92 protein-coding genes, 1 tRNA gene and 6 pseudogenes (2 of these 99 running past the window's edge) are annotated in these 115343 nt (G+C 67.6%); 55 read left to right on the top strand and 44 right to left on the bottom strand.

The features are described from left to right. The 3 genes from ACH49X_RS20405 to ACH49X_RS20395 form a co-directional block, all read right to left on the bottom strand. Window positions 1-136, bottom strand: the 5' portion of a protein-coding gene (locus ACH49X_RS20405) for a universal stress protein (protein WP_357205984.1). 794 nt of this gene lie to the left of the window's left edge; only the first 136 of its 930 coding nucleotides appear in the window; its start codon is at window positions 134-136; its stop codon lies off the left edge, out of view. Between the two features lie 469 nt (window positions 137-605). Beyond that, a complete protein-coding gene (locus ACH49X_RS20400; RefSeq protein WP_195081353.1) occupies window positions 606-1550 on the bottom strand; it encodes a hypothetical protein in 945 nt (314 codons plus the stop codon). After that, window positions 1531-2166 carry a hypothetical protein gene (locus ACH49X_RS20395; protein ID WP_195081354.1) on the bottom strand — a complete coding sequence of 212 codons (636 nt, stop codon included), beginning with the start codon at window positions 2164-2166 and terminating at the stop codon, window positions 1531-1533. Before ACH49X_RS20395 ends, ACH49X_RS20400 begins: the two co-directional genes overlap by 20 nt. A 205-nt stretch (window positions 2167-2371) precedes the next feature. Here ACH49X_RS20395 and ACH49X_RS20390 point away from each other — a divergent pair, with 205 nt between their 5' ends. Further along, entirely contained in the window at window positions 2372-2548 is a 177-nt protein-coding gene (locus tag ACH49X_RS20390) for a hypothetical protein (RefSeq protein WP_195081355.1), read from the top strand. Window positions 2549-2596: 48 nt separating this feature from the next. Then, entirely contained in the window at window positions 2597-2743 is a 147-nt protein-coding gene (locus ACH49X_RS20385) for a hypothetical protein (protein WP_357105258.1), read from the top strand. A gap of 231 nt (window positions 2744-2974) precedes the next feature. On the opposite strand, the gene ACH49X_RS20380 is transcribed toward ACH49X_RS20385, so the two are convergent. From ACH49X_RS20380 to ACH49X_RS20365, 4 genes are all read right to left on the bottom strand, one after another. Then, the gene (locus ACH49X_RS20380) at window positions 2975-3901 is read right to left on the bottom strand and encodes a universal stress protein (protein WP_195081356.1); all 927 of its coding nucleotides are present in this window, start codon (window positions 3899-3901) and stop codon (window positions 2975-2977) included. Then, complete coding sequence (locus ACH49X_RS20375) at window positions 3898-4581, bottom strand: hypothetical protein (RefSeq protein WP_195081357.1); 684 nt, start codon at window positions 4579-4581, stop codon at window positions 3898-3900. The genes ACH49X_RS20380 and ACH49X_RS20375 overlap by 4 nt, the downstream gene beginning before the upstream one ends. Window positions 4582-4741: 160 nt before the next feature. Further along, entirely contained in the window at window positions 4742-5323 is a 582-nt protein-coding gene (locus tag ACH49X_RS20370) for a spore germination protein GerW family protein (RefSeq protein WP_357205981.1), read from the bottom strand. Window positions 5324-5527: 204 nt separating this feature from the next. Further along, window positions 5528-5968, bottom strand: coding sequence for a hypothetical protein (locus ACH49X_RS20365; protein WP_357105264.1), 441 nt, complete (start codon window positions 5966-5968; stop codon window positions 5528-5530). A 1235-nt stretch (window positions 5969-7203) separates the two neighbouring features. Here ACH49X_RS20365 and ACH49X_RS20360 point away from each other — a divergent pair. From ACH49X_RS20360 to ACH49X_RS20350, 3 genes are read left to right on the top strand one after another with little or no spacing between them, the layout of a single operon-like run. Further along, window positions 7204-8388 carry an alpha-xenorhabdolysin family binary toxin subunit A gene (locus ACH49X_RS20360; RefSeq protein ID WP_357105267.1) on the top strand — a complete coding sequence of 395 codons (1185 nt, stop codon included), beginning with the start codon at window positions 7204-7206 and terminating at the stop codon, window positions 8386-8388. Between the two features lie 33 nt (window positions 8389-8421). Further along, a complete protein-coding gene (locus tag ACH49X_RS20355) occupies window positions 8422-9603 on the top strand; it encodes an alpha-xenorhabdolysin family binary toxin subunit A (RefSeq protein WP_195081360.1) in 1182 nt (393 codons plus the stop codon). Window positions 9604-9612: 9 nt separating this feature from the next. Then, window positions 9613-12027, top strand: coding sequence for a hypothetical protein (locus ACH49X_RS20350; RefSeq protein WP_357205978.1), 2415 nt, complete (start codon window positions 9613-9615; stop codon window positions 12025-12027). A 234-nt stretch (window positions 12028-12261) separates the two neighbouring features. On the opposite strand, the gene ACH49X_RS20345 is transcribed toward ACH49X_RS20350, so the two are convergent. Next, window positions 12262-13179, bottom strand: a complete 918-nt coding sequence (locus tag ACH49X_RS20345; protein WP_357205975.1) for a LysR family transcriptional regulator — start codon at window positions 13177-13179, stop codon at window positions 12262-12264. A 256-nt stretch (window positions 13180-13435) separates the two neighbouring features. Between ACH49X_RS20345 and ACH49X_RS20340 the strand changes: the two genes are divergently transcribed. From ACH49X_RS20340 to ACH49X_RS20320, 5 genes and pseudogenes are all read left to right on the top strand, one after another. Next, complete coding sequence (locus ACH49X_RS20340) at window positions 13436-13930, top strand: nuclear transport factor 2 family protein (protein ID WP_323124249.1); 495 nt, start codon at window positions 13436-13438, stop codon at window positions 13928-13930. Between the two features lie 80 nt (window positions 13931-14010). Beyond that, window positions 14011-14898 (top strand): alpha/beta fold hydrolase, encoded by an 888-nt coding sequence (locus ACH49X_RS20335; RefSeq protein WP_357205972.1) that lies wholly within the window; start codon window positions 14011-14013, stop codon window positions 14896-14898. Next, window positions 14895-15713 carry an NAD(P)H-binding protein gene (locus ACH49X_RS20330; RefSeq protein WP_357105283.1) on the top strand — a complete coding sequence of 273 codons (819 nt, stop codon included), beginning with the start codon at window positions 14895-14897 and terminating at the stop codon, window positions 15711-15713. Before ACH49X_RS20335 ends, ACH49X_RS20330 begins: the two co-directional genes overlap by 4 nt. A 148-nt stretch (window positions 15714-15861) precedes the next feature. Beyond that, a complete protein-coding gene (locus ACH49X_RS20325; RefSeq protein WP_357105286.1) occupies window positions 15862-16389 on the top strand; it encodes a CAP family protein in 528 nt (175 codons plus the stop codon). A 171-nt stretch (window positions 16390-16560) separates the two neighbouring features. Then, window positions 16561-16787: pseudogene (locus ACH49X_RS20320) on the top strand (Mu transposase C-terminal domain-containing protein); the annotation flags it as partial. A 147-nt stretch (window positions 16788-16934) separates the two neighbouring features. On the opposite strand, the gene ACH49X_RS20315 reads toward ACH49X_RS20320, so the two are convergent. Continuing rightward, on the bottom strand, window positions 16935-18770 hold the full coding sequence (locus tag ACH49X_RS20315) for an acyl-CoA dehydrogenase (RefSeq protein ID WP_357205969.1): 1836 nt from the start codon (window positions 18768-18770) through the stop codon (window positions 16935-16937). Window positions 18771-19117: 347 nt separating this feature from the next. Here ACH49X_RS20315 and ACH49X_RS20310 point away from each other — a divergent pair, with 347 nt between their 5' ends. After that, window positions 19118-19546 (top strand): SRPBCC family protein, encoded by a 429-nt coding sequence (locus tag ACH49X_RS20310; protein WP_357105292.1) that lies wholly within the window; start codon window positions 19118-19120, stop codon window positions 19544-19546. Between the two features lie 513 nt (window positions 19547-20059). Beyond that, complete coding sequence (locus ACH49X_RS20305; RefSeq protein ID WP_324722396.1) at window positions 20060-21403, top strand: amidohydrolase family protein; 1344 nt, start codon at window positions 20060-20062, stop codon at window positions 21401-21403. Window positions 21404-21699: 296 nt separating this feature from the next. On the opposite strand, the gene ACH49X_RS20300 is transcribed toward ACH49X_RS20305, so the two are convergent. Continuing rightward, a complete protein-coding gene (locus ACH49X_RS20300) occupies window positions 21700-22521 on the bottom strand; it encodes a TetR/AcrR family transcriptional regulator C-terminal domain-containing protein (RefSeq protein ID WP_357205966.1) in 822 nt (273 codons plus the stop codon). 1 nt (window position 22522) lies between these two features. Here ACH49X_RS20300 and ACH49X_RS20295 point away from each other — a divergent pair, with 1 nt between their 5' ends. The 6 genes from ACH49X_RS20295 to ACH49X_RS20270 all read left to right on the top strand — a co-directional run bounded on the left by ACH49X_RS20295 (window position 22523) and on the right by ACH49X_RS20270 (window position 27864). Then, window positions 22523-23377 (top strand): alpha/beta fold hydrolase, encoded by an 855-nt coding sequence (locus ACH49X_RS20295; RefSeq protein WP_195081369.1) that lies wholly within the window; start codon window positions 22523-22525, stop codon window positions 23375-23377. After that, window positions 23374-24270 carry an alpha/beta fold hydrolase gene (locus ACH49X_RS20290; RefSeq protein ID WP_195081370.1) on the top strand — a complete coding sequence of 299 codons (897 nt, stop codon included), beginning with the start codon at window positions 23374-23376 and terminating at the stop codon, window positions 24268-24270. The genes ACH49X_RS20295 and ACH49X_RS20290 overlap by 4 nt, the downstream gene beginning before the upstream one ends. After that, window positions 24177-25856 carry an FAD-dependent oxidoreductase gene (locus ACH49X_RS20285; RefSeq protein WP_323124246.1) on the top strand — a complete coding sequence of 560 codons (1680 nt, stop codon included), beginning with the start codon at window positions 24177-24179 and terminating at the stop codon, window positions 25854-25856. The genes ACH49X_RS20290 and ACH49X_RS20285 overlap by 94 nt, the downstream gene beginning before the upstream one ends. 106 nt (window positions 25857-25962) lie before the next feature. Continuing rightward, on the top strand, window positions 25963-26187 hold the full coding sequence (locus ACH49X_RS20280; RefSeq protein ID WP_357205963.1) for a hypothetical protein: 225 nt from the start codon (window positions 25963-25965) through the stop codon (window positions 26185-26187). A 283-nt stretch (window positions 26188-26470) separates the two neighbouring features. Next, window positions 26471-27655 (top strand): cytochrome P450, encoded by a 1185-nt coding sequence (locus ACH49X_RS20275; protein ID WP_195081371.1) that lies wholly within the window; start codon window positions 26471-26473, stop codon window positions 27653-27655. Between the two features lie 11 nt (window positions 27656-27666). Next, entirely contained in the window at window positions 27667-27864 is a 198-nt protein-coding gene (locus ACH49X_RS20270; protein WP_195081372.1) for a ferredoxin, read from the top strand. A 70-nt stretch (window positions 27865-27934) separates the two neighbouring features. Here the strand turns inward: ACH49X_RS20270 and ACH49X_RS20265 are convergent, their stop codons facing one another. After that, window positions 27935-28972, bottom strand: a complete 1038-nt coding sequence (locus tag ACH49X_RS20265; RefSeq protein WP_195081441.1) for an MlaD family protein — start codon at window positions 28970-28972, stop codon at window positions 27935-27937. Between the two features lie 611 nt (window positions 28973-29583). On the opposite strand from ACH49X_RS20265, the gene ACH49X_RS20260 reads away from it, so the two are divergent. Next, on the top strand, window positions 29584-30081 hold the full coding sequence (locus ACH49X_RS20260; RefSeq protein WP_357205959.1) for a TetR/AcrR family transcriptional regulator: 498 nt from the start codon (window positions 29584-29586) through the stop codon (window positions 30079-30081). A gap of 95 nt (window positions 30082-30176) precedes the next feature. Here ACH49X_RS20260 and ACH49X_RS20255 read toward each other — a convergent pair whose 3' ends face one another. Next, on the bottom strand, window positions 30177-31337 hold the full coding sequence (locus ACH49X_RS20255; RefSeq protein WP_323124244.1) for a DUF3500 domain-containing protein: 1161 nt from the start codon (window positions 31335-31337) through the stop codon (window positions 30177-30179). Beyond that, window positions 31324-32403 carry a zinc-binding dehydrogenase gene (locus ACH49X_RS20250; RefSeq protein ID WP_357205956.1) on the bottom strand — a complete coding sequence of 360 codons (1080 nt, stop codon included), beginning with the start codon at window positions 32401-32403 and terminating at the stop codon, window positions 31324-31326. Before ACH49X_RS20250 ends, ACH49X_RS20255 begins: the two co-directional genes overlap by 14 nt. Before the next feature lie 59 nt (window positions 32404-32462). Between ACH49X_RS20250 and ACH49X_RS20245 the strand changes: the two genes are divergently transcribed. From ACH49X_RS20245 to ACH49X_RS20235, 3 genes are read left to right on the top strand one after another with little or no spacing between them, the layout of a single operon-like run. Beyond that, window positions 32463-33434: an SDR family oxidoreductase gene (locus ACH49X_RS20245; RefSeq protein WP_323124243.1), complete on the top strand. Its 972-nt coding sequence runs from the start codon at window positions 32463-32465 to the stop codon at window positions 33432-33434. 27 nt (window positions 33435-33461) lie between these two features. After that, the gene (locus tag ACH49X_RS20240; RefSeq protein ID WP_357205953.1) at window positions 33462-34397 is read left to right on the top strand and encodes a dihydrodipicolinate synthase family protein; all 936 of its coding nucleotides are present in this window, start codon (window positions 33462-33464) and stop codon (window positions 34395-34397) included. 44 nt (window positions 34398-34441) lie between these two features. Then, on the top strand, window positions 34442-35347 hold the full coding sequence (locus ACH49X_RS20235; RefSeq protein ID WP_195081376.1) for a LysR substrate-binding domain-containing protein: 906 nt from the start codon (window positions 34442-34444) through the stop codon (window positions 35345-35347). Window positions 35348-35530: 183 nt separating this feature from the next. Here ACH49X_RS20235 and ACH49X_RS20230 read toward each other — a convergent pair whose 3' ends face one another. From ACH49X_RS20230 to ACH49X_RS20220, 3 genes are all read right to left on the bottom strand, one after another. Further along, entirely contained in the window at window positions 35531-35884 is a 354-nt protein-coding gene (locus tag ACH49X_RS20230) for a DoxX family protein (protein WP_357205950.1), read from the bottom strand. A 276-nt stretch (window positions 35885-36160) separates the two neighbouring features. Then, window positions 36161-36814, bottom strand: coding sequence for a polysaccharide deacetylase family protein (locus ACH49X_RS20225; protein WP_195081378.1), 654 nt, complete (start codon window positions 36812-36814; stop codon window positions 36161-36163). Window positions 36815-36829: 15 nt separating this feature from the next. Beyond that, window positions 36830-37477: a TetR/AcrR family transcriptional regulator gene (locus ACH49X_RS20220; RefSeq protein ID WP_195081379.1), complete on the bottom strand. Its 648-nt coding sequence runs from the start codon at window positions 37475-37477 to the stop codon at window positions 36830-36832. A gap of 95 nt (window positions 37478-37572) precedes the next feature. Here ACH49X_RS20220 and ACH49X_RS20215 point away from each other — a divergent pair, with 95 nt between their 5' ends. The 3 genes from ACH49X_RS20215 (at window position 37573) to ACH49X_RS20205 (ending at window position 40052) form a co-directional block, all read left to right on the top strand. After that, on the top strand, window positions 37573-38415 hold the full coding sequence (locus tag ACH49X_RS20215; RefSeq protein WP_357205947.1) for an alpha/beta fold hydrolase: 843 nt from the start codon (window positions 37573-37575) through the stop codon (window positions 38413-38415). 5 nt (window positions 38416-38420) lie between these two features. After that, window positions 38421-39107 carry a VOC family protein gene (locus ACH49X_RS20210; RefSeq protein WP_323124242.1) on the top strand — a complete coding sequence of 229 codons (687 nt, stop codon included), beginning with the start codon at window positions 38421-38423 and terminating at the stop codon, window positions 39105-39107. Between the two features lie 84 nt (window positions 39108-39191). Further along, a complete protein-coding gene (locus tag ACH49X_RS20205) occupies window positions 39192-40052 on the top strand; it encodes a fumarylacetoacetate hydrolase family protein (protein WP_357105332.1) in 861 nt (286 codons plus the stop codon). A gap of 133 nt (window positions 40053-40185) precedes the next feature. Here ACH49X_RS20205 and ACH49X_RS20200 read toward each other — a convergent pair whose 3' ends face one another. From ACH49X_RS20200 to ACH49X_RS20150, 11 genes are all read right to left on the bottom strand, one after another. Next, window positions 40186-40425 (bottom strand): DUF3556 domain-containing protein, encoded by a 240-nt coding sequence (locus ACH49X_RS20200; protein ID WP_357205944.1) that lies wholly within the window; start codon window positions 40423-40425, stop codon window positions 40186-40188. 219 nt (window positions 40426-40644) lie between these two features. Next, entirely contained in the window at window positions 40645-40818 is a 174-nt protein-coding gene (locus tag ACH49X_RS20195) for a hypothetical protein (RefSeq protein ID WP_357105338.1), read from the bottom strand. 174 nt (window positions 40819-40992) lie between these two features. After that, window positions 40993-41634 carry a TetR/AcrR family transcriptional regulator gene (locus ACH49X_RS20190; RefSeq protein WP_357205942.1) on the bottom strand — a complete coding sequence of 214 codons (642 nt, stop codon included), beginning with the start codon at window positions 41632-41634 and terminating at the stop codon, window positions 40993-40995. Between the two features lie 15 nt (window positions 41635-41649). Further along, window positions 41650-42633, bottom strand: a complete 984-nt coding sequence (locus ACH49X_RS20185; protein ID WP_357205939.1) for an NADP-dependent oxidoreductase — start codon at window positions 42631-42633, stop codon at window positions 41650-41652. Between the two features lie 93 nt (window positions 42634-42726). After that, a complete protein-coding gene (locus ACH49X_RS20180) occupies window positions 42727-43521 on the bottom strand; it encodes an acyl-CoA dehydrogenase family protein (RefSeq protein ID WP_357205936.1) in 795 nt (264 codons plus the stop codon). A 51-nt stretch (window positions 43522-43572) separates the two neighbouring features. Continuing rightward, window positions 43573-44025, bottom strand: a complete 453-nt coding sequence (locus ACH49X_RS20175; RefSeq protein WP_195044898.1) for a MaoC family dehydratase — start codon at window positions 44023-44025, stop codon at window positions 43573-43575. A 17-nt stretch (window positions 44026-44042) separates the two neighbouring features. Next, entirely contained in the window at window positions 44043-44804 is a 762-nt protein-coding gene (gene fabG / locus ACH49X_RS20170; protein WP_357105350.1) for a 3-oxoacyl-ACP reductase FabG, read from the bottom strand. A 40-nt stretch (window positions 44805-44844) separates the two neighbouring features. Next, window positions 44845-45828, bottom strand: coding sequence for an NADPH:quinone oxidoreductase family protein (locus ACH49X_RS20165; RefSeq protein ID WP_357206228.1), 984 nt, complete (start codon window positions 45826-45828; stop codon window positions 44845-44847). 10 nt (window positions 45829-45838) lie between these two features. Then, window positions 45839-46594 carry an SDR family oxidoreductase gene (locus ACH49X_RS20160; protein WP_195081387.1) on the bottom strand — a complete coding sequence of 252 codons (756 nt, stop codon included), beginning with the start codon at window positions 46592-46594 and terminating at the stop codon, window positions 45839-45841. Window positions 46595-46618: 24 nt separating this feature from the next. Continuing rightward, window positions 46619-47836, bottom strand: coding sequence for an acetyl-CoA C-acetyltransferase (locus ACH49X_RS20155; protein WP_357105353.1), 1218 nt, complete (start codon window positions 47834-47836; stop codon window positions 46619-46621). A 458-nt stretch (window positions 47837-48294) separates the two neighbouring features. Continuing rightward, window positions 48295-48804, bottom strand: coding sequence for a TetR/AcrR family transcriptional regulator (locus ACH49X_RS20150; protein ID WP_357205932.1), 510 nt, complete (start codon window positions 48802-48804; stop codon window positions 48295-48297). A gap of 121 nt (window positions 48805-48925) precedes the next feature. Here ACH49X_RS20150 and ACH49X_RS20145 point away from each other — a divergent pair, with 121 nt between their 5' ends. The 12 genes and pseudogenes from ACH49X_RS20145 (at window position 48926) to ACH49X_RS20090 (ending at window position 56218) form a co-directional block, all read left to right on the top strand. Continuing rightward, on the top strand, window positions 48926-50059 hold the full coding sequence (locus ACH49X_RS20145; protein ID WP_357105355.1) for a VOC family protein: 1134 nt from the start codon (window positions 48926-48928) through the stop codon (window positions 50057-50059). Continuing rightward, complete coding sequence (locus ACH49X_RS20140; RefSeq protein WP_195081390.1) at window positions 50056-50994, top strand: fumarylacetoacetate hydrolase family protein; 939 nt, start codon at window positions 50056-50058, stop codon at window positions 50992-50994. Before ACH49X_RS20145 ends, ACH49X_RS20140 begins: the two co-directional genes overlap by 4 nt. Continuing rightward, a pseudogene (locus ACH49X_RS20135) lies at window positions 50991-51629 on the top strand (AMP-binding protein); the annotation flags it as partial. The gene ACH49X_RS20140 and the pseudogene ACH49X_RS20135, both read left to right, overlap by 4 nt. A 23-nt stretch (window positions 51630-51652) precedes the next feature. Then, window positions 51653-51919, top strand: coding sequence for a DoxX family protein (locus tag ACH49X_RS20130; protein WP_357205929.1), 267 nt, complete (start codon window positions 51653-51655; stop codon window positions 51917-51919). Further along, window positions 51916-53475 (top strand): bifunctional 3-(3-hydroxy-phenyl)propionate/3-hydroxycinnamic acid hydroxylase, encoded by a 1560-nt coding sequence (locus tag ACH49X_RS20125; protein ID WP_357205926.1) that lies wholly within the window; start codon window positions 51916-51918, stop codon window positions 53473-53475. The genes ACH49X_RS20130 and ACH49X_RS20125 overlap by 4 nt, the downstream gene beginning before the upstream one ends. 162 nt (window positions 53476-53637) lie before the next feature. Next, window positions 53638-53790 carry a hypothetical protein gene (locus tag ACH49X_RS20120; RefSeq protein ID WP_195081393.1) on the top strand — a complete coding sequence of 51 codons (153 nt, stop codon included), beginning with the start codon at window positions 53638-53640 and terminating at the stop codon, window positions 53788-53790. Between the two features lie 76 nt (window positions 53791-53866). Further along, window positions 53867-54013 carry a hypothetical protein gene (locus ACH49X_RS20115; protein ID WP_357205924.1) on the top strand — a complete coding sequence of 49 codons (147 nt, stop codon included), beginning with the start codon at window positions 53867-53869 and terminating at the stop codon, window positions 54011-54013. A 387-nt stretch (window positions 54014-54400) separates the two neighbouring features. Continuing rightward, on the top strand, window positions 54401-54949 hold the full coding sequence (locus tag ACH49X_RS20110; RefSeq protein WP_357205921.1) for a hypothetical protein: 549 nt from the start codon (window positions 54401-54403) through the stop codon (window positions 54947-54949). Between the two features lie 86 nt (window positions 54950-55035). Next, on the top strand, window positions 55036-55188 hold the full coding sequence (locus ACH49X_RS20105; RefSeq protein WP_195081396.1) for a hypothetical protein: 153 nt from the start codon (window positions 55036-55038) through the stop codon (window positions 55186-55188). Then, window positions 55178-55222, top strand: a pseudogene (locus ACH49X_RS20100) (hypothetical protein); the annotation flags it as partial. The gene ACH49X_RS20105 and the pseudogene ACH49X_RS20100, both read left to right, overlap by 11 nt. Before the next feature lie 74 nt (window positions 55223-55296). Further along, complete coding sequence (locus tag ACH49X_RS20095) at window positions 55297-55434, top strand: hypothetical protein (protein ID WP_397070481.1); 138 nt, start codon at window positions 55297-55299, stop codon at window positions 55432-55434. Between the two features lie 292 nt (window positions 55435-55726). Beyond that, complete coding sequence (locus tag ACH49X_RS20090) at window positions 55727-56218, top strand: RDD family protein (protein ID WP_357205918.1); 492 nt, start codon at window positions 55727-55729, stop codon at window positions 56216-56218. A gap of 316 nt (window positions 56219-56534) precedes the next feature. Here the strand turns inward: ACH49X_RS20090 and ACH49X_RS20085 are convergent, their stop codons facing one another. Together ACH49X_RS20085 and ACH49X_RS20080 are read right to left on the bottom strand one after the other, a co-directional pair. Further along, complete coding sequence (locus ACH49X_RS20085) at window positions 56535-56906, bottom strand: metalloregulator ArsR/SmtB family transcription factor (protein WP_195081397.1); 372 nt, start codon at window positions 56904-56906, stop codon at window positions 56535-56537. A 3-nt stretch (window positions 56907-56909) separates the two neighbouring features. Continuing rightward, window positions 56910-58154 carry an MFS transporter gene (locus tag ACH49X_RS20080; RefSeq protein WP_357205915.1) on the bottom strand — a complete coding sequence of 415 codons (1245 nt, stop codon included), beginning with the start codon at window positions 58152-58154 and terminating at the stop codon, window positions 56910-56912. 188 nt (window positions 58155-58342) lie between these two features. On the opposite strand from ACH49X_RS20080, the gene ACH49X_RS20075 reads away from it, so the two are divergent. Together ACH49X_RS20075 and ACH49X_RS20070 are read left to right on the top strand one after the other, a co-directional pair. Then, the gene (locus ACH49X_RS20075) at window positions 58343-58672 is read left to right on the top strand and encodes a helix-turn-helix transcriptional regulator (RefSeq protein WP_195081398.1); all 330 of its coding nucleotides are present in this window, start codon (window positions 58343-58345) and stop codon (window positions 58670-58672) included. Continuing rightward, complete coding sequence (locus ACH49X_RS20070; protein WP_195081399.1) at window positions 58669-59148, top strand: SRPBCC family protein; 480 nt, start codon at window positions 58669-58671, stop codon at window positions 59146-59148. Before ACH49X_RS20075 ends, ACH49X_RS20070 begins: the two co-directional genes overlap by 4 nt. A gap of 60 nt (window positions 59149-59208) precedes the next feature. Here ACH49X_RS20070 and ACH49X_RS20065 read toward each other — a convergent pair whose 3' ends face one another. Beyond that, window positions 59209-59568, bottom strand: coding sequence for an Rv2640c family ArsR-like transcriptional regulator (locus ACH49X_RS20065; RefSeq protein WP_357105380.1), 360 nt, complete (start codon window positions 59566-59568; stop codon window positions 59209-59211). Between the two features lie 98 nt (window positions 59569-59666). On the opposite strand from ACH49X_RS20065, the gene ACH49X_RS20060 reads away from it, so the two are divergent. The 4 genes and pseudogenes from ACH49X_RS20060 to ACH49X_RS20045 all read left to right on the top strand — a co-directional run. Beyond that, entirely contained in the window at window positions 59667-60197 is a 531-nt protein-coding gene (locus tag ACH49X_RS20060; RefSeq protein ID WP_357105383.1) for an ArsI/CadI family heavy metal resistance metalloenzyme, read from the top strand. Window positions 60198-60274: 77 nt separating this feature from the next. Then, window positions 60275-60652: a helix-turn-helix transcriptional regulator gene (locus ACH49X_RS20055; RefSeq protein WP_195082966.1), complete on the top strand. Its 378-nt coding sequence runs from the start codon at window positions 60275-60277 to the stop codon at window positions 60650-60652. Continuing rightward, window positions 60649-61389, top strand: a complete 741-nt coding sequence (locus tag ACH49X_RS20050) for an MIP/aquaporin family protein (protein WP_357105386.1) — start codon at window positions 60649-60651, stop codon at window positions 61387-61389. Before ACH49X_RS20055 ends, ACH49X_RS20050 begins: the two co-directional genes overlap by 4 nt. A 15-nt stretch (window positions 61390-61404) precedes the next feature. Continuing rightward, window positions 61405-61539 (top strand): annotated as a pseudogene (locus ACH49X_RS20045) (heat-shock protein HtpX); the annotation flags it as partial. A 111-nt stretch (window positions 61540-61650) separates the two neighbouring features. Here the strand turns inward: ACH49X_RS20045 and ACH49X_RS20040 are convergent. Then, the gene (locus ACH49X_RS20040) at window positions 61651-62604 is read right to left on the bottom strand and encodes an NAD(P)-dependent alcohol dehydrogenase (RefSeq protein WP_357207874.1); all 954 of its coding nucleotides are present in this window, start codon (window positions 62602-62604) and stop codon (window positions 61651-61653) included. 324 nt (window positions 62605-62928) lie between these two features. Further along, window positions 62929-63327 (bottom strand): hypothetical protein, encoded by a 399-nt coding sequence (locus tag ACH49X_RS20035; protein ID WP_357207876.1) that lies wholly within the window; start codon window positions 63325-63327, stop codon window positions 62929-62931. A gap of 600 nt (window positions 63328-63927) precedes the next feature. On the opposite strand from ACH49X_RS20035, the gene ACH49X_RS20030 reads away from it, so the two are divergent. Then, entirely contained in the window at window positions 63928-64758 is an 831-nt protein-coding gene (locus tag ACH49X_RS20030; RefSeq protein ID WP_357207878.1) for an aminoglycoside phosphotransferase family protein, read from the top strand. A 65-nt stretch (window positions 64759-64823) separates the two neighbouring features. Here the strand turns inward: ACH49X_RS20030 and ACH49X_RS20025 are convergent, their stop codons facing one another. Then, the gene (locus ACH49X_RS20025) at window positions 64824-65072 is read right to left on the bottom strand and encodes a hypothetical protein (RefSeq protein ID WP_195082960.1); all 249 of its coding nucleotides are present in this window, start codon (window positions 65070-65072) and stop codon (window positions 64824-64826) included. 519 nt (window positions 65073-65591) lie between these two features. Further along, window positions 65592-65948 (bottom strand): hypothetical protein, encoded by a 357-nt coding sequence (locus ACH49X_RS20020; RefSeq protein WP_357207880.1) that lies wholly within the window; start codon window positions 65946-65948, stop codon window positions 65592-65594. 366 nt (window positions 65949-66314) lie between these two features. Here ACH49X_RS20020 and ACH49X_RS20015 point away from each other — a divergent pair, with 366 nt between their 5' ends. Further along, the gene (locus ACH49X_RS20015) at window positions 66315-66569 is read left to right on the top strand and encodes a hypothetical protein (protein WP_357207883.1); all 255 of its coding nucleotides are present in this window, start codon (window positions 66315-66317) and stop codon (window positions 66567-66569) included. Window positions 66570-66575: 6 nt separating this feature from the next. On the opposite strand, the gene ACH49X_RS20010 is transcribed toward ACH49X_RS20015, so the two are convergent. The 4 genes from ACH49X_RS20010 to ACH49X_RS19995 form a co-directional block, all read right to left on the bottom strand. After that, complete coding sequence (locus tag ACH49X_RS20010; protein WP_357207885.1) at window positions 66576-66914, bottom strand: GNAT family N-acetyltransferase; 339 nt, start codon at window positions 66912-66914, stop codon at window positions 66576-66578. A gap of 97 nt (window positions 66915-67011) precedes the next feature. After that, window positions 67012-67539, bottom strand: a complete 528-nt coding sequence (locus ACH49X_RS20005) for a hypothetical protein (protein ID WP_357207887.1) — start codon at window positions 67537-67539, stop codon at window positions 67012-67014. Between the two features lie 33 nt (window positions 67540-67572). Continuing rightward, the gene (locus ACH49X_RS20000; protein WP_357207890.1) at window positions 67573-68727 is read right to left on the bottom strand and encodes a glycosyltransferase; all 1155 of its coding nucleotides are present in this window, start codon (window positions 68725-68727) and stop codon (window positions 67573-67575) included. 33 nt (window positions 68728-68760) lie between these two features. After that, window positions 68761-70173 carry an FAD-binding oxidoreductase gene (locus ACH49X_RS19995; protein ID WP_195082956.1) on the bottom strand — a complete coding sequence of 471 codons (1413 nt, stop codon included), beginning with the start codon at window positions 70171-70173 and terminating at the stop codon, window positions 68761-68763. A 123-nt stretch (window positions 70174-70296) separates the two neighbouring features. On the opposite strand from ACH49X_RS19995, the gene ACH49X_RS19990 reads away from it, so the two are divergent. The 3 genes and pseudogenes from ACH49X_RS19990 to ACH49X_RS19980 all read left to right on the top strand — a co-directional run bounded on the left by ACH49X_RS19990 (window position 70297) and on the right by ACH49X_RS19980 (window position 71986). Continuing rightward, window positions 70297-70914: a TetR/AcrR family transcriptional regulator gene (locus ACH49X_RS19990; protein WP_195082955.1), complete on the top strand. Its 618-nt coding sequence runs from the start codon at window positions 70297-70299 to the stop codon at window positions 70912-70914. A gap of 272 nt (window positions 70915-71186) precedes the next feature. Continuing rightward, window positions 71187-71474 carry a hypothetical protein gene (locus ACH49X_RS19985; protein ID WP_195082976.1) on the top strand — a complete coding sequence of 96 codons (288 nt, stop codon included), beginning with the start codon at window positions 71187-71189 and terminating at the stop codon, window positions 71472-71474. 21 nt (window positions 71475-71495) lie between these two features. Continuing rightward, window positions 71496-71986 (top strand): annotated as a pseudogene (locus ACH49X_RS19980) (IS701 family transposase). A gap of 191 nt (window positions 71987-72177) precedes the next feature. Here ACH49X_RS19980 and ACH49X_RS19975 read toward each other — a convergent pair. The 3 genes and pseudogenes from ACH49X_RS19975 to ACH49X_RS19965 all read right to left on the bottom strand — a co-directional run bounded on the left by ACH49X_RS19975 (window position 72178) and on the right by ACH49X_RS19965 (window position 75998). Beyond that, window positions 72178-73368 (bottom strand): DUF3558 family protein, encoded by a 1191-nt coding sequence (locus tag ACH49X_RS19975; RefSeq protein ID WP_357207892.1) that lies wholly within the window; start codon window positions 73366-73368, stop codon window positions 72178-72180. A gap of 364 nt (window positions 73369-73732) precedes the next feature. Then, a pseudogene (locus ACH49X_RS19970) lies at window positions 73733-74851 on the bottom strand (IS701 family transposase); the annotation flags it as partial. Window positions 74852-75617: 766 nt separating this feature from the next. Further along, window positions 75618-75998 (bottom strand): hypothetical protein, encoded by a 381-nt coding sequence (locus ACH49X_RS19965; protein WP_397070470.1) that lies wholly within the window; start codon window positions 75996-75998, stop codon window positions 75618-75620. A gap of 27 nt (window positions 75999-76025) precedes the next feature. On the opposite strand from ACH49X_RS19965, the gene ACH49X_RS19960 reads away from it, so the two are divergent. Then, window positions 76026-76430 carry a hypothetical protein gene (locus tag ACH49X_RS19960; RefSeq protein ID WP_195082952.1) on the top strand — a complete coding sequence of 135 codons (405 nt, stop codon included), beginning with the start codon at window positions 76026-76028 and terminating at the stop codon, window positions 76428-76430. Here ACH49X_RS19960 and ACH49X_RS19955 read toward each other — a convergent pair. Both ACH49X_RS19955 and ACH49X_RS19950 read right to left on the bottom strand, forming a co-directional pair. Then, window positions 76409-76496: transfer RNA gene (locus tag ACH49X_RS19955), tRNA-Leu, on the bottom strand. The two genes, ACH49X_RS19960 and ACH49X_RS19955, sit on opposite strands and share 22 nt — an antisense overlap. Before the next feature lie 133 nt (window positions 76497-76629). Continuing rightward, entirely contained in the window at window positions 76630-77499 is an 870-nt protein-coding gene (locus ACH49X_RS19950) for an NAD(P)-binding domain-containing protein (protein WP_357207896.1), read from the bottom strand. Between the two features lie 144 nt (window positions 77500-77643). Between ACH49X_RS19950 and ACH49X_RS19945 the strand changes: the two genes are divergently transcribed. The 6 genes from ACH49X_RS19945 to ACH49X_RS19920 all read left to right on the top strand — a co-directional run bounded on the left by ACH49X_RS19945 (window position 77644) and on the right by ACH49X_RS19920 (window position 115020). Next, on the top strand, window positions 77644-77994 hold the full coding sequence (locus ACH49X_RS19945; RefSeq protein WP_195082950.1) for a helix-turn-helix domain-containing protein: 351 nt from the start codon (window positions 77644-77646) through the stop codon (window positions 77992-77994). 177 nt (window positions 77995-78171) lie between these two features. Then, on the top strand, window positions 78172-99948 hold the full coding sequence (locus ACH49X_RS19940; protein WP_357207899.1) for an SDR family NAD(P)-dependent oxidoreductase: 21777 nt from the start codon (window positions 78172-78174) through the stop codon (window positions 99946-99948). Then, on the top strand, window positions 99945-111998 hold the full coding sequence (locus ACH49X_RS19935) for an SDR family NAD(P)-dependent oxidoreductase (RefSeq protein ID WP_357207902.1): 12054 nt from the start codon (window positions 99945-99947) through the stop codon (window positions 111996-111998). Before ACH49X_RS19940 ends, ACH49X_RS19935 begins: the two co-directional genes overlap by 4 nt. Next, complete coding sequence (locus tag ACH49X_RS19930) at window positions 111995-113740, top strand: thioesterase domain-containing protein (protein WP_357207904.1); 1746 nt, start codon at window positions 111995-111997, stop codon at window positions 113738-113740. Before ACH49X_RS19935 ends, ACH49X_RS19930 begins: the two co-directional genes overlap by 4 nt. Before the next feature lie 16 nt (window positions 113741-113756). After that, window positions 113757-114173: a hypothetical protein gene (locus ACH49X_RS19925; RefSeq protein ID WP_039798180.1), complete on the top strand. Its 417-nt coding sequence runs from the start codon at window positions 113757-113759 to the stop codon at window positions 114171-114173. Window positions 114174-114294: 121 nt separating this feature from the next. Next, on the top strand, window positions 114295-115020 hold the full coding sequence (locus ACH49X_RS19920) for an NAD-dependent epimerase/dehydratase family protein (protein ID WP_357207906.1): 726 nt from the start codon (window positions 114295-114297) through the stop codon (window positions 115018-115020). On the opposite strand, the gene ACH49X_RS19915 is transcribed toward ACH49X_RS19920, so the two are convergent. After that, window positions 114998-115343 carry the 3' portion of a polyprenol monophosphomannose synthase gene (locus tag ACH49X_RS19915; protein WP_195082944.1) on the bottom strand. 383 nt of this gene lie beyond the right edge of the window, so only the last 346 of its 729 coding nucleotides appear in the window; its start codon lies off the right edge, out of view; it ends in the stop codon at window positions 114998-115000. The genes ACH49X_RS19920 and ACH49X_RS19915 overlap by 23 nt on opposite strands.

Genomic DNA, 115343 nt, shown 5'->3' with positions numbered 1-115343 from the left:
CGAGTTCGCGCCCGCGCTCAGCGGCGAATCCCGCCGCCCACCGCAAGGCTGTCCACGAACCATCCGATCCGTCCACGCCGACGACGACCTTGGCGGCGGCGGCATGATGCGGATCGTCGAATTGCTGCCGGCCCATGAAACTCTCCCTCTACCCTTGGTGACGTACCCGATGGGCACCGTACGAAGCGTACGACCGGTGCGGCGGCCCTCGGCGTGGCTGATGGTCACCTCCAGTGGGGCCGAAAGACCATGAACAGCAATGCGGCGGCGTTCAGATCGATGTCCTTGGCGTCGGAGCGAATCTGCTGTGCCGCAGAAGATCCAGTCCAAAGCCATGCGGACGTGCTCGAGTGGCATCCGGCTGGGGTCGGTCGCTGTCATGATGTGATTCCTGCGGGTATGGCAGCGCACAAGCGCCGAGCGATGGTGATCGATGAAGCCTCACCCCGGCTCCGACTTCGGCGAGCGCGGTAGCTCGGCGCCTTAAGGCGATACCAAGCGAGCGGGGAACCGCAAATGTGCGGTAGTACGATCCGCGACCCTCGCCGCTAGCTGGTCAGCGCGCGAAATTGCGATGAACGTGTAGCTCATCGTCCCGAGCCGCGTCAGCAGGTGACGGGTACCGTGTCGCCCGCCAACCGGAACTCGAACCGGATCGCGCCCGGACTCTGCGCGGGCAGCACTATGGCCGCGCCGTGCCCGGCCCTCCAGCTGCGGGGGACCAAGACGTAGTGGTCACCGATGCGGCTCAGTGGCGCCAACCCGTCGTAACGGAACCGGTAGGCGGATTCGGTACCAGGATCGGTGGCGCAGGTCGTCGTGCGGACGTCGGGGCCGGAAAAGTGCAGCTCTTTTTCGCTGTAGATGATGACCTGGGGACTGGTGGGCAGTTGCGCGGCCCATTCCCGCGCCCGGGTCTGACCGACCGCGACCGAGTAATCGGTGGCGATCCAGAACAAGTTGATGCCGACCATGAGAAACAGGATCACCCACTCCACGACCGCTGCCGCCTGCGCCGGTGGCGGCACCGTGCTGGGCCTGCTTTCCCGCAGACGTTCGCGCCGAAGCACGACCAGCAGCCAGAACGTCAACACACCAGCGATGATCGACACCGGTGCCACGCACAATCCCTTGTTGAGCGGAGTCACCACATAGATGCGGGAGACACCATTGACCAGGACCGCTCCGGCGATCAGCGCGATGGCGAGGGTGGCCCACCGCCCCGGTCGACGCGCACGCACCGAATCCGGCAGCGCGATATATCCCCACAGCACCGCCATGCCGGTGAGACCGGCGAGCGTCAAGGGCACGAACAGCGCGTCGACGGTGCGCATCAAGTACTCGCGGATGCTCGGATTCAGCGTGGTCGAGTCGACACCGAAGTAGTTGAAGTACCAGTAGACGTGCGCCCAGCCGAAATAGAACAGGACGGCGGTCAGTAGCGTTGTCGGGGCGGCCAATTGCCCGATGGATCGTGCGACGTGACCGAATCCGTCGAACGCCGACCCCGCCGCGGGTGTCGGTGCCTGCTCATCTGGTGGTTGTGGCACGTGGCTTGCTCGTCACCGTCTCGGTGGGCGTTTGTGTTCGGGTGGTCGAGTTGGTTCCGGTATGGGGAGCCGCCCCGGTGGTGGAACCGGTCTTCGGTTCGAAGCCTTCTGTGCGGCAAGGCGATTCCTGCGGGGGCAGTGTCCCGGTGAGAAGGGTCAGCGTCGAGCCGGACGTGAGGATCAGCGACCCGTTCGCCGACTGTTCGGTCGGGGTCGAATCCTGCTTCGCGCCGCGAAATCCGGAGTATTGGCAAACGCTGCGCTCGGTGTCGGCCTTGTCCTGCGCGATGGCAACGCTCACGCAGCCACCGCACGCCGCGGCTATGCGCCGCACGGCCAAGTCCTTGACGTCGACGATCGGTGCCCCCTGGAGTTCGGTGAAAGCCGGGATGCGAAACGGGGCGCCCGCCGCATTGCCGGCATCGGTCTTTCCCGGCCTTCCCGGCACGTTGTCGTCTGGCGGGGTATCGGTTCCGGACGGCAGCTGGGTTGTCGTCGCAGTGACCGCTTCCCGGTCGGGTATCGACGTGGCACATGCCGAGATCGCGACTGTCACCGCACCCACGATCATCATCCCCCGAATGAACATTTCCCTCCCTCCGGGCATGATCACCATCGAGCGTTGGTGTACGCACACGTGACCAGCACCCGTTGCACCAACGATCATCGCGCGAAAAATCCGAACGGGTGGGGAAATCCCGACATCCTGAGTAGCGGTAGAACCGGCGGGTGAGGTCCGAGGCACCGGTGAGTCCGATGCGGTTGCGGCTCACCAGCCGGGTGGATTTCCCTGCCGGATACAGTCCGAATGCCCAGACCCAGTGGCCGTCGTCGGAGGCGAAGACCAGAGCGCGCTCGCGTTCGACGGTCGCGGCGCGCATGCGCGGGCCCGACTTCCCGAGCACGAAGCCACCGCCGACCTCGAGGTTCTGGAACTGCGGCAGGATCTGGTCTGCACTGTGCATGTCGAGGCCGAGCAGGTTTCGATCCAGTCGTAGGTGTAAGCGCCGCCTCGGCCTGGTCCCAGCTGAACCAGCCACGGCCAGATGGCGTCGGCGCCGGTGCCGGTCGTGATCGCCCGCGTCGTGACGATGTCGGTGTCGGCGAGCAACTCGTCGCCGGGCATGGTCCGCGCGATCTCGTCGTCGACGGCACCCCAGGTCGAGGACCTGACGCACCAGCGGGCGCCGTAGGCAACGGCGAGGGCCGATGCGCAGATCGCGGCAAACGCTTTCTTCTCATGTGTTCCGACTTCCATTCGGCGAGCCGATGAGCTGTGCTGAGCACGCGGTCGGAGAGATCACGCTGAGTGGCCGGCGCGGTGTCGAGGGAACGCTCTGATCCGTGGCGGGCCGGAACCGACCAGGTGCAGCCTGTGAGCATGAAGCTGCGGCATCGCGACACGAACCGCATGCCTGGCGCTTCTATCCAGGATGTGCGACCAGTACCGGGCAATACGCGTGCTGGACCAGGAAATTGCTGGTCGAGCCGAGCAGCAGGCCGGTGAAACCGCCGCGGCCGCGGTTGCCGACGACGATCAACTGGGCACTGTTCGACCAGTACTGGAGGCGATCGACGGCCCCGCTCAGATACACCTTGCGGGTGACGCGCACATCGGGATACTTCTCCTGCCACCCGGCCAGTCGTTCGGCCAGAATGGCGTCTTCAGCGGTCTCCAGAGCAGGCCCCACCATGTCTGCTCCGAGCTTCTCACCCGCGAACTCGCCGAAGTGCCAGTCACTCCAGGAATGGGTGGCCACCAGCTCGGCGCCGCGGTCGGAGGCTTCGGCGAACGCGGCGGCGATCGCGGCCTCGCTCACCGGGCTGCCGTCGATGCCGACGACTACCGGACCGTCGTTCCTGAGGCCCGATTCGGTGCCGGCGTCGCGGACCACGACGATGGAGCCGTGCCCATGTTCGGTGACCGCGAGCAGTGTGGAGCCGAGGTGAGCGAAGGCGCCCGCCGTGCCGGTCGCGCCGAGTGCCAGCAGACCAGCGGATCCGGAGAGGTGGATCAGCAGCTCGGACGGGCTCGCCTCGGAAATCTCGGTGGTGATCTCCAGGTCGGGTGTCATTTCGCGAGCCACCCGGTGCGCGTCGGAGATGATCTGTGCCGCCTGTTCGCGTACCGCTTCGACGATCGACGGCGTCATCGCCAGACGGCCGCCGGGCATCGAGCGCAGTGCGGCGATGTCCAGCCCGTGGGCGAGGTGCAGGGTGCGGCCGCGCCGCGCCGCGACCTGCGCGGCCCAGCGGATGGCCAGCTCGCCACCTTCGGAACCGTCGACACCGACGACCACCGGCGCGGACGCCAGCAGGTGCGGGTCGTTTCCAGGTGGCATCGTGTTCATGACTGTCGCCCTTCGGAATTCGATGGATCGGCGCTGCGCTCTTGGACACGGAGGCGGCGGCGGAGGTTGGCGAACTGCCGAGTCTGCATGATCAAGTGGGCGGGCTGACCGAACAGGAAGTCGGCCACCGCCATGATCGGCCGAGGCGCATCACGCCCGAGGGTGCGCACCACCAGTCGAGTGCGTCCGCCGGGCAACTCGGTCAGGTGAAAACCCCACACTCCCTGCGTGAACATCCGGGGGAGTGGCCCGCGTGGATCGAAGGGGCGGCCGCTGGGCAATGCCAGGTCGCTGCGCAACACCAACGTCGTCGGGCGATCCGCGATCGCCACCGTGAAGTAGGCGCGCCCGCCGACCGTCGCGTCGACCCGGTCCCCCTCGCGCAATTCCTGCCACTCCGGTTCGATCCGCATCGAACTCGGTCGGCCGCCGTTGTCCAGACGATCCCAGCTGTACCAGCCGGCGCGGTCGGCCCCCATTTGCACGAGCCAGCTCCAGACCTCCTCCCGAGGCGCCTCGAAGGTCGTGGCCATGGTCGAGCAGGCCGTCGGAGCGGGTACGAGCGTGTCACCGGGGTACTCGGCCGCCGCCTCTGCCGGGGTGGCGCCCCAGCGCAACAACCGGTGCCGCAGTCCCAGCGCTGCCGCGCCCGCGGACAACAGGGGAACGGTCCATCGCATGTGTCGTGTCCTCCCGTCCCGATCTTCGCGCATTCAGCTCAGCAGACCGAGCGTCGTGCCCGACAGGGCCGATGGTCCCGAGAAGTATCGAGCGTTGAGGAAGAAACCGGCTCACCCGATTGCCTGTGCGCAACCGGGGCGGGCCTACCCTCCCAGGGAATTACATCTTCATCCGAGCGATGCGCGCACCCACGAGCAACGCCGTAACCGCAACGACGCCGACCACGGTCATCAGCCGGTTGACGTCGGTCGCCGGACGCCAGCTCACTCGGCCGTCGCGCAACACGTACACCCCGACCGGTCTGGCGCCAAGACCGTATCCGACGCCGGATCCCGCCGGACCGTCCTGGCCGCTGCTGCTCCCACCGCCGCCACCGCCGGACACCGCGGCGACGGCGATCACCGTGGTACCGTCTCGCTCGACCGGCTGGGCGTAGACGCGCTCGACCGTCATGGTGCGCAGGTATTTCGGCAGCACCGCCAGCGCCGCGATCGGCGACGCCACTTGTGCGGGTTGGGTCGCGTACGAATCGGCGAACTCGGCCACGCCGGCATGGATCCACCGCATCTCCGGACAGATCGCCGCGACGCCCGCATACGCCGCGTCATACATTTCGTCGAGCAGGTCGGCAAACGGCTCGCCCAATTCCGGTGGCGACGAGAGCAGTTGCGCACGCACCGCACCGGGCGGCACCGTCGACAACACCGGCAGCGACTCCACCCGCTCCCAGTAGTCGGCCACCCCGATCCACCACCGCGCGGTCGTGTTCCCGAAACTCCGCCGCGGTCATATGCCGAGGCGGCGCATCGTCCACGGGCTGCGCGCCTGGGGCGCTGGCCGACGACATAGCGCGTGCCTTGTACCGACGGCCGACGGCGTGGATCGATCGTGACCGGTATTCGGGCTACCTGGAGCGTTCCGCTCTGCCAAGCCCTGTCCGCCTTCTCACGAAGGGACGAAGCGCCACAGCTGGGTACCGTCCCGTGTGTTGTCGACGACCGTGAGTCCGTAGTGGGGTCCTGCTGGAGTGAGGGCGAGAGCGGTGTTCAAACCAGGCACGAGGACGGCCGCTTCCTCCTCGGCGTCGCCGTCGAAGCTCCATGGCATGGCGCCGTGTGTTTCCCCGCCCCCGCACACTACGGGATCACCTGTGTGTCCCGTCCCGGCCAGGAGCAGCATCGTGTTCGTTTGTTCGTTGGTCAGATGGACTGTCGCCTCGTCGTCCACCTCGACGAGCCAGAGTTGACCGTAGTCGTTGCGGTCCGGACCCACCAGCCCGACGGCCACGCCGCGGCCACCCGTGTCGGCGCCGGTGAGCCCCATCGCGGCGCCGTCGAGTTGCGGGTTGACAATCTGGTACCGGCCCTCGCGGGGAAACTTGGTCATGGTCTGCTTCTCTCTGTGTGGATTTACCGTTACCGACGATCACCCACGCTGATCCACTAGCCGTCGTCAGCAGCGTAGGAGCTCCGCAGTGAGTTTCTGATCGCCCACTTCGGGTGATCTCGGGGTGCGCCCCGGACAAACGGGTCGCCCCTACCGGTGTCTCGCGGACATATGCAGAGACCGCAGTGCGATCCTTTTGGCGAATTCATCCGGTAAATGTGAAGTCGCTCGCGACCAGGTCTTCATAGGGTGTGCCCGGTAGCGATGTGCCGAGCCTTGGCTGAAGCCACCTCTGGGTCGCTGCATGGGCCGAGCTGGCCTGGGTTGAGCGGCAGGGCGGTTTCGGCTCCCCTCGGACTACGCGGTCGTTCGCCCGCTGCTCCGCCGCGGCCACCACGTCGGGTAGCTGGACGGTGGTCGCGCGGGCCTTGATTCAGCCTGTGCGATCGAGCAATTGGTGTTGGAGAGTCAGGTCACCGAGCAAGGTCTCATCGAACGGCACGGCCTGGTCCACCATCGCCTTCACGGCCGCGGCGGCCTGGCCTGGAACGGCGGGCGAACTCCGCGACACCGTCCAGCGCGCGGATTGCGGCCTCGACGGGTGGGCTTTCTCTGTGTTCTCGGACAATCCTGCCGCACTGCCTCGGTGCGGGCTCGCGGAATACACCTGCCCTCCGATAACACGTACGTGGTGGATCCACCGGTCTCGCCTTCGAAACAAATGCCGGACCCGCCGAGTACGGCACGTCGCTGATAGTCAGCCGCCCATGTGCTGCCGTTGGTAGTGCATCTGCACTTGCATCCACACGCATTGGGGCAGAAAACCTGCTCCGGGAAGCATGCGGACATCCGCACAGGGTGTGTATCGGCGATCTTGGCGGCGAAAGTAACGAACTATTCGCAAACTTCCGCAGAGTAGACCGCGAGTTGGGTATCGAGGCAAGTCCGAACCGCGGAACGGTAGCTGATTTGTTAGTACTGTTCATGCGGAATATAGGCAGTCATGCCCCATACTGGGCTTATCCGCAACCAGAGAATTCAAGGGTGCCCGAGCCGTCTCGAAGAAATCGTTCGGCCGCCTCCGGAATAAGCAAATCGAACAAGCGCCTTCAGTGCACGGAACGGGCCGAATCGGCAGATATTGCGTACCGGGCCCAGCGGTGCGGAGATCCCGACCGACAAACTCGGCGCTTCACCTGTCCGACCGCTCCATTTCTAAGTAGAGGAGGTAGCCGATGACTCGCTTGGATATCGGCCCCCGAGAATTGCGGGAGCCCGGTGAGCAGGGCGGGCCCGGTTTTCTGCTCAGCCGGGCCGAGTGGATCAAGATCCAGGTCTTCGTCAAGGACGCGCTGGTCCTTCCGACGACGCAGTCCGAGTTCCGGAACTCCTTGGGCCCGGGTGCGCCCAGCGACCTGTCCGACTTCACCAAGCTGATCAATGTCTACCGGCTGATCAATGACGATGGCAAGAATTGGCGTGACTCGATCTATCCCAAGGCGATCAGCCTGGCCGGCAACATCCTCCAGTACGGTCGCGACAAGGTCCCGGTCTACTACCCGCCCATCAAGGACCTGGCCCAACGGCTGATGGACAATCCGAACGATCAGCAGGCGAAGAACGACCTGAAGTCGATTGTCAAGACGGTGAGAAGCGAGGCCGACAAGCAGGTGCAATGGGCGCGCTTGGTCTCCGGAACAACCTTTCAGTTCGCGTATGACATCGAAACCGACAAAACGACATTGGCGGGGACGGACGGCAACGGCGGCCTGGTCGCGTACTACAACAAGAAATACGGCGAGGCAAGCCAGGCCGTCGCCGACGTCACAAAGCAGATCGCCGACGAGAAGGCTGTGCTGAAGGCAGCGAACGACGAATACAACCACGATGTCGTGGTGGCTTCGACCACGCCGGCCTACGGGTGGCTGGGCCTACCGGGGTTCATCGCCGGAGCAGTCGTGGCGGGTGAATACGGCGCTCGCGCTGTGGAGGCCTTGAAGCGTGTGAATGCCGCGAAGGCACAGATCAACAAGTTGGAAGCCACATTGGCCGCCGACGCGAATCTGATGAACGCCGCTCGATCCGCGAAGCAGAGCTCCTCGACGATCACGCAGGACATCACAACAGTCCTGCCGGTGCTCCAAAAGGTCGAAGGCGTCTGGGGTGCCTTGTTCGACGACCTCGGGTACATCCTCGACTTGATCGACAACAACATCGCGCAGGCCCCGCCGATCATCATGGACCTGGGTGTGGACGCGGCCATCGCCAAGTGGGCCGCAGTGGCCGAGGAGGCCGACAACTTTCTCAGAAACGCTCACGTCAGCGAGCAGTCCTACGGTTTCGAGCAGTGGACCGTGGAGGGATGGCGGCTGGCGACCCTCATCACACCGAACCGCGTTCTCACCGGCGCGCTCCGGTGACAGTCACCGCATCCACCTGAAGGAGATCTTCCGATGACCGACTTGAATATCGGGCCCCGGGAACTGGCAGAACCGGGTGAGCAAGGCGGGCCGGCGTTCACGCTGAGCCGGGCCGAGTGGATCAGAATCCAGGCTTACGTCCAAGAGGCCCTCGTCCTGCCGACAACCCAGACCCAGTTCCGCAACAACTTGGGCTCGGGCGCGCCCAGCGACCTGTCGGACTTCACCAAGCTGATCGACGCCTACCAGGAGATCAACAAGCACGTCACGACGTGGCGTGAGTCGATTTATCCCGCCACGATCAGCCTGGCCAGCGACATCAACGACTACGGTTCGAACAAAGCGCCCATCTATTACCCGCCCATCAAGGACCTTGCGCAAAAGCTGACGGACAACCCGAACGACCAGCAGGCGAAGGACAAGCTCAAGGCGATTCTGGACGTGTTGAAGAAAGACGCTGACACGCGGGTGCAGAAAGCGACCGCGGTCACCGCCCAAATCCATCAGTTCGCCAAGGACACCGAGACGGACAAGACGACGATGGTGGGCCAGGGCGGTGACGGCGGCCTCGTCGCGTACTACACCGACAAGTACGGTGAAGCCAGTAAGGACGTCGCCGAGATCACCAAGCAGATCGCCGACGCGAAGGCCGTGCTGAAGGCCGCGAACGACGAGTACAACCACGATGTCGTGGTGGCGGCGACAACGCCGACCTACGCGTGGTTGGGACTGCCCGGTTTCATCGCCGCATCGGTCGTGGCCGGCGTGTACGGCAGTCGCGCCATCGAGGCCCTCCACAAGATCGACGCGGCCAAGGCGCTGATCAATTCGCTGGAGTCCAAGTACGCGGCCTACGCGAACCTGATGCATGCCGTCGAATCCGCTAAGGACAGCTCTACGACGATCGGGCAGGACCTCACCGCGGTGCTCCCGGTGATCCAGAAGATCGAGGGCGTCTGGGGGGCCATCTCGAGCGACCTCGAGACGATCCGGACGATGATCGACAAGAACATCGAGCAGGTCCCGCCGATCATCATGGACTTGGGCGTCGACGCGGCTATCCGGAAGTGGGCGGCGGTGGCCAGTGAGGCCGACAGCTTCCGGGTGAATGCCTACGTCACCGAACAGCAGCGCACCAGTTTGGATCAGTGGACGGTGGAGGCATGGCGGCTGGATACCCTCCTCACGCCGAACTGCGTCCTCGCGGGTGTGTAGGAGCGCGCCATGAATGTCGTTGCGGCGCAGTCCTACGATTGGCGCACGCTCTACGGTGACATCGAGGCGCAGGGCAACGTGCCCTGCGCCTCGGCCACCGTGATCGATGCGACCTCCGCGGTACTCCGGGCCATGTATCTCGATCTGGGCGAGGTACAAGCCACGTTGCACAACTCGGGTTTCGATCCGGTGCTGGTGACGCTGGTAGCCGACGTCGTGAACGTGCCCGCCGGGATCTCGTGGCAGCTCCAGCGAACTGTTCTGTGGATCCAGGCCCGACGGATACAGAGCGACGAGCCGTTCACCGTGACCCTCGACTACCAAAACGACCACGGTGCCCGATTCGTGCTCTTCTGCGACGAGCTGGCAGGCAGCGTGCAGGGGCAGGCCGTGGTCGCCTCCCAGCAGACCGTCGCTCTACCGGTCATCGATGCACCACCGCCGTCCGGGGGCGTGCTGATCAAGTATGTCGAGGGCAGTGGTCCGGTTCAAAGCCCGCTGGACCGGGCCCACGGAGTCGCGGCCCTGTCTGCCCCGGACTACTTCCAACAGGCGCTGCGCACCGAGTTCCTGTTCGCCTCGCTGCTCTACGACACCCACCCCGACCTGGCGCTACGCCAGCTGACCTGGCTGAAGAACTGGTCGGGCTACAACGTCGAACTGCTGGGCGTGCTCCTGCGCAGCTCGTCACTGGCGACGTTGCTGGCCGCGCAGATGAACGCCGAATCCGATGGCACGATCTTCGTCCCGTATCTGAGTCGGCAGGTCTACACCGAGCTCGCGCAGGCGTTCGTGGCCGAAGCCAAACAGTACGAGGCCGACTACCAGGCCCTCAGCACCCAGACCGTCGTCACCGACAACTTCATCCAGCTCGCCAAGACACTGCTGGCGAACAAGACCTACGAGACCCAGTACACCACTCAGCTACTCGCCCAGGCGAAAAGCAACTTCGACAACGCCAGCGCCGCGGTCGCCGCGGCACAGCAACGGCTCACGGCGGCCCAAGACATCGCCCAGGAGACCCAGATCGATTTCGAGGAAATCGGCGTACCCGAATGGAAGCGCGCACAGATCCTCAAAGCGATCATCGACCTCAGTACCGCGGTCATCACTTTCGGCGTCGGGATCGGCGCCATGTTCGTGGGCGACCCCGCCGCGGGCGCCGCCGCGGCGGGCAGCGCGATCGAGGGAGCGGAGGCGGTCGAAGCCGCCGCCGAAGCCGGCAGCCAACTCGCGAACTTGGCCAAAGGGCTCAAAGACTGCATGGACCAGCTCAAAAAGATCGCGGAGGCGCTGAAGAAGGTCTATGACCTGTCGAAGGAGATCGTCGACGCCGTCGAAAACTTCCGCGACGCCGAGGAATACGCCGCCAAGCTACGGGACATGAACCTCGACACCGGCGGGGCGGATCTCACCGCGACCTACCAGTGGCGGATCTACCAGCAAAACACCGACGCCATGCTCGCCGACCCGGTCGAGAAAGGCATCCGCTACGCCCGCGAGCTCGAACTCGCCGTCGATGCCGTCGCCATCCACGGGCAGGAATTGGCCGCCGCCCAAACGGCCGCCGTCGCGGCCGGCCAGCAGTACGCCGCGGTCAGCCTGCAAAAACAGTTGGCCGAACAGGAACAGCAGCAACTGCAGCAGTACGTGGACTCCCTGGTCCGGGGCGAGGCGCCCCTCGCAGCTCTGATGCAACAGCTGTACCTGCGCTACCTCGACACCAAGAGCTCGCTGTTCACCGCCCTGCAGGGCTACCGTGCGTCGTACTTCTACTGGGCTCTCGCACCCTCGGTAGTGCGCCCACGCATTCTCGACAACGTCGGCGAACTCGACGCCGGGCTGACGAACCTCACCAGCATCACCATGGACTCCGCGACGGCCCTGGAACACTTCTCCCCGCCACCGCAGATCCTCACCGACAAGCGATACACCATCGACAACACAAACGCCCCCGACGTTCTCGCGCAATTCAAGAAATCAGGAACCGCCCGATTCGAGGTATCACTGGACACCGACCAGTTCGCTGGTTTCGGCAGGGTCCGGCTCACCCGGGTCCGTGTGTGGGTGGAAAACGCCATACTTCGCAACGGCACCTCGGTCAACCTACAGATCAGCACCCAGGGCAACTATCTCGACCGCTACCGGGGAAGGATCTACCAGTTCACCTCCAAACCGCTGGACCTCGACTTCGAATACCGGGTATCCCCAAAGCAGAACGGACCACCGGACTGGACCTTCGACGACGGCACCTACGGCTACGTCGAAGTCGACGGAGCCCTCGACCACGAAGTGAGCTACGCCTACTTCGAACCGACCCCGTTCGCCGGATGGAACATCACGATCAACCCCTCGACAATCGACCTGACGAACGCCACCTCGATCACCATGCAGTTCTCCGGTTCGATAATCCATGACGCCTGACGAACGAACTGACGGACCCGATCCGGCTGAACTGGGCCAGCGCCCGGCCGTGGCCGCGCACCCACTGATGCCGCGTTCCGGCAGGCGGACGAGCTGAAGGCGACGCTGTGAATCCCTTCATCGGTCACGGATTCATCGCCAACGACGAGGACTTCTATCTGCTCGCCACCGATTCCGCGTTGCCGCTGGACTCCGATTCAGGCTTCCAACTTTGGCGCGTAAGTAAAGCCCGGCCTATGCGGCATCCTGTCGCCGATCGTTACCGACGGCGGCACGGACCTCGGCTATCAGCCGCGTGATCAGGGGCTCGGGTGCCTGATCGTTCCATACGACAGCCAGGTCGAAGGGTTCGGCGTCGGTGAGCTGGACCCAGCGCAGGTCGCCGATGGGCATCGCGGCGCCGAGCGGCTTGGGCGCGATCCAGATACCGCGGTTACGGCCGACCTCGAGCAGGCAGTCTTCGACGGTGGGCACAACCGGGCCGAGGGGAGCTGAGCGGCTGTCGGGTCTCGGGTCGGCGGTCCAGAACCGTTGTGCTTGTTCGGAGGTGAGGATGTCCGGACGCAGGACAGGATCCTCGGCGATGTCGGCGAGCGTCACGCTCGTGCGGTGTGCCAGAGCATGCCGCGGCGACAGCGCCACAGTTCGGGGATCTCGGCGCACCGTCGCGTGGTGCAGACCGACGTCGGCGATCGGCAACCACATGAAAGCCGCGTCGGCGCGACCGGTCTGCAGTAGTTCGAGTTCGTGCTTGGGGTGTTGGGCACTGCTCAACGTCACCCGCAACCCGGGAACCATGGACTCGAGCGCATCGGCCACGGCGACAGCGAACAGCGCGGTAGCTGCTGGGCAGCAGGCCAGACGGAGAGTGCCGGTTTGGGCGTCGGCGACTGCGCGCACTCGTTGAACCAGGCGGCTGAGGTCGTCGACGACCGCCGCCGCGCCGAGCGCGAGTTCCTCACCGGCTGGAGTGAGGAGAACCCCCCGTGAGGTGCGCACCAACAACGACACCCCCAGCGAACGTTCCAGCTGTTGCACATGCGTCGACACCGCTTGCTGTGTCAGGTGCAGCGCCACTCCGGCGCGTGTGATGGACCGCTCCTGCGCCACGGCCAGAAACGAACGCAGATGCCGAAGATCGAGCTCGCTCACGGCATCACCCTAGCTGTCACAACGATTCGTTGTGCGCCGTCACAGGAGATCGCTGTTTCCTTCTCGGCGCCGGCGTCGCCAAGATCTTCGTGGGGCAGCGCCACACCTTCGAACCGGCAGCATGGGCGTCCGCCCAAGGCCCGACCTGCCCGAGACGAGTCGGAAAGAACAGGATGAGAAGTATTCGGAATGACCATAGACCGGTGAAGGCTGCTGCTCCGCCAACCGCAGGTGTGCGGCCGACAGGAGTCGCACGATGAGCATGATCGACGAATCCGTCGGGGCAGAGATGCGGCGGCTGGCCGATCGCCAGGCCGTGATGGACCTGTGCACGCGGATGGCCTGGCACACCGACCACCGTGAGTGGGATCTGCTCGAGACTGTGTTCGCCGATGAGGTGCATCTGGACTACACGAGCCTCAACGGCGGGGAACCCTCGACGCTCTCACCGGAACAGATCGTCGAAGGCTGGTCTCGGGTACTCGGCGGCTTCGACTCCACTCAGCACCTACTCGGCAACTCGCTGGTCAGCATCATCGATGACACCGCGGTGTGCACTGCGCAGTTCCAGGCCACGCACCGTTTGGCCACCGAATACGGCGACTCGTTGTGGACGCTCGGCGGCACGTACCGATTCGACCTGCGACGTGTCGGCGACAACTGGCGGATCACCGGCGTGGTGATGCACGCACGCTGGGGTGACGGCAACGAGAAGCTGATGGAACGTGCCTCCAGCCGATCCACACACTGACCGGCACATGTGCAACCTCGATAGCAACCGACGCCCGCGCGCGACCGTGCGCTGCGTCCTTGTTCGCCCGAAAGGCATTCGTGACGACTCGACACAGGGTCGGCTTCCCCAGCGGGGATGCCACCCTCATCGGCACATTGTTCCTCCCCGACAGCGACGACCCAGTCCCCGGAATCGTCGTGGCTGGGACCTGGACCAGTGTCAAAGAGCTCATGGCCGACCGCTACGCCGAACACCTCGCCGACCGCGGGTACGCCGCGCTGTCGTTCGACTTCGCCGGCTTCGGCGAATCCAGTGGCACGCCGCGCGAGGTGGAGAACCCGGCACGCAAGATCGACGACATCCACCACGCCACGACATTCCTGGCCGCACAGCCGTCGATCGACTCCCACCGTCTGGGAGCGCTGGGAATCTGCGCTGCCGCGATGTACATGGCAGGCAACGCCGCCCGCGACCCGCGTATCGGATCGCTCGCCCTGATCGCACCGTGGCTGCACGACGCGGCCATCTGCGAGGCCGTCTACGGTGGCGCGGACGCCGTCGCCGAGAAGATCCAGATCGCCGAACAGGCCCTGGCGCACTTCGAGGAGACCGGCGAGATCGACTACGTCCCCGTGGTCAGCACGACCGACCCACGCGCAGCCATGCCCTACGACATCGACTTCTACCTCAACGCGGCTCGCGGCGGAATCCCCGTCTGGCCCAACCGCTTCGCTGTCCTCGCCTGGCGGGACTGGCTCACCTTCGATTCCATCGCGTTGGCACCCCGGATCACCCAACCCACCCTGCTCGTGCACAGCGAGGACGCCGCGATCCCCGACGGCGCCCGCCGCTTCCACGCCGGACTCGCCGGCCGCAAGGACATCCTGTGGACCCAGGGCAGCCAGTTCGACTTCTACGACCAGGACCCCCAAGTCACGCTGGCCACAGACACCGCCGCCGCACACTTCGGAAGGACCCTTCGTTGATTCTCGTCACAGGCGCCACCGGCAACGTCGGCGGCGAAGTCGTCCAAGCACTCCTCCGGGAACAGCAACCGGTCCGCGCGCTGGTACGCGAGCAGACCGACCTGCCGGTCGAGCAGGCCGTCGGCGATTTGAACGAGCCGACCTCGCTCGCCGCCGCCGTCGACGGTGTCGATGCGGTGTTCCTCCTGCCCGGCTACCGCGACATGCCGGGCCTGCTCGCCACAATGCGGTCGGCAGGAGTGAAACGGGTCGTGTTGCTGTCGAGTCTGGCCACGGTCGCCACCGACACCCGAAACGCTGTCTCCGAGTTCATGATCCGCTCCGAAACCGCCGTGCGGGAGTCCGGTCTGGCCTGGACTTTCCTGCGTCCCAACGCCTTCATGTCCAACGCACTGCGCTGGCTGCCCCAACTGCGGTCCGGTGACGACGTGCGAGATGGCTTCGCTGAGGTGCCCATCGCCTCCGTCGACCCCTACGACATCGCGGCCGTCGCGGTGCGGGCACTGCTCGATTCCGGACACGAGGAACGCATTCACAAGCTGAGCGGCCCGCAACGGCTTTTGCCGGCCGAGCGGCTGGCGGTTCTCGCGCAGGTGCTCGGGCGCGATCTGCGCTTCCATCCGCTCACCGACGAGCAGGCCCGTGCCGACATGAGCGCACACATGCCGGAGGAATACGTCCACGCCTTCTTCAGCTTCTACAGTGACCGGACGCTCGACGAGTCCCAGATCTATCCCACGGTCGAAGAAGTGACAGGCCATCCCCCTCGCACCTTTCATCAATGGGCAGTGGCTCACGCAAACGACTTCCGCTGAATCCTGCGCGCCATGAGACTTCTGAGCAGATCACGCTCGCAGCGCGACCCGGTAGGCTCACCTGATCCCGAAACTTCCACGGTCTGTGGGAGTTTCAGGGTCTGCGTGGTTCGCTTCTGTTGTGCCCACTCTGCCTCGGGAGGTCGTCATGCGTGTCGGTCGGTTGGTATCGGTTGTTGCCGCGGTGATGCTCGCCGCGTTCGTCGCCGGCGGCGGGCCGGCCGCCGGGCAGAGCGATTACGCGCAGACCGGGCTCACCCTGCACAACCAGTACCGGGCCAAGCACGGTTCCCCGGCCATGACCTTGACCCAGAACCTGAACAACCTGGCCGACCAATGCGCGAAGTACTACGCCCAAAAACGCACGATCGACCACAGCTGCCCCTACAAGAACGGAGCCGGGGAGAACCTCGTCGGAGGGCAGAGCACCTACGACGCCGTCTCCCTTGTCCAGATGGGCACGAAGATGTGGTACGACGAGATCAAAGAATACGACTTCAACAACCCCGGATTCAGCATGCGGACCGGGCATTTCACGCAGGTCGTGTGGAAGGCCAGCACCCGACTCGGTATCGGGTACGCCTCAGAGGGCGGCTGGACTGCCGTCGTCGCCCTCTACAACCCGCCCGGCAACGTGCAGGGGCAGTTCCCCCAGAACGTGGTGCGCCCGCGCTGAGCCGAGCCTGTCCACGGCGCTCCCTCGGCCATAGCGTGACTGCTCTGGTGGATGCTCCCCGACCCCTGCGCGCCGCTGTCTCGACGGTGGTCGAGGTCGCACTTGGTCTCGGTGAGGGTGGCTCCGTGGCGTTGCCGGCAGGTGGAGAGCAGTGGCGGGCGTCGGCCCCGAACAGACGAGACGGCGTTCCTGGTCGACTTCCTGCCGGTGATCCGCCGGAGCTTGTCGCGCAGCGGGTTCACCGTCGACCACGTGCAGTACTACGCGGATGTGCGTGCGTTGATCCCCGCCGCCAGCCGCTGGCCCGGTTCGTGCCGCGCCGCGATCCCCGTGCAATCTCCCGGATCTGGGCGCTGCACCCCGAGACCGGCGACTACCTGGAAATGCCGTATCGCACGGGTCGCGACCGGCGATCAGCGGGCGCACGGTAGGGGGAACGGCCGCGGCAGACAGGAGATCGGAGTAGGCCGAACGGATCGGCCCGTATCAGATCGCGATTGCGAACCTTGGTGGTTCGACCGAAGGGGGATCGTCTTCGTCCGGTCTCAGAAGGCGCCGTCGGACAGGTCCATCAGCGTTGCCGTCACAGATGCCACGAATCGCCTCGCGGAAGTCAGATCCGGCAGGACAGTTCTGGCGAAGAAGTCGGCAACCGCCACTTTGCCCTCGTAGAAGTCGCGATCCTTGGAGGATGGTGCGCCAGAGAGAGCGGCGAGCGCGACTTCGGCTTGCTCCAGCAGTCGCCATCCGATCATGAGGTCGCCGAATGCCATCAAGAAGCGCACCGACGCCAGTCCGATCTTGTACAGCTCGCTCGGCTGTTCCTGGGCGGCCATCAGGTAGCCGAACAGGGTTTGGTTCATAGCCTGTACGTCACCGAGTGCTGTTGCCAGGACAATGCGCAGATCGCTCAGGCGTGCGTCACCGTTGTCCCGTTCGAGGAAGTCGGAGATCCCGCCCAGCAGATGGGTCATGGCGACGCCCTGGTCGCGGGCGATCTTGCGGAAGAAGAAATCCAGGGACTGTATAGCGGTGGTGCCCTCGTACAACGAGTCGATCTTGGAGTCGCGGATGTACTGTTCGATCGGGTAGTCCTGCAGGAAACCGGAACCGCCGAAAGTCTGCAGCGAGTCGGTCAGAAGCTGGTACGCACGTTCGGAGCCGACGCCTTTGACGACTGGCAGCAGCAGATCGTTGACCCGGCGAGCAAGGTCGGCGCCGACGCCGGACACCTGCGCGGCGCTGGCGGGGTCTTGGTGTGCGGCGGCATACATGTAAACAGCGCGTAGCCCCTCGGCGTACGCCTTCTGCATCATCAAGCTGCGACGTACGTCGGGATGGCGGAGGATCGCCACGCGCGGGGCGGTCTTGTCGGTCATCTGGGTCAAGTCAGGGCCTTGCACTCGGCTTTTCGCGTACTCGAGCGCGTTGAGATAGCCGGTGGACAATGTAGCGATCGCCTTCGTTCCCACCGACATTCGCGCGTTCTCGATCACTTTGAACATCTGGGCGATCCCGTCGTGTACGTCACCGACCAGCCAGCCCTTCGCCGGAACGCCGTGGCCGCCGAAGGTGAGTTCGCATGTGGCGGACGCCTTCAAACCCATCTTGTGCTCGATATCGGTGACGAACACTCCGTTGCGGGCGCCCAGCTCGCCTGTGTGCGAGTCGAAATGAAATTTCGGCACGAAGAACAAGCTCAAACCCTTCGTGCCCGGCCCCGCTCCCTCCGGCCGAGCGAGAACGAGGTGGAAGATGTTCTCCGCCAGATCGTCCGATTCGGCTCCGGTGATGAACCGCTTCACGCCTTCGATGTGCCAGCTGCCGTCGTCTTGCTTCACCGCCTTCGTGCGGCCGGCCCCGACGTCGGAGCCTGCGTCCGGCTCGGTGAGCACCATAGTCCCGCCCCACAGTCGATCGATCGCGATCTTCGCCCAACGTCGCTGCTCGTCATTACCGACCCGGAACAGCACGTCGGCCATCACGGGCCCCAGCATGTAGAAGAAGACAGCGGGATTGGCGCCGAGCAGCAGCTCGTTGATCGCCCAAGTCACCATCCACGGCGCCGGAGTTCCCCCGAGTTCTTCGGGCAGTCCAAGGAGGAACCACTCCGCGTCCTGCCAGGTCCGCACCGACTTCTTGAAGGCGTCCGGTAGCGCGACCGAATGCGTGTCCGGATCGAAGATCGGCGGATTGCGGTCGGCATCGGCGAAAGAAGCGGCGACCGGACCCTCGGCTTGTCGCGTGGCCTCGACGAGCATGGAGCGGACCGTGTCCGAATCCAATCCCGCGAAGCTGCCGGATCGAAGGATTGCATCGAGACCCAGGACCTCGAACATGTTGAACTCGAGGTCGCGGACGTTGCTCTTGTAGTGACCCATAGGGGACCTTTCGTGGCGCATGGGCGACTCCGGACGGCCGAAGAAGCATTCATGAGTATTCAAAAAACTGACTATGAAACTAGTGACCTATATGGCCGTCTGCAAGCAGCAGGGCGGAGCCTCGTCGACATGCCGGCTCGGCGCGGCCGACCCTCGGTCCTACTGCCGGCAGGCCGAGACCGTGGGGTGATCGGAGCTGTGGGACGTGGATGGTGCGGTCATCGCGCATCCACCCTGTCGCTCCCTCGCATCGCGCCGACGACGGTGTGTCCGCTACCCTCTCAACCGTACAGTTATAACGGCAACGATGTTGCCGATAATCTCGGCCCGAGGAGAGGGTGATCGGCATGCGTACTGTCGAAGTGAACGCCAGATACGGGGCGCGACCGGAGGAGGTCTGGGCGATCCTCTGCAATTTGCCCCGCTGGAGTGAATGGCTGGCGATTCACAAGGCGTGGAAGAGTGACGTCCCGAATCGGGTCACCAGAGGTGATGCGGTGACGGCGGCTGCGACGGTCATGAATATGCCGATCTCCATCGATTGGACGGTCGAGGATGTCGTGGAGCCGCACTCCCTCGTGCTGGTCGGAACCACCAGGGCCGGCGTCAAGCTGGCCTTGGCCGTCGATCTTCGGGCCGAGTCGGGGGGCACGACTGTCGCCATGACGGCGAATATCGAGGGGGGAATGATCGACGGACCGATGGGGGGCATGTTCAAGCGATCGCTGGTCGGCGCGCTCGACAAGTCCCTGAGGAAGGCCGAGGCGCTTCTGTAGCAGTGCAAGGTGCCCTCGATGTGGCCGCCGGGCGAAGTTGCCACCCGGTTCGGGCGAGGACTGCGTGGGCGGGCGACCTCGACGATCGTGAGCGGCGGTTGTGGTCGACTTCCTCGTTCGCGCCGAACTGTTCTCATCGCCGGTACTTGTATCGGTAACGCTGTTGCCGATATAGTTGGCCTGCGCTCGCGAGGACGACCGGAGGCCGAGGTGTCGTGTCGGCGAGTCGCCGCATCAGCTGTCCGGTCGGGGTAGCCCGCCGGCGCTGGTCGGCGTGGATGACCTCCGTTGCCGCCGCGAACTGCCTCGCCCTTTCTTCGGCCGACGCACGACTCGGCTGAGGGGCCGTGGAGCCTCACGCGAGTGCTCTGCCGTAACGCGAACTGAAGGAGAACTTTTGGACGGCCGCACGCTATCGCTACACCGCTTGCCGTACGGCACGCCTGGTCGTCGGCGTTGGGCTTCGGGCGCTACCAATAGCGGCTGGGATCTGGCGAGGGGGGTGGACAAGCGATGACAACCGGGAATCGACTGCTGTTGCGTGGCGGGATCGTTCTCACCATGGATGCCGATCTCGGCGATTACGAACGCGCCGATGTGCTCATCGAAGACGGCAGGATTGCAAGTGTCGGAATGGATCTGGTCGCCGACGGCGTCACAGTGGTCGAGTGCGAAGGGAAGATTGTCCTTCCCGGGTTCGTGAACTCACACCATCACATGTTCCAGACCGCCTTGAGGTCGTACTGGTCGGATGCGCTCGACTCCGACTATTTCCTGCAGTCACGCTTCGGCGCCGACGGGCTGTTCCATCAGTACACGCCCGAGGACGTGTACTGGGGTGAGTTCGGCGGGGCTTTGGAGAATCTGGCAGCGGGCACCACGACCGTCGTCGATACCTCGCAATGCTCCTACACTCCCGAACACACCGACGCGGCGCTGGACGGCATCCGCCGCTCCGGCATCCGTTGCGTTTTCAGTTTCTCGCCGTGTTTCGGTGACCATGAACCCTCGCCGTCGTACGCCCATCCGGAAGACATTCATCGCCTGCAACAGACCGTCGCTACAGGGGATGGAGACCTTGTTCGCATGGCGTTGGGCTATCACGTCGATGAAGACCTGTTCCAACTCGCCAAGGAACTACAGCTGCCCGTCTTCGCGCATGTCAACGATGTCAACTGGGGGCGTGCACTCGAGGAGTTCGAGACGCAAGGGCTCCTCGGGCCATGGATCACCTACATCCATTGCCTCGGCCTGGAGGATTCGGCGTGGCGGGTGATCGAGCGTACCGGTGGCAAGGTATCGGTCTCGGCCGTCGCCGAACAGTCCCTCGCGATGGGACGGCCTGCGCTGCAAGCCGCACTCGACCACGGAATTGCGGTGAGTTTCGGCACGGACGCCGTCAGCATTGCGCCCGTGGACTTCTTCTCGCAGATGCGCGCGGCGTACGTGCTGCAGCGAAGCGGAATCCCGCCAATGGTGGATGAAGCGTCGGAAGCGATGTCGCCGGTATCGACCCGCGACATCCTTCGGATGGCGACGCTCGGCGGAGCCCAGGCGGCTCATCTCGACCATCTCGTCGGCTCGCTCACCCCGGGCAAACGAGCCGACGTCATCGTCTTGAACGCACGTACGCTCAACGCGGGCCCGATCAACCACGCACCCGGCGCCATCGTCCAGTTGATGGACACAAGCAACGTCGACACGGTCATCGTCGACGGGTGGATGGTCAAACGGGGCGGCCGACTGGTCGGCGTAGATGTGGAGGACGTGCTCGAGCACCTACATCGTTCGGCGGCCGGTATCGTGCGCCGCTCCGGCACGGCAGACGTCCTCCTAACCGGTTGCCGCCAGCGTTAGGCTGCACTCGCACGACCAGCGGCGAACGGCCGGGCGCCCGGCATGCTGCGTATACGCGCAGGGCTGATGCGCCCTGCGCGACAGCCTGTACCCGCGAATCGGCCTCGCTGATCCGACGCAGGGGCGCCGCCGTCGCGCGATCTCGAGGCGGAGAGCATGGACGCACCTCGTCGACTCTGGCATCGCAGCGGTTCTCGGCGTCTTCGGGGGTCGTTGCGGGCTTGCTGCCGAGCCTATCTGTCGGCGAGCACTGCTGACTCGGGCCTGACGTTCGAACGCGGAAACGAGCACTCGCGTCAGTGTGAGCCAGTCGAGTCCCTTCCTGTGGCGTGCAGGTCCACAAGGCCTGCGACGAGCAATCGCAGACCGAAGCGAAACTCGTCTTCCAAAGTCTGCGTGGGTAGGCAGTCGGCGACGGCGACCGTTGCGGGGAACTGCGCAGGATCGAGCCGGCGATACAGAGCGGTGAGGTCGGCCGGCTCGATATTGGCTTCGGTGTTGTGGCCCTGTAGCTGGGCGGCGAACCCGATGACATAGCGGGCCACGGTGGTGTACACCAAAGCCGCGCGTTCGGGGGAGAAGTCGTTGGCGAGCAACATCGCCAAGATCCGCTCACGCAACATCAGCGCGTTGGGGCCGGTCGGTACCTGCTCGATGAGCAGGGGTGCGACACCGCGATGCCGGTGCAGGGTCGAGAACATGGCTTCGGCGGCGGCCGCGCACGCGCGCTGCCAGTCGCCCTCGGGTGCGTTGTCCTCGATCTCCACCTCGCCGAGCACCCGGTCGACCACGTGGCCGATGAGCTCGGCGCGATTGGCGACGGCCCGGTACAGCACCGCCGTGCCGGTGTCGAGACGTTGGGCCAGGGTGCGCATCGACAAGGCGTCGGGCCCTTCCTCGTCGACGATGCGCGTCGCGGTGGCCACGATGCGGTCGAACGGCACCCGTGGGCGGCCGGGGGAGCGGCGTGCCGGAGTCTCGGCGGTATCTGAATCGGAGGCGGTCACAACCTCATTCTCTCGTACCGGCGGACCGGCGCATCCGACCACCATAATATCGGCCACGTCGTTGCCGCTAGGGGTTGACCCAGGAAAGATTATAGGCAACACTGTTGCCATTATGAGTAGACGAGTAGCCGTCGATGACTACATCGACCCTGATTCGCGCTTCGCGCTCGTCGAGGGCCACAAGCTCCACTACAAGCGGGCTGGTGCGGGGCCCTCCGTGCTGCTGCTCCATGGCAGCGGCTCATCACTGCACTGCTTCGACGAGGTGGCCTCGGCGTTGTCCTCGTCCTTCGACGTGATCCGACTGGACCTGCCCGGGTTCGGCCTTACAGGGCCGCGCACAGACCGCGACTACAAGGTGCAAACGTTCGCCAGAACTGTCGCCACATTCTTGGACTCGCTGGGGGTACCGAAGGCTTCGCTGGTGGGCAATTCGCTGGGTGGCAACATCGCCTGGAACTTTGCTCTGGATTACCCGGGACGGGTGGATCGTCTGGTTTTGATCAATGCCACGGGCTATCCGGGTAAATCGCTTCCGCTGGCGCTGCGTCTGGCGAGGAACCCTATCGGTCGGGTGCTGCTGCGGCGCTTGTCGTCTCGCGCGGCCACCGCACGCAATCTGCGCTCGGCGGTGGGGTCGCGGTCGTCGGTGGTGGACGACGCGATGGTCGACCGGGTGCACGCCATGCTGACCCGGCCGGGTAACCAGCAGGCATTCATCGACTTCGCCAATACCGACCAGATCGACCGCACCGCCGAGATCCCGGCCATCACCGCGCCCACGTTGGTACTGCGCAGCGCGTCGATCGACGGTCAGCATTTCACCCGTGACATCCCGGGCTCCCGCGAACGGGTGCACCCTGGCGGCGGGCACCTGCTTCCCGACGAAGACCCGGGATGGGTGGCAGGCGCGGTCCTCGACTTCTTGACCACGGAGCCGACCTCGCGGACGGAAGGCCTGCGATGAAGTACTTCGTGGCCCGCGGCGAAACCCGCCGCTTGAACCAGAACAGCCGCGCCGGACTGCGCGGTGACTTCCTCCGATGCCGCGACGGAGTCACCCACTACGAGCTGACCGGACCCATCGGAGCTGAGACTGTCGTCTTCGTGGGTGGGCTGACCATCCCCCTGTTCTACTGGGACGACCTTGCCGCCGAACTCTTGCGGCGCGGATTTCGCACCCTCACCTACAGCGCCTACGGACGCGGTTACTCCGAGCGTGTGCGAGCTGCCTACGACGAATCACTGTTCGTGCGGCAACTGACCGATCTGACCGAACGACTGGGACTTCACGAGCCCTACCACCTCGTCGGAACCTCGATGGGGGCGCTGGTCGCCATGGCCTTCGCCGCACAGCAGACCGACCGACTGGCGACATTGACCTTGGCGGGCCCGGCTGGCTTACAGCCCGAACCTGCCGCCGCACGGCTGCTGCGCCACGAGTGGTTGGGGACCGTCCTGGCCCGAATTCTGGGCAGCAGAATGCTCGACCGGCACCTCTCGCACAATGTTCGCGACCCGCAACGATCCGCGGCGCTGACGGCGATGGTGCGGGAGTGCTACCAGTTCGAAGGCTCGATCTATGCGTTGGCGGCCACGCTTGCCGATTTCCCGCTGTCCGCCCGCCACGACCTCTACCGGAGTACCGGACACCTACCGGTGCCGCGCATGTTGCTGTGGGGCGACGAAGACCAGGTCACACCCATCACCAGTTACGAGGACGTGTGCGCGTTGCTGGCTCCCACCGAGTCGCACATTCTCTCGCCGTGCGGGCACATGGTCCCCTACGAGGAGCCCGTCGAAATGAGCAAAAGGTTCACCGCTTTCGTCCACGGAGTCAAGGATGGGGTACGGCGATGACGACACCGCCTGATACGGAACTCGTCGACGTTCTTGTCGTCGGCGCCGGGCCCGCCGGCACCGCTTTGGCGATCGATCTGACTCGTCGCGGGCTGGCGATACGGATCATCGACAAGGCCGCGCACGCTTTCGACGGTTCGCGGGCCAAAGGCATCCAGCCGCGCAGCCTGGAAGTCCTCGAGGACCTGGGCGTCCTCGACGACATCCTCGCCGGAGGAGCCACCTATCCACCGTTGGGCATCCATGCCGGCCCCGTGACCATCCCTTGGCACATGCAGTCGCGTAACGAGGTGACATCCGATGTGCCACATCCGAACACGTGGTTGATCCCCCAGTTCCGCACCGACGCCGCGCTGCGCGCCGGGCTGCGGCGACTCGGCGGAACTGTCGAAACAGACTGCGAGCTGCTCGGATTCGAGCAGCGTCCGGATGCGGTGGTGGCGACCGTGGCCGGACCCGGCGGCGTGCACGAGATCGCCGCCCGCTATCTCGTCGGCGCCGACGGCGGCGCCAGCGCGGTCCGCAAGAGCTCGGGTATCGCGTTCGAGGGCTCGACCGACGAGTCCGATCGGATGATCATCGTCGACGCCGTGGTGGAAGGCCTTTCCCGGGACCGCTGGCACGTGTGGCCCAGGCCTGGTGGTCGATTCGTCGGTGCGTGCCCGCTGCCGCATTCCGAGCAGTTCCAGTGGATGATACGGCTGGCGCCCGACGAGCAGCCATCCCTCGACGACGACGACCTGAACACGCGAATCCGCGCCCACACCGGGAGCACGCGTATCCGCCTGTCGCAGATCAGTTGGAAGACGGTGTTCCGCCCCAATATCCGTCTGGCCCAGCAGTATCGGTCGGGACGGATACTCCTCGTCGGTGATGCCGCTCATGTACACACCCCGGCGGGTGCGCAGGGACTCAATACCGGCCTGCAGGACGCCTACAACCTCGGCTGGAAACTCGCTCAAGTGCTCGCGGGGGCGCCCGACAGCCTCCTCGACAGCTACGAGGCCGAACGGCAGCCTATCGCGGCCGGTGTACTGGGCTTGTCGACCAAAAAATACGAGGGGCTGTCCAAACTCGACCCGTCGTCCATCAAACGCGGCAACGACGAACGCCAACTCGGCCTGCATTACCGTGGTGGACCGTTGACAACGGCCGAGGCCGAACGGACCGCGACCCTACAGGTCGGTGACCGTGCCCCGGACGCGAGATTGCTGAATGCGACGGGGGGAGCGCAGCGGCTGTTCGACCTTTTCTCCGGTCCGCACTTCACCGCGCTGGCCTACGGTCCCGCGGCGGCCGCGGACCTGGCAGCACTACCCTGGCCCGCGGCCGGTGCGGAACTGAGACGAGTCGCCATCGACAGCGGGAAGCAGGCGGCGGTCGATGTGGCCCTTGTCGACATCACCGATTCCTTCGCTCGGATCTACGGCGTGAGCGACTCCACGCTGCTGTTGATCCGCCCCGACGGCTACATCGGCGCTATCGCCACCACCGACCGGACGTCACGGACGCTGAAGGCCCTCAGCGCGATGACCCCGGAGTTGGCGGCTACCTCTGCGCTGCATACCCCGGAGACGCAGGCATGACTCGCAACGTCCTTCGCTGGAATCGCCCTCTTGCCAGCCGGGAGTGCGAGGACGGCGATACGGCGATCATTTCGGCCAGGGCTGATGTTCGAACGTTGGAGCCTCGATGCTGTGGCATCTAGCGGTGGACTTCGGACTGGGTGCACCCCTGCATTTCGTCGCCTCGCGCGAGGCGGCCATCGCATTCGCCCGCGAGTCCACCGAAGGTGGTTGGGCGCGCGCGGCCGCGGTCGACCAGCAGGTGGACGAAAGCTACCCAGCGATGCCGTGCCAGAGACTGTACCCGGTACCGAGCGCAGCGGATCGCACGCGCAGCACCCATCGTCTCTGATACCTGCGCGAGATGGCATACGGGATCGTGGGCTGTGCGCGCCCAAGTCCCGCGCGAAATTCAGTGGCCGGGAGGCGGCCGCTGGAGTCGGCCTGAGCTGACCGCTGCTCGTTGGCAGACCTGGCGGCCGCGGCTGCATCGGTCTGGTTGTCGACGTGCATCGGCATCCAGGTGACTCGACGCATTCCCGGCGCCGAGCGCAGCGGCCGGCGGGCTACGACGTCGGGCGGAGCCGGCCTCGGTCGCCACCGTCCGCTGACTGTCCTGTTTTGGAGGAGTTTCGATGCGTAATCGCAGTGCGACCCCGGCTTATGAGCCCGATCTCTACTCCCGGGCGGCGATACACGACCCTTATCCGCACTATGCGCGGCTGCGCGAGCTGGGGCCGGTGGTGTGGCTCGCGAAGCAGCGTGCTTACGCGTTGCCTCGTTACGCGGAATGCAAAGCCGTGCTGCTGGATGACAAGACCTTCGTCTCCGGCGCGGGCGTCGCGTTGAATCCGGTGGCCAACCGCCTCGCCCGCGGCACCACCCTCAACAGCGACGGCGAGGACCACAGCCGTCGGCGCGCCCTGCTGGCGCACCGACTCACACCCAGGGCGCTGCGCGCGATGCGGGCAACGGTCGACCAGCAGGCAGTGGCGGCGGTCGAGGCCGCGGTCTCGCGCGGTGCGATCGACGGTGTCGAACTCGCGACGGCCCTCCCGATGTCGGTCGTACCGGATCTGATCGGCTGGCCACAACACGGTCGCGAGCACCTACTGCGATGGGCCGGTGCGACCTTCGACTCGTTGGGTCCGATCAACGGCCGATCGATCCGGACCGCCCCGGCGAGTGCGGAGATGATGCGCTTCACCCGGCGGATCGCCCGCGATCGAGACCTCCTCCCCGGTAGTGCGGGGGAGGAGGTCCTGCGGGCTGCCGATGAAGGCAAGGTCCAACACTCGGAATGCCCGGCGTTGCTGATCGATTACCTCGCACCGTCGCTGGACACCACGATCGGCGCCATCTCCAGCGCGTTGTATCTCTTCGCCACCCACCCCGACCAGTGGCAGATGCTGCGGGCGGACCCGGCCAAGATCCCGAACGCGGTGAACGAGGTGGTGCGGTACGAGTCACCACTGCGAGCCTTCTCGCGCAAGGCGATTCGCGATACGACGGTGTCCGGCACCACGATCCCGAGAGACGCGCGGGTGGTCGTCATCTATGCCTCCGCCAACCGAGACCCATGCGAGTGGAAAGACGCGGACACGTTCGACATCCGCCGCGACGCCGCCCGGCAACTCGGCTTCGGGCACGGCACCCACGGGTGCGCCGGACAGGGCCTGGCCCGGCTTGAAACCCAAGCCGTTCTGCGTGCGCTGGTCGACCGCGTCGCACGCATCGAGATCGCCGGCCCAGGCGAATGGGCGACCAACAACATCATCCATCGCTTCGAAAGCCTTCCCCTCCGATTGATTCCCGCCTGAAGGCACTCGCGATGAAGATCTCCGTCGACTACTCCCGCTGCGAAGGTCATGGCCTATGCGCCGCACAGGCCCCCGCTGTATTCACCCTCGATGACGACGCCCAACTGATCTACCGATTCGAGGGCGCCGATGTTCCCGACGAGTACGTCAAGGTTGCCAGAGCGGCCGTCGACTCCTGCCCGGTAGCCGCCCTCCGAGAACAGTCATGAAACCGCTCGGCTGGAATCTCGGCAATGCCGGATCGACTGTCATGGCTGATGGAAGGCGAGGATCGCGACGCTACTTCGTCAGTCCGAGCAGCGCGGCGGTCAGACCGTAGTCGGGGCCGAAGTCCTGCATGTTCCCGGTACGGCAGCCGTCGGCCTTCATCTGTATGCGCTCGCAGAACAAGCTGATGATTTCACCGTTGAGGGCGGTGGGAACGATGAAATGAACTCGCGCTCGACGGTTCTCGCGGTCGACGAGATTGTCGATGTTCTGCAGCACCATGGGTGCGAGGTCGGCGACTTCGGTAAGACCGGAGGCGTTGTCGCGAAGCTGGCGGGTTACGTTCGTAAGTCCGGTCAAGGTGCCCGCGAGTTGGTCTTGGTACTGCCCGAGCGCGCCGGAGGTATTGGCCAGGAAGGCGGTCAGCTGGTCGAGGGTCGCCTGCAAACCGGAGGATTGCTCGGCGAGCAGACCGGACATCTGGGTCATCCGGTCGCTGAAATCGCGGATCGTTTGGTCGTTCTCGGCGAGTATCGTGGTGAGCTCGTTGAGCCTGAGGACGATGTTCGAGACCGCGTCCTTGTTGTCGACACCGACCTTCAGTGCGGCCGATAGCGCTTCGAGGGTGTCCCGGATCTTTGCGCCGTTGCCATCGAGCATGGGGTAGAGGACCCGACCCGACATCGGGCCGAGCCCCTCGGCTCCTTCCTGCGGCTTCAGTGCCGCCGCGAACTGATCGATGGTCTTGATCATGGTGTCCAACTCGACGGGGGTCTTGGTCCGCGACTTCGGCAGGTGAGCACCGTCGGAGAGAGTTTCGCCCTGGGTGTAGACCGGAGTGAGCTCGATGTGGCGATCGGTGACAATGGACGGCGAGATAATCGCCGCCACTGCCTCTTCCGGAATCTTCACCTGAGGTTCGATCGACAAGCGCGCCTCGATGAACGTGCCTTTCGGGGTGACCTTCTCGACCTTGCCGACCTCTAGTCCGAGGACGGTGACCGGGTTTCCTTCGTAGATGCCGGCGATGTTGTCGAAATCAGCGGTGATGTGCGTGGTGTCCCGCCACGCGTCGTCGGCCGCGTTCGGCAGTAGCGAGCAGCTGCCCATCGAAATCGCCGTTGCGCTGATCGCGAGAATTTTGACCGGTCCGAACTTGATCGCCGAATGGAACTTCAGCACACACGCCTCACTGTCTTGCCTGATACTGCACCCCCTTTGGGGATGAAGATCGCTCGGTTGTAGGGGAGCGATCTCGCGGAATCCCGCCGGGTGCCTTCTCCTGTGCTCGGACACGCGGGGCGGAAGCGTTCTCTCGCTCGACGGTCCAACTAATTCGGCTACACCGTATCCGAATTAGTCGGTGTTGCCAAGCCGCCGACGGCTCCGTCGACGCATGTCGAAGCAGCGGGTCGCGCCGTCCCCCTTGTGGCCGCGGCCTCGCCGGTGGAGCGGCGATCGAATCTCGTGCGCTCGCCGAGTCGGGCGGCAGCGTTGCGGGGTCGTCCATTGACGGCCGCGATTATAACGGCGACACTGTAACCATTATGAGTGGACGCGTTGCTGTCGGTGAGCAGATCGGCCCGGAGTCAGTCCGGGGCCGGCCCCTCGACGGGGGTACCAGCGCGCCGTCGCCGCAGCCGATCACCGGTCGTTTGGACGCGCGGGCACGCAGCGCTCTTCGCACACGTGCGGCACTGATCCGCTCCGGGCGGTGGGCATTGGCCAGCGATCTGGCCGGGAGGATCGGCATCGCCGGTCTGGCGCGGGAGGCCGGTGTCGCGACCGGATCCTTTTACAACCACTTCAATAGCAAAGACGAACTTTTCGATACAGTCATCGCCGAGGTGATCGAGGAGGTGGCGCGGATCCTCGACAGCGCTGCCGCGGGTATCGATGACCCTGCCGACATAGTCCTCGCGCACTTACATGCGCTCGGCGAGGTCGGCATCGGCCACCCTGATATCGCCGCGATCGTCCTTTCGATGAGATACCGGATCCTCGAAGATCCGGACGTCAGATCACGTCTGGCCGCGGGCATTCGGTCCGGCGTGTCGGCGGAGCGCTTCCACGTGCACGATCTGAGCGCCGCTCTCGATCTGCTCGGCGGAGTCGTCCTGGCGATGCTGCGAACGTCGCAGCGCGATGCGGCCGCCTTGACAGCGACATGGATGGATGTCCTCGCGCAGCAGGCGCTCAATTCGCTGGGCCACCGTTGAGGGCACAGCGAACTGGCGTCACGCTGAACGGATCAGGCGGAGCCCATCGACCGGTCTCCGCCGCCGTTCCTGCCCCGCATTCCCCGCTGCTCTTCTCAATGCGCGGAGCGCCGGCGATGTTCGGCCAGACTGTCCAGCCCGAAATCCGAGCGCAAATCTCGCCAGACCGAGTGGGCATGGTTGGCCTGGCGCTGGGTGTTGTCGTATTCGATGAGCAGCTCGGGGCCCTGGATTCGGTAGTAGTGCGGTTCCCCGGCCTCGAGGCTGCCTGCCCATCCGAAGTGAACCTCGTCGAGTACGTCGTCGGCTGCATAGTACGCGGCGTGGACTTCGGCGAGTGCGCTCGGCGCACGACCGGTGTACAGGCTGATCAGCTGCCGTAATACATGCCGATGCTCTGGGTCGAGGTCGCGCGCGGACAAACCTCGGGGGGGAATGGAGATCGCCATGGCCGCATGGTCGGCTGCGGTGTATCCGCTCCCGCTTTCGGCGCGCATGTCGATGTCGTCGACCAACTTTCGCAGCGCCGGATCGGTGAATCTGCCGCGCCAGAGATCCTGCATGTGCATCATCGCGTCGCCGTGAGCGATCGTCGGTCGGTTGCCGGAGACGATGTCGGATATGGCACTGGTGTGCAGTAATGCCGTGTGGTATCGGTCGGAGTCCAGTGACCGGGCCAGGCGCCGCGCCGTTTCTTCCGGCCCGCCCAGCGGCCGTAGCGTGCCGCCGAGCAGGGCGGTGCCGGCTGGATCGGCTCCGATGAAGCACGGTGTCGTCGAGACGATGCGTCCGCCGATGACGAGGTTGTTCAGCGAGATGTGGTGGCCGCCGAAGCGCCATGCCCAGACCCGGTCACCCGGTCGGCCGAACAATCTCAGCCAGTACAGGCCGGGATCCCGGCCCCGTTGCCGTCCCCAGCGGACTTGCCATCCTTCGACCCGATCGAGGACGTTCTCCAGGCCCATCACGGTGGCGACGGTCGCGTACCCGGCCTCGGACAGTCCCGAGGCGACCAGTCGCATCGCCAAGCCCTGCTGACGTGCGGTCTGGTCGCGCAGCGCGAGTCCACCGTGGTCGGTCGGGGTGTAGAACCAACGAAGCCGCTCGGCCTCCGCGTCCGGAGCCAGAGGCGAGTCGAACTGCGCTCGAGTCAATTGATCCGGGGCGAGCGATTCCAGCCATGCTGCCGCGCAGGCAGCCATGTTGGTGGCGACCAACTCGCGGACCGGAGCAAACGTGGCCTCATCCGGCGACATCGAGCATGACCTTGATCGCGTTGTCTCGCCGTTCCGCGTAGGTGTCGAAAGCTTCGGCGATGTCTTCCAGGGGGAAATGATGGGTCACCAGGGCGCTGGTGTGCAGTCGTCCCCGCGATGCCAGCGACAGGGCCCTGGCTACCGAGCGTGCACCTTCGCCGCGGACGGTATGGATCGAGATTCCGTTCATGACAGCGTGATTGAGGTCGGCGGTCACCGGCTGTTCGAAGAATCCCGCCAACACGATTCTGCCGCCGCGCTTGACCATGTGGATCGCGTCGTCGACGGCGCCCGCAGCCCCGGAGCACTCCACAACGATGTCGGGGCCGAGTCCGCCGGTGATCTCCCGAACCGCGGCGACGGCGTCCTCCTCGCGGGAGTTGATCAGATAGTCGGCATCGAATCGCTTCCCGATCTCCAGTCGGCTGTTGCGGGTGCCCACGAGCATCACCGGGTCGGCTCCCAGTTCGCGGGCGACCTGGACGGCCATCAATCCGATGGGGCCGGGACCGATCACCGCGACGCCGGCGCCGACCAGCAGCGAGTCGAGTGCGTCGAAAGCATGCATCACGGTGCCGACGGTGGTCAGCACGACGGCCGAGTCGAAGTCGATGTCATCGGGAAGCCGGTACAGCGTGGAGACGTGGTTGACGACATATTCGGCGAAGCCGCCGTTGACCGTCATCCCCTGTACCCGATGGCCTTTGGCGTGGTTACCGTAGTTCAAGCAGTCCGTGTAGGAGCCGGACAGGCAGTTCACGCATCGCATGCAGCCCCGATGCGCCTCGGTGACGACGCGATCGCCGACGGCGAACTCGTCTACGGCGCTGCCGACCGCGGCCACGACGCCCGCGTACTCGTGCCCGGGGATGAAGGTGTCCGGCGCCGGGCCGGCTCCGTGGAAGAAGCGACGGCTGCGGACCTTGAGGTCGGTGCCGCACAGTGATGCCCGATGCACCCGCACAAGAACGTCGTCCGGGCCGGGGCGGGGCACCGGCATGGTTTTGGTCTTGATAATTCCCGGCTCGCCGATCACTGCCGCGAGCATTGTTTCCGGAAAGGACATCACATTGCTTTCGTTGTCGTTTTATGGTCCATCGGGAGGCTATGTGAGCGATTTATTTCGTGTCCAACGGCGCGGCGGCGGTCATCGTTGGACAACCGTTGCCGATCGTGCCGGATGCTGCACGTATAAGTTTTCCCTATAGGGTGTGGCGGATATTCGTATTGGGCACATTCGGTGGCCTGGTGTTACGGTGCGGAATATCTGGAAATGCCGGAATCATCGGCGTTCGTTCGAGGAGTGGACTTTTGGATCTCGAGATTGCCGGTCGAACCGCACTGGTTCTGGGCGCGGGAGGTGGCCTGGGTGGCGCCATCGCGGAGAAATTGGCGGCCGAGGGCGCCGAGGTGGCTGTGGCCGATATCCATCGCGAAGCCGCCGAATCCCGCTGCGAAAAGATTGTCGCGGCCGGCGGCCGGGCCATAGCGGTGGCATGGGACATCGCCGACCTCGATGCCATCGAAGGCAACGTCACACTGATCGAGCGAACCCTCGGCCCGGTGGACATCCTGGTCAACAACACCGGCGGGCCGCCGCCCGCGCCGATCCTGGGCCGGCCATCCGCGATATGGCTCGAACATTTCCGTTCCATGGTGCTTTCGGTGATCGCCATCAGCGACGAACTCGTCCCGGGTATGCGGACGCGCGGATGGGGCCGCGTCATCACGAGCACCAGTTCGGGGGTCATCGCGCCGATTCCCGGTCTCGGCCTGTCGAACAGTCTCCGTGCCGCATTGCTCGGCTGGTCCAAGACGCTGGCGCGGGAAGTCGCCGCGGATGGTGTCACCTGCAACATCGTCGTGCCGGGCCGGATCGGCACCCGTCGCGTCGAGCGTCTCGACCAGATCAAATCCGAAGCGGAGGGCCGAACCGTCGAACAGGTCGTGGCCGACAGCGTCGCCACCATCCCAGTCGGCCGCTACGGCGACCCGGACGAATACGCGGCGACGGTGGCGTTCCTGGCGAGCGTTCCGGCGTCGTACATCACCGGCACGGTGGTGCGCGTCGACGGCGGTCTCATTCCCAGCCTCTGATACTCACTGCGACAAAGGATCTCAACAATGGCCGTGCTCACCCGTGAGGCGAGGGGCGTCTTCGCCATCGCGCCCACCCCCTTCGACGAGGAAGGAGCGGTGGACTTCGACTCGCTGCACCGGTTGGTCGATTTCTACGAATCGGTCGGCGTCACCGGGATCACTTTGCTCGGCCAGATGGGGGAGGCGCCCAAACTGGCTCATGACGAGGCGACCCGAATCGTGCGGCACGTGCTGCGGAGGACTCGACTCCCGGTCGTCGTAGGGGTCTCCGCTCCCGGCTACGCCGCGATGCGCGCACTGACCGGTGAGGTCATGTCGGCGGGCGCGGCAGGCGTCATGGTCGCACCGCCCAACATCTTGCGCACCGACGACCAGATCGTCGGCTATTACGAGGGCGTCGCGGCCGCGCTCGGCGACTCGATTCCCCTCGTCGTGCAGGACTATCCCTTGTCGTTCTCGGTTGTCATGAGCGCACCGGTCATCGCGCGTATCTCCCGCGCCATACCGAACTGCGTCATGCTCAAGCATGAAGACTGGCCGGGTCTGGAGAAGATCAGCGCACTGCGGCAGTTGGAAGCCGAGGGCGAAATGCCGAGGCTGTCGATCCTGTGCGGCAACGGGGGACTCTTCCTCGATTTCGAGACCGCGCGGGGCGCTGACGGCGCCATGACCGGATACTGCTTCCCCGAGATGCTGGTCGATGTGGTCGGTCATACCGCGGCGGGCCGTTGCGAGGAAAGCCATGACATCTTCGACGCGCATCTGCCGTTGCTGCGATACGAACAGCAGCCGGGTGTGGGCCTGGCGGTGCGTAAATACGTCATGCAACGGCGCGGCCTGCTCGCCTCCGACACTCAGCGCGCGCCCCGCAGCGTGCTCTCGAGCCGGGCGCGGTCGGAAGTCGACCATTTGCTTGCCCGGCTCGCTCGCCGGGACAGTCGGGCGAATCGGGTCGCATGACGCGCTCGTTCTGCGTCTGCGGCCAACGGCGGTAACCTCCTCCGATGCGACTGCGCCAGCTGGAGTACTTTCTCGCCGTCTGGGAAAGCGGATCGTTCAGCGCCGCCGCGGCACGGCTGTATGTCTCGCAGCCGTCGCTGTCGCAGCAGATGCGTCTATTGGAGAAGGAACTCGGCGCGCAACTGCTCGAACGGGGCCGCCATGGCCTGGCCCTCACGCCCGCGGGACGGGCCTTCCTGCCGCACGCCGAGCGTGTGTTGCGGGCTGTCGGCGAAGCCGCGGATGCCGTGTACCAAGTAGTCGAGGGGCGAAGCGGCGACGTGCATGTGCTGACCGTCCGGTCGATCGCCTCCGGCATCCTGCCCCCGAGCGCCGTGCGGTGGCACTCCCTGTTCCCGACGGCGGTCCTTCGGGTGCACGACTTCTCGCACCGCCGCGCTCTCGAGGAGGCGGTTCGCAGCGGGCAAGGCGACATCGCGGTCGGACCGCGGCCCGAACTGTGGGAGGGGCCCGTCGTCTCACTCGGTTATGAGGAGATGGTGCTGGTCGGCCCGGCAGGGCGGCACACGGGTTCCTCGGTGGAGCTCGACGAACTGGCCGCAGCCGACTGGATTCTCTACGAGCCCGAGCAAGGCATGAGCGAGATAGTGGACCGGACGGCCACCGCCCTCGGATTCACCCCACGCGCCGTCGCGCGTACCGGACAGGTGGCGGCCGCACTGCTCTTCGCCATGGAGGGCTTGGGAGTCGCGCTGGTGCCCAACAACGCCGTACCCGGCGGCTGGATACAGCACGCCAGAAGAATTGGCAACGGGGTCTACCGGGAGATCGTCGCCTACAGCCGCAACACGCCGACGCAACTCGCGCAGCGGTATCGAGACCTGCTCATCGCCCTCGAGTTGCCACTCACCTCGGCCACGGATCTTCCCGCGGGCGCTTTGCGCTGCTAGTAGCCGGGCCATCGTCGGGGTCGGCGCGTTCCCGGAATTGTGACGAAGAGATGAGTCGCCGAACAGCAGCACCGCCTCCCGCCACGACGGCTGCGGTGGGGCGTGCGGGAACACAGGGCATCCTGCCTGGTGTGGCATCTCAGACGTCGGCGAGGACGCCCGAGCGCCTTCGGTGACCAGCGCTCAGCGGGCGAGTGATGCGACGACGAGGTAGGTCACCGCCAACAGGGCGGTGACGATGGCCGGGATCATGTCGGCGAGCTTGTCCTTGGTCCGGACGTGGGTGATGAGCGCCCCTGCCATCAGCAGCACGATTGCGACCCCAGCGAGCCGGCCGATCGGATGCCAGCCGATACCGATCAAAAGCCCTGCCGCACCGACGATTTCCAAGGCTCCGAGGACTCGGTAGCCGGACACGGGGATCCCGGCGTGGGCGGCGCGTTCACGCATGGCCTGCACGGCGAGCACCTTCGGCGCTCCCACGGCGATCATCTCGAGCGCCAGCAAGGCGGGCAGAACAATTGATGCGATCGTCATCGATCGCTCCTTTTCTCTCGGAGGTGTTGTAGGCGTTCGTGCCGAGGACCGACGACGCGCCTTCGTTGACATGTCCCAACACCACCTCAAATGTTGACGGCCATCAATATAATGCAATTTATTGATGGCCGTCAACATATAATGGGCCCACGCATCGGGTGCCCATCGCGGGGCATGGCAGCGTGAGCGAGCAGCGCGCGACCACATCGGGATCGAGTGGACGAAGTCATCGGTGAGTGCGCTGGCGCAGGTCGGTCGTGAATCCTGTCCGGATGCTCAGCTGTCGGGCGCGGTGACCAGGTGATCGAGCGATCCCTGCAGGCGACCCCGCCGGATGGGGACGCAGGATTCGGGGAATTCTTGGACGATCTCGACATCGAGGGCATCGAGCCGTTGCAGAAAACGGGGCAGGTGCCGCATGGCGCCGGTGGGCAGGTCGTGCAGGACGACCAAACTCCATGGCCGCGACCTGATGTCGGCCAGGCATCGCTCGACCCAGTCGTCGGGGCGGTCCCAGTCGTGGGGAATGCAGTTCCACAGCACGCACGTGTAGCCGTGTCGGCACAGGTAGCCCACCGCGTTCGGCGAGAAAAGCCTCCGATCGAGGACACCTCCACCGCCGAAGGGCCGAAACAGCTTGTCGGGGTGGGTAAGCCTCCCGATGACCTCCTGCGCGCCCTCGATTTCCCGGATCGGCAGATCGGGGGCGCCCGCGTCGTCGCCGAACTGGATCGAGTGAGTCATGGTGTGATTGCCGATCCAATGTCCCTCGGCCGCAGCACGTTCGGTTGCTCGCCGCGCGCCCGATCGCGCGAGCTCGGCGCCGACGACGAAGAAGGTCGTGCGGATGCCGTGGTCGGCCAGTGCATCGAGCACGGTGGCGGTGGCCGGGCTGGGTCCATTGTCGAAACTGAGCGTCACCTTCGTCACGGTCGCCCTCGCTGGTCAGGCGCCGCGGGCGCGGAGCCCGGCCACGACCATGCCGGCGACGAATTCGGCGTGCCGGCGAACCGCCGCGGGGTCGAGTGGATCGAGTGGGTTCAGCCTCGCCGCCAGAGGGACCAGACTGAACGGCGCGGTAGCGCCGTGCGCAACCAGGAAATGCACGGTGCGAATGTCTTCCTCGGCCAGCACCCCGCGGTCGACGAGCACCTTCAGCGGCGCGGTGATCCGGTGATACAACGGTCCGACGTGCGCGTCGAACAGGTACGTCAGCCGAGGCCCCTCGGTGGCGCCTTCTACCGTGACCAGCCGCAGGATCTGTGGGTGGGTGGCGTGCAGTTGAAGGAATTGCACGATCGTCGCGCGTACCGCTTCGAGTAGGTCGCGCTCGGCCAACTCCGCATCCACGCTCATGTGGTCGGCGATCTCGCCGAACGCCCAGTCGACCGTGGCGTACCACAGCCTCTCCTTGGAGCCGAACCGCTGATGGACGAGGTTGTGGCTCACTCCGAGCTCGCGATTGAGCGCCGCCACCGAGGTGCCGTCGAATCCGTATTCGGCGAACACTCTCAACGCCGCGGCCAGGATGTCGGTCAACGAGGCTGGTGACTGCTCGGCCGGTGGTCGTCCTTTTCGTGTCTGCGTCGCCATCCGCCCAGTTTAGGACAACATGTTGACGACCATCAACTTGTGTGGTTTATTGATTGTCATCAACTTTTATGACGCGGGACACAGGGAGGTGGCCGATGCGCAGAGAAGAACAGATGGTCGGCAACACATTCGCGTATCGATTCGCTGATCCGGCCGCGGATCATGTGCTGCTGGTTCAGCACGGAATCGGCGGCCATGGCGGCATCTACGACAATTTCGCCGCACACTATGCCCGGTTGGGAGCCGAGGTCTGGTGCATGGATGCTCCCGGCCACGGCCGCTCGTGCGTGGACCGACGCGCCGGCCAGTTCACCATCGAGGAGTGGATCGAGGCGGCACTGCAGCTGACCGACCACATTCGTGCCGCCACCGGACTGCCGGTATTCATCAAGGGCTCCTCGCTCGGCGCGTCCGCCGCCTACGGCGCCTACGCCGCGTCGCAGGATTTCGCGGGCGCGATTTTGATGGGATTCGCCATCCCGTCCTCACCGCTGATCCCGACCGACAACGCCTTCCGCACACAGGCGTTCGATCAGATGGTCGCCCTGTTCGGTCCGGCGCTGCGCTTCGATATCGACCAGTACATCGATTTCGACACCGACTACGGGTTCCGCGGCGCGGGCAAGCAGAAGCATCAGGATCCGCTCAACACCTGGACTTACGACCTGGCCTCGTGGGCGTCGATCCTGCGCTACGACCCCGCCGTGCCGTTGTCGGCCAACACCAAACCGATCCTGTTCGCCGTCGGGGAGAAAGATCCGATCTTCCCTCCCGCCGCGGCCCAGGCCGTCGTCGACGCCACCACCGGCCCCGTCGAACTGCACATTCACCCCGAAGGGGTGCACCAGCTGATGTTGTTCCACACCGCCGACTACGCCGATGTCGTGCGGACCTGGTGCCACAAGCAGTTGCTCGACTCCGCCACCGAAAAGGACTGACCATCATGACCGCCACCCAACCCATCGGCGTGAACCACCTGGCCATCGCCACCCGCGACATCAAATCTCAGATCGCGTTCTTCACCGATGTCCTCGGCCTGCCGCTCAAGGCGCTGTACCGCATGCACGGAGCCGAAGGCGCCTGGCACGGGTTCGTCGAACTCAACCCCACCTCCTACATCGCGTTCGTGTACCACCCCGACAACCCCGACACTCGCGAGCTCGGCGTCACCCATGCCGCCGAACCGACCGGACCGGTCGCGCCCGGTGCCATGCAGCATGTCGCACTGCATGTACGCGATCTCGACGAACTGCTGAGTTTGCGCGACCGCATCCGCAGTCGAGGGATCGTCGTGCTCGGCCCGATCGACCACGGGTTCTGCCGGTCGCTCTACCTCGCGGGCCCGGAAGGTCTGCTGGTCGAACTCACCACCGGCGACGCCATCGACGACCGCGCCTGGATCGACCCGGAAGTGGTCGAGATCAACGGCATCAGCGCCGAGGAACTCGAAACCTACAGGCACCCAGCACCATTCACCCGACCGCTCGAGCCGGTGGCCCAACCGGCCTACGACGAGACCAAACCCCATATGGCCTATCCCGACGAGGTCTACCGGCAGATCATCGCCATGCCTGACGAGCTGGTGTGGCAGATGGCCAGCCAGACCGATCCGCCGGTCCGCCTCGACTGATCCCAGCGACCGATGGCCGACCGTGCACCGCACCGTCCCGGCGGTGCACGGCCCACCCGACCGAAAAGGACATCCGCCCCTCTCATGAAGCTCGCCAATCTCGACGGCCGTGCCACGCTCGTCACCGATACCGGCATCATCGACCTCGCCAACGCCTCCGACGGCGTCCTGCCCAGCGATCCCGATCAGGCCGTGGCGCACATACGGCAGATCCGCGCCTGGTTCAGCGGCAATCGGCCCCATGTGGATGCCCGTGTGACGGGCGCGCAGTTGCTCGCCGATCTGACACGGCTCGGTCCGCCGGTGCGTGCGCCACGCCAGATCTTCGCCGTTGGGCTGAACTACGCCGACCACAGTGACGAAACCGGGCTCGCACTGCCCGAAAACCCGCTGGTCTTCACCAAATTCGCCTCCGCGATCACCGGCCCCGGTGACGCGATCCCGTTGCCTACCGGCACCTGTGACTGGGAGGTGGAACTCGTCGCCGTGATCGGTGTCGGCGGACGTCACATCGCTACCGAGCAGGCCATCGACCACGTCGCCGGATTCTGCATCGGTCAGGACATCTCCGAGCGTCGATCACAAATGGCCGGCACCGCACCGCAATTCAGCCTCGCCAAAAGCTACGAGCGGTTCGCGCCGATCGGCCCGTGGCTGACCACTCTCGACGAACTCGACGACCCCAACGATCTGGCCATCGAAGCCGTCCTCGACGGCGAGACCGTGCAATCGGGCCGCACCAAGCGGATGATTTTCGACGTCGCCGCGCTGGTCTCCCACCTGTCGGGCATCTGCGAGTTGTTCCCCGGCGATCTGATCTTCACCGGCACCCCGGCCGGCGTCGGCTACTCCCGCACCCCGGCACGGTTCCTCGCCCCGGGCAACATACTGCGCTCGACGATCGAGGGCCTCGGCGAGCTGCGCAACCCCTGCACAGTCGCATAACGACGCGAAGACCTCGACAGACCGGCAACACGGGAGGTAAATGCGGCGTCAAATCGCGCCGCGAACCTGTGAAGCGTCTCCACCTCTCCGTCGCGGATGGCGTAGTCGTCCTCGTTGTCGATCGCGTGACTGATCAGACCGTTGAGCCCCGGCCGTGGGTATGCATCGTTCGCCAGCCGAGACCGCTCTGGATGAGGATGTCGGCGATCTCGGGGCCGTACAACTTGGTCGACTGGCTGACCGGCAGCCCGGCGCTCATGGTCACACGCTGCTCGGGTTTCAGCTCGGCGCTCTGCGGCCACCACAGTGCCAGCATGACCAGTTTGAATCCGATCATCATGTCGGCGAAGGGGACGAAGAACGTCAGCAGCATCACCAGGTAGTGCTCGGGGCGGGCGGCCAGGAATACCCGTCTTGTCCCGCAACCCCAGCGCGCAGAGGGCGACGACCAGAGCGACGACGACCTTGGGATCGAGCAGACCTACGTGACCGCCGTCGACCGGGGAACGCCACGACCGGGCGCGAGCAACGCTTGGATTCCGGAGCCTGCACGACCGCGTACAAAGCCACGTCGACGACTCCGCGTTCGTCCTCACGGGTAAAACGGCACTTTGGCCGCGCGCAGCTGGTCGGCGCGCGCGTCGGACCAGACAACCGTGCCCAAGTGGGTTCGGTCGAGCCGATAGCCCAGCGCACGCTCGCCGTCGATCGGGTCGATGTGCTGTCCGGACAGGATCGAGCGCACCCGAGCGGTGCGGGCGGCCATCTGGTTCTGTAGCCACCGGTCCCGCTCGTCCTGCTAGGCGGTCACGATTCGCTGGGAAACGCGATCGATATAGGCGAACGAACGGTCGGTCATCTCGGCCACCGCGGAGGTGATGAGGGCGACGTCGTCAGTCGCCGCGGTGAGCTCGCCTCCGTGGCGTCGCTGTGCATGGGCTCATCCCCGAGATCTTCCCGACCGGGCGGACTCGGCAGAACTCGGCCTCCGACCGCCTACGATCCGCAGCGCGAGGTCCGCGTAATAGTCGCCGATCTCCTCCGGTGACCAGGAACCGCCCTCGTGGTACCAGCGCGCGATATCTATTCCCAGCGAGAGCAGCGCGGTCGCGGCCATATGGGTATTCGTGTTCTCGAACACCCCCGCGGCAGCCCCTCGCTCGATCAAGCTCCTGACCTCTCCTTCGATCGCACGCCGGATTTCCTTGATCTCTTGTTGATGTTCCGGGCTCAAAGCGGCGAGCTCGTAATTGATGATCCGGGCGACGGTGTGGGCGCGGGCGTGATGGATCGTGAACTCTTTCATCACGGCGAGCAGCTGCCCGGCGGGGTCTTGTGCCGAGGCGATGGCGGCGCGGACCCGCTCCAGGGTGTCCAGGTGACCGGCGCGTGAGATCTGATAGAGCAACTCTTCCTTGGAACGGTGGTACACGTAGATCGTCCCGGTGCTCACTCCGGCGATCGACGTGATGTCGCGGGTCGTGGAGCCGTGGAAGCCGCGTTCGGCGAAGGCGACCACCGCCGCGTCGAGCAGCCGCGCTCGGGTCTGGTCCGCGCGCGATCGGTCCTCTGTATCGGTCACCTGGACAGTATGGCGCTACACGGCGAGCACGAGTTTGCCGGTGTTGGCTCCCGTGAACAGCATGTTCAAGGCTTCACCGAAGCGGGCGACACCGCCGTGCAGGACATGCTCCCTGCTCTTGATCCTGCCCTCGGCCAGCCAACCGGAGATCTCCGCGATGGCCTCGCCGTAACGATCCGCATAGTCGAAAACGACGAAGCCCGTCATCGACGCCCGGGAGACCAGCAGCGACATGTATCGCGAAGGCCCCGGAGGAAGCTTCTCCGCGTTGTACGCCGAGATCGCGCCACAGAGGACGATGCGGGCGCCGCGCCGGAGATCGGCGAGCGCCGCATCGAGAATGTCACCGCCGACATTATCGAAATAGACGTCGATTCCCTCCGGAACGACCTCCCGTAGCCGCAGCAGGACGTTCTCACTCCGATAGTCGATGGCCGCGTCGAAGCCGAATTCCTCGGTCAGCATCCGGCACTTCTCAGCGCCGCCCGCGATTCCGATCACTCTCGCACCTTTGATCTTCGCGATTTGACCGGCGACGCTGCCGACGGCGCCCGCGGCCGCGGAGACCACCACGGTGTCCCCGGCTCGGAGTTGGCCGACCTCGAGCAGCCCGAAATAGGCTGTCATTCCCGGCATTCCGAGCGTACCCAACCAAGTCGGACCGTCCGCCGAAGTCAGATCGACTTTTTGCACTCCCCGGCCGTCATGGATCGCGTACTCGGTCACGCCGAAAGTTCCGCTGACGGCGTCGCCGACGGCGAAGTCGGGATGCGTCGACTCGACAACGGTGGCGATATCCAGTGCACGCATGACCTCCCCGACACCGACCGGCGGGACATATGATCGGACGTCGTTCAGCCAGCCGCGCATGGCCGGATCGAGGGAGATGAAATCGACCTTTACCAGGATCTTCCCGGGGGAGAGCGCGGGAAGGTCCTCGGTCGTCAGGTTCCATGTGTCCGCGTCGGGCAGCCCCGACGGCCGTTTCGCGAGCCGCACCTGCTGGGTAGTTGTCACGGGATCTCCTTTCGTTCGCCGAACAGATCGGGCCGGACAGCGTCGAGTTCCGAGCTGCCGGCCGGAATCGGTCATTCAGCGTTGCTCCAACGGCAGCCCGACGAGGTCCGCCAGCAAGCTCCTATGGTGGCCGGGACTTCCCAGCCCGATCTGGTCGGCCTTGGCTCGCTTGAGGTAGAGGTGCGCCGGGTGTTCCCAGGTCATGCCGATCCCGCCGTGCAATTGGACGGCTTCCTCGGCGGCCCGCACCGCGACATCGCCGCAGTAGGACGCCGCGACGGCGGCGGCGATCACGCTGTCGCGGTCGTCCGCCGCGAATGTTCCCGCCGCGTACCGCGCGGCGGCCGAGGCCGACTCGACCTCGACGTAGAGATCGGCGAGGCGGTGCTCGAGCGCCTGGAATCCGCCGACCACTCGGCCGAACTGGCATCGCAGCTTCAAGTACTCGACGGTCGTCTCCAGGCACCAGGCGGCGACCCCAGCTTGCTCGGACGCCAGGAGTGCCGCGCCGATCGTCAAGCCGGATTGTATGGCTGACCAGCCGAATTCGGCGGCGACGACCACCCGGCTCGGCACGGAGTCGATGACGACGTCGGCCAGCGGACGGGTCATGTCGAGGGAGACCACCGGCTCGATCGCCGCCGCGGCGGCCGCCAAGGCGTGCACCTCCGTACCGTCCGCTGTCTCGACGGCGGCCAGCAGTACATCGGCGTCGAGCGCACCGGCGACGCTGGTGACGCGACCGGATACCCGGCCATCCGCATCAGCCGTCAAGGCCGGGACTCGCGTCGCGAGCGCGGTGGAGAACGGTGTCAGCAGCGCCGCGCTGCGACTTCCGTCGCCCAGTTGACTCGGTGGCAGCCGGATCATACTCTGCGAGTAGGCTTTCCACCCGGTTGCGCAGATCGTCCCGATCGTCCGTCACGGCACAAGCACCGCGACCGTCTCGGCCACACACGCGGGTTTGTCGGACCCCTCGAGCTCGACGGTCACTCGGATCACTGCCTGCGACCCGATGCTGCCCGGCACGAGCGAGACCAGCTCGACACCGGCTCGGACCCGGGATCCGGCCGGGACCGGAGTGGGGAATCGCACCTTGTTCGTGCCGTAGTTGACGCCCATGGACAAGCCCCGCACCGCATATACTTCGCCGGCCAGCATCGGCACCATCGACAGGGTGAGAAATCCGTGTGCGACGGTGGTGCCGAATGGTCCGGCGGCGGCTTTCACCGGATCCACGTGGATCCACTGGTGATCCCCGGTCGCTTCGGCGAAGCGATCGATCTGTTCCTGGGTCACCGTGTGCCAATCGCTGTATCCGAGGTGGGTTCCGACCGCGGACTCCAGCTCGGACAGGCCCTGGAATACCTGCACGACTCTCTCTCCTCCGTTCAGTTCCTCGGGCCGCCGGCCACGTAGATGACCTGGCCCGACACGAAGCCGGCGCCCTCGCTCACCAGGAACGACACGGTGTGCGCGATGTCGGCGGGGGTACCGGTGCGGGCGACCGGAATCTGGGCGGCCATAGCGGTCTTCAGCTCGTCGAAGGGAATGTTCATCCGGGCGGCGGTGGCCGCGGTCATCTCCGTCTCGATGAATCCCGGGGCGACCGCGTTGGCGGTGACACCGAATTTGCCGAGTTCGAGGGCGAGGGTCTTGGTGAATCCTTGCAGCCCGGCCTTGGCTGCCGCGTAGTTGGCCTGGCCGCGGTTGCCGAGTGCCGACGTGCTGGACAAGTTCACGATGCGACCCCACTTCTGCTCGATCATGTGCGCCTGCGCCGCCCTGGCCAGCAGGAACGACCCGCGCAGGTGCACATTCAGCACGGCATCCCAGTCGTCGGCACTCATCTTGAACAGCAGATTGTCGCGCAGGATCCCGGCGTTGTTGACCAGCACCGTCGGTGCGCCGAGTTCGGCGGCCACGCGATCGACCGCCTGGGTGACGGCCGCCTCGTCCGCGACATCGACACCGACCGCGAGCGCGCGGCCGCCGGCCGACTCGATCTCGTCGACGACCGTCTTGCAGGCGGCCTCGTCCAGGTCGAGCACGGCTACTGCCATACCGTCAGCGGCCAGCCGCCCGGCGACGGCGGCGCCGATTCCGCGAGCGGCGCCGGTGACGATCGCAGTTCGTTGTGTCGGATCGGTCATGAATACTCCTCGAAGATGTGACTGCGGTGGAAGGCTGGCCTCAGGGCGTGTAGACCACGCGGCCGACGGTCTGGCCGTCCGCGAGTCGCTGCACGGCGTCGGCAACGTCCGCGAGTGCCAGCCGCGCGCTGACCAGGGGACGGATCGCACCGTCAGCGGCAAGTGCGGTCAGCGCGCGGTGACACTCGGCGACGGCGCCCGGGTCCTGGGCGTTGTACAAACCCCAGTGCAGACCGAGGATCGAATAGTTCTTCACCAGCGCGTGATTCAATGCGGCCCTTTGGATCTCGCCGCCGGCGAACCCGACGATCACGATGCGGCCCTCGAAGGCGACGCATTTCGTGGACCGCTGGTACACCTCGCCGCCGACCGGGTCGTAGATCACATCGGCGCCGCGACCGTCGGTGACCTGCTTGACGACGTCGACGAAGTCCCGTTGATGACGATCGATGACCACGTCGGCGCCCAAGGCCTCGGCGTAGGCGGCCATTTCGGCTCCACCGACGACGCCGATCACTCGAGCGCCCGCGGCCTTGCCGAGCTGGATCGCGGCGCTGCCCACGCCACCCGCCGCGGCGTGCACAAGGAGGGTCTCGCCCGCTGTCAATCCGGCCCGCCGATGCAATCCGAACCAGCCGGTCTGGTAGCCGATGAACAGGGAGGCCGCCTCCGCGTCATCCAATGACGGCGGCGCGCGGAAGGTCTGGGCGGCTTCCAGCACGGCGAATTCCGCGAAACCGCCGTGGGGCAGCGCCGCGCCACCGAGCACCCGGTCACCGACAGCTGTCCCGGCCACCTCGGTGCCGACCGCCACCACCTCGCCGCACAATTCGACGCCGGGCGTGAACGGCAACGGCGGCCGGACCTGATAGAGGCCGCGGCACATCAGCACATCGGGGAAGTTCGCCGCGGCGCCGCGGACCCGCACGACTACCTGCCTCGGGCCGGGCTCCGGGACTTCCACGTCATCGAGCCGGAGCACAGTGCCCGGTTCGCCCAGCTCGTGGACCCGCCATGCCTTCATCCGCGCCACGTCAGACTCCGCCCGTCAGAGTGACGCCGCCGTCCACGACCAGCAACTGACCCGTCAGCCAGCTCGCGTCGTCGGAGAGCAGGAACGCCACCACGCTGCCGATGTCCTCGGGTACGCCGAGCCGCTTCAGCGGGTATGCCGCGGCCACCTCGTCCTCCCTGCCGTCGTAGAGGGCGGTGGCGAATTTCGTCTTCACCACCGCGGGCGCGACGGCGTTGACCCGCAAGTTCGGACCGAGTTCGACCGCGAGTTCCTGGGTGATGTGGGTGAGCATCGCCTTGCTCGAACCGTAGAAGCCGATGCCGGGCGCCGGCTTGAGACCAGCGACCGACGACACGTTCACGATCGCGCCCCCGAAGTCCTTCATCCAAGCGCGATAGGTCTGCTGAACCCAGGACAGCGCGGCCAGACAATTGACCTCGACGATCTTGCGGGCCACCTCCAACGACAGATCGACCATCGGCCCGTACGCCGGGTTGATGCCGGTGTTGTTGACGAGAAGGTCGGCGCCGCCGAATGTGTCGATCGCGCGCGCGACGGTCTCCGCCTGGTGGTCGACGTCATCGGCGCGGCCCGCGACGGCCAGTGCGCGCTCCGGCCCGCCCAGTGTTTCCACCGCTTCGTCGAGGGCGTCCTTTTTGCGGGCGGTGATCACGACTCTCGCCCCCTCGTCCACCAAGCGCCGCGCGATACCGAGCCCGATGCCTCGGCTCGCGCCGGTGACTATCGCGGTCTTGCCTTCGAATCTGTTCATCAATGAGTCCTTCTGCGGAGTCTGCGGTTACGACAGGCGCTCGAGCACCATCGCCATGCCCTGGCCGCCGCCGACGCACATCGTTTCCAAGCCGATCTGCTTGTCATGGAACTGCAGGGAGTTGATCAGGGTGCTGGTGATGCGGGCGCCGGTCATGCCGAACGGGTGACCCACCGCGATGGAGCCGCCGTTGATGTTGAGCTTGTCGTAGTCGACGCCCAGCTCCCGCGCCGAGGGAATCACCTGGGCCGCGAAGGCCTCGTTGATTTCGACCAGGTCGACGTCATCGATCGTCATACCGGCCCGGGCCAGCGCCTGCTTCGACGCCTCCACCGGTCCCAGGCCCATGATCTCGGGCGACAATGCGCTGACTCCGGTCGCCACGATCCGAGCCAGCGGCGTCAGGCCGAGCTCGGCGGCCTTGACATCCGACATGATCACGACCGCGGCGGCGCCGTCGTTGAGCGGGCAGCAGTTGGCGGCCGTCACCGTCCCGTCGGGCCGGAACACCGGCTTCAGTTCGGCGACCTTCTCCAGCGTGACTCCCGGCCGCGGCCCGTCGTCCTTCGAGACGACAGTGCCGTCGGGCAAGGTGATCGCGGTGATGTCGCGCTCCCAGAACCCGTTGGCGAGGGCGGCCTCGGCGAGGTTCTGGCTGCGGACACCGAAAGCGTCCTGTTCGGCACGGCTCACATCGCACAGTTGCGCCACGTTCTCCGCGGTCTGCCCCATCGCGATATAGACGTCGGGCAGCAGATCATCGGTGCGCGGGTCGGTCCAGATCTCGCCTCCCTCGGCGAATTTCGCGGTCCGGCGCACCGCGTCGGCGAACACCGGGTTCTGGGTGCCGGGCAGGCCGTCGGCGTTGCCCTTGACGTAGCGGCTCACGGTTTCGACTCCGGCGGAGATGAAGACGTCGCCCTCGCCCGCTCGGATGGCGTGCAGCGCCATCCGGGTCGTCTGCAAACTCGATGAGCAGTACCTGTTGACCGTTGTGCCGGGCACCCGGTCCAGACCCGCCAGGATCGCCACCACCCGTGCGAGATTGAAGCCCGACTCACCGGCGGGCTGGCCGCACCCGAGCATCAAATCGTCGATCCTGTTCGGATCGAGGGCCGGCACCTTCGCCAGCGCGGCCCGCACGATCTGCGCTCCCAAGTCGTCCGGCCGGAGATCGCGTAACGAACCCTTGCCGGCGCGACCGATCGGTGACCGGGCGACAGAGACGATGACGGCTTCGGGCATGACTGCGACCTTTCAGACATTACTGAGCGCTTGTTAACCTCCGCCACGATGCTGGACGGATTGGCGGTGGTCAATACGTCACAACGAATCCGCCGTGTGACGCAGGACACATTTCGACACGCGACTCCTCGTGGACAGCACCGGAAAAGGGAGCCCCGCCTATGCGGACGACATCGGTCTCAACTGCCCGCTGCCTGGCAACATGGGACGCCGATCCCCGAACTTCGCAAGTCGGTGGCCGAAACCCGGCTGCACCCTCGAATCCCGTCCAGCTCTGTTCGTGTGCGAGGGCATCACGACGCCCCGGTCCATTACCGCGATGCCCGGCCAACTGCATGGTCATGTCGGTGTTCCCCGGGCCGGCGGCGACGTGGATAACGACGCCACGCTGCGCACACACCCGGAACGCCGTGGCACAGGCGGAAACCGCAGGCTCCCGCCGCTGACGACCGCTGAGTCTATGGATTCGAGCCGACGCGCGGCAGGTCCAATGGCGGTAGCGGGCGTCGGCAGATCTCGTGGGCTTCCTCGGAGGAGAGCCCGAACATGCGCAGCCGGTCCTCGGCCACCTGGTCGGCGGCCTCGGCGTCGTCGCGTTCGGGATGGTCGTGCGGCAGGCGTCCGAGGCGCAGGGCAGCGCCGGCGACGATGGTCATCGACAGCTCCGGGTCGCGAATGTCGAAGCGCCCGGCTTCGGCCGCGGCCTCGATGTCGCGGCGTGCGCGGGGCGCGACCCCGGCCCGAGTTCGCCAGGCTGAGGCCGTCATTGAGCAAGACCTTGCTGAGGGTGGGATGCAGGCGGTGCAGAACGATCCCATGCCGACGTCGGCGGCCTGGGTGATCTCGAGGATCTGCACGTTGATCTTGCTCTCGGCCAGGAGTGATTGCGCCGCGCCGACCAGCGCGGCGCGCGTGCGGGCCTTGCGGCGTTGCAGGCGATTGGGCTCCGACCCATTGAGCGTGGTCATCGATTCATATCTCCTGCTGGACAGGTTCCGTTCGATTCGATTTTGACGGAATCGTCAGAAACATTGACTGACGCCGCTCTCGTGAGTGACGATATCGTCAGTGCTTGGAAGGGAGTGGTCGATGAGCGGCCATCACGATGTACACAGCGGTCTGCACAGCGAGCAGGGGGCGCACGCGGGTGAGCATCCGGGCCGGGCGCGCAATCCCGTGATCAAGGTGCTGGACTTGGCGTGGCTGGAGTTCGAGAAGCCCGACCTGGACGGAGCGGAGGCTTTCGCCCACGCCTTCGGGTTCGAGACCGCCATGCGGACGGCCGACGAGCTGCAGCTGCGCGGGACCGATCCGGGCGCGCCCTGCGTGCTCATCCGGCGTGGCGTCCGCTCGCGCTTCGTCGGTCCCGCCTTTCGTGCCGCCGATTCCGCCGATCTGCTGCGACTGGCCGCCGCGACCGGTGCGCCAGCCATGCCATTGCCGGAATCTGTGGGCGGACTGACCGTCGACCTGGCCGATCCGAGCCGCTTGCGGGTGCGAGTGGTCGCCGAAACCCACGAACTGGAAGCTTTGCCGACGCAGCAGCCTCACATCTTCAACTTCGGGCACGAGGTGGCCCGGGTGAATGCCACACAGCGACCGCTACGTGCACCGGCACGCGTGCGCAGGCTCGGACACGTGGTGATCCAGTCGACGAGATACCGCGAGACCCTCGACTGGTATCTGCGGAATCTGGGCCTGATCGTCAGCGACTTCCTCTATTACCCGGGCCAGCGGGAGCGCGGTCCGGTCATGAGTTTCATTCGCTGCGACCGGGGTTCGGTACCGGTTGACCACCACACGCTCGCTCTGACGCTGGGGCCGTCGAACCGCTATGTGCACTCCGCGTATCAGGTCGCCGACCTGGACGCGCTCGCTGCCGGCGGTGAGTATCTGCGCGAACAGGGTTATCGCCGATCGTGGGGGATAGGTCGCCATATCCAGGGCAGCCAGATCTTCGACTACTGGCGCGATCCCGACGGGTTCATGGTGGAGCACTTCAGTGACGGGGACATGTTCGATTGCACCCTCCAGCCGGGCTGGGCGCCGATGAGCGCCTCCGGTCTGGCGCAGTGGGGCCCGCCCGTGACCAAGGACTTCCTCGGCATCAAGCCCGGAGCCGAATCGCTGCGCGAACTGCGCTCGATCATCGACGCGCTGCGCGAGGACAACGAATTCGATATCCGCCGCCTGCGCGGCCTGTTGAAAGTGGCCGATTCATGAGCACATCCATCCTCCGCACCGCCGACGCCTGGTGGGTGCAGACCCGCGCCGGTGCTGCTCGTATCGATACCACCGCGACGACCACGCGGGAACTGCTTGCCGATCGTGAGGCGATCGCCGCGGCTGCATCCGGCGCGGGAACCGTGACAGTGGAGAGCCTTTCGTTGATCTCCCCGGTGACCGCGCCGTGTCGGGTGGTGGCGCAGATGACGAACTTCGCTTCGCACGTGAAGGATGCGGGGATGGACCCGGAGACGGTGCCGCTGACGTTCTTCCGCAAGGCGTCCGGATCGATCAGTGGACCCCATGACGACGTCATCCGGCCCGCGCATGTGCAGCTGCTCGACTACGAGGTGGAGATCGGCCTCGTGTTCGGTCGCGAGATGCCGGTCGGCTCTGAAGTCTCGGCGGAGAACCTCGCGAACTACGTCGCGGGCCTGGTGGTTACCAATGACATCTCGGCGCGCGACGTGCAGCTGCCGAAAACGCAATTCTACGAGGCGAAGTCGTATCCGACCTTCACTCCGGTCGGCCCGGCGCTGGTGCTGCTCGACGCCGATGAGCTGAAGCGGTTCGGAGATCTGCGGCTGCGGCTGTGGGTCAATGGCGGGCTGCGGCAGGACATGACGGTCGCGGACATGATCTACCGGCCGGTCGAGACGCTGCGCGCGCTGACCCGATTCCAGCGCATGGACGCCGGGGATCTGCTGCTCACCGGGACCCCGATCGGCACCGCGCTCAGTGCCCCGCCCAAGCCGGTGGAGATCATCGGCTCGCTGCTGCCGCCGAAGGTCAAGTGGAAGATGTTCTTCCAGGGCCAGGCCAAGAACCCGAAGTACCTGAAGGACGGGGACGTGGTCGAGGCCGCGATCGGCACCGACGACGGCGCCCTCGACCTGGGCCGCCAGCGCACGGTCGTGAGGTACGCCCGATGACCGACAACACAACCCTCGAGACCTCGACCGAGGACTTGCTCTGGCCCCGGTACACCGGCCCGGAGGACCTGGCCGCCATCGAAGCGGTACCGCTCGAGGCGCGCGGCCTGCCCGAATCGACCTACGCCCTGCGCGTCCGCGCGGCGACGCGATGGCCGGAGCGCACCGCGATCACCGTGCTGCCGGATGCGGCGCGATGGCGAGAGCCATCGCAGCGCACCTACTCCGATCTGCTCGCCGACGTGCACAAGTACGCGAACCTGCGGCACGAGCTGGGCGTGCGCCGCGCCGATGCGGTCGCGCTGATCGCACCCAACTGCGCGGAGCTGATCCGGGCCACCCTCGCCGCACAGCTGGTGGGCATCGTCGCACCGATCAATGGCGGCCTGTCGCACGAGTGCGTCGCGGAGCTGCTGCACCGCTCGGGCGCTCGGGTCTTGATCGCCGCAGGTCCGGAACTCGAGCCTGACATCTGGACCGCCGCACGCGAGCTCGCGGCGCGCGGTCTGTTGGATGCCTTGCTGGTGTTGCGTCCGACGGCAGCTCCGGAGCCGCCGCCGACCCTGCCCGGCATCGGTGGCGTCCGGATCGGCTACCTCGATACCCTCGTCGCCGAGTCCTATACCTCGGGACGGCCGAGGTCGCGGCGGTCGCGTCGATGCGCGGGCGTGCGGCGCATCTCGGATACTCCACCACCGCTTGTCGCGGCATCGGCGCGGCCGAACTCCTCGCGGCCGGTGGGGTGCTGCTGGGACCGGTCCGCCCCGCGATCGGCCGGGCTGCCGGGGCCGGGCTGGTGCTGTTGATGACCGGTGCGGTCGCCGGCCATCTCCGAAACGGCGGCACAGTCGAAATCGCGCCCGCAGCCGATGCGGCTCTGGTCGCCGCGGCCTACGTGGCCACGTCGACCGGTGGATCCCGATGACTTCGCCGACAGTTCCGGTGGTGATCGTCGGAGCGGGCCCGTCCGGGCTCACCGCGGCCACGCTGCTCGCCCAATACGGCATCGAATCGCTGGTGCTCGAGCGGTGGGAGGGCGTCTACCCGCAGCCGCGCGCGGTCCATCTCGACGGTGAGATCCGGCGGATCGTGGAACGTCTGGGCATCGGGCCGGGGTTCGACGCGATCACCCGGCCCGCTTCCGGGTTGCGCCTGGTGGATCGGCGGCATCGGGTGCTGGCGCAATTCGACCGCGATCCGGCCGGGGGCCGCAACGGATTCCCCGAAGCCAACCTGTTCGACCAGCCGGAGCTGGAGGCGCTGTTGCGGGCCAATCTGGCACTGTATCCGGCCGTCTCGCTGCGCGGCGGTGTGGAAGTCACCGGGCTGGCGGTCGAGAAGGACTGTGCCCGAGTTGATTGCGAAGACCGAGCGACCGGCGCGTCCTACTCGGTGCGCGCCCGCTACGTGTTGGGTTGCGACGGCGCGAACAGCCTGGTGCGCGCCGCGATCGGCGCGCGCATGCGGGACTTGCGATTCGAGCAGCGCTGGCTGGTCGTCGACCTCGCGACCACGGTCGATCCTGGGCACTGGGGAGGCGTGCACCAGGTATGCGACCCGCGTCGAGCCGCGACATACATGCGCATCGGCGCGACCCGCCACCGCTGGGAATTCCGTTTGCAGCCAGGCGAATCCGCCGACTACTACCGTGACCTGGCTCGACTGTGGCCCCTGCTGGCCCCATGGCTGGCCGACACCGACCGCGATGGCTTGGAGCTGGTCCGGGTGGCGGAGTACACCTTCCGCGCGCAACTGGCCGACCGATGGCGTGCCGGACGTGTATTCCTGCTCGGCGATGCCGCCCACCTCACCCCGCCGTTCATCGGGCAGGGCATGGGCGCGGGCGTGCGCGATGCCGCCAACCTCAGCTGGAAGCTGGCCGGGGTGCTGCGCGGCGAGCTGCCGGAGTCGATGCTCGGCACCTACGAAACCGAGCGGAAACCGCACGCGCGCACGATGATCCGGCTGGCCAAGCTCACCGGCATGACCATGACCGAGGGCGGCGAACTGGGCAATCGACTGCGCGGCCTGCTCGCTCCGGGACTGCACCGGCTGCCCGGGCTGACCCGGACGATCATCAGCGGAGAGTCACCGCCGCTGCACCGCTCCGCGCTGGTGGCCGCACCGCCGCTGCGGCGAGGTCTGGCCGGACGGCTGGTCCCGAACGAACGGATGGCCGACGGGCGCCGGGTCGACGACCTCATCGCCGGCCGCTACGCCATCATCACGACATCCGCCCCATCACCGATGGAGGCGGTGACCGTCGAACAGCGCGGCGGTGTGGTGTTGCGGGCCGTGCCGGGCACCGCGCTGCACCGCTGGCTGCGCGGCGGGCATGCCGACGCCGTGCTCGTCCGCCCCGACGGCACCGTGCAGACCTGCGGGAGAACGGTGTCGGATCTGTACTCGTCACTGCCGAGTTTCGCGCCGAGTGCACGTCCGGCGCAGACCGGCTCGGCAACCCCGAAAGCCGCTGATTGATTCGGACACTACTCATGACGATGTCGTCAGAGTCGGTGTAAAGGTAGCGGAATCATGCGTGATGGCTACCGCTAGACCCGCTCGTCGATGTCTGGGTAGGAGGAATCCCATGTCTCGCTATCTGTTCGCTCTGGGCCGATTCGTGGCCGTCGCCGCTGGTGGATGCTGGCCGTCTGGGTCGTCCTGCTGATCGGCGCGATCACGTTCGCCGCGAGCACCGGCGGCAAGACCAACGACAACTTCACCGTCCCCGGCACCGAATATCGCCGCCGCCATGTGCGCAGGCGCACCGCGCGGAGACCGAGGAACAAGTAGCCGTTCGCCGCGACCGATCACTCGCTCTCGGCGACACTGGGCGAACTCGGCGGTCTCGAGGCGTAATGACACCTCAGTGGGGTTTTCGGCGTTCCCTCCGTCCAGCGAAGAGTTGCGGCTGCGCTGGACTCACCAGTACGCCTCGTCGGCCCCGGCGATGACGGCCTTCGCGTTCGTCGCCGTCGGCACCTACCCCGCGGTCGCGACGTTCGGGTTCGAGTAGGCCCGCCTGGCGGGCCGTCGGCGTGGGAGGCGGCTGTGTGGCCTGTTGCCGTCACCGCCGTCACGATCCAGGCCCTCTACTGTCGGGTGAGGATGACACCCAACAGCTGATCGGAGTGCGTCGGCACCGGCCACGTCGGTGGATGTCGTAAAACCATCGGATCTCGACATCCCGCGGGTTTCATCCGTAAGGGGTGATCCCTGCCCTGGGATGTGCTCATAACCTCTGGTTGAGCGCCGCGTAGAGGTGGGAGCCACTGTGCGGGTCTGCCGTGTGCGCTGACCCGTTCGACCGGCTCAGCGCGACACGGCTCGGGAGTCCCTGGCGATCTGGCCGAGTTGGTGTCGTCGACGGCAAGGCCCAGTGCACGATCTTGTTGGAGGGGCAATGACCAGAACCGATCCACAGGAATTCTCCACTCTGCTCGACACCATCGCCCAGCGCCGCAGCGCCGGCGACGGCACAGTTTCGGCGGAGTCCTCCACGCACATCCCCGAGGTCAGAGCGGCGGATGTTCCGCAGGAGGTCGAAGACGCCCTTCAACCCGCCGAGACCGGCATACTGGAGCAGTTCGGCCACACCGGCGCCGCCGCGTCCACGGATGCTCGGCGTGTCCTGGCCGGTGACATCTCACGCGAACAGTTCGAGGACCTGATCAGTCAACTGATGGACAGCGCCCAAACCCAGTTCACTCAGCTGCAGGGCTCGACCAAGGCAAAACTCCAAAGCCTCGGTCGCCAGCACCCCGACTGGCAAGCGATGATCCTCTCGGTGTTCGAAGCAGTCAGTGATCTGCAGATCGACTTGCTGACAAAGGAATTCGGATTCCTTCAATCGCTGATGTCGAACACGCCCCAGCAGGCAGGCCAGGTGAACGGATTCTTCAGCGACTTGATGCGGCGTCTCGAGGACGGGTGGAGTCAGATCGTGGGGTGATGCCGGCGGCTCGGCGTGGGCTCGAGTGCCTGTGCGGGTTCACGCCACCGCTTCGTTGTGTGACGAACGCCCAATCGAAGGAGGCAATGACCAAAGCGGAGCAAGCTCTCGAGGTGAAGCGGGACGCGGTGTCCGAAGCCTCGAACTCGGCGGAACGTACCTCGGTCGGCTGGTACAAGCTGTACAACGATCATCCTTCCGGGTGCCGGATTCGGGTTTCTCTATTTCCTGGCCTGTGAAGTCACTACCGGGTCGACGCTTGGTAAGAAGGCCCTGGGGCTGCACGTCAACGGTCGTGCCGGTGCGTCGAAACCGAGTATCAAGGACTCGGCCTGCGCAACGCGTACATGCTGCTCAACCTCGTTCCCTGCATCGGCGGAGTGCTGTGGTTCTTCGCCGCACTCGCCGCCACCGTCGGCTCGAGCCCCACCAAGCAGGGCCGGCACGACAACTTCGCCGACGGCACCCAGGTCGTCGAGGTATGACAGTTAGTAATCCGACGCCAGGTGCTCGCAGACCGGAAGGCGCCGGAATCTCACGAGATTCCTGCCACGGGCGAGGTCCTGGTCACCGTGCTGTGACGCTGAGGCCGGCCAGAAGGCGGATCAGGCCACCGGCGACTTCGGCGATGGGGTGTCGCCGGGCTCACAGCGCAGTAGTGAGCGAGTTCGGCGAGGCGGTGCCCCAAGGCTCGACGCTGTCGTTTGCACAGTTCCGCACGCGGGCCAACCTCCACATCCCTGGGGAGAGCTGCTGGGCTGCGCCACAATACATCGCGTGAACGCAACACGCCCCGGTCCTCACCAGAGCCGATCACCCGCCCAGTCGCCTGATTCCCGGCGGGTCGGCGTCCCGGATGAGGCGGGAGAGAACCGCTTGGCCCTGGCTGCGGTGACCGACGCCTTCGTTGCGCTGGTCGTGGGTTTCGCGTTGTCGCAACGTGTCTTTCATGCTTTCGACGGGGTCGCGGAGTTCCTGGGCGCGTTCATTCCGTGTGTGCTCGCGGTGTCGTTCGCCAATCACGTCCTCGGCACACTGCTGTTGCGGGGCAGTGTCGCGAAGCTGCTGTTCGGAATGCGGGTCCTCCGATGGAAGGACGGCCGACGCCCCCGGTTGTGGCAGACGGTCGCGCGCTGGCTGTTCGGATTCGTGGTGATCGGACTGCAGTACCTGCTCGAAGGCGCGAGCGTGGGCCAGGCCTGCGGGTTGCGCACAGTGCGTCGACGCGACCAGCACCACCCGGTCGGCCAGTCGGCAGCGAATCGCTGAGCGCCTGGTCTGGCGGAGGTCGATGAGGCATTGACCGCCAGCACCTCGGGAGCTCAGGTGACCGTTGGCCACAGTCGTAGGTCTTGTGGTGCCTCCGATCGCGATGCCAGCCAGCGCGGCGAGGAGAGCAGGAAGCCCGAGACCGAACAGGATGCATGGCCACCACGTCGTGGCGGCGACAACGACCTCAACCCTCTCGCCTCCCTGGTACGGAGAGTCTCAGCTTGCATGATGAGTTCGAGTACGACCTCTCGTGTCCAGCTTGATCGGCGAAGGCCATGGTATGGCGTGGTGGGCTCGGCCGTGACCGATCGGGTCAGGCGTGTGGTGGTTCGCCGGTGACGATGTGGTCGGCGAGGTTGAGTCCTTCGCGGACCAGTCGGGTGAGGTGGCCGTCGCGGACGCGGTAGATGATGCGGCGGCCTTCTCTTCGGGTGTCGACCAGGCCGGTGAAGCGGAGTTTGGCGAGGTGTTGGCTGACCGCGGTGCGGGAGGCGCCGACTGCTTCGGTGAGGGCGGTGACGTCGGCTTCGCCGTCGGCGAGGATCCACAGGATGTGCAGCCGGGTGGGGTCCGACAGCATACGGAAGGCGCCGGTCGCGGCGTCCAGACGCGGTTGGTCGGGGGTGATCGGGTGAAGGAGGCTGGGCACGGGAGGGTCAGCGGCCGGATTCGGAGGCCCTGCCATCGTTCACCGCCTTCCTGCTGGCACCGCCTCCGGTTCGGTCGGCGTGGTCGCGGTCCAGACGCGGGCGGCTGTGGTTGCTGCAAGTGTAGCGATGGCGGCCAGGGTCAGTGCGGCGGTGAGCTGGCCCGCTCCGGCGCCGACCCATCCCGCGACGGGGTAGGTGAGCAGGAAGCAGGCATGGGAGAGGGAGAACTGGGCGGTGAAGACCGCTGTGCGGTTCTCCGGTGTCGATTCCGCGCGTAGCAGACGCGCGGACGGTGTGTTGATCATCGAGGTGCCCGCGCCGAGCGCTGTCCACGCCACGACCAGCAGCAGCCAACCCGGCCCGGGGTAAGGATCAACCGCGGTGATCGCGGCCGCGGATAGCAGCCCCACCGGCAGCGCAGCGCTGCCGGTGAGCATCATGCGGCGGTCGCTGAAGCGTGACAGCAGCCGCGGCATGGTGAGAGCGATGAGCATCGAGCCGCCGCCGTAGCAGGCCAGGGCGAAGGCGACACCGGCGGCGGAGCCGTGCAGCAGGTCCTGAACGTAGATCACGGTGTTGACCACGACCAGCGCGGTGGCCGCGGCGACGGCCAGGTTCATGGCCAGCAGGCCGCGTAGCACGGGCCGACCGACCATGACTCGGGCGCCGCTGGTGATCCGCTCGATCAGCGGCACGGATCGGTCACCGGGTACCAGGCGCGGCAAGGGGGTCCTCACCACCAGCACGGCGGAGGCGACGAACCCGGCGGCGGTGCCGACGAACAGCAGGTTGTAGTCGATCAGCGTCAGCAACGCGGCGGCCATCATCGGGCTCAGCAATGATTCCAGGTCGTAGGCCAGCCGCGACAGCGACAACCCGCGGGTGTAGTCGTCCTCGTCCACCAGCACCGACGGGATCACTGCCTGAAAGGCGGGCGTGAACGTCGCCGAGGCGGCTTGCAGCACGAAGATCAGCAGATAGATCTGCCACACCTCGGTGACGAAAGGCAGCGTCACGGCGATCACCGCCCGGACCGCGTCCGCGGAGACCAGCAGCACCCGGCGTGGCACTCGATCGGTAACCGCCGCAATCACCGGCGCGACGAAGACGTAGGCGACCATCTTGATCGCCAGCGCGGTACCCAGCACCGCCCCGGCATCGCTACCGGCCAAATCGTAGGCCAGCAGCCCCAATGCCACCGTCAGCAAACCGGTCCCGACCAACGCCACCACCTGCGCGGCGAACAAACGCCGGAACCGGCGATGCCGCAATACCTCGATCACCCCTGACCTCCCCGAACTCTCCGACTAAGGGCGACGTTACGCCAATAGGTGCGCAGATGCGAACCTATTGACGAGTAGGGCGCCGCGGGCGGTCACGCCTGCGGCTGGTGATCACCGACCGGAAAACCCCGTAAAAATCCGCCCCGCAACCCTTGTGGAACCGTATCTGAAAGCGCACGCTTACGTACGTGGCTGCTTTCAGAGATGCGGATCTGACCATCCTCGGCGACCCCATGCGGCAGGCGATCTTCGAACGACTCGCCCGGCGGCCGTCGTCGGTCGGTGAGCTGGCGGAATCGTTGCCGATCACCCGTCAAGCCGTTTCCCAGCATCTGCGGGTGCTCAAGGACGGGGGACTGGTGGTGGCCACACCGCAGGGCACGCGACGCATCTACCAGATCAATCCGGACGGACTCGCCGCGATCCAGGCGTACTTCCAGCGGATCTGGGACGACGCGCTGACCAGTTTCCAGAAGGCCGTGGACGCCGCGGCCGACCCCGAACAGGAGAGCTCATGACCACGACCCTTCCCACCCTGCAAGGCAAAGCCAGTGTCGCGATGCCGATCGAGAAGGCATTCGCCTTCTTCACACAATCCTTCGGCAGCTGGTGGCCGGCCGCCTACCACATCGGACAAACCGAAATGGCCGACGCGATCCTCGAACCCGGCGTCGGCGGCCGCTGGTACGAGCGCGGCGTCGACGGCACCGAATGCGACTGGGGCCGCGTACTCACCTGGGAACCACCCCAGCGCCTCGTGGTGACCTGGCAGATCAACGGCCACTGGCAATACGACCCCGACCCCGATCACGCCAGCGAAATCGAAATCCGCTTCACCGCAGAAGGACCCAACCACACCAACGTCGAACTCGAACACCGCCACCTCGACCGCCTCGTGGAGGGCAAAGCCATCCGCGACACCATCGCCGAACAAGGCGGCGGGTGGGGGACCCTGCTGGAGTTGTTCGCCAAAACCGCCGAAGCGCAAGGCTGACCGATCAACGGTGCGACCCGCCCCGACGCCTCGCTCACCGTGGCGGGCCGCACTTGTCGTTCAGCGGCAGCAGTTGGGGTCCAGCACCACACACAGCGCTGCCAGGGCATCGCGGCGGGCGCGGTGGAAGGTGTTCATACCGCGCCGTTCGGACTCCACGAGCCCGGCCTTGCGCAACTGGCCGAGGTGATGGCTGACCGTCGACTCCGACAAGCCCACCGCCGTGGCGAGGTCGCCGCTGTTCTCCTCGCCGGCGGCGCTGGTCAGCAGCAGGGACAGCAGCTTCACCCGCACCGGGTCGGCGATCGCCTTCAACCGCAGCGCCACTGCCAGCGCGGCGGCGTCGTCGACCGGCCCCGCCGCGACCGGCGCGCAGCAGACCGGGGCGGACATATCGATCATGGGCAGCGTCTTGGGCATGCGATCGACTCTACCCAGTCCATTGACATATGTCGAAAAGGTGGCAGACTCGGCACCGAACCGGTTCTTCGATATATGTCACACAAGTGGAGGTAGTCATGTCCCGCATCCAACTCGCCCTGAACGTCGACGACATCGACCAGGCCGTGGCGTTCTACTCGACCCTGTTCGCGACGGAGCCCGCCAAACGCAAGCCTGGTTACGCCAACTTCGCCGTCACCGATCCACCGCTGAAACTGGTGCTGATCGAGAATCCCGGCCACGGCGGCAGCGTCAACCACCTCGGCGTCGAGGTCGAAACCTCCGAGAAGGTGCACGCCGAGATCGCCCGCCTGTCCGAAGCCGGGTTGTTCACCGAAGAACAGCTCGCCACAACCTGTTGCTTCGCCACCCAGCACAAGGTCTGGATCACCGCACCGGACAAGGAGCGCTGGGAGGTCTACACCGTCCTGGCCGACAGCGAAACCTTCGGTACGGCGCCCGAACTCACCGGCACGGCCACACCGTCGGACGCCGAGGCGGTCCAGGCGTGCTGCGGCACCGCCGAGGAAGCCGCGGCCGAGGGCGCGTGCTGCACCCCGGCGGCGAAGAAGGAAGCGATCGCCTCGGGTGCCACCTGCTGCAGCTGATCCTTGGCGCGGCGGCTGCCGGGGAGTTCACCAGGTGTTCGCTTGCCCACGGTTTCGATATCCATCAATATCGATGTGTGTCGAAACCGAAGTTGCCGCTGATCGGCGTGACCTCATCCTCGTGTGAGGTCACGCCCCTGGTCCGCCAACCACTGACCGCCGAGGCCGCCACCGAGCTGGCCGGCGTCTTCAAGGCATTGTCGGATCCGGTGCGGTTGCGGCTGCTGTCGGTGATCGCCAGCCACGCCGGGCAGGAAGCCTGCGTCTGCGACATCTCCGCAGGCTTCGACGTCGGCCAACCCACCATCTCCCACCACCTGAAAGTCCTGCGTGAGGCCGGGTTGCTCAGCAGTGAGCGGCGCGGGTCGTGGGTCTACTACCGCATCGAACCCGCCGCTCTACGCGAGCTCGCCCAGCTGCTCGACAGCACCGCCCCCGCGGCGGTCACCCGATGAACGACCGGGCGCGGCGGTTGCTGGCGGAGTTCGTCGGGACCGCGCTGCTGGTCACCGTCGTAGTCGGCTCGGGCATCGCCGCCCAGCAGCTTTCGCCGGGGGATGTCGGGTTGCAGCTGCTGGAGAACTCCACCGCGACCGTGTTCGGGCTCGCGGTGCTGATCGTGGTCTTCGGACCCGTCTCCGGCGCGCACTTCAACTCCGCCGTCTCCGCCGCCGACTGGCTGCTGGGCCGCCACCATGGCACCGGACTGACCGGCCGCGACCTCGGCGGCTACCTCGCCGCCCAAACCATCGGCGCCGTCTTCGGCGCGGCCCTCGCCCACGCCATGTTCGACCAACCCGCCCTACAGATCTCCACCCATCACCGCATCACCAGCGGCCACCTGCTCGGCGAAGTCGTCGCCACCGCCGGACTCATCGCGGTCGTCTTCGCCCTCGACCGATCCGGCCGCGCCGCGCTCTCGGCCGCGGCGGTCGCCGCCTACATCGGGGCGGCCTACTGGTTCACCAGCTCCACCTCCTTCGCCAACCCCGCCGTCACCATCGGACGCGTGTTCACCGATACCTTCGCCGGAATCGCCCCCACCTCCGCGCCGGGATTCATCACCGCCCAAATCCTCGGCGCGCTCCTGGGCCTGGCGCTGATCGCCGCCCTCTATCCGACCACCGCGGCCGGCGCCGACAATGCCGTCGTCCCCCACGACACCACCACCACGCCGACCGTCGCCGACTGAAGGCCCTCTCCGGCAATGCTCCCCACACCCAGCGTGCTGTTCGTCTGCGTCCACAACGCCGGACGCTCACAAATGGCCCAAGCCTTCCTCACCCACCTCGCCGGCGACGCCGTCGAAGTCCGCTTCACCGGCTCCGCACCACGACGAACCCGCGTCAGCCTAGCGGCAGGCAGAAGGGAACTCGAGTGCGCGCTCATGCGGAATATCGGGCGCCAACGAATTGATCAAACCGGACATCCCTGAAGCAGCAGCACCCGCAAATCAGCGGATCTGGACCACTACTTTGCCGAGGGCGTGTCCCGTACCTACGTGGGACAGCGCTTTGGCGGTCTCGTCGAGTGGGAAGGTGTGGTCGATGTGGATTCCGATCCGTCCTGCGACACATGCCTCCGCGAGGGGTGTGAAGTGCGCGGGCCCTTCCTTCACCGCGAGGACTCCGAGAGAACGCCCGGTCACCAATCCGGCGAGCACGCCGACCGTCGTCATCCGCAGCAACGCGCTTGTGGTGCCGCCGACGCAGCGGTACCGGCCGCCGCGGGCGACCGACCTGCGGTAGGCGAAGACCGACCGGTGGGCGACCAGGTCGAGTACTCGGTCGTATGGTCCGGTTCGGGTGAAGTTTTCGACGCGATAGTCGATGACCTCGTCTGCGCCGAGCGTGCGCATGAACGCCAGCTTGTCGGCGTTGTCGACCGCGGTCACGTGCGCACCGGCGTTCTTGGCCAACTGGATTGCGAACGCTCCGGATCCGCCGCCCGCTCCGTTGATCAACACCGACATTCCGGCAGCGATATCGGCCGTGCCCTGTAGTGCGATCGCCCCGGCTTGGGGCAGGGTCGATGCTTCGGCGAAGCTCAGCGACGCCGGTTTGTGGGCCAGCGCCGATTCAGGAGCCACGGCATATTCAGCGAATCCGCCCTTGAGCATCAGATTGTCGCCGTAGACCTCGTCACCGGGTGCGAACAGGGTGACCTCGGAGCCGACGGCTTCGACCCGTCCGGCGATATCGGATCCGAGAACCGGGCGACCGGGAGTCCGGAGGCCGCCGATGCGCGAATACAGCGGCGTCCCCCGCAGTGTCTCCCAGTCGGAGAGGTTGATCGACGTCGCGTGCACCTGGACCAGAACCTGTTTCGGCGCCGGAGACGGCATTGGGGTATCCGCGATCGACAGCACCTCGGGGCCGCCGTAGCGGTCGTACACGACGGCCCTCATGCGATACCGGCGCGGAGGATCGAGCGACAGCGTGACACGTGAGAAAGTCTAGTCGGCGGGCCGCCCCGCGACCGGCGAACTGTGCGTCGGCATTCGGCGCGAGCGAGATCTTTGCGACATAACGCATCTCATGTTCTCAGGGAGGGCGGCCCGCGTGTTCTCGAAGCCGGCTTCCCCTGAGGACCGGGGCACGGACGGGTGGTGCTTTCCGACCGGCGACTGCCGCGTATCCATAGGCTACGGATTCATGATCGGGCCCGGAGGCGAATTCGGAATCGACGCCAACCAATGGACACCTCTGCACACCAGCACGCAGCCGCACGGTCAGTCGTCGTTTTGGGGGCACTCGAGCCGGTGTTCTGCGGAGACGATTAGTGAGTTCAGGTAATTCAATGCGGCGGTGGTGGTCTCGGGCTCGCTGAGCAGCCGGTCGCGTTCGTCACGGTCGAGTCCCAGCCGTGTCGTGCAATAGTCGCGGATCAAGATCGACGCGCCGCTGGGCCCGATGACGGAAACGAACCGGTAGCCACTGCGCCACCGCGACCGGCCCGCGGGGTGCGGGCGGGCACCGTCGAGCAGTGCGGTCCATCCCCCGACACATCCGACAAGGCTGTGGGCGGTGGACCCGATCCACAGGTTCGGGCAGTGCAGGCTCGGGTGCATGGTGAGCAGATCGCGCACTGCGACGGAGAGGCGCAGGGCGGCGGGAGAAGCGATCGGCACAGGGCCTCCTGAATGATGGATCAGCGAAGAATCTGCGGCTGCGACAGGTGGTTTCGCCGTCACAGCAGCCTCTTGCAGCGACAGCGAGCTCAGCGGCACGGCGCAGTGGGGGACAGAGGGTGTGGATCAGTGCGTGGGGTGGTCGGCGGGTCGATCGCGAGGTCGAGATGGTCGGTGCTGGTGACCAGGACACCACCGTCGGTCGCCAGAATCCGGACGCCGTTGCTCAACTCGATGTCGGTGTCGTGCTCGGCGAGCGGGCCTGGGGCGGATCGAGGTGACCAGCACCGTGGGGCGACCGGCGCGCACCCACACATCCAGCAGAACGGGGACGGCGTCGATGATCTCGGGCAAAGGCTCGCCGGCCAACTGCACACATTCAGTGGTCAGATCCGGTGGAAGCGGCCAGCGAAAGTTCCCCATGGACGGCCTGTTCCGAATCCTCACAGGCGGCCAGCTGGCGCGATCCGGCACACTGCTAGCAACGCTCGGCGATGCCCATTGCAGGCCGTCTTTCGGACCGCTCTCCGCGAAGCCCGGCCGGTCACCTGAAACACAAACCACGCGACATCAGGGGTCACCGCCATGACAATCTCCAGCGTGGAAGAAGTCGAAGTTATTGTCGCCCATCACGAGCGCGCGACCCTGCGCGCCGGCGACGTATTCCTGAAGATCGACGCCGATCAGACACGCACCGACGCAGAGGTCGAAGCGATGGCCAGGGCGCCGATCCCAACTCCAGAGATCCTGTGGCGCAAACCGCCGGTGCTTGCGCTCGCCGCCCTCCCAGGAAGGGCACTCGGCCGCCTCGGCGAGCCGTCGGCCGCGTCGCCGGCGGCATGGGCCGCCGCGGGTGCCGCCATACGGAGGCTGCACGACGCACCGCTGCCACCCTGGCCCGGCCACAGCGGCCGGGGTCTCGACGAGTTGGCGGCGCAGCTCGACGTCGAATGCGCGTGGCTCGTCACGAACGACGTCCTTCCCCCCGACCTGGTCGCACGTAACCGCCAAGCCGCCGAAGCCGCGCTCAGGCCGTGGACCCCGGTGTTCACGCACGGCGATCTGCAAGTCAGCCACGTATTCGCCATCGGTGACGAGATCACCGGCGTGATCGATTGGTCGGAGGCGGGCCAGGGCGATGCCCTCTACGACCTCGCCACTTTGACGCTCGGACACGAGGAGCGCCTTGCCGACGTCGTCGCCGGCTACGGCACCGACGTCGACCTCGATGTGATCCGCGCATGGTGGTCGTTGCGAAGCCTGCTGGGGGTCCGCTGGCTAGTCGAGCACGGCTTCGACCCGACCTCGCCAGGCTGCGAAGTCGACGTGCTGAGAACCCAGGCGATGCGAGATCGACGAGAACGCGACATCCGGTCACGCCGCACTCCGTCATCAGACCGGCGCCGCACGATAGCTTCGGTGGTCAGATAGCTTCCCATCAAGTGGCCGCCAGTGGGGATTCTCGACTGGCCACTGACAACCGCGCGCGAGCGCGGTCACGTCGAGATGGCACCGAAGGTGCCGCAGGTCGATACCGATGCGGGGACGGTACCGGCGGCGATGTGGTCGGTGATCTCACGGTGCATCTGTGCTGTGATCTGCGAGATCGCGGGCGCGACGGCTGGGGAGAGTTCATGGTCGAAGCCGATGGGATGATTGAAAAGGGCAGCGTCCGCCGGGATGGTGCAGTCAGGCGGTAGTGGGATGAGCCCTTCGTGGTCGAGCGCTGTGATGAGTGCGTGCACGGCGCGCTGTCAGCACCGCAAGATGATCACCCCGGTACGTCTGTCCGGTGGTGTCGTAGGAACTGCGGGGTGTGCTGTGGCCGTTGCGGGAAGAGGGCACTGTCGAGGGATCTGTTCCGCGGCGATCTCGGCCAGCGACAGCGTGGTGACGTGCGCGTGGGCAGACCAGTTTTCCGTGCATGCCGGGATGACTCCGCCGCTCATTTGCTGCGCGGGTTTCGCGGGGCCAGTGGTGTGGGGCGTCTGCGTCGCGGGATGGGCTGTGGCGGGTTGCGGGGTTGTCGGCTGTGTCGCGGCGCCGGTCGGTCGGGCGGTTCGATGGCGGCCTGATGGTCGTGGCTGGCGGATGGACGCCGGATGGGGCAGGCCGAGTGCCACTGGCGGACTGGCTATTGGAGCGCACGACGCCCCGATCGGTTGTCGAGCTGAACGCCAGACGAGAGGTTGGTGGAACTTCCATGCACGACCCGACAGTGCCGCAGCGAGGCCGCGCCGTGGGCGGGGGTGTGCAGGTTGCGGTCAGGCGTCGAGACTTACATCCGGCGCGTTCTGCGACACGGCGGCGCCGTAGGTGGTTGATGCGCCTACGGTGGTCTGGACGCCGGAGCGCGGGCTGTGGGTCAGTCCGGCCGCGTCGATCGCGTCGCCGATGTGCGCGCCTGTTGTCTGCGTGCGGATGTTGTCGAGGATGATGGCGAGGTCACGGTGGTTGGTGGGGTTCAGTACTGCGGGGGCGGTGGGGTCGGCGCGCGGGATTGTGATGCGCCGGAAGACCCCGAGCAGGACACGATGGCCGGTCGGCTTGCGCCCGCCGGTGTCACGTGACCACATGCCCGCCCAGTTCCATTCCCCGGTTTCGACGAGGCTGTAGTCCAATTACCATTGCGCGGCTGCGCTCACGACTGCCCGCACCTGACCGGTCAGCCGGGTGGTGCCCCGCTGGTACCGATCGACCAAGGCATCGTGCCGTCAGACCATCACCTCGAGCCACCGAAAGCGAGCCAAAGCCGTTGTTCCGACAAGACGGCCGCGACGTGGACGGCCTATCCAGCTTCGCTGGAATGAGATTCGTCGCTGTAGGCACAAGTGCGAGCCCAACTCGCCGTACTGGACGGGGGATCTGACCGGTCGATGGGGAGGGGCCGCGGTCGATGATCGTCGAGTCGCCCCTGGAATCGGCGGGTGTTGCCATGCTGCCTGCGCTGATAGAACGGTGTGAGATCCCGCAACGGAAGGAACCCAATGGGGCGAACGATTCCCGCGACTGCCGCGCCGGTACGCCGCACCCTGGTTGTAGCGCTGATTGCCGCCGCGATCGGGGCGCCGAGCGCGGTGACGGCGACTGCCGAGGCGCCGCCGACTCGGGATGACGGCTTTTGCATCGATGAGAAGACGCGCGTACGCAACGGGTTGCGCATCAGTGACCCCAGTTGCATTCATGACCACAGCCGCTTCCACAATCACGAGCGCTTCCATATTCCGCCGAATCATTCCTGAACCCGGCTACCTCCCGAAGGTTGAGGCTTCATGACCACAGACGCGCACGCGGTGCAAGGTCAGGTGCCCGTGCGTCGCGGCCACCTCGGCAGTCACTTCGAAGCCGAGCCGCCGGTAGAACCGGAGGTTGCGCTCATCCGAGATTTTTAAAAAGTTAGGGACACCGGCCTGCTCGGCGGCTTTCATGCCGGGCAATACGATGGCTTTACCAAACCCCTGCCTTGCGCCGATAGCCGCAGCCCGTTCCGTGTCGGGATGCGTCCACACCGCCACCGCGTCACCATCGTCGGCGACCCATACCCGACCGTGTTTCAACCCGACGTGTCCCACCAACAGCCGCTGCATCGCGCTCACTCGTTCGGATGCCACCACATGACGTGCCGTTTGAGCATTTCGATGCGGTTGACGTGCCCTTCGACTGTTCCGCTGCTCCAGGACATGGTCAGCCCGGCGGTGACCGCGTCCTGGTCGCGGCGCAACCCCGGACGAACGAGTGCAGGGCTGGCTGGTCATCGTTGTCGACGGCGGTCATCCACTGTTCGAGATCTCGCCCGCGCCGCTGGGCCATGATCTCGGCGGAATCGCGGACATGCCCGGTCAACGCGGCAAGTTGCGGGCTGGCGGCCAGGATCGCGTCGAGGCGGGCCCGATGCTCGGGAGCGAGGGCGTCGGGGTCGGTCATGATCCAGCTGGCGACTTTCCGGACGGTCGGTGGCTTGGGTGGCAAGACCGGGATGTGCGCAAGGGCGCGGAAGGGCTGCAGGTAGTTGCGCACCATCTTCTCGCTGCCCCGATAGCCGTGTGTCCTGATCTCCTCGAATAGCCGAGTTGCGTTGGCGCAGCCCTCGTTCCACCGTCGATACAGGTCAGGGTTGTATGCCTCGAGCAGGCTGATGCGGTATCCGGTGCGGTTGTGGACCAGCAGCTCATCGGCCGATTCAGCGCGGGCGAAGCGGCACGCACCGGACACCTGTACGTTGCTCTCGTGTGCGCGCCGTGGTGGTCAGCGGGCGTCGAGCACTGCGGCGAGGACGGCGCGCGGGCCGGGCAGGTCCTCGATCTCGGCGGCGATTTTCCTCGCGGCATTCCGATAGGAGTCGTCTCCCAGCACGGCCGCGAGGGCGGTTGTGATCTCCGCGGGATCTTGCACGGTGCGGGCGACACCGCCGGCGGTGGCCCGGGCGGCGGTGATCGTCTGGTCCGCGCCTTGTGGCCACAAGATCATCGGGAGACCGTGTGTGAGGGCGGACAGTACCGTGCCGGAGCCGCCGGCGCTGATAACGATGTCGGTGTCGGGGAGCAAGTCGGCCAGGGGAGTGAACGGGATGCGGTGCACCGACGTGCCCGCCGCGTCGCCGACCGGCTCGCTGCTGACCTCCCGCGCTGCGCGCGCCGGATCGTGGATCGACAATCCCTCGGTCACCACGACATCCACCTGCTGCGGGCGCACCGCCTCGACGACGGCGTCCAGCAGATGCGGTTCGGAGAAGATGGTCCCGAAGGTGACGAGCACGCGCGGGAGTCCGGCGGGCGGCGGATCGAGCCGTACGGTGGCCTCGCCCGGGCGCCGATGCGCTCGGGGGCGCAGCGGTAGCCGGGGAATCGGAGATGTCCAGCCGGGCTCCTGCAGGACGGACGGGCAGGGGTCGATATAGCCGCGGGTGGCGACCGGTTCCAGCCCGCGGGCGGCATGGCGGGTGGCGGCGGTTCGGGCGATCTCGTCGACGATCACGGTGGGCAGAGCTGGACCGAGACCGACCTGATGCCAGGGAATGTCCAAGGTCGCGGCGAGCAGGGGACCCACGGTGTCGAAGGCGTCGGCCAGGATGACGTCGGGGCGCCACCGCCGGGCGGCCGACGTCGCGGCGTCGGCGGTCCGATCCAACCGGGTGCCGCCGAACATCTCGCCGATCGTCGCCGGTGTGGGGTGGAAGACGTCCGCGCCGGTGCGTTCCGCCGTCTCCTCCGCGAACTGCAAGGGCATGGGGCCGGCCGCCAGATGCTGCACGCCGCAGGGCAACTCGGCCGCGATCATGTCGGCCATCCCGGCGCTGGTGAGAAGGGCGACGGTGTGGCCGTCGTCGAGCGCTGCGCCCATCAGGGGAGCGAGCGGCAGGAGATGCCCGTAGGCGGGCACGCCGCTGAAGAGAATACGCATGAGAACCCTTGTCTGTCGGATCGATTCGGGCGGCTAGCCTGCGCACACGCGCGTGGCCGATGCTGTGCTGTCCGGGTCGTCTGCGGGCAGGGGAATGGAGTGGAAGAGGGCGTCTGGGTCGTACCGCCGTTTGGCGGCGAGCAACCGGGTGGTGTTCGGGCCGTAGGCGTGGGCGATCCGGGCGGTGTCGCGGGGGCCGAGGAGATTGGGGTAACCGCCCGGCAGTGCGTCCGGCGTCAGAGCGTCCGCCAGGTTCGCCGCCCACGCGCGATGCGCCGGCTCGGCCGCGTCGCCGGGCTCCCACGCGGCGATCACCTCGACCGTCAGATGTGGGTGGCGATTACCGAAAGCGGTGTCGGTGACCGGGATTCGAGCGGCGGCGCCGTGCAGCGTGTGCAAGGCGACCGCGGACAGCGGTGAGGTCGCCGCGCCACCACCGGCTTGCAGGACGTCGCGTACCGCGGGGCTCAGTTCCGGGACTGTCCGCGTATCGATCTCGATGTGCCTGCCGGGCGGGAACAGCGCGTCGGTGCCTGCCATCAGGTCGGGGAGGGTGACGGGACCGATGTGGACCAGGAGCGGATCACCGAGGCGGGCGAAACTTTCGACCTCGTGCTCGCCCGTCCGGGCTGCGCCGCACCACGTCGGCGCGACGAACACGGCGGGCGAACCGGTCGGCCCGGTCACAAAGCCGCTCTGGACGGTTAGCGCGTCCGGAGTGCAGGCGGGAAGGTACTCGGCGAGCCCGGCCAGCACGGTGCCCGCCTGCTCGGCGGGGTACATGATCATGCCGGACAACAGCGCAGCGACGGCGTGCAGCCGGATCCGCATCCCGGTGACGACGCCGAAATTGCCGCCCCCGCCCCGGACCGCCCAGAACAGTTCCGGCTCCCGCTCGGCGTCCGTCGTCACCAGCGAGCCGTCGGCGAGCACGACGTCGACCGCGAGCACATTGTCCACCGCGAGGCCGAAACGCCCGCTGAGCGGACCGTATCCACCGCCGAGGGACAGGCCGACCATCCCGACCGAGCCCGCCGTGCCGGTGACCGCGACAAGGCCGTACGCGTGCGCGGCTTCGGCGACCTCGGCGCTGCTCGCGCCACCGGACACCCACGCCACCCGTGCGTCCGGGTCGACCCGCACCTGCCGCATGTCCGACAGGTCCAGGGTCAGGCCACCGTCGGTCAGTGCACGTCCGGCCCAGTCGTGGCCGCCGCCGCGAACCGAGAGCGGCACACCATGGTCGCGGGCCGCGCGGACGCCCGCTTGCACGTCAGCGGGCGTCCGGCAGCGCAGCACGACGGCGGGACGATGCCGCACGGCGCCGTTCCAGACGACGCATCCGGCGTCGTAACCGGCGCCCGAGGTAGCGACCTGCCCGGACGTGACCGTGCGGTGCAACGCCTCGAGAAGTGGATCGAGCGGAAACGGAGACGGTGTGATCACGATTCACCTCGAATCTTGCGATGGCCGATGCAGGCTCCAGAGTAAGGACATATTCATCAGAGTCAAGCTCTGATCAATGAGCTACGGCTCGGTTATCTGGGGATGAGCTATGCTGAGGCGACCATGACCGAACCTGCGAAGTCCCGGCGGGCCGAGTACGCCGAAGCGACTCGAGCCGCGATCATCGATGCCGCCCGCGAGTTGTTCGCCCGGCAGGGCTATTTCGCGACCACGGTCGACGAGATCGCCAAGCAGGCCCGCGTCGCTCCCGCCACCGTCTACGCGGTCGGCGGCGGGAAGCAGGGCCTGTTGCGCACGCTGGTGGATCTGTGGAGTGAAGCGCCGGTCGTCGCCGAGACGCTCGAGCGGCAGGAGACGCTGACCGACCCGGGTGAGATCGTGCGGCACGCGGCAGCCACCGTGCGATCGATGCGGGAGAACTACGGGGACATCATGCGGGTGGTGCTCGCCACCGCGCCGCACAATGCCGAAGCGGGCGACGCGCTGCGGATCGCCACCAAGCGATACCGCGACGCCATCGCCGCGCTGGCGCTCCGGCTGAACGACGTGGGCGGCCTGCCGCCGGACACCACGGTCGAACAGGCCACCGACATTCTGTGGTTCTACTTCGGCTACTCCGGCTATTTCACCCTGGTCGACGACAACGACTGGACCTTCGACCGAGCCGAACGCTGGCTCGCCGAGCAGGCGCTGGCCGCACTCAGGCGCTCAACGGAGTGAGTTCGGATCGAAAACCCGCGGGCAGCCTGCTGATTCCGGTGGCACAGTTGCGGGTTAGCCGACGACCACGCCGGTCAGCTCGTCGTTCGTGTCTCCAGACGTCGTATATTCATGTGCTTCAGCGGTTTCCGGGCTGGGCAGTTGTATCGCTCGGCCCTGTCGTCGCCGAGCGCTCTTCATCCTCAGTGATCCGGCCAGCCATTGGGCTCGCTCGTCGGTCTCGGCGACGATAACCGCCACACTGATCGAGATTCGCGGAGCCGGGTACAGCGATGACGGCTGAAGCGTTCGCAGGTAAGTCTGAGCTGCTGCAACGGATTCAGCGGCTTCAGATGATGGGCGGCAACAAACGGGAGCACCAGTCTCCCAGCGATCCGGGCGGTGTGGTCACCGCTGCCGAGCATCCAGATTTCAGGTCTGTGCCCACTGCGGGCACCGCCGCCACTCGCCCACCCCCGTTGTCCGCCTCGAACAGCGCGAGCAGTTTCCCGTACCTGATCTTCGAATGGTGTGGCCGTGCGTTCCTGCTCGCCGCGCACGCGGTCAGGCTGGTTAGGTGAGTCCGGACGGGATGCAGCGGGGTGTTGCGGGGGGCGGACTGGGACGTCGATGGAGTACGTGACGACGTGCGTGGCTATGTGGCCGAGCGGCTCGGCGACCGGGATGCGGTGTTGATCGCTGATGACACCGGGTTTCTGAAGAAGGGCATCCGCTCGGCCAGGGTGCAGCGCGAGTACTGCGGCACGGCCGGGCGGACGGAGAACTGCCAGATCGGGTGTTCCTCGGCTATGCCTTTCGCCGCGGACATGCCCTGGTGGATCGGGAGTTGTATCTGTCGGAGTCCTGGACCACCGACCGCGACCGCTGCCGCGCCGCCGGCATTCCCGACGAGGTGGAGTTCGCGACCAAGCCGCGTCTGGTGATGGCCATGCTGGAACGGGTGCTGGCAGCGAGGGTGCCGTTTGGGTGGTTCACCGCGGACGAAGCCTACGGTCAGGTCAAATACTTGCGGGTATGGCTCGAACAACACGACATCGCCCGCAATGACGCCGGATCCTCGGTCTGGCCGTAGTCGATGTGCGGGTTGGATGTACCCCAACATGACGTCCATGAACCGGTATGTCTTGCAGTAATGGGTGGCGGTGTTTTCGGGTCATCGGGTGGCGCAGGTGAAGAGCATGTTGTGATTCTGCGACTGCCTGTTCTGTCACAGCTGGTTGCCGATGTTCAGCCGCTGGACCCACGCGCAGTGCGGTGTCCGGGTCAACGGCCGACGGGGAAGTGCTGGGTCAGAGGGACTGCCAGGCGGGTGAGTTCGGTGCACAGGGTGCCTAGGTTGCCCGAGGTTTCGGTCGATGCGCGCACCTCGACGACGCCGGTCTTGATGCCATCCTGTGTGCCCTGGGGGATGTCGAGCAGGAGGGTGCAGGACGCACCGGGTACGTCGCGGGGCACGGCGAGCAAGGCACGCCGATCGCCCACCATGACCGGCCGGTGTTGGGTGAAAACCTCGTAGGCCCAGTCTGTGAACCGACTGTCCCGGGTGAATACGGCCACATCGTACGATGGGCCGGTCCACCGGCACTGTTTCGCCTCCGGGTACGGGATGTCCGTCTTCTTGGACTGTGGATTCAGGCCCGCTGCTGTGACGTCGGCGTCGGGGATCGTACACGGATCCCAGACCGGGCGGGGCGCAGTGGGTGTCGTGGGGTCCGGGGCCGTGGTCACGGCGGAAGCGGAGGTGGTCGCGGACTCGGGCCGAAACGTCTTGCGCGGCAGGCTCGCCGAAAGATTGTGGATGAGTGCGGCCGCGATGGATTCGGCGCCGGAGGCGAGGTCGTTACGCAATCCCGGTGAGTCGCCGGTGGGCGGAGTACCACTTGACCCGGACCAGTTCAGGCCTCGGGTGTGGACGTTGACGGCGAGGTTTCCGAGCCTGGTCCGCACCGCCACCGCAACCTGGTTCTTCCCCAGGGGCAGGGTCATGATGTCGGCGTGATCGCCGATGCCGCGTATGGGTGTCGGGGCTCCACTTGCCGAGGTGGGTTCGGTCTGGGTGGACGTCGTGGTCTGCCCGACCACGGCTGGGGTTGTCCACACCCAGAGATCGATCTTCGCCGTGCGCGAAAGAGGCTCGGGTGTGGACGCCTTGTCGGGGTGGGGAATCGGATCCTCGTAGGTGACCGTGCAGGTGAGCGTCTGCCCGGCCGCGTTGTCGAGCTTGGACGTGGTGACAGGCTGCGCATCCACCGTCGGCAGAGCGCCCGCGAATTGGTGCAGCGCATCGCCCGCCGCGGTGCCGATCTCAGCGCACGATGTGGGTAGTGCCGAGTATCCGGACGGATCCTGCGGCCCGGTCGTACCGCCACACGAGCAACTTACGGCGACTACGGCCCCTATGACCGCGATGCCTCGCTGTGATCGCGATCCGGCCCTCATCAGCTTCTCGAACATGCTGAACCCGCCTCGATATCGATCGTCACCGTAGGCGTGTCATCCCCGGTATCAGCGCACAGTAGCAGCCCTGTCCGGCAACCGAAAACCGATTCAGGCAAAGGCGGACGTGCAATGAGAACCTTTCATACAGAAACAAAACCAATCGTTCCGATGATAAGCACGGCCTTCTAATACTGTGACGGCAGTCAGGTGAGTGGGTGCCCTCGTCGTCGGTAGTGGGATAAGCGGGCTTGGTGTTGTCGTCGGCGGCGCCAGTTCGACCAGGCCCACACGTGGCGGGCGCAGCGAGCGCTGCCCAGGGCCAGAGCGATGGTCAGGCGTCGGATCTCCGGTAGCGTGAGGCCGATCATGCCGTCTTCGCTGGCAGTGGTTCCCCTTTTGCGGCAACGGCTTTCGCCCCGGTGAGCCAGGCCAGGGCGAGCATGGACAGGGTGATGTGGGCATACCAGGCCCGCCAGCTGCGGACCTGGTAGTGGTCCAGCCCGGCTTCGTTCTCGGCCTGCTGGAAACACTCCTCGATCCGCCACCGCGACCCCGCGATCCACGCCAGATCAGCGATCGTGGACCGGCGTGGCCCGTAGCAGACGTAGTAGGCGATCTGGGCGGGGTCGGTAATGCTGCGCCGCGCCAGCAGCCAGTGCCCGCGCCCGGGGTTCCCAGCCGATACGGATCGGCACCCGCGCCCAGTCGTAGTCGCGGGGTCCGTGCGCACCGGCACCGGCGGAGATCCGCTGCCATGCTCGTGCCGGCAGCGCGGCGACCAGCTCATCAGCGCGGGCCTCGGTGAACATGCCCGTGACCAGGGTGTCGTTGCGGCGAGTGGCCAGCACCTGGGCGATGTCGTGTTGTTCGAGCCATACCCGCAGGTATTTGACCTGACCATAGGCTTCATCCGCGGTGAACCACCCGAACGGCACCTTCACCGACACCGCCCGTTCCAGCATGGCCATCACCAGCCGCGGCTTGGTCGCGAACTCGACCTCGTCGGGAATCCCGGCGGCGCGGCAGCGGTCGCGGTCGGTGGTCCAGGACTCCGGCAGATACAACTCCCGATCCACCAAGGTGTGGCCGTGGCGGGAGGCATACGCCAGAACACCCCTATCTGGCAGTTCTCCGTGCGTCCGGCCGTGCCGGAGTATCGGCGCTGCACCCTGGCCGAGCGGATGCCCTTCTTCAGAAAGCCGGTGTCATCAGCGATCAGCACCGCATCCTTCTCACCGATCCGCTCGGCCACATACGAGCGCACGTCGTCACGGACACCGTCGATGTCCCAATCCGCCCACCGCAACAACCGCTGCATACCGTCCGGGCTCACCTCACCAGCTTGCTCGGCCAGCGTCCACCCGTTCTTCCGCTCCCGGCGCGCCACCAACCCCGTCACGTACTCCCGCGCCCGGCCCCGCGGCTCCGACCGGGCGAAACGGCCACCGATCCTCGCGTGCAACGAATCCAACTCCGCTGCAACAACATCCACGACCACCCCAGCAAGCTACCGGACTGACTGCCGTTGCAGTACTAGGCCCGGTGTGCGCATCGGAGTTCAAAGTTACTTGCTCCTACCGAACCCAAGGCAAATCCTGCCAATCCAGTCTCCCGGGTGGCAGTGCGGAGTACAGGTTGGCCGGACCTCGCTGACGTTAACTCGGCTTCGGTGCATGTTGCGTGCAGCGTAAGTCACGACTGACGGGAATCTGTGCGCGAGAGGGGACACCCGCAATGGCTTTCTGACTTCTCTGACTGCTATGGGTGTTCGAGTGCAGAGATTCCTGTATCCGATCGCGCCGCCCGGCGTTAGATAGCCTGAAAGGTGGGAGAATCGCGGACGGGTGGTCAGGAGCCTGACATGCCCACGTTCCGTCACAACAGATCACGCGCATCATGACGCCGATCTGTCATTGCTCATCCGCCAATGCGAATCGCGAGGATGATAGACACGGTCTCGGATTGCGGGTGCCAACAGTTCCGACATTCCGTATACGACTTTGGCTCCGACCATTCATCCGCCACACTGCCCGACTGTGCACTGATGGCCGGTTAGTGCTGGCCACTCGTCCGAGAACCGGTACAGCTATGGCGGTTTCGCCCGCTGTACCAGATGTGTTGCGAATCTTCCCAGTTGGCTCTGGGCATGCTGGACGCCCAGCAATCTTATGTCCCGCTGGGTGCTTCAAGCGCGGGGGAGCCGATTGTGTGCGCTAGCCCCAGCAACCGATGCGTTAACCACGGCAGCGATGGGCCTGGCATCATCAGAGTTGTTTGCCCCGAAAGCCCGAGCTGACAGATGATGCGGCCGCAGGATCGCGGCAACCGTTCCGGCCTGCCAACCGTCCTTGGCGCGATGCCTCGAAGCAGCAACTCGAGTAGCGCTCTGGGCATCCGACGGATTGAAGCTGCGGATCCTTTCCCTCGACGTGTCCGACCCGTATCCGCTGTGCCAGCGAGGCGATGCGTTCGACGACGACTGCCGGTGCCGCGCTGGCCACGCCCGACATTCCGTGGTGCTCGGGTACCCAGTACCGGTGATAGTCGAGGTCGTCGACTACGCAGCGCCATGCGCGCGTTCGACCGCTGCGTGATGGGAGCCGGCTCGCCAGCCAGCGGTCGATCGGCCCGACGACGACACCCACCCACCGCATCGTTCGATCGCGGCGCTCGTGGCCGCCCAAGACACCGATGACACCGTCGTTCAGCGACGCACGCTTCGACAACGGATCACGGACGCCGAGGCCCGACTCGCGCGTCACCTCGCCGCCATCGAGGCCGGAGTCGATCCGCAAGCCCTCGTCACGGCCATGAACGCGGCACAGGCGGACAAAGCGGCAGCTCAAGCCGAGTTGAAGAGCCTGCCCAAGATCAATCGACTCACTGGTATCGAGATCCGAAAGTTGATCGACTCGCTGGGCGATATCCGCGCGGTGCTCGCTGCGGGGGATCCGGCCGAGAAGACTCGGTTGTACCGAGCCCTGGCCTTAGAAGTGCGCTACCAGCACCAACAGCAACTCGCAATCGTTGATGCCGCCCCCTGTGGGGTTAGCACTGGTGTCCGGAGGGGGACTTGAACCCCCACGCCCGATAAAGGGCACTAGCACCTCAAGCTAGCGCGTCTGCCATTCCGCCACCCGGACCGGTGTGCCCAGCAAGATTATCGGATCAACTCCAGATGAACCAAATCGCGGCCTGACCTCGGAAAACTTGAGCGTTCAGCAGAGGGGAGTGCGCGGGCCGCGCCGGGAGGGAGTGGCGCGGCCCGCGGACGATTCAGAGGATTTCTTCGAATGTGCGTTCGAAACCAAGGGCGCCTCGGCCGTCGGCTACCTGGCGGTCGAGGAGGGTTTTCAGGGGTGCGACGAAGTCCGGGGTGACGTGGGCGGCGCGGCTGGCGCGGGTGATCGCGTCGAGGGCGGCTTTGTGGAAGGCGATGGATTGGATGGGGTCGGTGTAGGTGGCGGTGTCGATGACGGCGCCTTGGTGCGGGAGGGACTGGGCCATCGCGCTGACCCAGGCGGCGGCTCGGCGGCCGAAATCGGCGGCGGGGACGCCGACGGAGCGCATCATGGCGGCGCCGTGCAGGAAGCCGCCGAACATGGCGTACATGGCGGCGAGTAGGGCGAAGTCGTAGGTCGAGGCGAGGCCCGCATCGTCGCCGAAATATTCTGCAGCGGCGATTGATTCGAGGATTTCGCGATGCGAGTCGAAGATCGCGCGGGAGCCGCTGTAGAGGATGGAGGCGCCCGGCTGGCCGATCATGGGCGGCACCGCCATGATGCCGCCGTCGAGGTAGTCGCAGTCGTGTTCGGCGGCCCAGGCGGCGAGTTCGCGGGCCTCGTCGGGGGCGGTGCTGGTCAGGTTGAGCAGCTGCCGTCCGGCCAGGCGGTCGGCTACCGGGTCGAGGGTGGCGTGCACCGAAGCGTGGTCGAGCAGCACTGCGATGATGAGACCCTCGGCGTCGATCGCTTCTGCGATCGTTGTTGTGCTGACGGCCCCTGCGGCCAGCAGTTCGGTGTCCTTGCGGGGAGTGCGGTTCCAGACGGTTGTCGGTACGCCCGCCTTCAGGAAGGCCGTGGCCAACGCCCGGCCCATCGCGGCGAGTCCCAGGATGGTCACCGGGGTCTTCATGGTCTCCGCCATTGCGGGTTCAACTCCTCAGAAAATGGAATGGTCCTGGTCAGCGCGCTGCGCTCCAGACTGCTCGGTGACCGGCGCGGAGGCAAGTACCTACTATTTTGTCCGGTACTTACCAATTGGTTTGTGAACAGGTGGAGAGGCTGAAGGATGGGTGCGAAGCGATCGGGGCCGTACTTCTGCGGGATCGACGCGGCGATGGATGTCGTCGGCGGCAAGTGGAAGGCGCTGATCCTCTGGGAGCTGGAGAACCACGGGGTTCGGCGCTTCGGTGAGCTGCGCAAGGGGTTGCCGGGCATCTCGGAGAAGATGCTCATCCAGCAGCTGCGGGAGCTCGAGGAGGACGGCATCGTCGGCAGAACCGTCTACCGCGAAGTGCCCCCGCGCGTGGAGTACCGATTGACCGAGATCGGCACAGCGCTCAACGCCGCGCTCGAGCCGCTGGGGGCATGGGGGCGCGCTCGGATCGATCGGATCGGGGCGGAGCGGGTGCATCAGTGACCAAAAGTGAATCCTTCAAAAGTGAATGTTTCACCCGGGCAACACCATTGAGCGGAAGATCAAGCTACTAGTTGGTAACTTTAGTTACTTTTGTGCATCCGTCGTGTAATTGACGCCTAACCGGGGCCGTCGTATGTTCCACGTCACAACTTTTGCAAGATGTGGGTGGCTTTGCGGATGTCGGATGATGGGTATGACCTACGGGTCTTGCTGACGCGGGCACTCCGCCGGATTCAGGAGTTGGAGGCGCGGCCGCAGCGCGAGCCGATCGCCATCGTGGGGATGGGCTGCCGCTTTCCCGGCGGCGCGGAATCCCCGCGGCAGTACTGGGATCTGCTGAGCTCGGGCCGCGACGCCATCGTCGATGCGCCGGAAAGCCGGTGGCCCGTAGCGGATTCCGGGCCTCGTCGGGCGCGGCGGCGAGCCGGGCTGCTGGCCGGTCCGATCGACGCCATGGACGCGGAGTTCTTCGGGATCGCGCCGCGCGAAGCGGCGTCGATGGATCCGCAACAGCGGCTGATCCTCGAAGTCGCCTGGGCCGCGATGGAAGACGCCGCTCTGGTGCCGGGCGGTTCGGCCGCTGCCCGCACCGGGGTGTTCCTCGGGGTCAGCTGGCAGGAGTACCAGCGCACGATCACTCCCGACTGGGTGAGTTCGGTGGACGCGCACACGCTCACCGGAACGATGTCGAGCATTGTGGCCGGACGGGTGTCCTACGTGCTCGGACTGCGCGGGCCCGCGGTGGCGATCGACACGGCGTGCTCGTCGTCGCTGGTAGCCGTGCATCAGGCGTGCCGCAGTCTGCGTTCGGGCGAGTGCGACGTCGCCTTGGCGGGCGGAGTGAACCTGCTGCAATCGGAGCTGACATCGGAGGCGCTGGCTCGCATGGGGGCGCTCTCTCCGGACGGGCGCTGTCGCCCCTTCGACGCGCGCGCGAACGGCTATGTGCGCGGCGAGGGCGCGGGGGTCGTCGTGCTGAAGACGCTTTCGCGGGCGATCGCCGACGGCGACGAGATCAGAGCGCTCGTCCGAGGCTCGAGCGTGAACCACGACGGTCGTTCCATGGGGCTGACCGCGCCGAATCCGACGGCACAGCGCGAATTGCTGCGCGCCGCGCTGACCGACGCCGGGTGCGCCGCCGACCGGATCGGCTACGTCGAGGCGCACGGCACGGGCACGCCGCTGGGTGATCCGATCGAGATCGAGGCGTTGTCGCAGGTGCTCGGCGCGACGCGGGCGGACGGGTCCGCGTGCCTGCTGGGTTCGGTGAAGTCGCAGATCGGGCACCTCGAAGCGGCCGCGGGCATCGCCGGGCTGATCAAGGTGGTGCTGCAACTGCAGCACGAACGAATTCCACGTCAGCACGATTTCGCCACCATGAACCCGAAGATCGAGCTGGACGGCACATCGCTCGCGGTGCCGACCGACGATCTCGCCTGGCCGCGCACCGCGCAGCCGCGAATGGCAGGGGTGAGTTCGTTCGGTTTCGCAGGCACCAACGCGCACGTCGTGCTGGAGCAAGCACCTGAGCCGACGGCGCGTGTGGATCCGAAGGGTCCTGTGTTACTGGCGCTTTCGGCCCGTACTTCCTCAGCCCTCGACACACTGGCCCGCGACTACGCCGAGCAGTTGGGCAGGCAGGAGATGCCGCTCGCCGATGTGGCCGCCACCGCGGCGCTGGGACGCACGCATTTCGCGCACCGGCGGGCGGTCGTGGCCAGGACAGCCGAGGAGGCGGCGCGCGAACTCGCGGCGTCTCCGGGGCGAACGATCGAACCGGGGCCGGGTAAGCCGCGGGTGGCGATGCTGTTCACCGGCCAAGGCGCGCAGTACGCCGGGATGGGCGCGGCGCTGGACGCCAAGTATCCGGCTTTCCGTGCGGCGCTGGACCGCTGCGACGAGTTGCTGGGGCCGCTTCCCGGCGGATTGCGTCTGCGGTCGGTGCTGTTCGCCGCTGACGACGACTTGCTGGCTCGCACCGAGTACGCGCAGCCGGCCCTTTTCGCGCTGGAATGGGCATGCGCCGCGCTGTGGTCGTCGTTCGGCGTTCGCCCCGATGTCGTGCTGGGGCACAGCCTCGGTGAACTGGTCGCGGCGACCGTCGCGGGAGTGTTCGACCTGGCCACCGGCTTGCGTCTGGCCGCGGAACGGGGCCGGCTGATGCAGGCGGTAGCGCAGCGAGGGGCGATGGCGGCGGTGTTCGCCGCGCCCGTCGAGTTCGACGATCTGCTGGACGAGCTCGCGGCGAGTGTGTCGGTGGCCACGGTCAACAGTCCCGGCCAATTCGTGGTGTCCGGAGCGGTGGACGGGGTGGGTCGAGTTGTGCGGGCTGCCGAGGAACGGTCGATCCGTGCGGTGCGGCTGCCCGGGACGACGGCCTTCCATTCGCCCCTGCTGGATCCGATGCTGGACGACTTCGAGGCCACGGTCGCGGAGTTGGCGCCCGTCCCACGCGCGGCGACGATTCCGCTGGTGTCCAACGTGACCGGCACGCGGGTCGATGGCCCGATGGATGCCGCGTACTGGCGTGCGCATGCGCGCGGCACGGTTCGTTTCGCCGAGGGCGTGCGCGCGGCCGCCGAGTCCGGCGTGCACGTCTACCTCGAGGTGGGACCGCATCCGGTGCTGCTGGAATTCGGGCGGAACACCGACCCCGACGCCTTGTGGGTGCCGAGCATGCGCCGGACATCCACCGACGACGAGGTGCTGTTGACCGGCGTCGGCGCGTTGTATCGCGCGGGCGCCGACATCGACTGGACCGCGCTGATTCCCGGGGACGCGCGCAGGCGCAACGGCCTGCCCACTTACCCCTTCGAACGAGAGCGGGTGTCCGTGCCGATCGGGAGCGCGTCGTCGAGTACCGGATACCTCGCCGAGCATCGGTTCCGCGACCGAGCGGTGGTGCCCGCGGCGGACCTCGCCTTGCGCGCGTTGCGTGCGGCCGGAGGCGCAGGCCACGAGCTGATCGACTTCGTCGCCGCGCGACCGGTGCCGCTGGCGGAATTGGCCGAGCCGCTGGTGACCGATGCGGGCGATCACACCGAAGTGCGGTTCCACGTCGAGAACGGCGATGTCGCCGCGGTGTCCGCCGCGGTTCGACCCGTCTCGGCTCGGCCGCGCGATGCCGGTGAACTGTCCGCGGCACGACGGGTGATGTCCACCGAGGAAGACGTCGAGGACTTCTACCGTCGCTGCGCGGACGCGGGATTGACCTTCGGCCCGCGATTTCGTTGGATAACGCGGCTGCGGTCCGGCGAGCGCGCCCTGCTCGCGGAACTGCGGCGTCCCGCGGAACTGGCCGACGAACCGGACGCCTGGCTGCCGTGTCTGCTCGACGCCGCGATCCAGACCGGCCTGGCGCTGGTGTCCGGAAACGGCGGCGCGGCTCGACTGCCGGTAGGTATCGGCCGACTGCGCTTGTCCGGCCAGGATGCGGGCGAAACGGCGTGGGCGCTGGCCGAGCGCACCGGCCGGACGGTTCGGCTCACGATCTTCGATACCGCGGGCACGGTCGTCTGCGATATCGACGACGTATGGTTCGCCGAGTCCGGGACTCCCGGACAGTCGCAGGATCGGTATCGCATGTCCGGCCTCACCCGCCGTCCGGTCTGGGAGCCCGCCGTGGGGTCGCCCACCGCACGGGCGCACGCCGCCGCGCTGGTGATCGGGGTCGGGCAGCAGGCGGACCAGCTTGCCGCCGCGTTGCGCGCCGCGGGCACCGATGCGGTGGCGGTGGCGCGTACTGCCGATCCGGAAGTGTGGCCCGGCGGCGACCGGGCGGTGATCTACCTCGCCGATGCCGAGGCCGATGACAGCGCCGAAACGGCGCAGGTGGAAACGCGATTCGCCCTCGCCGTGGTGCAGCGCATGGCCCGGACGGTGTCCGACGCACCGCTGTATGTCGTGACGATGGGGGCGACGGCGGCCTTGCCCGGTGAACCCGTGCGCCCGGCCGCCGCGGCCCTGTGGGGACTGGGCGCGGTGGTGCGCACCGAACTGCCCGAATTGCGTTGTCGCCTCATCGATCTGCCCGTGGACGCTCGTTGCGACGACCACCGACTGGTGAACGAAATACGTTCCTCCGCAGATCATTCCGTCATAGCTCTGCGCGGGCGTCACCGCTATACGATGCGGATGCAGCCCTCCGACGAAGTGAGCGCGGTGGCCGAGCTGGACCGTGGTGGTGCGTATCTGGTCACCGGCGGACGCGGCGCGCTGGGACTGACCGCCGCTCGGACGCTGGCCGAGGCCGGTGCGGGAACGGTGGTGCTGGCCGGCCGCAGCGGCCCCACCCCGCGAGACGAGCGGGAAATAGCGCGGATCGCCGCACTGGGGGCGCGAGTCGAGACCGTGGTGGCCGATGTCGGAGACCGGGATGCGGTGGAAGGGCTGCTCGCCCGCTTCGGCGTGGATTTGCCGAGGCTGGCCGGGATCGTGCACTGCGCGGGTGTGCTGGACGACGCCCTGTTGTTCGAACAGACCGCAGGACACATCGACCGGGTGTTCGCGGGGAAGGTCGCGGGCGCGTGGCACCTGCACGAGCTCACCGCGGGACGGCCGCTGGATCTGTTCGTGCTGTTCTCGTCGGTCAGCGCCCGGGTGGGCACCGCCGGACAAGGAAATTACGCCGCGGCGAACGCGTATCTCGACGCCCTCGCCCTCCTGCGCACCGCCCGGGGACTGCCCGCCGTCAGCATCGCGTGGGGGCCGTGGGCGGGCACCGGCATGGCCGAAGGACTCAGCGACGCCGCCCGCCGGGCGTGGGTGCGCCACGGCGTCGGCGAGCTGGATGCCGAGGACGGCGCCCGAGCGCTGCGCTCGCTGCTGTCGGCGGAGGGAACCGTCGCGGTCTTCCCCGCCGTCACGGAAGCCACGGCGGAGCGGGACCCGGTCGAAGTCCAGGAACCGGGCGATCCGGCGGAGCTGCTGGAACTGGTACGCACCCATGCCGCGTCCGCACTCGGCCGCACCGCCGCCGTTCCCGATCGCACGCCGCTGCGGGAACTCGGGCTCGATTCGATGATGGCGGTCGAACTGCGCAACGCCCTCTCCGCGGAGCTGGGGGTGCGACTGCCGGCGACCCTGCTGTTCGATCATCCGACGGTCGCCGCGGTGTCGGAGGAGATCGCCCGGCTCGGCGCCACCGGCCGCACGGCAGCGAAACAGGCCGAAAAGCAATCGACCACGCGCGTCCCCGAGCAGCTCACCTCCCCGGTGTACCCGGCGGAACTTCCGGTTACACCTACTACACCGAACGTGTCGCAGTTCACAACGATCGAAACCGGCGCTGCCGCCGACGAATACGCCGACGCGATCGCGATCGTCGGCATCGGCTGCCGCTACCCCGGCGGGGTCCGCGGGCCCGCCGATCTGTGGCGGGTGCTGGCCACCGAAACCGACGCGGTGACCGAGGTGCCCGCACACCGCTGGGACGTGGACGCCTTCTACGATCCAGACCCGGATGCCGACGGCAAGACCTACACGCGCTGGGGCGGTTTCGTCGAGGGTGTCGAGGATTTCGATGCCGGATTCTTCGACATCTCCGTCGGTGAGGCGCGGATGCTGGACCCGCAGCAGCGTCTGCTGCTCGAAACCGCCTGGGAAGCGCTCGAACACGCCGGATACCCGGCGAGCCGGCTGGAGGGCAGCCGGACCGGGGTCTTCGTCGGCGTGATGTCCAACGACTACGCCGAACGGATGGCGCGTGCCGATGTCGCGCCTGATGCCTGGTTCGGCACCGGCAATCTCTCCAGCGTCGCGTCCGGTCGGCTGTCGTATTTCCTCGGTGCGCAGGGCCCGAGCCTCACCATCGACACCGCGTGCTCGTCGTCGCTGGTGACCGTGCACACGGCGGTGCGCAGCCTGCGCAGCGGCGAATGCGATCTGGCGCTGGCCGGTGGCGCCACCGTGGTGCTGACGCCCTCGCTCGACATCTATTTCGCGCGGGCGCGCGGCCTGGCCGCCGACGGCCGCTGCAAGAGTTTCGACGCGCGCGCCGACGGTGTGGTCTGGAGCGACGGCGCGGGAATGCTCGTGCTCAAACGACTGGCGGACGCGCGCCGCGACGGCGATCGGATACTGGGGCTGGTTCGTGGGTCCGCGGTCAACTCCGACGGTCGCAGCCAGGGATTGAGCGCACCCAACGGTCCGGCGCAGGAACGGGTCATCCGCGCGGCGCTGGCGGACGCCGCCCTCGACGCGCAGGACATCGATTACGTCGAGACGCACGGCACCGGCACGGCACTCGGTGATCCCATCGAAGTGAACGCACTGGCCGCGGCACTGGGCAAGGGCCGAACCGAGGCGACGCCGCTGTGGATCGGATCGGTGAAGTCGAATCTCGGGCACACCCAGGCGGCGGCGGGCATCGCGAACATCATCAAGGTGATCGAGTCGATGCGGCACGATCGCATTCCCGCTTCGCTGCATTTCCGTTCGGGCAATCCGCACATCGATTGGGACTCGGTCGCGATCCGCGTGGTCGCCGAGGAGCGGCCGTGGCGGCGTTCGCGGCGGCCCCGGCGGGCGGGGGTGAGCGCGTTCGGGATCAGCGGCACGAACGCGCATGTGGTGATCGAAGAACCGCCGCAGATGTCGGAGGCGGATTCCTCCGACGATGCCGGGCCGCATCTGCTGGTTCTGTCGGCGAAGAACGCCGATGCCCTGCGCGAACTGGCGGCCCGCTACCGCGATCTCTTGGCCGCCCGCCCGGAGACCGCATTGGTGGATCTGTGCGCGAATGCCGCGGTGGGCCGCACACACTTCGGCGAGCGCGTGGCGATCTGCTTCGACACCGCCGCGCAGTTGCGCGCCGCGCTGGAGAACGTCGCCTCCGGGGGCATCGTGGGCAAGTCGGTCGTCGAGATGTCGAGCGGACTGGTCGATCCGGCTCGGCGGTATGTCGATGGCGGTGACATCGATTGGGATGCGGTCTATGCCGACCGCCGGTGGCGCCATGTCGATTTGCCGACCTATCCGTTCCAGCGCAAACGGCACTGGCTGGAGCTCACACCGCCATCGCGGGAGACACAGTCGTCGCGTACCTTGCCGCTCACCCCGGAGATGTTCGCCGGTCATCGGTTACGTGGTGTGCCGACGGTGCCCGCGGCGTGGCTGTGCGTTCAGCTGCACGAGATCGCCACGCGACTGCCCGGATCATGGGACGTCGCGGGGCTGCGGCTGATCACGCCGATGGAGGTCACCGGAGCCGCGGTGCGGGCCGTGGCCGAACCCTCACAGGACGGCCACACTGTGCGCTTCATCCGCTCCGGCGATGGCCAGGCGACATACGCCGAGGCGAAACTTACGCCGCCACAAGCTGATTCGGTGGAATCGCTCGCGGCTGTGACCGGTGATTCCGAGGCGCACGTGTGGCCCGCCTACTACGACGCTCTTGCTCGGCTCGGCCTGGATCTGGGTCCCGATTACCGCTGTGCCCTCGAGTTCCGGCGGATCAGCGACACCGAGGCCGAGACAGTGTTCCGGTCGGCCGGTGGCGGCACCGCGCTCGACGCGGTCCTGCTCGATGCCTGTCTGCACAGCATCGTGGTGACGGCGACCGGGGGCGGGGAGTTGTTCCTGCCCTCGGCGATAGATCGTGTCCGATTCTTCGGCAACCCTGCGATCGAGGATGCGACGGTCCGGTGCCGAGTGCGGGTGACCGAGCGAGGAAAGCGGGTCATCGTCGGTGACGCCACGCTGTACTCGGCGTCCGGGCGCCCGCTCGCGAGTGTGCAAGGCGTGAGCCTCCTGGCTGCGAACGTCGATGCCGCGCCGGAATCCGACTCGACCAGGCTCGCGGATCTGCTGCACCATCTGGAATGGGTTCCGGTCGAGGCCGGTCTGCGCGAGGGACCGGCGGGACGCTGGCTGATCTTCGGTGACGGTCCGGTCGGTGACGCTGTCGCCGCCGGATTGAGCGCGCGCGGCGCGGACATCGTGGTCGTTCCCCCTGAGGACGCGACCGATCCGTTCTCGTTGTCCGACGCCGCGCGTCCGTTTCGCGGCATCGTCTTCGCTTGGACGGCGACGTCCGCCCGGACGCGCGTCGAAGCAGCTCTGCGGTTGACGCGCGCACTGGACTCGGCGGCGCATGGACCGGACGCGTTGTGGTTGGTGACCGTGAACGCCCAGCGCGTCATCCCCACCGACCGCCCCGACCCCGAGCAAGCTCTGCTGTGGGGTTTCGGACGGACGCTGGCCACCGAGCATCCCGAGTTCGGCTGCCGGTTGCTGGACTTGCCCGCGGAATCCGTCGTGGACGGCGCGCTGGTCGCCGAGGAGCTGCTCAGCGGTCGCGCCGCAGGAGAATTCGCCGTGCGCGACGGCGGTTGGCTCACCGCGCGCATTGCCGACGGCCTCGCATCCGCCGACGATTACCGGTTGGTCGCGCACCGTTCCGGCGATTTCGAGCGGATGCGGTTGGAGCCCGGTATCCGGCGCGCGCCGGCGGCAGGGGAGGTCGAGATCGTCGTCGCCGCCACCGGCCTGAACGCCCACGACCTGTGGGTGGCTTCTGGTATTCATCCGGACGGTGCGGAATCGCTGGGTCTGGAATGCACGGGCCGGGTCGTCGCGGTCGGCTCCGGAGTGGAGCGGTTCGAGGTCGGTGATCGGGTGGTCGCCTTGGCGGGTGACAGTTTCTCCCGCCACGTGACGGTGGACCAGGACTTGGTGACTCGGCTGCCGGATCATCTGTCCTTCACCGACGGCGCGACCGTGCCGTACGCCTTCACCGCCGCCTGGTACGCGCTGTTCGACCTCGGTGATCTGCGCGCCGGAGACCGGGTGCTCGTCCACGGCTCCGCCGACGGCATCGGCATGGCCGCGATCCAGCTCGCCGCGCAGGCGGGAGCGCAGGTGTACGCGACCGCCGCACTGTGCCGTTGGGCCCGCAACGCCGGGCTGCCGGTCACGCAGATCCAGACCTGGCGTAGCCACGAATTGGGCGAACGGGTCCGAGCGGTGACCGCGGGGCACGGAGTGGACGTCGTGGTGCACGCCTCGGGCGTCGACGTCACCGCGCAGGCCGCCGAAATATTGCGGCCGGGAGGCCGATTCGTCGAGGTCGTGGATTCGGTGCAGACCCGCGTGGCGCGGCGTAGCGCGGATGTCGACCATCGGGCCTTCGATCCGGCCACTGTCGACGCAGGCAGGACGGGCGCGATCCTGCGGGACGTGATGGCGCTGTTCGAGCAGCATGCCTTGACCGCGCCGCCGCACGCGGCATACGGCATCAATCGCGCCGCCGAGGCATTCCGCGCGATGGCCGAACGTGATCATCCGGGCCGGGTCGTCCTGGTCGGCGCAGAGGTCCCGCTCGCCGCGCGCGGTGACCGGTTGCCCGATGGCACCTACCTGGTGACGGGAGGTTTCGGCGGCCTCGGCGCCGAGGCCGCACGCTGGCTGGCCCGCCGCGGAGCCCGGCATCTGGTGCTGGTGGGCAGGCGCGCGCCGGATCCGGCGGGGGAGCGGTTGCTGGCATCGCTGCGCGCCGCCGGCGCCCAGGCGACGGCGCGGCAGGCGGATGTCGGTGACCGGGCCGCCGTTGCCGCACTGTTGCGAGGCATTGCGGAATCCGGCTTTCCGCCACTGCGCGGCGTGGTGCACTGCGCGGGAGTTCTCGACGACGGCGTGGTCGGCGAGCAGACCTGGGCGCGGTTCGAGACCGTGCTCGGCCCCAAATATCTCGCGGCCCGGCACCTGGACGAGCTCACCCGCGACCAGCCGCTGGAACTGTTCGTCACCTACTCCTCCGTTGCGGGCGTGCTCGGCACCCCCGGCCAGGCGAATTACGCCGCGGCCAACGCGGCGTTGGACGCGCTGGCCTGGCGGCGGCGTGCGGAGGGACTGCCCGCGCTGAGCATCGGGTGGGGGCCGTTCGCCGATGTGGGCATGGCCGCCGACCGGCCCGAGGTCACCGCACGACTCGTGCGGCGCGGACTGCCTCCGCTGCGCACGGGCGACGCGGTGGCGGCGCTGGATCACCTTGTTCAGCACGACTGCGCGGCGCCGGGCGTCTTCGAATTCGTGCCGGAGCGGTGGTACGCGCAGCGCACGCGGCAGGTCACGACGGCCGCCCCTCCGCCGACCCAACCGAGCACCACCGGTGCGGCGCGAGCGCGGCAGGCGTCCGACGATCTCGCAGGCTGGGAGGCGCTCGTCCAGCGCGTGGCGATGCGGGTGCTCGATCGCGCCGGAGAACTCGATCCGGAACTGCCGTTGCACGACACGGGAGTCGACTCCCTGACGGGTATGGAGCTGCGGGCCGCGCTCGCCGCCGAAGCCGGAATGCCGCTGCCCGCCGGGCTCGTCTTCGACTATCCGACCGTGCGTGAGATGGCGCGGTTCCTGCAACGCAAAGGCGCATCCGCTCCCACTGGAGGCGTGGGCGACATCGCCGAAGGCGTGCGCACCCTCGTGGCGGACGCGGCCCCCCTGGTCGCTGACACAACCCCGCTGGCAGCTGACGTTCACACCTTCGGCCCCGATGCGACCCCGCTGACGGCTGACGTGCCATCGGCTGCGATCGACATGCCTCCAGTCGCCGCAGACGTGTCGTTGGTCGCGACCGACGTGTCCACTGTCGCGCACACACCGCGGTATCCGGTATCGGAGTCGACGGAACAGCCTGCGCAACAGCCCCTTTTGACCGGTACCGACTTCCGGAGCGACCAGCCCGACGACGACCCGATCGTCATCGTCGGCATGAGTTGCCGTTTCCCCGGCGGGGTGCGCACACCGGAGGACTTCTGGGACCTGCTGTGGCAGGGACGCGACGCGATCACCGAGGTGCCGCCGCAGCGCTGGGACATCGACGCCTACTACGACCCCGACCCGGCAGCGCTCGGCGCGATGTACACCCGCTGGGGCGGCTTCGTCGACGGCGCAGACGAGTTCGACCCCGCGTTCTTCGGTATCGGCGCGGCGGAGGCACGCGCGATGGACCCGCAGCAACGCCTGTTGTTGGAAACCAGCTGGGAGGCGTTGGAACGCTCGGGGCGCGCGCCCGGCACGCTGGCGGGCAGTCGCACCGGTGTGTTCGTCGGATTGTGCTTCAGCGAGTATCCGGCGACGCCGACGCGAGCCGCCGATCCGACCGCGATCGGCGCCTACTCGGTGATCGGTTCGGCGCCGAGCGTCGCGGCCGGGCGCTTGGCCTATGTGCTCGGGCTGCAAGGCCCGGCGATGACACTGGACACGGCCTGCTCCTCGTCACTGGTGGCGCTGCAGGCGGCCGCGGACGGGCTGCGCGCGGGCCGTTGCGATCTGGCGCTGGTGGGCGGGGTGAACTTGCAGCTGGCTCCGGAGACGACGATCGGTTTCTGCCGTCTGGCCTCGCTGTCGCCCGACGGACGCTCGCGGGCGTTCGACGCCGACGCCAACGGCTACGTCCGTGCCGACGGCTGCGGCGTGCTGGTGCTGACCCGGCTGTCGCGGGCCCGGCGCAACGGCGATCAGGTGCTGGCGATCGTGCGCGGCGTCGCGGTGAATCACGACGGACGATCCAACGGCCTGACCGCGCCCAACGGCCCGGCCCAACAGCGCGTCATCGCCGACGCGCTGGAGCGGGCGGGCTTGCGGCCGGACGCGGTGGACTACGTCGAGACACACGGCACCGGCACCCCGCTCGGCGATCCGATCGAGGCCACCGCGCTGGCCGAGGTGTACGGCGCGGGCCGCACGCAGCCGCTGCTCATAGGGTCGGTCAAAACCAACATCGGGCACACCGAGGCCGCCGCGGGTGTCGCCGGGGTCATCAAAGCCGTGCTCATGTTGCGGCACCGCCGGATCCCGCCGAGCCTGCATTTCCACACGCCGAATCCGCTGATCGACTGGGCCGCGATGCCGGTGGAAGTCGTGGGCGAGGCCCGGGAATGGCCACACACCGGGCACGAACCGGCCATCGGGATCAGCTCCTTCGGGATGAGCGGCACCAACGCGCACGTCATCCTGACGCCAGGCGATCCGGCGCCCCCACCACGACCGGAAGCACCGGCCGCGCAGGTACTCGTCCTGTCCGCGCGCGACGAGACCGCCCTCGCCGACTTGGCGGGGCGCTGGGCGGACGAAATGGACGCGGGACAGCGGTCTTTGGGCGACCTGGCTTACACGGCCGCGACCGCACGCACCCATTTCGAACAACGACTCGCGGTGGTCGCCGACACCCGCGCCGCCGCGGCGCGAGAGCTGCGTGCGCCGAACCAGATCCGGGGCCGGGTGGAGCGCGCGGCGCGCCCGAAGGTGGCGCTGCTGTTCACCGGGCAGGGGTCGCAGTACCCGGGCATGGCACGGGAATTGTTCGACTCCGAGCCGGTCTTCCGTGACGCGCTGCGGCGCTGCGACGCGGTGCTGGGGCCGATCGCGGACGGGATCGGGCTGGTCGAGGCCGTGTACGGCGATCACGGGCCACAGTTGCTGCGTCGCACGGTGTTCACCCAGCCGGTGTTGTTCGCCGTCGAGTGGGCGCTGTGGGAGTTGTGGCGGTCGTGGGGGATCGCCCCGGCGGCGGTGCTCGGCCACAGCGTCGGGGAATTCGTCGCGGCCTGCGCCGCGGGCGCGATGAGCATGGAGGACGCCCTGCGGCTGGTGGCCGTGCGCGGCCGCCTGATGCAGCGCCTCCCGGACGGTGGCGGGATGATGGCGGTCGACGCTACCGCCGAGCGGGTCTCCCCGCTGGTCGCACGGTTCGAGCCCGCGGTGTCGATCGCCGGATACAACGGACCGGCGCAGGTGGTGGTCGCCGGACCGCGTGCGGCACTGGATCTGCTGCGCGAGCAGTTGTCGGCCGACGGCATACGGTCGGCTGATCTGACCGTCTCGCATGCGTTCCACTCCGCGGCGATGGACCCGATTCTCGACGACCTCGCCGCGGCGTCGTCCAAGGCGACGATGACCGATCCCACGATTCCGCTGATCTCGAATCTCACCGGTGCCGTGCTGCGCCCGGGAGAACTCGACCCCCGGTACTGGGCCCGCCACGCACGTCAGCCGGTGCGGTTCGCGCAGGGCCTGCGGGCCATGGCCGAGCTCGGCATCGACCGATTCCTCGAGATCGGCCCGCATCCGACGTTGTCCGCCCTCGGCGGCCGAGTGCTGGGCGACTCGGCGCGGTTCGTCGCGTCGCTGCGTCGCGGCCGCGGTGATCGCGAGACGATGATGACGGCACTCGGTCACCTGTATGTCGCCGGCGTGCCGGTGGACTGGGAGCAGGTGCATCGGCCGCACAAACGTCGGCATGTGCTGGCCCCGACCTATCCTTTCCAGCGACAACGGTATTGGGTCGCCTCGCAATCGGAACCCGCTCTTGCGGTTTCGAGCGGCACTGCCGCCCGGTACCCCGATCTTCCGAGACGCTCCAACGGCGCCTTCGAGTCCCGCGCCGCATCGATGCCCGGCGCCGCCTTCGCACCAGCGGCCGTCAGCCCAGCCCTTCCACAGCCTCAGGACGACGCCACGCACTCGTCAGTGTCGATGCCTTCGGGTGACCCGCCAGCGAATCTCGGTGCGCTGCCTGCGCCGGCCGACGTGGAAACCGCAACCTACCCGGCTCTGCCGGCGCAAGGCGGAAATGGAACGGCGCACCGTCGCGCAACGCGCGATTCCGGATATCCACCGGCCGCGCTGCCGGGAGCGTCGGGGGAGTGGTCGTCCGCTACGGGTGACGGCCAGGCGGCGGAACGGCCGCTGAATTCGGTATCACACGACCGCAAGAGCTGTTTCGACTTGACGCTCGAACCCGATTCGCCGCGCTATCTGGCTGATCATGTCGTGCACGGGGCTATCGTCGTGCCGGGCGCATGGTTCGTCGCCACGATCGCCGACCTCGCGCGCGGACTGGTCGCCGGTGACGTCGTCGCGATCGATGACCTCGTGATCACCAACGGTCTGCCACTGAACGGCCCGCAGCCGGTGCGAATCGGCTTCGAGCCGGCCACGGACGGGCTGGCGGTTCAGGTCGAGACGGAAACCATGGGCCTGCACGCGCGAGCTCATGTCCGTAGCGGTAGGCGCCAGGTCCCGGACGGGTCCAGCCTGGCGGAGATCCTGGGCCGCTGCCCGGAACACCTCGCCGCAGTGGAGTTCTACCAACGGCTGGCCGGCGCCGGTCTGCCGTACGGACCGGCGTTCCGCCGTGTCGTCGGCCTGCGCCTGGGGCGGCACGAGGCCTTGGCCACGCTGTCGGATCCCGAGACCGATACCGCCGGGGTGCATCCGGTGCTGCTGGACGCGGCATTCCAAGCCACCTATGCGGCGATGTCGTCAGAGGGGGACGAGCAGACGTGGGTGCCGTTCGCGGTGGACCAGGTGCTCGTTTCGGCTGCGGCGGCCACCGTTCGATTCGGCCATGTGCGCGTGCTCGAGCAGACGCCGCAGTTGTGTGTCGCGGATGTTCGTCTGCTCGATGAGGAGGGTTCTCCGGTGCTGGTCGCGAACGGATTGCGAGTGATACCCGCGCCGATGCCGCAGTCGGCGGGCCAGTCGTCCGCCTCGCAGGCGGTCGCGGATACCTACCGTGTGGACTGGCGGGAGGCCGGACCGGTGGCGCCGGTCTCGGCGACCGGCCGCTGGCTGATCATCGGCGCGCGCGGAAGCCTCGCCGACGAGCTCGCGGGCGAATTGCGGGCGCGCGGCGGGGAATGTGTACTGGCCAGGCCCGGAGCCGGTTTCAGCTTCCGCGCCGAAGACGAGTTCGAGATCGATCTCGGTGTGCCCGCGGCGGTGCGCGCACTGCTCGGCGCGGTGGACGACGGTCGCGCACCGCTGCGCGGGATCGTCTCCGCGATCGCGCTGTCGGACGAGGACGTACCCGCGCCTGTGGCGGCGGAACGCCTGGTGGTGGGTGCGCTGCATCTCGTGCAGGCCGCGGCACTGGCCGGGGAACCGGCGGTGTGGCTGCTCACCCGTCACGGTCAGCGGGTCGAACCTTCCGACCGGGTGGCGCCGCAGCAGGCGGCGCTGTGGGGCTTCGCCCGCGGCGCGCAACTGGAGTACCGCGAAATAGGCTGTCGGGTCATTGATCTCGATCAGTTCACCGGTGCCGGTGTCGTGGTCGACACGCTCGTGACGCCCTCGGCGCCGCGGCAACTCGCACTGCGCGGTGGAGCTCGCCGGGTACCGCGGCTGGTGCCGTTGACGAGCGTGCCCAGCGATCCGACGGCCGCGTCCGGAGCTGCTGGAACGGTGTTGATCACCGGCGGCCTCGGTGGGGTCGGCTTGCGGCTGGCTGGCTGGTTCGTCGAGCGTGGTTGGCGGGACGTGGTGCTCGCCGGGAGATCCGCACCCGATGCGCGAGCGGAGTCCGTCATCGCCGAATTGCGGGGGCGCGGCGCACGGATCGAGGTCCGTCCGCTCGACGTCGCCGACCGGACGGCCGTGGCGGCGACGCTGGATTGGATCGACCGGGAGCTTGCGCCGCTGGCTGGAGTGGCGCACCTGGCCGGGGTGCTCGATGACGGCGTGATCGCCGAGCAGACGGCCGCCCGGGTCGGGCGGGTGTTGGCGCCGAAAACGTTCGGAGCATGGCATCTGCACGAGCTCACGGCGGGCCGGTCCTTGCGCTTCTTCCTGCTGTTCTCCTCGGCCGCGGCGGTGGTCGGCCTGCCCGGTCAGGCCGGCTACGCCGCCGCCAACGCCTTCCTCGACGGTGTGGCCGAGTCGCGCGACGCGTCGGGCTCGCCCGCGCTGTCGATCGCGTGGGGCCCGTGGGCGGACACCGGAATGGTCGAGCGGCTCAGTAGCGACGCGGTGCGACGGCTGACCCGCCGCGGCTACGGTCTGCTGCGCCCCGAAGATGCTTTCGACACGCTGGACCGCCTGATCGGAACCGCCACCGCTGCGGTCACCACGATGCCGTTGACCGGGGTGCCGGACGCCGACGTGCCGGATGTGCTGCTGGATTCGGTTGCGCACGCAGCCGAAAAAGTCTCCACGACAGACGATTCCGGCGATCTGGCCGCGCGGATGGAGGCGCTGGTGCGCCGCTGCCTCGGGTTGGCGCCCGACGCTGATCTCGATCGTCCGCTGCACGAACTGGGGCTGGACTCGGTCGCGGCCCTGGAGATCCGCGACGAGCTGTCGCGCTCCAGCGGTCACCGCCTGCCGGCCACTCTGGCGTTCGAGTACCCCACCCCGCGCGCGGTGGTCGGCCTGCTGGTGCGGCTGAGCTCCGTGGCAACGCCGTCCGTGCCGCCGTCGATCGACAACGATGGCGATTCCTCCGATCCGACGGCGGCACGGACACCCGCTCCCACGCGGAACGCCGAAAATGCCACGGGCGTCACCATGCCCACGTCGAACGGTGCAGTGCCCGTGTGGCCGCAGGGAATGGACAGCGCGCCCACCGGCGGCACCCGGTGGACCGGCGCCAACGGCGCGGCGGCCTCGGCCGACCGGTCGGCCGCGCACGACCGGCAGCCGCTGACTTCATCCGAATCTGCGGACCCGTCCGCGACGTCGACCGTGCCCAGCGCCCGTCACCAGCGCACGCCCGCCGCGCACACCCACAGCACGGGCACGAACGGCGCGGCGGCCTCGGCCGACCGGCAGCCGGTGACTCCGCACGAATCGGCAGACCCAGGCGCGACGTCGACCGTGCCCAGCGCCTCTCAGCAGGTGGCTCGGGGGGCGGCGGCCGACCTCGAGACGCCGATCGCCTTCTCCAATGCCGATCGCCACACCGACACGGCGGGTGACATCGCGATCGTGGGTGTGAGCGGACGCTATCCGGGCGCGGACGGGCTGGACGAGTACTGGCGTGTCCTGCTCGAGGGACGTGACTGCGTCACCGAGATCCCCCGCCACCGGTGGGACCACAGCCGCTATTTCGTCCCCGACCGCCACAACCCTTTCACCGCCTACACCAAGTGGGGCGGCTTCCTCGACGACGTCGACTGCTTCGATCCGCTGTTCTTCGCCATCTCCCCGCGCGAGGCGGAGATCCTCGACCCGCAGGAGCGGCTGTTCCTGCAAACCGCCTGGGCCGCACTGGAAGACTCCGGCCATTCCCGGGCCGACCTGGCCCGCGGCGGTCTGCGACCCGAGCAGGCCGGTGTGTTCGTCGGCGTCATGTGGGGCACCTACCAGATGTTCGGGGCCGAGGAATCCCGGCTCGGGCGCGGCACGCTGCCCGGCTCGACGTTCTGGAGCATCCCGAATCGGGTCTCGCACGCCTTGGACTTCCAAGGGCCGAGCATGGCGGTGGACACCGCGTGTTCGTCCTCGCTGACCGCGCTGCACCTGGCCTGCCAGAGCATTCGGACCGGCGAATGCAGGCTGGCGGTGGTCGGCGGCGTCAATCTGTCGCTGCACCCGTACAAATTCGTCGCACTGAGCCAGGGGCAATTCGCCTCCACCGACGGCCGCTGCCGTTCCTTCGGCGCGGGGGGCGACGGGTATGTGGCCGGTGAGGGCGTCGGGGCGCTGGTGCTGCGGCCGCTGGCCGACGCCGAAGCCGACGGCGACACCATCTACGGCGTCATCAAAGGCACCGCGATCAATCACGGCGGCCGGGTCAACGGTTTCACGGTCCCCAATCCCGACGTGCAGGCCGCGGTGATCCGCTCGGCGCTGCGCGCCGGTGACGTGGACCCGGCGTCGGTGTCCTATATCGAGGCGCACGGCACCGGCACCGCGCTGGGTGATCCGATCGAGATCGCCGGTTTGGCGAAGGTATTCGGCCGCTCCGGCGGCACCGAGCTGCCGATCGGTTCGGTGAAGTCGAATGTCGGCCACCTCGAGGCGGCGGCCGGTGTCGCGGCGCTGACGAAAGTGCTGCTGCAACTGCGCCACGGCACCATCGTGCCGTCGCTGCACGCCACGCCACCCAATCCGAACATCGACTTCGCGGCCACACCGTTCCACATCCCGGCCCGGCCGCTGCCGTGGCCCGGCGGAGATCCGGCGCGCCCGCGCCGGGCGACCGTGAGTTCGTTCGGCGCGGGTGGGGCCAACGCCAATGTGGTGATCGAGGAGTATGTCGACCGCAGGCCGGAGACGCGGTTCAGCGGCGGCCAGGTCGTCCCGGTTTCCGCTCGCGACGGTGAGCGGCTCGCGGAGTATGTCGCCGCGCTGGATCGTTTCCTCGCCGGGCAGCAGCCGAACCTCGCCGATCTGGCCTTCACGATGCAGGTGGGCCGGCAGGCGGGCAGCACGCGGGCAGCGTTCGTCGCGCGCGACATCGGCCAGTTGCGCGCCTCCGTCCGCGCTTGGGTCGACGACGTGCCCGGCGCGCGGTCGTGCCGGGAGGCGGCGGAGGACTCGCGGATCGCGCGCTGGCTCGGCGGTGCGGACATCGATTGGTCCACCGTTCGCGATCCCGGGCCTCGACGCCGTATTCCCGCGCCGACCTATCCGTTCGCCCGGGAGCGGTACTGGATCCCGGACGTCACGCCGGGCGCGCAACTCGTTGCCGGGCCGGGACAGCCGTCCGCATCGAGTTCGCAGGTTGCCTCGCTCACACAGCCTCCGACGACGCCAGCACCCAGCCCGGCCGCGCAACCTGCTCTGAATGGAAGCGCGACGCGAACAGGGGAATCCGGGTCGGAATCGGCATCCGCGCAGTGGCCGACGCCCGATTCGCGGCTCTCGGCGGGGGGCATCGAAACGGAGGCCGGGTCGCTGGAGTCCGCCGAGGCCATGGATCCCACTCCCGCCACGACCCGCCGACTCGCAGCACCGCAACGGCTGCTGGTCCCGCTCTGGCGAGAAGCTCCGTTGCCCGGCGGCGACCTGCGTTCCCGCCGCGCTCTGCTGGTGTACGACACGCGGACCCCGCGGCACCTGGCGGAGGCGCTCGAAGTCGCCGCCGGTGATCCGGGTCGTCTGGTGCGGCTGTCGCAAGCGCCGGGCGATCTGCACCGCGACGACTTCGAAACGGGCGCGGCGCTCGGCCGGGCGATCGCGGCCCGCTACCCGGATACCGAGTGCGTCATCGATCTGTGCGATCTCGTGCCCGCCCCGGCAGGCAGACCGACCGGCGATCTCGGCCGGATGGGCTTCTACCAGGGTGTGATCGAGGGGCGCGCCGGTTCGCTCACGCTGTTGCACGTCGCCGCAGGACACCCCGGCGCGGACGGCCCGGAGTCCGCGCCGCTGGGTGGTCTGGTCGCCGCGCTCGCCGAGGAGATCCGCGATGTGCGCACCCGCAGCGTCCACGTGGCCGACGAGCGCGCACTGGTGTGCGCCGATCCCGGGCGAGTGTTGACGATTCTCGGCGCGGAGTGCACGGCAACCGAGGACAGCGCGCCGCGGGTGCGGTATCGCGGTGGAATCCGCGAAGCCGTCGAACTGACCGACACGACGGCACGCGACGGCCTGGTGGTGGACCCGTCTCGCACCTACGTGGTGACCGGCGGCACGCGCGGGCTCGGCGCGGCGTTCGCGGCGGCGCTGGTCGAGCGCGGCGCGCGGCGCTTGGCCGTCCTCGGGCGCGAACCGCTGCCGCCGCAATCGGAGTGGGACCGGGTGGCCGCCGGGTCCGGCCCTGAGGCGCAGAAGGTTCGGCGACTGGTGCGGTTGCGCGATCGCGGCGTCGCGGTGCGAACCTACTTCGGCAGCCTCACCGACGAGGGCGCCTTGTCCGGCTTCTTCGGCCAGGTACGCAGCGAGCTGGGCCCGATCGGCGGTGTGCTGCATTGCGCGGGCAGTGTGTCCGGTGAGAGCCCGGCGTTCGTGCGCAAGACCGGCGCGGCCATCGCCACCGTGCTCGCGCCCAAGCTGGCGGGCACCGCCGTCCTCGCCGACGTGCTGGCCGCCGACCGTCCGGACTTCTTCGTGTTGTTCTCGTCGGTGTCGGCCGTGCTGCCCGGCTTGTCGGTGGGCTTGTCGGACTACGCGATGGCCAACGCGCACCTGGACCGCTTCGCCGAGGCCCAGCACGCCCAGGGACGGCCGTGGTTCCGGTCGATCAATTGGCCGTCCTTCCGCGACACCGGTTTCGGTGAGGTGACCAGTGCGGCCTACCGCGCCACCGGCCTGCCGACCCTGAGCGCCGCGGAAGGATTCGAACTGCTCGACGCGGCGCTGGGGACGTCCGCGCCGGTGGTGTTGCCCTACCACGGTGCGGCACTGAGCCTTTCGACGCGCAAGAGCCGACCGGCGGAGGCGGCCACCGCGCCGAGCGCGCAGCCCACCACGGCGAACGGGTCCGCGGCGGCGTATCAGGAATTGCTGCGGATCTTCTCCGACGAACTCAAACTCGCCCCGGCACGGTTCGAGGGCGACAAACGGTTCGAGGAATACGGCGCGGACTCGGTGCTGATCGCCTCGGCGGTACGCCGGATCGAACAGGTCGTCGAAGCGCCCTTCGATCCGGCGCTGGTGCTGGAGTTCCCGACCCTCGACGCCTTGGCCGGTCTGTTGACCGAGCAGTTCCCGGAACGTTTCGCCCCCGAAGCGCCGCCGGAGCCATCGGCCGACCCGCAACCGGCGCAGGCTGATCGACCGCGCACACCGGAGACCGGAGCGGCCAGACCCGGCGCGGCGACCTGGGCAGCCGACGCCCGCGGCGGACGAGCAGCCGAGCCCATCGCCGTAGTCGGCATCGGTTGCCGCCTGCCCGGCGGCGACACCCCGGACGCGTTCTGGCGCCTGCTGGCCACGGGCGCATCCGGCATCAGAGAAGTCGACCCGGCTCGCTGGGATCCCGCCCGGTTCTACCGCCCTGGCGGCGGACCCGGTCTGACCAACAGCAAATGGGGCGGTTTCATCGACGGCGTCGATCTGTTCGACCCGGAGTATTTCGGGGTCACCGACGAACTGGCCTGGCAGATGGACCCGTTGCAGCGACTGCTGCTGGAGACGTCGGTGCTGGCCACCTCCGACGCCGGTTACCGGCGCGAGGAGCTGGCGGGCAAGCGAGTCGGCGTGTACGCGGGCAGCCGGGCGGCGAACTATTTCAACCGGATCCCGGTCGCCGACCGGCACACCATCATCGGCATCGGGCAGAACTTCATCGCCGCGCGCATCTCCGACTACTTCGACTGGCACGCGGGCAATGTCGTGCTCGACAGCGCGTGCTCGTCGTCGCTGCTGTCGGTGCATCTGGCGTGTCAGGCGTTGCGGGCCGGCGAGGTCGACGCCGCGCTGGCCGGTGGCGTGGAAGTGCTGCTGGACGAGATGCTGTTCGTCACGTTGTCGGCGGCGGGTGTGCTGTCGCCGAACGGACGGTGCGCGACGTTCTCCGAGGACGCCGACGGTTTCGTGCCCGGAGAGGGCGCGGCGCTGCTGCTGCTCAAGCGGCTCGACGACGCGCTCGCCGCCGGCGACCGGGTCTACGCGGTGCTGCGCGGATCCGCGATCGGCAACGACGGGCACACCATGGGCATCACCACACCGAACATGCGCGCGCAGATCGAAGTGGTCACCGCGGCGCTGGAAGTGGCGGGCATGTCCCCGGACGCGCTGTCGTACCTGGAGGCGCACGGCACCGGCACCATGATCGGCGACCCCATCGAACTGAAGGGGCTGGCCACCGTGCTCGGCGACCGCTCGCGCGGCCAGGAGCCGTGCGCGGTCGGCAGCGTGAAAACCAATATCGGGCATCTGCTCTCGGCGGCGGGCATCGCCGGGGCGGTCAAGACGATCCTGGCCGTGCACCACGCGGCGCTGCCACCGTCGCTGCACTGCGACAACCTCAACCCGCGTTTCAAGTTCGCCGGTTCGCCGCTGCAGGTCAACCGGGAACTGCGCCCGTGGCGGCCGGCCGACGGCAGGCCACGCGCCGCGGGCGTCAGCTCGTTCGGCTTCGGCGGGACCAATGCCCATCTCGTCGTCGAACAGGCGCCCGACGGGTACCGGCCGACGCGCCACCCCCTGGATCCACCCGCCTTCCGCAAGAGGAGCTTCATGCTGCCGAAAACGGTTCCCAGCCCATCGACGGAGCCCGCGCCGCGGATCGTGGTACCGATCAGCACGCCCGCACCGTCGTTCCTCCGCGTGGAGCCGCTGCGATGAGCGGGATCGAACTGGACAGCTTCGCCACCACCCTGCGGGCCGAGGACCCGGTGGTGCGCGATCACCGCGTACACGGTGTGCGAATCCTGCCGGGTGTGGTGTATCTCGACATGATCCTGCGCGCGGCGATGTCGGCGGGGTACCGGCCCGGCGAGCTGACGATCCGCGAGGCGTTGTTCCAGCGCCCGGTCGCCCTCGCCGACGACGGTGCGGTGCGCATCGCGTTCCGCGTCGATCGCCCTACCGGCCGGGTCGCCATCGACGTGCAGGGTTTGGACGCGGCGGGCATGCCGGTGGGACCGATCGATCCGGTCGCGGAATGCGTTGTGGTTCGGTCGGATTCGTTGGACGAGCCGGTGCGCATCGATGTGGCGGAGTTCCGGGATGCGGCGCGTGCGCGCGGTATGGCCGAGCTGTACGCCCAGACCGGAAGCCGCGGTATCGACCATCGCGGGTTCATGCGCGCCACCGGTCATTTCGCCCGTCGCGACGACGTGGTCACCGCGACGCTGGGGCTCGGCGCCGAAGCGGCGGCGCACCTGCCCGGTTTCCTGCTGCATCCCACGTTCCTGGATGCCTCCACGATCGTGCCGTTCATCGATCCGCACCGGCTCGGCGTGGACGACGACAGCGCGTTCATCCCGATCTACTTCGGTGACGTGCGCGCCTGGCGGGCCACCCCCGAAGAGGTGTTCGTGCGGGCCGCCGTCCGCGGCGGCGGGCACGGCGGAGACCTGCTCGAAGCCGAGGTCGCGCTCTACGACCGGGACGGGGCGCCGGTGGCGCGGTACCGGCTGACGTCCAAGCGTGTGCGTGGCAGCGCGGATATCCAGCGACTGCTGACGCGGCCGGAGGCGCCACCCCCTCGACAGGCCACGCCACGCTCGTCCGCCCACACGACCGTTCCTTCCGGTGATCCGCGTGCGGTGATCACCGCCGATGTGGCCGCTCTGGTCGCCGGTGAACTCGGCGCCGACGCCGCGGGCATCGCGACCGACGTCGGGTTCTACGAACTCGGTCTGGATTCCGGTCGCCTGCTGCGGCTGACGGCGGAACTGGAAGCCAGGGTCGGGGAACCGCTGTATCCGACGCTGCTGTTCGAGTACCAGACCATCGACGCACTCGCCGGACATCTCGCCGACACCGTCGGCGCGAGCTACCGCCCCGCCGACTTCGCCCAGGCCGATCCCACCGCATCCGCCGTGATCGCGCCACCGCCGGCAACGGCCCCGGTCGAGGCGCCGCCGGTAGAGAACCCGACTGCTACCCCAGAAGCGGCGCACGAACTCGTCGTTTTCGGATTCGACTGGGAGCCCGACACCAGCGTTCATCCGCGTCGGGAACCCAGCAGCCTGCTCGTCTTCGACAGTGTCGAGCACCCTTACCCGCAGGCCGGCACGATCGTCCGCGTCCGGCCCGGTAGCGAATTCCACTCCGGCGCCGATGCCTTCGTGGTCGACCCGGCGGACGCGCGGCATATGGACCTGCTGGTCGCCGAGCTGACGGCCCGGCGGTCACGTTTCGACGCCGCGGTGTACCTGTGGCCCGAAGCGGCGACCGGCAACGACCCGCAGGCGTTGCTCGAGCGGGTGTACCTGCCGGTGCGTGATCTGGTGCGCGCGCTCGGGGGGACAGCCGAGCCGCCGGTGCGCCTGGTGCTGGCTCTCACGCCCGCCACACCGGCGGGTGCGGCGAGCTGCGCCCTACTCGGCGGTGCGGCCCGCACACTGCGGCTCGAGCAGCCGCACCCGGTGCTGCGGGCCGTCCAGCGCGACACCGTACGGCCGCTCGATGACATCGTGGCCACCGAACTGGGCATCGACGAACGCGACTCCGCCACCGAGATCCGCTACCACGGCACGACACGCCAGATCCGCCGGACGCGCACGCTCACCACCGCCGGCGCGGATGCCGGCGGCGCGGTGCTGCGGCAGGGTGCGGTGGTCGTGGTCACCGGAGCGTTCGGCGGGATCGGCCGTCATCTGGCCCGCCGCCTCGCCGCCGGCTACCGCGCCCGGCTGGTGCTGGTATCGCGCCGTCCGCTCGACGCGTCGGCCGCGGGACTGCTTGCCGAACTCGGCGAACTGGGCGCGGAAGCCGTGCACGTGCGCGCCGACGTCTCGGTGGCCGCGGACGCCGAACGCGTCGCCGCGATCGCCCACGCCACCTTCGGGCCGGTCGACGTGCTCTACCACGGGGCGGGACAGTTGCGCGACGGACTGCTGTCCGGCAGCAGCCGCGACGACGCGAGAAATGTTCTGGCACCGAAGATCAACGGTGTCGAGCATATGACGCGTGCGCTGCCGGAGACCCGCCTGACGGTGTTGTTCTCGTCGGTTTCCGCGGTGCTGGGCAATCCCGGGCAGGCCGACTACGCGGCCGCCAACCGCTATCTGGACATCGTGGCCGAACAGCGCGACCGGGCCGGAAGCAGGATCATCAGCATCGGCTGGCCGCTGTGGGCCGAGGGCGGCATGCGTCCGCCTGCCGAACAGATCGAAGCGCTGCGGCGGGCCGGTGTGGGACTGCTGCCCACCGCGACCGGACTGGACCTGCTGCTGTCCTGCGCGAGCCTCGACCGCGCGCAACTGGCAGCGGTATGGGGCGACCCCGACACTCTGCGAGCACGACTACAACCGGCGGCCCCGCAGCCCGACGTCCCGGCCGCCGCACCCGTGCCGGTCCATGAGTCGCGCGCGGCCGTCGAGGAGCCCATCGCGATCGTCGGAATCAGCGGCCGTTACCCCGACGCGGAGAACATCGAGGAGTTCTGGCGCAATCTGCGCGACGGGCACGACGCGGTCGGCCCGGTCCCCGCCGAACGCTGGTGGCTCACCGCCTCCGCAGGCACTCCCGGCGCACCCCCGATGATCGGCGGATTCCTGCGTGACGTCGGCGGTTTCGACCCGCAGTTCTTCCGCATCCCGCCGGTGCAAGCGCCCCTGCTGGACCCGCAGGAGCGGTTGTTCCTCCAGCAGGCGTACGCGGCGCTGGAACACGCCGGCTACCACCACACCGACCCGGCCGTGCGGGATCGCCGCGTGGGTGTGTTCGTCGGCGCCACCTGGAGCGACTACCGGCTGCTCGGCGTCGCGGCCAGCCGGGACGGCGATCCGGTCGCGGTGGCCTCGATCCCGTCGTCCATCGCCAACCGCACCTCCTACACCCTCGGCCTGCGCGGGCCCAGCCTCACCGTGGACACCGCGTGTTCGGCGTCGCTGACCGCGCTGCATCTGGCGCGGCGCAGCCTGCTCGACGGCGAATGCGAGGCGGCCATCGTCGGCGGGGTGAACCTCCTTTTGCACGAGGACAAATTCCTGCTGCTGCACAGCCTGGGCATGATGTCCGAGACCGGCCGGTGCCGCCCCTTCGCCGCGGGCGCCGACGGCTACGTGCCCGGCGAAGGCGTCGGCGCGCTGTATCTGAAGCCGCTGTCGGCCGCCCGCGCCGACGGCGACACCATCCACGGCCTGATCCTCGGCAGCGCGGTGAATCACGGTGGGCAGACCTCCGGATACAGCGTGCCGCATCCCGGGGCGCAAGCCGAGGTGATCGGCGAAGCCCTGCGCTCGGCCGGGGTCGATCCCGCCATGATCGACTACCTCGAAGCGCACGGCACCGGCACACCGCTCGGTGATCCGATCGAAATCTCCGGACTGGCCGCCGCTTTCGGCAGCTCCGGCCGCTCCCACGCACTGGGGTCGACGAAGTCGAACATCGGCCACCTGGAGGCGGCCGCGGGCATCGCGGGCCTGACCCGGGTGCTGTTGCAGCTGCGGCACGGCCGGATCGCACCCACTTTGCATGCGGCGGAGACCAATCCGGCCATCACGTTCGACTCGGTGCCGTTGCGCCTGCCGCGTGAACTGGAGGATTGGCCCCGCCGCACCGTCGACGGCGTCGCGGTGGCACGGCACGCGGGCATCAGCGCCTTCGGGGCCGGCGGCGCGAACGCCCATGTGGTGCTCGCCGAGTTCATCGACGACCGGGTGCCGCCGGCCGCGACCGGTGAACCCGAGGTCTTCGTGCTGTCGGCGCGCACGCCGGAGCGGTTGCGCCGCTACGCGGAACTCATGGCGCGGCACTTCCGTGCCCTCGATCCCGCGGATTTCCGAGACGCGGTGCGCACCTTGCAGGTGGGCAGGCCCGCGCTGGCACACCGTCTCGCGGTGGTCGCGTCCTCGCCGCTCGAGGTGGCCGACGCACTGGATCGGTTCGGCGCTCACGAGCCCGGCCCTGTGGTCACCGGCACGGTCGAGGCGCACACCCGGCCACCGCTGGTCACCCCTGCGGCGAATGACCGAGAACTGGCCCGGCAGTGGGTAGCGGGCGCCGATGTCGACTGGCGTGGGCGCGGCGGCCCGCGGCGGCGAATCCCGTTGCCCGGTTATCCGTTCGAGCGCACCGACTTCTGGATCATCGCACCGCCGCGCTCGGGGTTCGACACCGCCGTGGAGCGGTTCGAAGCGTCCGTCCGGCCCGCGGGCACGGTGGAGCCGGGTAAGGCCGAACTGGGCCGCTACGCGGCGATGCTGTTGCTGGCGACCCTGGCCGGAATGGGGCTCACGCCGGGGGAGTGGACCGCGCAGTCGCTGGACGCGCGCCTGGGTGTGCGTCCGGAATTCGACCGGCTGCGCACCAGCTGCCTGGACATCCTGCGCCGACACGGACTGGTGCGCCGGCACGGCGACCGGATCGAGGTTCCCGGCCCGCCGCCGGGTACCAGCGGGATGCGCGCCGATCTGCTGGCCCGGTTCCCCGAAACGGAGCCGTACGTGGCCTTGCTCGATGCCTGCCTGGCCGCGTACCCGCGCGTCCTGCGCGGGGAGCTGTCCGCGACCGAGGTGCTGTTCCCCGGCGGCGATCTGGACCTGGTCGGCGCGATCTATCGCGGCAACGCCGCCTACGACTTCACCAACGGCCTGCTCGCCGGATTGGTGTCGGCGGTCGCGCAGCGAGAGGGCGCGGGCCGGCCGGTGCGGATCGTGGAAATCGGCGCGGGCACCGGCGGTTCCACGCACGCGGTGCTCGACGCGCTCGCCGAGCGCGGGATCGCGTTCGACTACCACTACACCGACGTCTCGCACAGTTTCGTCGCGCACGGGCGACGCACCTTCGGGGCGCGTGCGCACGTGCGGTTCGGTGTATTGGACATCGAGACGGATCCGGTCGCGCAAGGGTTCCCCGCGCACGAGGCCGATCTGGTGATCTGCGCCAACGTCCTGCACGCGACACGATCGATCGACGTGACGCTGCGCAACATCCGGCGGCTGCTCACGCCCGGCGGGGTGCTCGCCTGCACCGAGGCGACCACCGACCTCGAGGTTCTCGCGCTGACGTTCGGGCTGCTGGAGGGCTGGCACGCCTACCGCGATCCCGGGGCGCGGATCCCGCACTCGCCGTTGCTGTCGGAAGCGCAGTGGCTGGAGGCCATGACCGCCGCGGGTTTCTCCGGCGTCCGCGCGTGGGGTCCCGGCTTGTCGACCGACCCGGAGCCCAGTTTCCGGCTGCTGGCCGCGGTCAGCGCCACCACACCGCCCGAACTCGCGCAACCACCGGCCGACGAGCGGCACCGGCCCGCTGAGCCTTCCTCTACCGGGCAACTCGGCCGCGCGAACACCCGGACACCGGTCCCCGAGGTGGGGCCGGACGCGGAACCGGCCACCGTGGTCGGCGCGGCAGCCTTGGAAGCCGAGCTCGTCGCCCTCGTCGCCGACGGCCTGGGGGTCGGGCGCGGCGAGGTGCGAGCGGAGCTGCCGCTGTCGGACTATGGCGTCGACTCCATTCTCGCGGTCAAGATCATCGACCGGGTCAACGCCCGCTACGGCTTGACGCTGCGGCCAACGGTGGTGTTCGACCATCCGTCGGTGCGGCTGCTCAGCAGGCACATGGCCGAACAAGGCGCCACCGCGAACGGCGGCGCGACCGCCGTCTCCGGCACGCCCGCTCCCAGTCCTCGAACCGCCACAGCGCCCGCACGACCCAGCGAAAGGTCAGCATCGATGGACATCGCCATCATCGGCATGTCCGGGCAGTTCCCGGGCGCGGCGAACCTCCACGAGTTCTGGCGCGATCTCGCCGCGGGACGAGACGCGGTGACCGAGGTTCCCGCCGCGCGCTGGCCGATCGCCGAGCATTTCCAGCCGGGACCGGCGACGCCGGGCACGACCTACTCCAAGTGGGGCGGCTTCCTCGACGGCGTGGACCAGTTCGATCCGGCGTTCTTCGACATGGTGCCCGCCGAAGCCGACTACATGGACCCGCAGCAGCGGCTGTTCCTGGAGCACAGCCGGCTGGCGCTGGACGACGCCGCCATCGATCCGAAGTCGCTGCGACGCAGCAAATGCGGCGTGTTCGCGGGATCGCCGGGGTCGGACTACGCCACCCTGCTGCGCAACCGCGGAACGGTCGGCTCCCATCACCTGTTCACCGGCAACAGTCCGGCCATCCTGCCCGCTCGCGTGGCCTATCACCTGGATCTCACCGGCCCGTGCCTCGGGCTGGACACCGCGTGTTCCTCGGCGCTGGTCGCGTTGCACCAGGCCTGCCGCAGCCTCGCCGCGGGGGAGTCGGACCTGGCGCTGGCCGGAGGCGTCGCGGTGTTCGTGACACCCGAATACCACCTGCTCGCCTCGTCGATGGGCATGCTTTCCCCGCGCGGCCGGTGCGCCAGTTTCGACGCCGACGCCGACGGTTTCGTGATCGCAGAGGGCGTCGGTGTGGTGGCGCTCAAGCCGTTGTCCGCCGCCGAACGCGACGGCGACCCGATCCACGGGGTGATCCGCGGGATCGGCATCAACCACGACGGCCGCACCAACGGCATCACCGCGCCCAGCGTCCGCTCGCAGACCGAACTGGAACTGGCGGTGTATCGCGAGGCCGGGATCGATCCTTCCACCATCGGCTACGTCGAAACCCACGGCACCGGGACGCGGTTGGGCGATCCGATCGAGATCGAGGCGCTCACCGCCGCCTTCCGCCGCTACACCGACGCGGTCGGCGTCATCCCGGTGGGATCGGTGAAATCGAACATCGGGCACGCCTCGCATGCCGCGGGGATGGCGAGCCTGTTCAAGGTGCTGCTGGCCATGCGCGCCGGACAGCTGCCGCCGTCGCTGCACGTCGCCGCGGTGAATCCGCTGCTGGGACTGGAGCAGTCGCCGTTCTTCGTCAACACCGAACTGCGCGCGTGGGAGGGCGCGCCACGGCGAGCCGCGATCAGTTCCTTCGGGTTCAGCGGCACGAATGCGCACATGGTGGTCGACGGCGCACCGGTCGTGGCAGCGCGGCGCGCGCCGTCCTGGCAGCCGCAGGTGATCGTGCTCTCGGCGCGCACCGCGACGAGCCTGACCAGAATGGCCCGCACGCTGCGCAGGCATCTGACCGCGCATCCGGACCTGTCGCTCGCCGACGTCGCCCGCACGCTCGCGGTGGGGCGCAGCGGATTCGAACATCGGCTCGCGGTGGTCGGGGATTCGGTGGACGCGGTCGCGGCCCGGCTCGCCGCTTTCGCCGACGGTGACCGGCCCGCCGGGGTCCACACCGGCACGATCGATGCCCCCGACGTGGAGCGCGGCGCGGCCACCGTGCTGGACGATCCGGTGGCGGTGGCACGGCAGTGGGTCGATGGCGGGCACGTCTCGTACGCGGGCTGGGCCGATCCTGCTGCCCGTCGTGTTCATCTGCCGGGCTACGAGTTCGACCGGGAACGGTGCTGGGCGCCGGACCTGAGCGCCCCCGCGTCCGAGCACACGGCGCGTCCGCCGCAACGCGACCTCGATCCGGCCGCCGTCGGCGAAGCCCAGGACCTCGCAACACCGCGCGCCGCGACATCATCGACCGACGGGGCGCCACGAGAGATGCGCGCACCTGGCACGGCCGGACAGCCGGCGTCCGTCACACCGCAGGCCGAGCCGAGACCCGACTCCTCTCCGGCTTACCCGCAGCGTTCCGAAGCATCGCCGGTCTCCACGGCCCGGATGGCGACCGTGCCCCGGACCGACAGCGCACTCCGGAACGCTGCGGACGATGGACACGCTGGTCCTGATACCCCGCTTGCGTGGCCGGACTCCACGCAGCGACGACAGTCCGCCGAGACCTACCTCAAAGGCCTGCTCGCCGAATATTGCCGACTGGACCCGCAGCGGATCCGCACTCGAATCCCCCTGCAGGACTACGGCATCGACTCGGTGCTGATCAGCAAGATGAACGACCGGCTGGAAACCGATTTCGGCCCGCTGCCCAGCACGCTGTTGTTCGAGTACCAGACCGTGCGCGACCTGGCGGGCTATCTCGCCGACGAGCACGGGGCGCGCCTGGCCGTCGTCACCGTGGACTCGGCAACCGCACCCGGCGACGCGGCGATTGCACAAGGCGCTCCGACGACCGCACCAGGCGATCCGGCGACGTCACCAACCGGCGCGCCCGCGACGGCGCGCCCGGCCGACGTGGCGCCCGCACCCGTTCCCGCCGAACCTTCCGGCGACGCGCACGATGCCGACGACATCGCCGTCATCGGCATGGCGGGCAAGTTCCCGATGGCGGGGGACATCGAGGAGTTCTGGGCCAACCTGGTCGCAGGCCGAGACTGCATCGTGGAAGTTCCGCCGCAACGCTGGGACCACCGCGAATACCTGTCCGACGACCCCGACGAGCCGGGCACCACCTACGCGCGCTGGGGCGGATTCATCGATGACGTGGACAAGTTCGACGCCCGCTTCTTCGGCATCACCCCCAAAGACGCCGAGGAGATGGATCCGCAGCAGCGGCTGTTCCTGGAAACCTCATGGGCGGCCCTGGAAGACGCGGGCTACTCACCCGATCGGGTGCGCCGCAGCGCCGCGGCCCGCGGTCTGCCCGACGCCGGCGTCTTCGCCGGAGTCGGCTACGCCGAGTACCAGGCGTTCGTCGGCGTCCCGATCTCGGGGTATTTCGCGGTGCCGAACCGGGTCTCCTACCACTTCGGCTTCACCGGCCCCTCGCTCGCGGTCGACACCGCCTGCTCTGCGTCGCTGACCGCGCTGCATCTGGCCTGCGAGAGCCTGCGCCGCGGCGAAGCGGCCTACGCGCTGGCCGGCGGGGTGAACGTGTCGATCCACCCCGGCAAGTATTTGCTGCTCGGCTACGGCCGCTGGGCCTCCACCGACGGCCGCTGCCGGTCGTTCGGCGCGGGCGGCGACGGCTACGTGCCGGGCGAGGGCGTGGTCACCCTGGTGCTCAAACCACTGCGGCACGCGCGCGCCGACGGTGACCGCGTCTACGGCGTGATCCGGGGCAGCACGGTCAACCACGGCGGACGCACCAACGGATTCACCGTCCCCAACCCTGCCGCCCAGGCCGACCTCATCGGCCGGGCCCTCACCGCGGCCCGCGTCGACGCGGCCGACATCGGCTATGTGGAAGCCCACGGCACCGGTACCGCGCTGGGCGATCCGATCGAGATCGCGGCGCTCACCAAGGCCTATCGGCGCTCGACGTCCGAGCGTGGCTACTGCGGCATCGGCTCGGCGAAATCCAGTGTCGGCCATCTGGAAGCGGCGGCGGGCGCGGCGGGCGTGGTGAAGGCGCTGCTGCAACTGCGTCACGACACGATCGCGCCGAACCTGCACAGCGATCCGCCGAACCCGGGAATCGATTTCGCGACGACACCGTTCCACGTCGTCGACCGGCCCACTGCATGGCCGCGACCCGATGACGGCACACCGCGCGTCACCGCCGTGAGTTCGTTCGGCGCGGGAGGCTCGAACGCGCACATGATCCTCACCGACGCCGAGGCCGTCGAGGCGACGCCGGAAGACGGGCGGCCGAGGATCGTGGTGTTGTCGGCCCGCGACGCCGACCGGCTGACGGAGCTGGCCGCCCGCACCGCCGACCACCTGCGCGATCATCCGCTGTCGCTGCCCGATGTCGCGTGGACGCTGGCCGTGGGCCGGGCCGCGTTCGAGCATCGCCTTGCGGTGGTGGCGACCTCGACGGCCGAACTGGTCGAACTGCTCGACAGCGCGGCCGATGCCGGCGCACCCGCGCCGGCCGAGGGGCTGCTGGTCTTCCGCGGCGTGGCTCGCACCCACCGCGATCTCGACGAGTTGCCCGGCGAGTCGGACGTCGACCGCGCCGAAGTGCGCGCGTTGCTGCGGTCGGGCAATCTGCCGCGCGTCGCCGAACTGTGGGCGGGCGGGTGGACCGTGGACTGGGAGCAGGGCTACGAACGCCCGTTCGGGCGGATCGTCGGCCTGCCCGGTTATCCGTTCGCCCGGCGCAGGTACTGGATCGTGCCGGAGGACTACCGCAGACGCGCCCACGTGGTCGCGAAAACCGTGGTCGCGCTGGAGAACGAGCCACCGCGATCAGAGCAGCGCAACGGGCACTCGCCGAACGGCTCAGCGCATCAGACCGTTCCGACCTCATCGGAACCGGCCCAAGCGCACACCGCCGATGTCGCCGGACCAGCCGCCATCACCACCGACGCCACCACACCGCCCGCCGACGTCGCCGCACCGGCCACCATCGCGCCCGCCGACGGAGAATTCGACAGCGAGCTGTGCGACCGGCTCGCCGAGCACATCCGCGACATCTTCGCCGATCTGACCAAGTCCGACCCGGCCGAGCTCGATCTCGACGCGGAGTTCGCCGATTTCGGGTTCGACTCGGTGGCCACGGTGCGGATGCTCAACCGGCTGATGAAGCACTACGACGTGAAGATTCCGGCGGAATCGACCGAACTGCATCCGACGATCGCGTCCCTGTCGCGCTACCTGGTGGCCGAAGGCATCATCAGCGGTGCGGCGCACGATGCCCCGCGCCCCACCGCGGTCGCCGCGGCCTCGATGACCCAGCAGGACATACCCGTGGTGACGATGGACGCCCCGATTCCGGTGCGGTCGGTCTTCATCACCGGCGTGACCGGCGTGCTGGGCGGCAAACTGCTGCACGATCTGCTCACCAAGAGCGACGTGCGGGTGACCTGCCTGGTGCGCGGCAAGACCGTGGCCGCGGCCGAACGCAGGATCAAGCACTTCCTGAGCACCTACGACCCGGAGGCGACCCTCGATGAGGCGTTCGCCGAGCGCGTCAGCACGGTGCTCGGCGACGTCTCGGTCGACCGTTTCGGCTTGGACGAGGTCACCTGGCGGCGGCTCGCCGACGATGTGGACCTGACCATCCATGCCGCGGGCCGGACCACGCTGGTCACCTTCTACGACGCGCTGGCCCCGATCAACGTCGAAGGCACCCGGCGCGCGGTGGAATTCGCGCTGCGCTCCCGCGGCAAGTACCTGGTGTACGTGTCGAGTTTCAGCGCGCTGGGCGATCGGCTGAACTTCAACAATCCGCCGTTCACCGAGCGCGATCTCGAGCTGGGCCAGGGCTATGACCATCTGCCCTACCAGCAGACGAAATACGAGTCCGAGAAGCTGATCCGGGCGGCGAGCGAACGCGGACTGCTGTGGGACATCGTGCGCCCCGGCAACATCATGGGCGACAGCCGCACCGGCCGGTACCCGTTCTCCGAGGTCAGCGTCAAAGGCGCGTACTACGACATCCTCAAGACGATGATCGAGACCGGCGAGACGATGCTGACGCCGGTGCACTGGGACATCAGCCCGGTGGACTACGTCAGCGCCGGGATCGTGCACATCGCCCTGCGCCGGGCCACCTACCGGGAGACCTACCACCTGACCAACCCGGACATCCGGCGTTACTACGACGTGGTCCGATACGTGCAGCGCGCCGGGTACGAGGTGGCGCTGGTGCCGCTGGAGGAATTCCACCGCAGGGCCACCGAGCGGCAGATCTACCGGCTCGGCACCGACGAGGTCTACGACAGCCAGACCCTGGAGATGTTCAAGTACGGCATCGAGCTGTTCGGCACGATCCACTACGAGGAGAGTTCCTACGCCGATTGCGCCTACACCCGGCGGGTGCTCGGCGCGGCGGGCATCGACTGTCCGCCGACGGAGGAACTGGTGCGGGTGTATCTGGCGCACTGCGCCGAGGTGGGCTACATCCCCGCACCGCGCGGGGCGGAACCGGCCGCGGAGGTGCTGCGGTGAGGTGCACGATCGTCTTCCCAGGACAGGGTGCGCAGCGCACCGGGATGGGGGCGGACTTCTGCGCCGAATTCCCCCTCGCCCGCGACACTTTCGCCGAGGCGAGCGACGCGGTGGGCGAGGACCTGCTGCGGATCTGCGTCGAGCGGGACCCGCGGCTGCATCGCACGGAGTACACCCAGCCCTGCGTGCTGACGATGGAGATCGCCGTCTACCGGGTGCTGGTGCGCGAACTGGGTTGGCAACCGGTGGCTTTCGGCGGCCACAGTCTCGGCGAGTACGCCGCGCTGGTGGCGGCGGGCGTCTTCGACCTCGCCGACGGGGTGCGGCTGGTGCGTACGCGCGGCGCGCTGATGCAGCGCGCGGTGCCCGAAGGCGCGGGCGCGATGGCCGCGCTGATCCTGCCCGGCATCGCCGAGGCGGGGGTGGCCGAACTGGTGGCCGAGGCGGGCGCCGAGGTGGCCAACGACAATTCGACCGACCAGCTGGTCATCAGCGGCCACAGTGATGCCGTCGCGGCGGCACGGGTGGCGCTCGGCGAGCGGTTTCCGGAGCTGCGGTTCGTCCCGTTGCGGGTGAGCGCGCCGTTCCACTCCCGGTGGATGCGCGGCATCGAGGCCGAGTTCGCCGGACATCTGGCCGAATGCGCCCCACGCATGCGGGCCGAGCGCGCGGCCGCGGTGACCTCGAATTACACCGGTGAGTTCCATCGGCCCGACACCCTCGCCGAGCATCTGGTCCGCCAGATCTCCGCCCCGGTGCGCTGGACGGCGAACATGCGCGCGTTGCTCCGCTCGGGCACACCGCGCTACGAGGTGGGCCCCTCGGCTCCGCTGTCGAAGTTCTTCGCGACGCTGGATGCCCCGGTGACCCGGATCGCGACGGTAGCCGATCTGCGCGTGCTGCCCGCTCCGGAAGACACACCGGCACCCGCTACGACTGTTCCGGTCGCGGTGACATCCTCCACAGCCGCATCGGCACACTCGGGCCGCGAGCCGGAGCGCCTGACCATCCACCGCAAGAGCGCGGGCACACCGAGACTGCGGTTGTTCTGTTACCCCTTCGCCGGCGGCAAAGCGGCGGCCTACACGCCGTGGCGCGCCCAGCTGCCCGAGTGGGTGGAGCTGTGCGTGCTGGAACTGCCTGCCCGGCAGCGGCATCTGGCGCAGACACCGATCCGCCGTTTCACCGACCTGGTGGAAGCCGCGCTGGCGCAGGTGCTGCCGCTGACCGATCTTCCGTTCGCGTTCTTCGGCCACAGCCTCGGCGCGCTGGCCGCCTATGAGGTCGCCCGCCGCCTGCCCGAGACGAACGCGCCGCGGGCGTTGTTCCTCTGCGGCGCGGTGGCGCCGCATCTGCCCAGACCGGGACGGTTGTCCGAGCTGCCGGATGACGAGTTCGTCGCGGCAGTGGGACATTACGGCGGCATACCGCCGGAGGTGCGCGAGACCCCGGAGGTGATGGCGCTGTTCCTGCCCGCGTTGCGCAGCGATTTCGAGATCTTCGACGACTACCGGTTCACCCCCGCCGCCGCGCCGTCGTGCCCGGCCTACCTGTTCGGCGGTCGGGACGACCGCCAGGTCGCGGCCACGCAGCTGGAGGCATGGCGTGACCTGCTGCCGGGCCTGCGCTCCACCGAGCTGCTGCCCGGCGGCCACTTCTTCCTCGTCGAGCAGCGGGCCGCGCTGCTCGGCTCACTCGCGGACAAGCTCGCCGCTGTCCGCCCCGACGCGGTACCCGCCTGATGAAGGGATGCAGTAAATGAAGGTCGAAGTCCTCACCCCGTCGTGCAACCTCGACACCGTCCGCGACGGGCGCGGCGGCATTTTCACCTGGGTCCCGCCGGAACCCCTGCTCGAGTTCAACCTGATCTACATGCACCCCGGGAAGGTGCGCGGCCTGCACTACCACCCGCATTTCGTCGAGTACCTGCTGTTCGTGGAGGGCAACGGTGTGCTGGTGACCAAGGACGACCACGAGGATCCGGACTGCCCGGAGGAGTTCATACATGTGGGCAAGGGCATCTGCACGCGCACGCCGATCGGGGTGATGCACACGGTGTACTCGATCACTCCGCTGACGTTCGTCGCCATGCTGACCAAGCCGTGGGACGAGTGCGATCCGCCGATCGTGCAGGTGGCGCCGCTGCCGCACACGTTGGAAGGAAACGGCGCGTGAGCGATGCGACCGGAAGGCCCGGATACCGCCGCGCCGGGTGCCGGGCAACAGCCCACCCTGCGTGGGGGTCTGCGCGGAGCCGGGAATCCACCGAGGACGCGTGCGTCGGAAAGGGCGCGCGATGAGCCGATCACGTGTGGCCGTAGTCGGCGCCACCGGATACGTCGGCGCCGCGCTGACCGAAGCGCTCGAGAAGAGCGGACGGTGGGATGTGGTGCCGGTAGGGCGGGCCGATCAGGAAACCCACCGCACCGCAGGTCGTTACGACGTGCTGATCAACGCCGCCTGCCCGTCGAAGCGGTTCTGGGCCGAGCAGCATCCCGGCGACGACCGGCGCGAGACGGTGGACAAGACGCGCATGCTGCGCGAGCACTGGCGCTGGGACCGGTTCGTGCAGATCAGCAGCATCTCCGCGCGAACCCAGCTGGACACCGTCTACGGCCGCCATCGCGCGGAGGCCGAGCGGATGTGTTCGGGAGCAAACACGTTCGTCGTCCGGCTCGGCCCGATGTACGGCGGCGACTACCGCAAGGGCGTGCTGGCGGACATGGCCGCCGACCGTCCGGTGTACGCCAGCGGCCGTTCCCGGCAGAGCTTCGCCCCGGTGGACTGGTGCGCCGATTGGATCGCCACCCACCTCGAGGAGACCGGCCTGCGCGAGGTCGGCGCACGCACCACCGTGACACTGGCCGAGGTGCGTGACGCGGTGGGTTCGGCCTCGCAGTTCGCCAAAGACCTTGTCGACGACCAGTTCCCGATCACCGCCACCGCGCCGGACTGGCCGGAGGCGGCGGCGGTGATCGACTGGCTGGCCGAGCGGAGGGTCAGCGGTGCGCGGGCGAGCTGATCCGGTGCCTGCGCGGGCGCAGGTACTTCTCCGCGCACAGCACCAGCAGGAAACGCACGCTGGTCGCCACGTCGCGGGTGCGCATCTTGGATGCGCCCGCCGTGCGGTTGAGGACGTGGATCGGCACCTGCTCGATCCGGAAGCCATTGGCCGCGAGGATGTAGAGACTTTCGAAGAAGAAGGAGTAACCGGTCGAACGGACGCGATCGAAAGCCGCCACCGGAACCGTGCCCAACCGGTAGTATCGGAACGCGCCGGTGGCATCGTAGGGCATCCGCAGCAATGTCACGGTGAGAAAATGCCCGACCCGGGTGAGGACCTTG

The sequence above is a fragment of the Nocardia sp. NPDC019323 genome, assembly GCF_044389845.1.
Lineage (GTDB): Bacteria > Actinomycetota > Actinomycetes > Mycobacteriales > Mycobacteriaceae > Nocardia > Nocardia implantans.
The sequence above is the reverse complement of the archived record's forward strand: the minus strand, read 5'-3'. Positions and strand labels throughout refer to the sequence as shown.

Bases quoted from the DNA above. Each gene is read 5' to 3' on its own strand.
- ACH49X_RS20365 (WP_357105264.1), bottom strand. From the start codon at position 5,968: ATGACCAAGTTTCCCCGCGAGGGCCGGTACCAGATTGTCAACCCGCAA.
- fabG (WP_357105350.1), bottom strand. From the start codon at position 44,804: ATGACCGATCCGACACAACGAACTGCGATCGTCACCGGCGCCGCTCGC.
- ACH49X_RS19990 (WP_195082955.1), top strand. From the start codon at position 70,297: ATGACCGAACCTGCGAAGTCCCGGCGGGCCGAGTACGCCGAAGCGACT.
- ACH49X_RS20280 (WP_357205963.1), top strand. From the start codon at position 25,963: ATGCTGTGGCATCTAGCGGTGGACTTCGGACTGGGTGCACCCCTGCAT.
- ACH49X_RS20050 (WP_357105386.1), top strand. From the start codon at position 60,649: ATGAACGACCGGGCGCGGCGGTTGCTGGCGGAGTTCGTCGGGACCGCG.
- ACH49X_RS19925 (WP_039798180.1), top strand. From the start codon at position 113,757: ATGAAGGTCGAAGTCCTCACCCCGTCGTGCAACCTCGACACCGTCCGC.
- ACH49X_RS20155 (WP_357105353.1), bottom strand. From the start codon at position 47,836: ATGCCCGAAGCCGTCATCGTCTCTGTCGCCCGGTCACCGATCGGTCGC.
- ACH49X_RS19985 (WP_195082976.1), top strand. From the start codon at position 71,187: ATGACGGCTGAAGCGTTCGCAGGTAAGTCTGAGCTGCTGCAACGGATT.
- ACH49X_RS20125 (WP_357205926.1), top strand. From the start codon at position 51,916: ATGACTTCGCCGACAGTTCCGGTGGTGATCGTCGGAGCGGGCCCGTCC.
- ACH49X_RS20235 (WP_195081376.1), top strand. From the start codon at position 34,442: ATGCGACTGCGCCAGCTGGAGTACTTTCTCGCCGTCTGGGAAAGCGGA.
- ACH49X_RS20060 (WP_357105383.1), top strand. From the start codon at position 59,667: ATGTCCCGCATCCAACTCGCCCTGAACGTCGACGACATCGACCAGGCC.
- ACH49X_RS20355 (WP_195081360.1), top strand. From the start codon at position 8,422: ATGACCGACTTGAATATCGGGCCCCGGGAACTGGCAGAACCGGGTGAG.
- ACH49X_RS20380 (WP_195081356.1), bottom strand. From the start codon at position 3,901: ATGAACACGATGCCACCTGGAAACGACCCGCACCTGCTGGCGTCCGCG.
- ACH49X_RS20275 (WP_195081371.1), top strand. From the start codon at position 26,471: ATGCGTAATCGCAGTGCGACCCCGGCTTATGAGCCCGATCTCTACTCC.
- ACH49X_RS20145 (WP_357105355.1), top strand. From the start codon at position 48,926: ATGAGCGGCCATCACGATGTACACAGCGGTCTGCACAGCGAGCAGGGG.
- ACH49X_RS20295 (WP_195081369.1), top strand. From the start codon at position 22,523: ATGAGTAGACGAGTAGCCGTCGATGACTACATCGACCCTGATTCGCGC.
- ACH49X_RS20385 (WP_357105258.1), top strand. From the start codon at position 2,597: ATGGCGTCGGCGCCGGTGCCGGTCGTGATCGCCCGCGTCGTGACGATG.
- ACH49X_RS20350 (WP_357205978.1), top strand. From the start codon at position 9,613: ATGAATGTCGTTGCGGCGCAGTCCTACGATTGGCGCACGCTCTACGGT.
- ACH49X_RS20340 (WP_323124249.1), top strand. From the start codon at position 13,436: ATGAGCATGATCGACGAATCCGTCGGGGCAGAGATGCGGCGGCTGGCC.
- ACH49X_RS20230 (WP_357205950.1), bottom strand. From the start codon at position 35,884: ATGACGATCGCATCAATTGTTCTGCCCGCCTTGCTGGCGCTCGAGATG.
- ACH49X_RS20085 (WP_195081397.1), bottom strand. From the start codon at position 56,906: ATGGCAGGGCCTCCGAATCCGGCCGCTGACCCTCCCGTGCCCAGCCTC.
- ACH49X_RS20040 (WP_357207874.1), bottom strand. From the start codon at position 62,604: ATGAGGGCCGTCGTGTACGACCGCTACGGCGGCCCCGAGGTGCTGTCG.
- ACH49X_RS19945 (WP_195082950.1), top strand. From the start codon at position 77,644: ATGGGTGCGAAGCGATCGGGGCCGTACTTCTGCGGGATCGACGCGGCG.
- ACH49X_RS20140 (WP_195081390.1), top strand. From the start codon at position 50,056: ATGAGCACATCCATCCTCCGCACCGCCGACGCCTGGTGGGTGCAGACC.
- ACH49X_RS20180 (WP_357205936.1), bottom strand. From the start codon at position 43,521: ATGATCCGGCTGCCACCGAGTCAACTGGGCGACGGAAGTCGCAGCGCG.
- ACH49X_RS20010 (WP_357207885.1), bottom strand. From the start codon at position 66,914: ATGCAGCGGCTGTTGGTGGGACACGTCGGGTTGAAACACGGTCGGGTA.
- ACH49X_RS20210 (WP_323124242.1), top strand. From the start codon at position 38,421: ATGACCGCCACCCAACCCATCGGCGTGAACCACCTGGCCATCGCCACC.
- ACH49X_RS20120 (WP_195081393.1), top strand. From the start codon at position 53,638: ATGCTGGCCGTCTGGGTCGTCCTGCTGATCGGCGCGATCACGTTCGCC.
- ACH49X_RS20000 (WP_357207890.1), bottom strand. From the start codon at position 68,727: ATGCGTATTCTCTTCAGCGGCGTGCCCGCCTACGGGCATCTCCTGCCG.
- ACH49X_RS20325 (WP_357105286.1), top strand. From the start codon at position 15,862: ATGCGTGTCGGTCGGTTGGTATCGGTTGTTGCCGCGGTGATGCTCGCC.
- ACH49X_RS20375 (WP_195081357.1), bottom strand. From the start codon at position 4,581: ATGCGATGGACCGTTCCCCTGTTGTCCGCGGGCGCGGCAGCGCTGGGA.
- ACH49X_RS20220 (WP_195081379.1), bottom strand. From the start codon at position 37,477: ATGGCGACGCAGACACGAAAAGGACGACCACCGGCCGAGCAGTCACCA.
- ACH49X_RS20315 (WP_357205969.1), bottom strand. From the start codon at position 18,770: ATGGGTCACTACAAGAGCAACGTCCGCGACCTCGAGTTCAACATGTTC.
- ACH49X_RS20095 (WP_397070481.1), top strand. From the start codon at position 55,297: ATGCTGCTCAACCTCGTTCCCTGCATCGGCGGAGTGCTGTGGTTCTTC.
- ACH49X_RS19940 (WP_357207899.1), top strand. From the start codon at position 78,172: ATGTCGGATGATGGGTATGACCTACGGGTCTTGCTGACGCGGGCACTC.
- ACH49X_RS20395 (WP_195081354.1), bottom strand. From the start codon at position 2,166: ATGGTGATCATGCCCGGAGGGAGGGAAATGTTCATTCGGGGGATGATG.
- ACH49X_RS20165 (WP_357206228.1), bottom strand. From the start codon at position 45,828: ATGAAGGCATGGCGGGTCCACGAGCTGGGCGAACCGGGCACTGTGCTC.
- ACH49X_RS20265 (WP_195081441.1), bottom strand. From the start codon at position 28,972: ATGGGCAGCTGCTCGCTACTGCCGAACGCGGCCGACGACGCGTGGCGG.
- ACH49X_RS19935 (WP_357207902.1), top strand. From the start codon at position 99,945: ATGAGCGGGATCGAACTGGACAGCTTCGCCACCACCCTGCGGGCCGAG.
- ACH49X_RS20250 (WP_357205956.1), bottom strand. From the start codon at position 32,403: ATGTCCTTTCCGGAAACAATGCTCGCGGCAGTGATCGGCGAGCCGGGA.
- ACH49X_RS20305 (WP_324722396.1), top strand. From the start codon at position 20,060: ATGACAACCGGGAATCGACTGCTGTTGCGTGGCGGGATCGTTCTCACC.
- ACH49X_RS20195 (WP_357105338.1), bottom strand. From the start codon at position 40,818: ATGGCCGCCCGCACCGCTCGGGTGCGCTCGATCCTGTCCGGACAGCAC.
- ACH49X_RS20130 (WP_357205929.1), top strand. From the start codon at position 51,653: ATGCGCGGGCGTGCGGCGCATCTCGGATACTCCACCACCGCTTGTCGC.
- ACH49X_RS20270 (WP_195081372.1), top strand. From the start codon at position 27,667: ATGAAGATCTCCGTCGACTACTCCCGCTGCGAAGGTCATGGCCTATGC.
- ACH49X_RS20205 (WP_357105332.1), top strand. From the start codon at position 39,192: ATGAAGCTCGCCAATCTCGACGGCCGTGCCACGCTCGTCACCGATACC.
- ACH49X_RS20300 (WP_357205966.1), bottom strand. From the start codon at position 22,521: ATGGCAACAGTGTTGCCTATAATCTTTCCTGGGTCAACCCCTAGCGGC.
- ACH49X_RS20255 (WP_323124244.1), bottom strand. From the start codon at position 31,337: ATGTCGCCGGATGAGGCCACGTTTGCTCCGGTCCGCGAGTTGGTCGCC.
- ACH49X_RS20015 (WP_357207883.1), top strand. From the start codon at position 66,315: ATGGGGCGAACGATTCCCGCGACTGCCGCGCCGGTACGCCGCACCCTG.
- ACH49X_RS20105 (WP_195081396.1), top strand. From the start codon at position 55,036: ATGACCAAAGCGGAGCAAGCTCTCGAGGTGAAGCGGGACGCGGTGTCC.
- ACH49X_RS19920 (WP_357207906.1), top strand. From the start codon at position 114,295: ATGAGCCGATCACGTGTGGCCGTAGTCGGCGCCACCGGATACGTCGGC.
- ACH49X_RS19975 (WP_357207892.1), bottom strand. From the start codon at position 73,368: ATGTTCGAGAAGCTGATGAGGGCCGGATCGCGATCACAGCGAGGCATC.
- ACH49X_RS20310 (WP_357105292.1), top strand. From the start codon at position 19,118: ATGCGTACTGTCGAAGTGAACGCCAGATACGGGGCGCGACCGGAGGAG.
- ACH49X_RS20290 (WP_195081370.1), top strand. From the start codon at position 23,374: ATGAAGTACTTCGTGGCCCGCGGCGAAACCCGCCGCTTGAACCAGAAC.
- ACH49X_RS19950 (WP_357207896.1), bottom strand. From the start codon at position 77,499: ATGGCGGAGACCATGAAGACCCCGGTGACCATCCTGGGACTCGCCGCG.
- ACH49X_RS20070 (WP_195081399.1), top strand. From the start codon at position 58,669: ATGACCACGACCCTTCCCACCCTGCAAGGCAAAGCCAGTGTCGCGATG.
- ACH49X_RS20110 (WP_357205921.1), top strand. From the start codon at position 54,401: ATGACCAGAACCGATCCACAGGAATTCTCCACTCTGCTCGACACCATC.
- ACH49X_RS20150 (WP_357205932.1), bottom strand. From the start codon at position 48,804: ATGACCACGCTCAATGGGTCGGAGCCCAATCGCCTGCAACGCCGCAAG.
- ACH49X_RS20240 (WP_357205953.1), top strand. From the start codon at position 33,462: ATGGCCGTGCTCACCCGTGAGGCGAGGGGCGTCTTCGCCATCGCGCCC.
- ACH49X_RS20360 (WP_357105267.1), top strand. From the start codon at position 7,204: ATGACTCGCTTGGATATCGGCCCCCGAGAATTGCGGGAGCCCGGTGAG.
- ACH49X_RS20065 (WP_357105380.1), bottom strand. From the start codon at position 59,568: ATGCCCAAGACGCTGCCCATGATCGATATGTCCGCCCCGGTCTGCTGC.
- ACH49X_RS20215 (WP_357205947.1), top strand. From the start codon at position 37,573: ATGCGCAGAGAAGAACAGATGGTCGGCAACACATTCGCGTATCGATTC.
- ACH49X_RS20200 (WP_357205944.1), bottom strand. From the start codon at position 40,425: ATGCTGCTGACGTTCTTCGTCCCCTTCGCCGACATGATGATCGGATTC.